Origin of the sequence: Delftia sp. DT-2 (genome assembly GCF_028401915.1) — a bacterium.
In the GTDB taxonomy this organism is placed as follows: domain Bacteria; phylum Pseudomonadota; class Gammaproteobacteria; order Burkholderiales; family Burkholderiaceae_C; genus Comamonas; species Comamonas tsuruhatensis.
On sequence record NZ_JAQOTI010000017.1, the window covers coordinates 1 to 111672 of the forward strand.

Annotated in this window: 105 protein-coding genes and 1 riboswitch (1 of these 106 only partly in view); of the genes, 45 read left to right on the forward strand and 60 right to left on the reverse strand. The window is 65.6% G+C overall.

Annotated features, from left to right (window positions below):
* Positions 1 to 110 precede the first annotated feature (110 nt).
* Both PO605_RS25465 and PO605_RS31065 read right to left on the reverse strand, forming a co-directional pair.
* On the reverse strand, positions 111 to 1445 hold the full coding sequence (locus PO605_RS25465) for an IPTL-CTERM sorting domain-containing protein (protein ID WP_231574357.1): 1335 nt from the start codon (positions 1443 to 1445) through the stop codon (positions 111 to 113).
* A complete protein-coding gene (locus PO605_RS31065; protein WP_442874753.1) occupies positions 1442 to 1735 on the reverse strand; it encodes a SprB repeat-containing protein in 294 nt (97 codons plus the stop codon). The genes PO605_RS25465 and PO605_RS31065 overlap by 4 nt, the downstream gene beginning before the upstream one ends.
* A gap of 376 nt (positions 1736 to 2111) precedes the next feature.
* Here PO605_RS31065 and PO605_RS25470 point away from each other — a divergent pair, with 376 nt between their 5' ends.
* The gene (locus PO605_RS25470; protein WP_047469815.1) at positions 2112 to 2456 is read left to right on the forward strand and encodes a hypothetical protein; all 345 of its coding nucleotides are present in this window, start codon (positions 2112 to 2114) and stop codon (positions 2454 to 2456) included.
* A gap of 199 nt (positions 2457 to 2655) precedes the next feature.
* On the forward strand, positions 2656 to 3795 hold the full coding sequence (locus tag PO605_RS25475) for a hypothetical protein (protein ID WP_272207053.1): 1140 nt from the start codon (positions 2656 to 2658) through the stop codon (positions 3793 to 3795).
* A 212-nt stretch (positions 3796 to 4007) separates the two neighbouring features.
* On the opposite strand, the gene PO605_RS25480 is transcribed toward PO605_RS25475, so the two are convergent.
* From PO605_RS25480 to PO605_RS25510, 7 genes are all read right to left on the reverse strand, one after another.
* Entirely contained in the window at positions 4008 to 4697 is a 690-nt protein-coding gene (locus PO605_RS25480; RefSeq protein WP_047469812.1) for an ANTAR domain-containing response regulator, read from the reverse strand.
* A 2-nt stretch (positions 4698 to 4699) separates the two neighbouring features.
* Positions 4700 to 5848: a transporter substrate-binding domain-containing protein gene (locus tag PO605_RS25485; RefSeq protein ID WP_047469809.1), complete on the reverse strand. Its 1149-nt coding sequence runs from the start codon at positions 5846 to 5848 to the stop codon at positions 4700 to 4702.
* Between the two features lie 81 nt (positions 5849 to 5929).
* Positions 5930 to 7666 carry a nitric oxide reductase activation protein NorD gene (locus PO605_RS25490; RefSeq protein WP_272207054.1) on the reverse strand — a complete coding sequence of 579 codons (1737 nt, stop codon included), beginning with the start codon at positions 7664 to 7666 and terminating at the stop codon, positions 5930 to 5932.
* Between the two features lie 12 nt (positions 7667 to 7678).
* Positions 7679 to 8536 carry a CbbQ/NirQ/NorQ/GpvN family protein gene (locus tag PO605_RS25495; protein WP_272207055.1) on the reverse strand — a complete coding sequence of 286 codons (858 nt, stop codon included), beginning with the start codon at positions 8534 to 8536 and terminating at the stop codon, positions 7679 to 7681.
* 73 nt (positions 8537 to 8609) lie between these two features.
* Positions 8610 to 9647 (reverse strand): aliphatic amidase, encoded by a 1038-nt coding sequence (locus tag PO605_RS25500; protein ID WP_043791758.1) that lies wholly within the window; start codon positions 9645 to 9647, stop codon positions 8610 to 8612.
* Positions 9648 to 9954: 307 nt separating this feature from the next.
* Positions 9955 to 11364 carry a GntP family permease gene (locus PO605_RS25505; RefSeq protein ID WP_047472637.1) on the reverse strand — a complete coding sequence of 470 codons (1410 nt, stop codon included), beginning with the start codon at positions 11362 to 11364 and terminating at the stop codon, positions 9955 to 9957.
* Between the two features lie 112 nt (positions 11365 to 11476).
* On the reverse strand, positions 11477 to 12949 hold the full coding sequence (locus tag PO605_RS25510; RefSeq protein ID WP_082001566.1) for a cytochrome P450: 1473 nt from the start codon (positions 12947 to 12949) through the stop codon (positions 11477 to 11479).
* 195 nt (positions 12950 to 13144) lie between these two features.
* Here PO605_RS25510 and PO605_RS25515 point away from each other — a divergent pair, with 195 nt between their 5' ends.
* The 8 genes from PO605_RS25515 to fur all read left to right on the forward strand — a co-directional run bounded on the left by PO605_RS25515 (position 13145) and on the right by fur (position 20822).
* Positions 13145 to 13984 carry a helix-turn-helix domain-containing protein gene (locus tag PO605_RS25515; protein WP_272207056.1) on the forward strand — a complete coding sequence of 280 codons (840 nt, stop codon included), beginning with the start codon at positions 13145 to 13147 and terminating at the stop codon, positions 13982 to 13984.
* A gap of 338 nt (positions 13985 to 14322) precedes the next feature.
* The gene (locus PO605_RS25520; protein ID WP_047472243.1) at positions 14323 to 16557 is read left to right on the forward strand and encodes an NADP-dependent isocitrate dehydrogenase; all 2235 of its coding nucleotides are present in this window, start codon (positions 14323 to 14325) and stop codon (positions 16555 to 16557) included.
* 375 nt (positions 16558 to 16932) lie between these two features.
* On the forward strand, positions 16933 to 17331 hold the full coding sequence (locus PO605_RS25525) for a Fur family transcriptional regulator (protein WP_052195802.1): 399 nt from the start codon (positions 16933 to 16935) through the stop codon (positions 17329 to 17331).
* Between the two features lie 66 nt (positions 17332 to 17397).
* On the forward strand, positions 17398 to 18618 hold the full coding sequence (gene zigA, locus PO605_RS25530) for a zinc metallochaperone GTPase ZigA (protein ID WP_272207057.1): 1221 nt from the start codon (positions 17398 to 17400) through the stop codon (positions 18616 to 18618).
* A 95-nt stretch (positions 18619 to 18713) separates the two neighbouring features.
* The gene (folE2, locus tag PO605_RS25535; RefSeq protein ID WP_047473409.1) at positions 18714 to 19604 is read left to right on the forward strand and encodes a GTP cyclohydrolase FolE2; all 891 of its coding nucleotides are present in this window, start codon (positions 18714 to 18716) and stop codon (positions 19602 to 19604) included.
* Between the two features lie 44 nt (positions 19605 to 19648).
* Positions 19649 to 19798, forward strand: coding sequence for a type B 50S ribosomal protein L36 (gene ykgO / locus PO605_RS25540; RefSeq protein ID WP_013802515.1), 150 nt, complete (start codon positions 19649 to 19651; stop codon positions 19796 to 19798).
* Positions 19795 to 20355, forward strand: a complete 561-nt coding sequence (locus tag PO605_RS25545) for a gamma carbonic anhydrase family protein (protein ID WP_016445965.1) — start codon at positions 19795 to 19797, stop codon at positions 20353 to 20355. The genes ykgO and PO605_RS25545 overlap by 4 nt, the downstream gene beginning before the upstream one ends.
* Before the next feature lie 17 nt (positions 20356 to 20372).
* Positions 20373 to 20822: a ferric iron uptake transcriptional regulator gene (gene fur, locus PO605_RS25550; protein ID WP_047473410.1), complete on the forward strand. Its 450-nt coding sequence runs from the start codon at positions 20373 to 20375 to the stop codon at positions 20820 to 20822.
* Here the strand turns inward: fur and PO605_RS25555 are convergent.
* The 7 genes from PO605_RS25555 to PO605_RS25585 form a co-directional block, all read right to left on the reverse strand.
* Positions 20809 to 21594: a DNA alkylation repair protein gene (locus PO605_RS25555; RefSeq protein ID WP_272207058.1), complete on the reverse strand. Its 786-nt coding sequence runs from the start codon at positions 21592 to 21594 to the stop codon at positions 20809 to 20811. The two genes, fur and PO605_RS25555, sit on opposite strands and share 14 nt — an antisense overlap.
* Complete coding sequence (locus tag PO605_RS25560; RefSeq protein WP_012205483.1) at positions 21591 to 22082, reverse strand: MarR family winged helix-turn-helix transcriptional regulator; 492 nt, start codon at positions 22080 to 22082, stop codon at positions 21591 to 21593. Before PO605_RS25560 ends, PO605_RS25555 begins: the two co-directional genes overlap by 4 nt.
* 23 nt (positions 22083 to 22105) lie before the next feature.
* On the reverse strand, positions 22106 to 23638 hold the full coding sequence (locus PO605_RS25565) for a PepSY domain-containing protein (protein ID WP_272207059.1): 1533 nt from the start codon (positions 23636 to 23638) through the stop codon (positions 22106 to 22108).
* A gap of 14 nt (positions 23639 to 23652) precedes the next feature.
* Positions 23653 to 25860: a TonB-dependent receptor gene (locus tag PO605_RS25570; RefSeq protein ID WP_272207099.1), complete on the reverse strand. Its 2208-nt coding sequence runs from the start codon at positions 25858 to 25860 to the stop codon at positions 23653 to 23655.
* A gap of 98 nt (positions 25861 to 25958) precedes the next feature.
* Complete coding sequence (locus PO605_RS25575; RefSeq protein WP_013802509.1) at positions 25959 to 26330, reverse strand: DUF2946 family protein; 372 nt, start codon at positions 26328 to 26330, stop codon at positions 25959 to 25961.
* Positions 26331 to 26339: 9 nt separating this feature from the next.
* A complete protein-coding gene (locus PO605_RS25580; RefSeq protein ID WP_016445971.1) occupies positions 26340 to 26789 on the reverse strand; it encodes a DUF192 domain-containing protein in 450 nt (149 codons plus the stop codon).
* Between the two features lie 215 nt (positions 26790 to 27004).
* Positions 27005 to 27226 (reverse strand): hypothetical protein, encoded by a 222-nt coding sequence (locus tag PO605_RS25585; RefSeq protein ID WP_012205488.1) that lies wholly within the window; start codon positions 27224 to 27226, stop codon positions 27005 to 27007.
* A 209-nt stretch (positions 27227 to 27435) separates the two neighbouring features.
* Here PO605_RS25585 and icd point away from each other — a divergent pair, with 209 nt between their 5' ends.
* Positions 27436 to 28698, forward strand: a complete 1263-nt coding sequence (gene icd / locus PO605_RS25590) for an NADP-dependent isocitrate dehydrogenase (protein ID WP_272207060.1) — start codon at positions 27436 to 27438, stop codon at positions 28696 to 28698.
* 66 nt (positions 28699 to 28764) lie between these two features.
* Here icd and PO605_RS25595 read toward each other — a convergent pair whose 3' ends face one another.
* Positions 28765 to 29532, reverse strand: coding sequence for a DsbA family protein (locus tag PO605_RS25595; protein WP_016445973.1), 768 nt, complete (start codon positions 29530 to 29532; stop codon positions 28765 to 28767).
* Between the two features lie 137 nt (positions 29533 to 29669).
* Here PO605_RS25595 and PO605_RS25600 point away from each other — a divergent pair, with 137 nt between their 5' ends.
* From PO605_RS25600 to mnmH, 3 genes are all read left to right on the forward strand, one after another.
* Positions 29670 to 30248: a retropepsin-like aspartic protease family protein gene (locus PO605_RS25600; protein WP_272207061.1), complete on the forward strand. Its 579-nt coding sequence runs from the start codon at positions 29670 to 29672 to the stop codon at positions 30246 to 30248.
* A 47-nt stretch (positions 30249 to 30295) separates the two neighbouring features.
* On the forward strand, positions 30296 to 31414 hold the full coding sequence (locus PO605_RS25605; protein WP_272207062.1) for a serine hydrolase domain-containing protein: 1119 nt from the start codon (positions 30296 to 30298) through the stop codon (positions 31412 to 31414).
* A gap of 240 nt (positions 31415 to 31654) precedes the next feature.
* The gene (mnmH, locus tag PO605_RS25610) at positions 31655 to 32719 is read left to right on the forward strand and encodes a tRNA 2-selenouridine(34) synthase MnmH (RefSeq protein ID WP_272207100.1); all 1065 of its coding nucleotides are present in this window, start codon (positions 31655 to 31657) and stop codon (positions 32717 to 32719) included.
* A 27-nt stretch (positions 32720 to 32746) separates the two neighbouring features.
* On the opposite strand, the gene PO605_RS25615 is transcribed toward mnmH, so the two are convergent.
* Positions 32747 to 33382 (reverse strand): LysE family translocator, encoded by a 636-nt coding sequence (locus PO605_RS25615; protein WP_272207063.1) that lies wholly within the window; start codon positions 33380 to 33382, stop codon positions 32747 to 32749.
* 126 nt (positions 33383 to 33508) lie between these two features.
* On the opposite strand from PO605_RS25615, the gene PO605_RS25620 reads away from it, so the two are divergent.
* Both PO605_RS25620 and PO605_RS25625 read left to right on the forward strand, forming a co-directional pair.
* Positions 33509 to 35038, forward strand: a complete 1530-nt coding sequence (locus PO605_RS25620) for an aminotransferase-like domain-containing protein (protein WP_272207064.1) — start codon at positions 33509 to 33511, stop codon at positions 35036 to 35038.
* A 130-nt stretch (positions 35039 to 35168) separates the two neighbouring features.
* A complete protein-coding gene (locus PO605_RS25625) occupies positions 35169 to 35948 on the forward strand; it encodes a hypothetical protein (protein WP_272207065.1) in 780 nt (259 codons plus the stop codon).
* Positions 35949 to 35959: 11 nt separating this feature from the next.
* Here PO605_RS25625 and PO605_RS25630 read toward each other — a convergent pair whose 3' ends face one another.
* A complete protein-coding gene (locus PO605_RS25630) occupies positions 35960 to 36295 on the reverse strand; it encodes a cupin domain-containing protein (protein ID WP_016445980.1) in 336 nt (111 codons plus the stop codon).
* 100 nt (positions 36296 to 36395) lie between these two features.
* The gene (locus PO605_RS25635; RefSeq protein WP_272207066.1) at positions 36396 to 36848 is read right to left on the reverse strand and encodes an SRPBCC family protein; all 453 of its coding nucleotides are present in this window, start codon (positions 36846 to 36848) and stop codon (positions 36396 to 36398) included.
* Positions 36849 to 37069: 221 nt separating this feature from the next.
* Here PO605_RS25635 and PO605_RS25640 point away from each other — a divergent pair, with 221 nt between their 5' ends.
* The 7 genes from PO605_RS25640 to PO605_RS25670 all read left to right on the forward strand — a co-directional run bounded on the left by PO605_RS25640 (position 37070) and on the right by PO605_RS25670 (position 44653).
* The gene (locus PO605_RS25640) at positions 37070 to 38053 is read left to right on the forward strand and encodes a Bug family tripartite tricarboxylate transporter substrate binding protein (RefSeq protein WP_074922213.1); all 984 of its coding nucleotides are present in this window, start codon (positions 37070 to 37072) and stop codon (positions 38051 to 38053) included.
* Between the two features lie 11 nt (positions 38054 to 38064).
* A complete protein-coding gene (locus tag PO605_RS25645; protein WP_272207067.1) occupies positions 38065 to 39360 on the forward strand; it encodes a CaiB/BaiF CoA transferase family protein in 1296 nt (431 codons plus the stop codon).
* Positions 39345 to 39740: a cupin domain-containing protein gene (locus PO605_RS25650; RefSeq protein WP_272207068.1), complete on the forward strand. Its 396-nt coding sequence runs from the start codon at positions 39345 to 39347 to the stop codon at positions 39738 to 39740. Before PO605_RS25645 ends, PO605_RS25650 begins: the two co-directional genes overlap by 16 nt.
* A 57-nt stretch (positions 39741 to 39797) precedes the next feature.
* A complete protein-coding gene (locus tag PO605_RS25655) occupies positions 39798 to 40961 on the forward strand; it encodes an acyl-CoA dehydrogenase family protein (RefSeq protein ID WP_012205503.1) in 1164 nt (387 codons plus the stop codon).
* A gap of 181 nt (positions 40962 to 41142) precedes the next feature.
* Entirely contained in the window at positions 41143 to 42075 is a 933-nt protein-coding gene (locus PO605_RS25660) for a LysR substrate-binding domain-containing protein (protein WP_047471662.1), read from the forward strand.
* A gap of 186 nt (positions 42076 to 42261) precedes the next feature.
* Positions 42262 to 42756 (forward strand): discoidin domain-containing protein, encoded by a 495-nt coding sequence (locus tag PO605_RS25665; RefSeq protein WP_156136034.1) that lies wholly within the window; start codon positions 42262 to 42264, stop codon positions 42754 to 42756.
* A gap of 145 nt (positions 42757 to 42901) precedes the next feature.
* Positions 42902 to 44653 carry a hypothetical protein gene (locus PO605_RS25670; RefSeq protein ID WP_272207069.1) on the forward strand — a complete coding sequence of 584 codons (1752 nt, stop codon included), beginning with the start codon at positions 42902 to 42904 and terminating at the stop codon, positions 44651 to 44653.
* Positions 44654 to 44795: 142 nt separating this feature from the next.
* Here PO605_RS25670 and PO605_RS25675 read toward each other — a convergent pair whose 3' ends face one another.
* Positions 44796 to 47288 carry a hybrid sensor histidine kinase/response regulator gene (locus PO605_RS25675; RefSeq protein ID WP_272207070.1) on the reverse strand — a complete coding sequence of 831 codons (2493 nt, stop codon included), beginning with the start codon at positions 47286 to 47288 and terminating at the stop codon, positions 44796 to 44798.
* Between the two features lie 597 nt (positions 47289 to 47885).
* Here PO605_RS25675 and PO605_RS25680 point away from each other — a divergent pair.
* The 3 genes from PO605_RS25680 (at position 47886) to PO605_RS25690 (ending at position 52958) form a co-directional block, all read left to right on the forward strand.
* A complete protein-coding gene (locus PO605_RS25680) occupies positions 47886 to 48986 on the forward strand; it encodes a porin (RefSeq protein ID WP_334313823.1) in 1101 nt (366 codons plus the stop codon).
* A 122-nt stretch (positions 48987 to 49108) separates the two neighbouring features.
* Positions 49109 to 50689 carry an esterase-like activity of phytase family protein gene (locus PO605_RS25685; RefSeq protein ID WP_272207072.1) on the forward strand — a complete coding sequence of 527 codons (1581 nt, stop codon included), beginning with the start codon at positions 49109 to 49111 and terminating at the stop codon, positions 50687 to 50689.
* Between the two features lie 505 nt (positions 50690 to 51194).
* On the forward strand, positions 51195 to 52958 hold the full coding sequence (locus PO605_RS25690; protein ID WP_209803514.1) for a DEAD/DEAH box helicase: 1764 nt from the start codon (positions 51195 to 51197) through the stop codon (positions 52956 to 52958).
* A gap of 149 nt (positions 52959 to 53107) precedes the next feature.
* Here PO605_RS25690 and PO605_RS25695 read toward each other — a convergent pair whose 3' ends face one another.
* From PO605_RS25695 to PO605_RS25705, 3 genes are all read right to left on the reverse strand, one after another.
* Entirely contained in the window at positions 53108 to 53566 is a 459-nt protein-coding gene (locus tag PO605_RS25695; RefSeq protein ID WP_272207073.1) for a sel1 repeat family protein, read from the reverse strand.
* Positions 53567 to 53702: 136 nt separating this feature from the next.
* Positions 53703 to 55151 (reverse strand): DUF1501 domain-containing protein, encoded by a 1449-nt coding sequence (locus PO605_RS25700; RefSeq protein WP_046988224.1) that lies wholly within the window; start codon positions 55149 to 55151, stop codon positions 53703 to 53705.
* Positions 55152 to 55194: 43 nt separating this feature from the next.
* Positions 55195 to 57084, reverse strand: a complete 1890-nt coding sequence (locus tag PO605_RS25705; protein ID WP_272207074.1) for a DUF1800 domain-containing protein — start codon at positions 57082 to 57084, stop codon at positions 55195 to 55197.
* A gap of 922 nt (positions 57085 to 58006) precedes the next feature.
* On the opposite strand from PO605_RS25705, the gene PO605_RS25710 reads away from it, so the two are divergent.
* Both PO605_RS25710 and PO605_RS25715 read left to right on the forward strand, forming a co-directional pair.
* The gene (locus PO605_RS25710; RefSeq protein WP_272207075.1) at positions 58007 to 58417 is read left to right on the forward strand and encodes a hypothetical protein; all 411 of its coding nucleotides are present in this window, start codon (positions 58007 to 58009) and stop codon (positions 58415 to 58417) included.
* A 327-nt stretch (positions 58418 to 58744) separates the two neighbouring features.
* Positions 58745 to 59479 carry an HNH endonuclease gene (locus PO605_RS25715; protein WP_272207076.1) on the forward strand — a complete coding sequence of 245 codons (735 nt, stop codon included), beginning with the start codon at positions 58745 to 58747 and terminating at the stop codon, positions 59477 to 59479.
* Positions 59480 to 59819: 340 nt separating this feature from the next.
* On the opposite strand, the gene PO605_RS25720 is transcribed toward PO605_RS25715, so the two are convergent.
* Both PO605_RS25720 and PO605_RS25725 read right to left on the reverse strand, forming a co-directional pair.
* Complete coding sequence (locus PO605_RS25720; RefSeq protein WP_272207077.1) at positions 59820 to 60254, reverse strand: hypothetical protein; 435 nt, start codon at positions 60252 to 60254, stop codon at positions 59820 to 59822.
* Positions 60255 to 60689: 435 nt separating this feature from the next.
* Positions 60690 to 60938, reverse strand: a complete 249-nt coding sequence (locus PO605_RS25725) for a helix-turn-helix domain-containing protein (protein ID WP_272207078.1) — start codon at positions 60936 to 60938, stop codon at positions 60690 to 60692.
* Positions 60939 to 61095: 157 nt separating this feature from the next.
* Between PO605_RS25725 and PO605_RS25730 the strand changes: the two genes are divergently transcribed.
* Entirely contained in the window at positions 61096 to 61473 is a 378-nt protein-coding gene (locus PO605_RS25730) for a hypothetical protein (protein ID WP_272207079.1), read from the forward strand.
* 109 nt (positions 61474 to 61582) lie between these two features.
* Here the strand turns inward: PO605_RS25730 and PO605_RS25735 are convergent, their stop codons facing one another.
* From PO605_RS25735 to PO605_RS25775, 9 genes are all read right to left on the reverse strand, one after another.
* Positions 61583 to 62128: a PepSY domain-containing protein gene (locus PO605_RS25735; protein WP_180317117.1), complete on the reverse strand. Its 546-nt coding sequence runs from the start codon at positions 62126 to 62128 to the stop codon at positions 61583 to 61585.
* 142 nt (positions 62129 to 62270) lie between these two features.
* Positions 62271 to 63482 carry a tryptophan synthase subunit beta gene (trpB, locus tag PO605_RS25740; RefSeq protein WP_047219003.1) on the reverse strand — a complete coding sequence of 404 codons (1212 nt, stop codon included), beginning with the start codon at positions 63480 to 63482 and terminating at the stop codon, positions 62271 to 62273.
* Between the two features lie 440 nt (positions 63483 to 63922).
* Entirely contained in the window at positions 63923 to 64819 is an 897-nt protein-coding gene (gene mmsB / locus PO605_RS25745) for a 3-hydroxyisobutyrate dehydrogenase (RefSeq protein WP_272207080.1), read from the reverse strand.
* Positions 64820 to 64856: 37 nt separating this feature from the next.
* Positions 64857 to 65336: a DUF488 domain-containing protein gene (locus PO605_RS25750; protein WP_016446002.1), complete on the reverse strand. Its 480-nt coding sequence runs from the start codon at positions 65334 to 65336 to the stop codon at positions 64857 to 64859.
* A gap of 22 nt (positions 65337 to 65358) precedes the next feature.
* Positions 65359 to 65823, reverse strand: coding sequence for a TfoX/Sxy family protein (locus PO605_RS25755; protein WP_272207081.1), 465 nt, complete (start codon positions 65821 to 65823; stop codon positions 65359 to 65361).
* 23 nt (positions 65824 to 65846) lie between these two features.
* Positions 65847 to 67013, reverse strand: a complete 1167-nt coding sequence (locus PO605_RS25760; protein WP_016446004.1) for an acyl-CoA dehydrogenase family protein — start codon at positions 67011 to 67013, stop codon at positions 65847 to 65849.
* Positions 67014 to 67114: 101 nt separating this feature from the next.
* A complete protein-coding gene (locus PO605_RS25765; protein ID WP_334313822.1) occupies positions 67115 to 67516 on the reverse strand; it encodes a lysozyme inhibitor LprI family protein in 402 nt (133 codons plus the stop codon).
* Positions 67517 to 67577: 61 nt separating this feature from the next.
* Positions 67578 to 69101 carry a CoA-acylating methylmalonate-semialdehyde dehydrogenase gene (locus PO605_RS25770; RefSeq protein WP_012205523.1) on the reverse strand — a complete coding sequence of 508 codons (1524 nt, stop codon included), beginning with the start codon at positions 69099 to 69101 and terminating at the stop codon, positions 67578 to 67580.
* Between the two features lie 202 nt (positions 69102 to 69303).
* Positions 69304 to 69843 (reverse strand): MarR family winged helix-turn-helix transcriptional regulator, encoded by a 540-nt coding sequence (locus tag PO605_RS25775; protein WP_223275353.1) that lies wholly within the window; start codon positions 69841 to 69843, stop codon positions 69304 to 69306.
* Positions 69844 to 69965: 122 nt separating this feature from the next.
* On the opposite strand from PO605_RS25775, the gene PO605_RS25780 reads away from it, so the two are divergent.
* Positions 69966 to 70946: a tripartite tricarboxylate transporter substrate binding protein gene (locus PO605_RS25780; protein ID WP_272207083.1), complete on the forward strand. Its 981-nt coding sequence runs from the start codon at positions 69966 to 69968 to the stop codon at positions 70944 to 70946.
* 50 nt (positions 70947 to 70996) lie between these two features.
* Positions 70997 to 72235 (forward strand): flavin-dependent oxidoreductase, encoded by a 1239-nt coding sequence (locus tag PO605_RS25785; RefSeq protein ID WP_272207084.1) that lies wholly within the window; start codon positions 70997 to 70999, stop codon positions 72233 to 72235.
* Between the two features lie 413 nt (positions 72236 to 72648).
* Here PO605_RS25785 and PO605_RS25790 read toward each other — a convergent pair whose 3' ends face one another.
* The 5 genes from PO605_RS25790 to PO605_RS25810 all read right to left on the reverse strand — a co-directional run bounded on the left by PO605_RS25790 (position 72649) and on the right by PO605_RS25810 (position 77472).
* On the reverse strand, positions 72649 to 73686 hold the full coding sequence (locus tag PO605_RS25790; RefSeq protein ID WP_272207085.1) for a Bug family tripartite tricarboxylate transporter substrate binding protein: 1038 nt from the start codon (positions 73684 to 73686) through the stop codon (positions 72649 to 72651).
* A gap of 116 nt (positions 73687 to 73802) precedes the next feature.
* Complete coding sequence (gene maiA, locus PO605_RS25795; protein ID WP_272207086.1) at positions 73803 to 74444, reverse strand: maleylacetoacetate isomerase; 642 nt, start codon at positions 74442 to 74444, stop codon at positions 73803 to 73805.
* Between the two features lie 19 nt (positions 74445 to 74463).
* On the reverse strand, positions 74464 to 75171 hold the full coding sequence (locus PO605_RS25800; protein ID WP_126312313.1) for a fumarylacetoacetate hydrolase family protein: 708 nt from the start codon (positions 75169 to 75171) through the stop codon (positions 74464 to 74466).
* A 38-nt stretch (positions 75172 to 75209) separates the two neighbouring features.
* Complete coding sequence (locus PO605_RS25805; RefSeq protein ID WP_099751748.1) at positions 75210 to 76247, reverse strand: cupin domain-containing protein; 1038 nt, start codon at positions 76245 to 76247, stop codon at positions 75210 to 75212.
* 16 nt (positions 76248 to 76263) lie between these two features.
* The gene (locus PO605_RS25810) at positions 76264 to 77472 is read right to left on the reverse strand and encodes a 3-hydroxybenzoate 6-monooxygenase (RefSeq protein ID WP_272207087.1); all 1209 of its coding nucleotides are present in this window, start codon (positions 77470 to 77472) and stop codon (positions 76264 to 76266) included.
* A gap of 204 nt (positions 77473 to 77676) precedes the next feature.
* Here PO605_RS25810 and PO605_RS25815 point away from each other — a divergent pair, with 204 nt between their 5' ends.
* The 3 genes from PO605_RS25815 (at position 77677) to PO605_RS25825 (ending at position 80265) form a co-directional block, all read left to right on the forward strand.
* The gene (locus PO605_RS25815) at positions 77677 to 78213 is read left to right on the forward strand and encodes a MarR family winged helix-turn-helix transcriptional regulator (RefSeq protein WP_180317110.1); all 537 of its coding nucleotides are present in this window, start codon (positions 77677 to 77679) and stop codon (positions 78211 to 78213) included.
* Between the two features lie 14 nt (positions 78214 to 78227).
* Positions 78228 to 79130: a LysR family transcriptional regulator gene (locus PO605_RS25820; RefSeq protein WP_016446014.1), complete on the forward strand. Its 903-nt coding sequence runs from the start codon at positions 78228 to 78230 to the stop codon at positions 79128 to 79130.
* Positions 79131 to 79206: 76 nt separating this feature from the next.
* Positions 79207 to 80265 (forward strand): patatin-like phospholipase family protein, encoded by a 1059-nt coding sequence (locus PO605_RS25825; RefSeq protein ID WP_272207088.1) that lies wholly within the window; start codon positions 79207 to 79209, stop codon positions 80263 to 80265.
* A 21-nt stretch (positions 80266 to 80286) separates the two neighbouring features.
* On the opposite strand, the gene glyA is transcribed toward PO605_RS25825, so the two are convergent.
* The 4 genes from glyA to PO605_RS25845 are packed head-to-tail and all read right to left on the reverse strand — an operon-like array spanning position 80287 to position 85016.
* Entirely contained in the window at positions 80287 to 81561 is a 1275-nt protein-coding gene (glyA, locus tag PO605_RS25830) for a serine hydroxymethyltransferase (RefSeq protein WP_046238943.1), read from the reverse strand.
* A gap of 46 nt (positions 81562 to 81607) precedes the next feature.
* Positions 81608 to 82846, reverse strand: coding sequence for an aspartate aminotransferase family protein (locus PO605_RS25835; protein WP_082001485.1), 1239 nt, complete (start codon positions 82844 to 82846; stop codon positions 81608 to 81610).
* 57 nt (positions 82847 to 82903) lie between these two features.
* A complete protein-coding gene (locus tag PO605_RS25840; RefSeq protein ID WP_272207089.1) occupies positions 82904 to 83755 on the reverse strand; it encodes a YggS family pyridoxal phosphate-dependent enzyme in 852 nt (283 codons plus the stop codon).
* A 4-nt stretch (positions 83756 to 83759) separates the two neighbouring features.
* On the reverse strand, positions 83760 to 85016 hold the full coding sequence (locus tag PO605_RS25845) for a benzoate/H(+) symporter BenE family transporter (protein ID WP_272207090.1): 1257 nt from the start codon (positions 85014 to 85016) through the stop codon (positions 83760 to 83762).
* A 191-nt stretch (positions 85017 to 85207) separates the two neighbouring features.
* Here PO605_RS25845 and pdxR point away from each other — a divergent pair, with 191 nt between their 5' ends.
* Positions 85208 to 86749, forward strand: a complete 1542-nt coding sequence (gene pdxR, locus PO605_RS25850) for a MocR-like pyridoxine biosynthesis transcription factor PdxR (RefSeq protein WP_272207091.1) — start codon at positions 85208 to 85210, stop codon at positions 86747 to 86749.
* A 114-nt stretch (positions 86750 to 86863) separates the two neighbouring features.
* On the opposite strand, the gene PO605_RS25855 is transcribed toward pdxR, so the two are convergent.
* Together PO605_RS25855 and PO605_RS25860 are read right to left on the reverse strand one after the other, a co-directional pair.
* Entirely contained in the window at positions 86864 to 88144 is a 1281-nt protein-coding gene (locus tag PO605_RS25855) for a serine hydroxymethyltransferase (RefSeq protein ID WP_174538920.1), read from the reverse strand.
* 132 nt (positions 88145 to 88276) lie between these two features.
* The gene (locus PO605_RS25860; protein WP_272207092.1) at positions 88277 to 88540 is read right to left on the reverse strand and encodes a hypothetical protein; all 264 of its coding nucleotides are present in this window, start codon (positions 88538 to 88540) and stop codon (positions 88277 to 88279) included.
* A gap of 99 nt (positions 88541 to 88639) precedes the next feature.
* On the opposite strand from PO605_RS25860, the gene PO605_RS25865 reads away from it, so the two are divergent.
* The 4 genes from PO605_RS25865 (at position 88640) to PO605_RS25880 (ending at position 91896) form a co-directional block, all read left to right on the forward strand.
* Entirely contained in the window at positions 88640 to 89602 is a 963-nt protein-coding gene (locus tag PO605_RS25865) for an AurF N-oxygenase family protein (protein WP_272207093.1), read from the forward strand.
* A complete protein-coding gene (locus tag PO605_RS25870) occupies positions 89599 to 90678 on the forward strand; it encodes a 2Fe-2S iron-sulfur cluster-binding protein (RefSeq protein WP_272207094.1) in 1080 nt (359 codons plus the stop codon). The genes PO605_RS25865 and PO605_RS25870 overlap by 4 nt, the downstream gene beginning before the upstream one ends.
* 51 nt (positions 90679 to 90729) lie before the next feature.
* Complete coding sequence (locus PO605_RS25875) at positions 90730 to 91434, forward strand: glutamine amidotransferase (RefSeq protein ID WP_034367554.1); 705 nt, start codon at positions 90730 to 90732, stop codon at positions 91432 to 91434.
* Between the two features lie 93 nt (positions 91435 to 91527).
* Positions 91528 to 91896 (forward strand): antibiotic biosynthesis monooxygenase family protein, encoded by a 369-nt coding sequence (locus PO605_RS25880; RefSeq protein WP_012205544.1) that lies wholly within the window; start codon positions 91528 to 91530, stop codon positions 91894 to 91896.
* Positions 91897 to 92108: 212 nt separating this feature from the next.
* Here the strand turns inward: PO605_RS25880 and PO605_RS25885 are convergent, their stop codons facing one another.
* The 4 genes from PO605_RS25885 to PO605_RS25900 all read right to left on the reverse strand — a co-directional run bounded on the left by PO605_RS25885 (position 92109) and on the right by PO605_RS25900 (position 95203).
* Positions 92109 to 92450, reverse strand: a complete 342-nt coding sequence (locus tag PO605_RS25885; RefSeq protein ID WP_047470876.1) for an H-NS histone family protein — start codon at positions 92448 to 92450, stop codon at positions 92109 to 92111.
* 258 nt (positions 92451 to 92708) lie between these two features.
* Positions 92709 to 93218 (reverse strand): hypothetical protein, encoded by a 510-nt coding sequence (locus PO605_RS25890; RefSeq protein WP_047470874.1) that lies wholly within the window; start codon positions 93216 to 93218, stop codon positions 92709 to 92711.
* Positions 93219 to 93584: 366 nt separating this feature from the next.
* Positions 93585 to 94520 (reverse strand): GIY-YIG nuclease family protein, encoded by a 936-nt coding sequence (locus PO605_RS25895; protein ID WP_052195773.1) that lies wholly within the window; start codon positions 94518 to 94520, stop codon positions 93585 to 93587.
* A 212-nt stretch (positions 94521 to 94732) separates the two neighbouring features.
* Positions 94733 to 95203 (reverse strand): hypothetical protein, encoded by a 471-nt coding sequence (locus PO605_RS25900; RefSeq protein ID WP_231574385.1) that lies wholly within the window; start codon positions 95201 to 95203, stop codon positions 94733 to 94735.
* A 326-nt stretch (positions 95204 to 95529) separates the two neighbouring features.
* Between PO605_RS25900 and PO605_RS25905 the strand changes: the two genes are divergently transcribed.
* Complete coding sequence (locus tag PO605_RS25905) at positions 95530 to 95850, forward strand: heavy metal-binding domain-containing protein (protein ID WP_012205554.1); 321 nt, start codon at positions 95530 to 95532, stop codon at positions 95848 to 95850.
* Between the two features lie 32 nt (positions 95851 to 95882).
* Here the strand turns inward: PO605_RS25905 and PO605_RS25910 are convergent, their stop codons facing one another.
* Together PO605_RS25910 and PO605_RS25915 are read right to left on the reverse strand one after the other, a co-directional pair.
* A complete protein-coding gene (locus tag PO605_RS25910; RefSeq protein ID WP_047470870.1) occupies positions 95883 to 96821 on the reverse strand; it encodes an ABC transporter substrate-binding protein in 939 nt (312 codons plus the stop codon).
* A gap of 4 nt (positions 96822 to 96825) precedes the next feature.
* On the reverse strand, positions 96826 to 98709 hold the full coding sequence (locus PO605_RS25915) for a TonB-dependent receptor domain-containing protein (RefSeq protein ID WP_272207095.1): 1884 nt from the start codon (positions 98707 to 98709) through the stop codon (positions 96826 to 96828).
* A gap of 70 nt (positions 98710 to 98779) precedes the next feature.
* Positions 98780 to 99005, reverse strand: a riboswitch (cobalamin riboswitch).
* Positions 99006 to 99101: 96 nt separating this feature from the next.
* On the opposite strand from PO605_RS25915, the gene PO605_RS25920 reads away from it, so the two are divergent.
* Complete coding sequence (locus PO605_RS25920) at positions 99102 to 99491, forward strand: hypothetical protein (RefSeq protein ID WP_047474025.1); 390 nt, start codon at positions 99102 to 99104, stop codon at positions 99489 to 99491.
* A 111-nt stretch (positions 99492 to 99602) separates the two neighbouring features.
* Entirely contained in the window at positions 99603 to 99794 is a 192-nt protein-coding gene (locus tag PO605_RS25925) for a helix-turn-helix transcriptional regulator (protein WP_012205558.1), read from the forward strand.
* Between the two features lie 9 nt (positions 99795 to 99803).
* Here PO605_RS25925 and PO605_RS25930 read toward each other — a convergent pair whose 3' ends face one another.
* A complete protein-coding gene (locus PO605_RS25930; RefSeq protein ID WP_272207096.1) occupies positions 99804 to 100610 on the reverse strand; it encodes a sulfite exporter TauE/SafE family protein in 807 nt (268 codons plus the stop codon).
* 128 nt (positions 100611 to 100738) lie between these two features.
* Here PO605_RS25930 and PO605_RS25935 point away from each other — a divergent pair, with 128 nt between their 5' ends.
* Positions 100739 to 101506 (forward strand): AraC family transcriptional regulator, encoded by a 768-nt coding sequence (locus PO605_RS25935; RefSeq protein WP_016453448.1) that lies wholly within the window; start codon positions 100739 to 100741, stop codon positions 101504 to 101506.
* On the opposite strand, the gene PO605_RS25940 is transcribed toward PO605_RS25935, so the two are convergent.
* Positions 101503 to 102714, reverse strand: a complete 1212-nt coding sequence (locus tag PO605_RS25940) for an MFS transporter (RefSeq protein ID WP_047470029.1) — start codon at positions 102712 to 102714, stop codon at positions 101503 to 101505. The genes PO605_RS25935 and PO605_RS25940 overlap by 4 nt on opposite strands.
* Positions 102715 to 102790: 76 nt before the next feature.
* Between PO605_RS25940 and PO605_RS25945 the strand changes: the two genes are divergently transcribed.
* Both PO605_RS25945 and PO605_RS25950 read left to right on the forward strand, forming a co-directional pair.
* Positions 102791 to 103240 (forward strand): winged helix-turn-helix transcriptional regulator, encoded by a 450-nt coding sequence (locus PO605_RS25945; protein ID WP_047470032.1) that lies wholly within the window; start codon positions 102791 to 102793, stop codon positions 103238 to 103240.
* A gap of 3 nt (positions 103241 to 103243) precedes the next feature.
* Positions 103244 to 103735, forward strand: a complete 492-nt coding sequence (locus PO605_RS25950; RefSeq protein ID WP_272207097.1) for a rod shape-determining protein — start codon at positions 103244 to 103246, stop codon at positions 103733 to 103735.
* An 81-nt stretch (positions 103736 to 103816) separates the two neighbouring features.
* Here the strand turns inward: PO605_RS25950 and PO605_RS25955 are convergent, their stop codons facing one another.
* The 6 genes from PO605_RS25955 to PO605_RS25980 form a co-directional block, all read right to left on the reverse strand.
* Positions 103817 to 105811, reverse strand: a complete 1995-nt coding sequence (locus PO605_RS25955; RefSeq protein WP_047470035.1) for a TonB-dependent receptor domain-containing protein — start codon at positions 105809 to 105811, stop codon at positions 103817 to 103819.
* A gap of 311 nt (positions 105812 to 106122) precedes the next feature.
* Positions 106123 to 107583: a D-serine/D-alanine/glycine transporter gene (gene cycA, locus PO605_RS25960; RefSeq protein ID WP_016453443.1), complete on the reverse strand. Its 1461-nt coding sequence runs from the start codon at positions 107581 to 107583 to the stop codon at positions 106123 to 106125.
* A gap of 216 nt (positions 107584 to 107799) precedes the next feature.
* A complete protein-coding gene (locus PO605_RS25965; protein WP_046986239.1) occupies positions 107800 to 108210 on the reverse strand; it encodes a polyhydroxyalkanoate granule-associated phasin in 411 nt (136 codons plus the stop codon).
* A gap of 123 nt (positions 108211 to 108333) precedes the next feature.
* Entirely contained in the window at positions 108334 to 109425 is a 1092-nt protein-coding gene (locus tag PO605_RS25970; RefSeq protein WP_047470039.1) for an MBL fold metallo-hydrolase, read from the reverse strand.
* A 169-nt stretch (positions 109426 to 109594) separates the two neighbouring features.
* Positions 109595 to 111205 (reverse strand): DHA2 family efflux MFS transporter permease subunit, encoded by a 1611-nt coding sequence (locus PO605_RS25975; RefSeq protein WP_016453441.1) that lies wholly within the window; start codon positions 111203 to 111205, stop codon positions 109595 to 109597.
* Positions 111206 to 111250: 45 nt separating this feature from the next.
* Positions 111251 to 111672, reverse strand: partial view of an HlyD family secretion protein gene (locus PO605_RS25980; protein WP_016453440.1) — the final stretch only. It continues 934 nt past the right edge of the window; the window shows 422 of its 1356 coding nt (coding positions 935-1356); its start codon lies off the right edge, out of view; its stop codon occupies positions 111251 to 111253.

Below are 111672 nucleotides of genomic sequence, written 5' to 3' on the forward strand. Positions count from 1 at the left end.
TTCAAGCGCTCATCGTGCTTCGCCATGAAAAACACCCCATAGGTTGGACTGGTGTCCAACTTTTGGGGTGCAGTTCATTGCGGGCCTTGCTTTTTCAGGTCAGGCCTGCATCAGCGCTGGCGGCGCATGCGGCGCAGGCCGAATATTGCCAGCAGGGCAGACATCAGGATGGCGCCCCATTCGCTGAGCGTGGGAACGGCTGCTGCGCCGCCTGCTGGGGCTGCTGCCAGCACAGGCACGAGCGGATCGGCGATCACGCCCACGGCAGGGTTGGTGTCACCAGGGCCGTTGTCCGTGATGGTGTAGGTCACCGTGGTGCGCGCGCTGTCCACGATCACGTTCAGCGCGGTCGCAGGGTCAAACCAGCCGCCGACACCATCGGGCTTGCGGAACTGCACGCCTTCGGGGAGAGCGCTGGGATAGGTGAGAGTCATCGTCACAGATCCGGTGCAGTTTTCGGCGCTGAAAGCGAATTGTCCGCTGGGCGCTTGCAGGTTCGGTGGGGTGGAGGTCACAGGTCCGAAGCCGCCGCCAGGTTGCAGCGTGCAAGTGGTGCCGCCGCCAGACATCGTGGCAGACGGTATGCCGGTCATGCCAGGCACGCTGCCGGGCGCGCTCACCAGTTGCAGTTTGCGTGGCGTGGCTTGTGTGCTTGCAGAGGCTGGACCGGTTGTCCCGTTGGAGGCTGCGACCGTGAAGTTATAGGTGAAGCCATTGCTCAGGCCAGCCACGACGATGGGGGATGTCGTTCCTTGCTGAGTGATCACGCCAGGCGCACCGGGCACGGCCACGGGGGTCGCGATCACGGTATAGCCTGTGATGGGCGCGCCGCCATTGGAAGCAGGTGCAGTGAAGGTTACCGTAGCCTGCCCGTCGTCTGCAGCGATGTTGCCGATGGTGGGGGCTCCGGGTGCCGCTGCATTCACCATGAAGGTTTGAGACACCTGTGATGCAGGCAGGTAGCTTGCGTTACCACTTTGGTTCGCATCAACGGTGCAAGAGCCTGTGTTCACAAAAGTCAGCGTGCCGCCCGTGGTGACCGTGCACACCGCAGTTGTGTTTGCGCTGAAGGCCACCGGCAGGCTGGAGCTGGCCGTCGCGGTCAGTGTTGGCGTTGTGCCGAAAGTTTGGTCGCCGGGGTTTGGGAACGTGATGTTCTGGTTTTGCTGTCCATTCACCAGTACGCCGGTCGTGGCGCCTACGTTCGCCAAATTCAGCACAACGTTGGCGCCACCGCTCGTCATCGTGCTCCCGTTGAGATCGATAGCGGTTCCTAACGACACTCCATTTGCGTCAACATCACCTGGCTGCACGGTATATATGAAGGTCAGGGCGGAGCTGTTGCTGCCACCGACGAAGTTCGCTTGCCGCAGAGTTGAACCAATCGTCAAAGGAATTGAGGGCGTGCCGCCAGCTGTTACGGTCACGGGAGCGCTGTAGGTCACAGTGAACTGCAGGTTCTGTCCAGCACTATAGGTTCCGTCGGGGGGGGGACGCTTACTGATTGCACTGAGGCGGCAGGAGCTACAAGCGTGTAGCTCAGCGTGGTTTGGCACGCTTTGGAGTCTGTGATGGTCACCGAATATTGACCGGGAGCCAGTCCTGTCGCGGTTGCCGCTGCGCCACCGGAGGGGGTCCATGAGTAAGCGTAGCCAGGAGTCCCCCCTGTCGCGACAACTGTTGCGCTACCGTTGTTGCCTCCAACGGGATTGATCTGCGACTGCGTGCCTGACAATGTTTCAGGCTGTCCAACGGTCGTAGAAGCTGTTTGATTTGGGCAGTGGCCGTGCCGTTGTTTGCCCCGTTACAAGAGGCATCGGTGTGGGACGCGGACAAGGTCAGCTGTGCGCTTGCAGAGCCGGTGTAGGTGACAAGAGCAAAGATGCCGCCTAGCACCCATGTGCGGAAAACCCCAGAAGACATGTTGTTCCCTTACTTTGGAGATCGGCGCAATCTCTCTAGCTCTGTTTGCTGAACTTTTGTTTGATGACCAAACGCGCTGCAAATTGTATGAATTTGTGTATATTGTGTCTATCACTGAAACTTGGTAGTTACTCCGGCTAGGCGGCCTGGTCCTGGGGCGGTCGTCCCAAGCCTGCCAGCTTCGGGGGATGAGCAAGGAATACAAGCAGTTTCCGCAGTGGGAACGCATCGAGCTGGACTACAGGGCCGGCATCCAGGGCCTGAGGCAAATCGCAGCAGAGCAGGACATCAGCCAGGGGGGCGATCCGCAAGGCGCTGAGAGTGATGACTGGAGCTGGGTGCTGTCGGAGCGCATCCAGGACAAGGCCGAGCAGTCGGTACGCAAGGAGGCGGTACGCAGCGAGGTCTGCGCGGAACGCAGGGCGTCCGAGCGGCCCACGGCCCTTGTGCGCTCACTGCGACTGCCAAGAAATACGGCAGGACTGAGAGCCATTATTCGAACTCCTCGGCGCCCGAGGAATGATCGTTTCTGAATGGCTGGCTTAGCTTGAGAATAGATCCGCAGGTGGTGATGACTGGACAAAGCGTCAACTTCCGGAGGGTGCTCTGAGGCTATATTCCGTCTGCGGGAAGCTGCGTTCGTAACTTGAACGCATGCGCCTGGGAGGGGGTTTCATGCGTGCGCCTGAAGCTGTGTCAAGGCTTGCGATAAATATTCAGAGGAAATTGGCAATGGGTATCGTTTTTCGTCAGACTGAAATCAACATCAAGATTGCCAAGAAGCAAGGCAAGGAGATTTCCAAGCTTCTGCAGGACAAGGGATGGATTGCCGAGGATATGCCGTTGGATGCCGCAATGGCAGCTATTGGCTGGCATGGGAAATATCAAAAAACTCTGCTGATAATTGATGAGATTGATGTTGATAAAATAACCAAACAGGTATCCGAACAGTTCGAGGCTCTGGCTTCTTTTGTGCGAGATGGAAGCTTCGTCCGCTTTGAGTCAGAGGAGAGCAGTAAAGACTACGCTCTATGTGTTTTCGAAGGGGGCAAGGCTCATGGCTATGGATGGTTGGGAACCCATGAAAAGACCGCAGTGGTTGCCGCCATCGGAACTGTGCCCAGCGGCCCATGGAATGAGTATATTCATGACGAATCGCCTTCCCGAGAGAAGCTGACAGATCACCGCTATTGGGCAGTGGTGGCTTGGGAAATGGCGGAAAATATTCAGTTCATTGCCCGGAGTTCCACGAGCTTCAGTGCCAAAGACAAGGATCAATCTTACTGGATCATCCGGGCTTGTGAGGAGGCAAAAACCTCCCTGATCGGGAAACGTCCTCTCCTTGTTCAGGATATCCAGATGTATGAGAAGGGTGTGAGCCAGGTTCCGCAGCGCATTACGAGCGATGTACATGAAATGAAACTGCGCTGGCTAAAAGTGCCGCGCAAGAAGTTGGCAGCGCTGGATTTTGACATCAATGCTGATGAGCTACAGGAGCTTCTCCGCTATCGTGATACTTTTGCGCCAGGGAAAGAGTTCTTGGTTGATGGGCAGGAGGGTGTATATCAACCTGAAGTACTTGAATTCCTAGAATACCTGCGTGGAGCATCTTGGTTTCAGCAGCTTTGCAAGCTGGCGAAGGATGGCGAGAAACGTATGGAGATCATTACGGAATTTCACGGGCTGATGTCTGATGTAATGGAGTCTGCCGATATGAAGGAGCTTTTGTTTAATCTGCATTGGAGCGCTTCCGCTGAGAAGGGAAGCGCTGCCCTCGTTCCTGGCGTGAGCAGTGAAGAGATTTCTTCGTATATGGCTGGCGAAATCTACAACGCAATGCAGAGAATCAGCCAACTGGCCGCGACAAAGTAAGGTTGCTGAGAGGCTTCTCTTGTAGGCGAAAGCACTCTGCTATCAACCGACCATGTGAAGCCTCAGTTAGCGGGCATCAGCACGTCGTGCCGAGCCCGACAGCCTCGGCGTCGGGGGCACTTTTCTTGACACGCTGCATGCGTTCAAAAGAAAGAGGACCCTGGTTCCCCGGGGCCAAACCATGGCTGCTGGCGGCAGGAGTCCTGCGTGATTTACCCGCCCACGCCCTTGCCCAGCGACAGTATTTCGCTCGCATGGACGATGGCCTGGGCAATGTCCTCCACCGAGCTTCGCCGGCTCATGGCCTGGGCGCGGATCATGTCGTAGGCCTGGTCTTCGTTGATGTGGTGGGTTTGCATGAGGATGGCCTTGGCTTCGGCCACGCGGCGCTGGCCCAGCAGCTTGGCCTGGAGCTTGGCGATGCGCTGCTGCTGCTGGCGTGATTCCTTGTGGTTTCTGCGCGCCAGCACCAGGGTGGACAGCAGGCCGAAGGAGCGGATGGGCGAGGGCAGGATGGCTTGCACCTGCAGCTCCAGCACGGCGGAGACGATGGTGGGGTTCTCGTAGTTGACCACGGCGATGGCGGTGGGCGGGCTCTCTCCCTCGCCCTGGGTCCAGGCGTAGTTCAACTGCAGGTGATCGGGGCGCACGGCCAGGAAGACCACGTCCGTGCCCTCGGGCAGGCTGGGCTGGGGCGGCCAGATGGCCTGGACCTGGCAGCCTATGCGCTGCAGCTGCTGGGCCAGCAGTCGGCCGTCCGCGTCGTCGGGGTGGACGATGGCAATGCGCAGCTGGCGCAGTTCCTTGAGCTGGGGCGAGGTGGCGCGCAGCAGCGGCTTTCTTTCCAGCAGCGGCCGGCCTGTGGCAGCGCTGCCGGTTTCCTTGTTCGGTTCGGCATCCACGCTCAGTTCTCCAGGGCACCGAGGCTGGCGGTCCAGTCGCCCAGTGAATGGGTGACCAGATAGGGGTCGGGCGAGACGGCCCGGGTGGCCTGGCGCACGATGGTGAAGCCGCCTTGGGCAGTGGCGCGGCCCACGCGCGGGTACAGCCAGGTGTGGTGGTTGCCGGGATCGAGCCGGATGCGGCCCTGGGGCGCGTCGAACTCGCTGCCCAGCAGATGGGGCAGCAGATCGCCGATGCGGTCGCTGCCGGCCTGGCGGAAGGCGTTGGCGAACAGGTGCATCTGAAAGTAGGCGGCTTCCCAGCACAGGTTGGGCCGGCAGTCGTCGCCCAGGCGCTGGCGCAGCCGGGCCAGGCAGCGCGCATTGGCCGGTGAATCGATGGACTGGAAGTAGGGCGCGGCTGTGAAGTGGCCGGCCGCCACGTCGGCACCCATCTGGGCGATCTCGGCCTCGGAGGTGGTGAGGCTGGCAATCGGCATGGTCTGCGGGTTGAAGCCCGCCTCTGCATAGGCGCGGTAGAGGCTGGCCGTGGAGTCGCCGACCACGGTGGAGAAGATGAAGTCCGGCTGCCTTGCGCGGATGTCCTGCATGATGGCCGCGTAGTCGCGCTCGGTGGCGTCCAGCGGCAGGTAGTGTTCACCGAGCTTGTCGCTGCCGGGGTGCTGCATGACCAGCTCGCCCATGATGCGGTTGGACTCGTAGGGGTAGATGTAGTCCGAGCCGATGAGGTAGACCCGCGCGCCGAAGCTGCTGGTCATGTAGTCGGCCAGCTGCACGCTGTTCTGGTTGGGCGCGGCGCCCGTGTAGATGACATTGCCCGAGAACTCGAAGCCTTCGTAGAGCGTCGGATAGAACAGCAGCCGGTTCCACTTCTCGACGATGGGGATGACGGCCTTGCGGCTGCTGGACATGTAGCAGCCGAAGATGACGTTGATGCCGTCGCGCACGATGAGCTGCTCGGCCAGCGCCGCATAGCGGGCCGGCGTGGAGGCCGGGTCGTAGCGCACGGCGACCAGTTCACGCCCCAGCAGGCCGCCCGACTCGTTGATTTCGTCGATGGCCAGCTGCGCGCCCTGCAGCTGGGACTGGCCTATGGTCGATGTGGTGCCGGTGGCCGAGTAAAGAATGCCGACTCTGACGGGGTCGTTCATGGGTTCCTTGTATGCCAGGTGCTGGCGTGCGTTCTTTGCATGCTTCAGGTTAATCGAGATTGGCGTGGCCGGTGGCCGTGGTCAGCGGCCTGCTGCGAGCCTTGCGCCCATCTGGGACAGCCGCCTTGGCAGATGCCGCGCGTCGTCGGCAATGCCGTAGTTGCGCCCGCCAAAGATATGGCGCACATAGCCGTCGGCCTGGCTGTCCACGGCCAGGCAACTGATGCGTATGCCTGCGGCGCGGGCCTGCTGCACGGCATGGCGCGCGTCTTCGATCAGGTAGCGGTCGTCATGCACGTCGATGTCGGCGGGTGCTCCATCGGTGATCACCAGCAGATGGCGCTGGCCAGCAGGCTCGGCAGCCAGCAGGCTGCTGGCGTGGCGCAGGGCGGCGCCCAGGCGGGTGGAATGGCGCCCCTGCAGTGCCTGCAACCGGGCGGCCGCTGCTGCGGCAAAGGGTTGGCCGAAGTCCAGCAGGCGCAGGTAGCGGACTTCGGCGCGCGTGTTGGACGAGAAGGCGTGGATGGCCAGGCGGTCCACGCCGGTCCTGTGGCCTGCGCGCGATTCGGCCAGCATGAGCGCCGCCTGTTTCTCCAGCTCCAGCAATCTGGCGCCGTGGGGGCCGGGCGTGTTGACCGATTCGGAAGCGTCCATCAGCACCAGCAGGCTGGTGGGGCGCGGGCCTTTGCCGGCACGCATGAAAAGGCGAGGTTCCGGTCGCAGGTTCAGGCGGCGGTCCACCTGGACCTCGATGGCGGCATTGAAGTCCAGGTCATCGCCCTCCCACTGGCGGCGCAGGCGCTGGCGCCGGTCCAGCTGGCGTGCGGGCGGCAGCGGCAGGGGCGGCAGTGTCTGTCTGCCGGCCTGGGAGCCTTTCCCGGCCAAAGCCTCGGCCTGCCATGCGGGCAGGGTGTCGATGACGGTGCACCAGTCCGTCTTCAGGCGCTCCAGCCTGCGATCCCATTCGGGATAGCTGTGGCGGGACAGTTCCAGGCCTGGGTCCAGGTCCAGCGACTGGCCTTCCTGTGCATCGGACTGCTGTCCTGCGCCGGCCGATGGAGGAGGGGCCGCACGCGCAGCGGACTGCTGCAGCGCGAGTGTGTCTTCCTCGCCCTGGGGCGACTCCGGATGCTGCCAGAGATAGCTGTTGTCATCACGGTAGGTGCTGGGCACGGCATGGTGCTGCGGGTCCATGCGCACGCGCATCTGTCCCAGGTCGTTGGCCAGGATGGAGGCAATGGCCCGGAATGCGGCGTAGTCCTCCAGGCCATGGCGCGTGGCGGTGTTCTCGAATAGGTCACGGGCCTTGTGGATCCAGTGGTTGCCGTCCATGCGCTCTGGCCACAGCAGCATGCGGTCCAGCCGGGCCATGAAGGCGGCAAAGCCCAGGTCGGATGGGTCGGGCTCGGGGGCGATGCAGGCCTCAAACCAACGGCGCACGCCGGGGTGCTGCAGGCACAGCAGCCGCTCCACGCGCGCATCTTCCAGTGCGCCCACCACGGCCTGGCCCATGGGCTTGAGGGCGCTGCTGTACTGGCGGGCGGGCGAAAAGCGCAGGTGGGCTGCGGCATGGGCCATCGTCGCTGCGTGCAGGTGTGCCTGAATGGGCAAGTTGGCGGGAATCAGCAGCCGGGCAGGCTGGCTGATCAGCACGGCGCGCGGCGGCAGGGCGTGGGCCTGGCCCGGCGCCGGGGCACTGGCCGGCGCCCTGGCCAGCGCCTGCACGGCGACAGGCTGGCGCGCGAGGCCGCTGGCCAGCAGGCCCAGCGTGTGCAGCAGGCGGGCCTCTTCGGGTAAGGCAGCGGAGACGATGGCCATGGCGCGCGGCCCTCAGGCGCCGAACTCGGCTTCGACCAACTGGCGCAGCGCGGCGGCGGTGTCGGGGTCGTCGGTCAGGGCGCTGGTGATGGTCATGTCGCAGCTGTCATGCACCGAGACGCCGTCGCGCATCAGCAGGCCCGCGTAGATCAGCATGCGGGTGGAGGCGCCTTCGTCCAGGCCCCGGTGGCGCAGTTCGCGCGTGCTGCGCGCCAGGCTGACCAGGCTGCGAGCGGTGGCCGGGGCAATGCCGGTCTCGTGGGCCACGATGTCCGCCTCGATCTCGGGCGCCGGGTAGTCGAAGTCCAGGGCCGCGAAGCGCTGGCGGGTCGATGGCTTCATGTCCTTGGCGCTGCTCTGGTAGCCGGGGTTGTAGGAGACCACCAGCTGGAAGTCGGGATGGGCATGCACCACCTCGCCCTTCTTGTCCAGCGGCAGGGCACGGCGCGCATCGGTCAGCGGGTGAATGACGACCGTGGTGTCCTGGCGGGCCTCCACCACCTCGTCCAGATAGCAGATGCCGCCGTGGCGCACGGCAAGGGTCAGCGGGCCGTCGTGCCAGGCCGTGCCGTCGGCATCCAGCAGGTAGCGGCCCACCAGGTCGGAGGCCGTCATGTCCTCGTTGCAGGCCAGCGTGACCAGGGGGCGCTTGAGCGCCCAGGCCATGTACTCCACAAAGCGCGTCTTGCCGCAGCCCGTGGGGCCCTTGAGGATGAGCGGCATGCGGTGCTGGTAGGCCTGGCGGTAGAGCTGGACCTCGCGGCCCGAGGGGCGGTAGAAGGGCTCTTCCTCGATGCGGTAGGCCGCCAGCGGGTCGGTGGCCTGGCTGGCAGGAGCGTGCAGCGGGCCTGTGGTTGTTGTCGTGCTCATCTTCACTCTTCACCTTTCCGTGTTCATGGGCGGGCCTGCCCCCGGGCCTGCAGGCTGCGGAGGCAGGACGCTGTCAGCGGTGCCTGGGCGCTTCGTGCGGAATGCCTTCGATGGGGCATTCGGGCGTGCCCACGGTGGTGCGCGTGAAGGACTCCACCATCTCGCGCGTGCCCTCGGGATCGTTGACCCACTGGCTGTAAAAGTTGTAGGGGCAGGCGGCCACGCCCTTGTCCCCGTCGCCGGAGTTGATGGTGCCGGTGTAGCCGCGGTGCACGAGCTTGAACAGGTGGTTCTGCGACTGGCCGTTCTTGCGCGCATCGCGGATCAGGTGCTTGGACAGTTCGGCGTACTGGATGCCCATCTCCTCCTCGCCGGTCTCGCCCAGGGTGCGGCCATCGAAGCCGATGATGGCCGAGTGCCCGAAGTACGAGTACACGCCGTCGAAGCCCGCCGCATTGGCCACGGCCACGTAGCAGTTGTTCATGAAGGCCATGGCCTTGGAGACCATGATCTGCTGCTCCTTGGCCGGGTACATGTAGCCCTGGCAGCGCACGACGAGCTCGGCGCCGCGCATGGCGCAGTCGCGCCAGATCTCGGGGTAGTTGCCGTCGTCGCAGATGATGAGGCTGATCTTCAGGCCCTTGGGGCCCTCGCTCACATAGGTGCAGTCGCCCGGGTACCAGCCCTCGATGGGCACCCAGGGCATGATCTTGCGGTACTTCTGCACGATCTCGCCCTGGTTGTTCATGAGGATCAGGGTGTTGTACGGCGCCTTGTTGGGGTGCTCCTCATGGCGCTCGCCCGTCAGCGAGAACACGCCCCAGACGTTGGCCCTGCGGCAGGCGTCGGCGAAGATTTCGGTCTCTTCGCCCGGGATGGCGCTGGCCGTGTCGTACATCTCCTTGGCGTCGTACATGATGCCGTGCGTGGAGTACTCGGGAAAGATCACCAGGTCCATGCCCGGCAGGCCGCGCTTCATGCCTACCAGCATGTCCGCGATCTTGCGGCAGTTGTCCAGCACCTCGGCCTTGGTGTGCAGGCGCGGCATCTTGTAGTTGACCACCGCCACGCCGACGCAATCGTTGCTGCTGGAAATATCTCCGTGTCTCATGCTGCTGCTCCTGAAGGGGTTGAGGGGGCGGCGCGCGGCATCGCAGCCCCCTCGATTCCCGGCCCACAAAAAAAGGCCCGAACCGCTCCGGGTCAGGGAGCGGTTCGGGCCTTGTTGCCCGACATCGGCGCTGGCAGCTTTGGCAGCGGATGTCGTCTTGTAGGTAATGCGGGAATGAACCGGGGCGATGCCTTATCGCCGTGCATGCATTGTTGCCTTGCACCCGCCCCGCGCATATACGTCATATGCCGGTTGTGGCGGGCGCGAGGCCGTGGTATTTCCCGCGCGCGCTCTGCGCCCTGGTCCCTCAGAAGGACCCGAACATGGTGCCGAGCGTGATCACCAGCACCAGGGCCAGCAGGGGCGCGCCAATGGTCATGATGGCGATGTTGCCGTACGACTGGCGGTGCGTGAGGCCGCAGATGGACAGCAGCGTGATGATGGCGCCGCTGTGCGGCAGGGTGTCGAAGCAGCCGGCCGCCATCACGGCCACGCGATGCAGCAGCTCGGGGCTGATGCCCAGCTGGGCGGCCATGGCCAGGTAGTCCTTGCCCAGCGTGGACAGCGCAATCGACAGGCCGCCCGACGACGACCCCGTGATGCCGGCCAGCACGTTCATGGCCACGGCCTCGGAGATCAGCGGGTTGTGGGGTGCCACGTTGAGCACGGCCTCGCGGATGATGGCAAAGCCCGCCAGCCCCGCGATGACCGCGCCGTAGCCCACTTCCGAGGCCGTGTTGAAGATGGGCAGCATGGAGCCCAGCACGCCCTTGTTCACCGACTCCTTGAGATTGCGCCAGCGGCCCAGGCCCAGCAGCACCAGTGCGGCGCAGGCCACGGCCAGGGCCAGGATCAGCGCCCACAGGCCCGTCTGCTTGGCAGGATCCACCGCAGGAAAACGGTCCTTCAGAAAGCCGAAATCCATCTGCGGGAACACGCCGTAGGTGAGCAGCGCATTGACCGCGATCACCAGCACCAGCGGCAGCAGGGCCAGCAGCAGCGGCAGGTCCCGGCGGCTGTGCAGGGCGGGGTCGCTTTCGTCATGCAGGCCCTGCTCGACAGCGTCGTCATGGTCGCCGTAGCCTTCGCCCGCCACGCGTGCCTTGGCCGCGCGCGACTGCAGCCACCACAGGCCCAGGGCCAGCATGGTCATGCCGCCGATGATGCCCAGGCCCGGCGCCGCGAACACATTGGTGCCGTAGTAGGGAATGGGAATGGCGTTCTGGATGGACGGCGTGCCCGGCAGCGCCGTCATGGTGAAGGTGAACGAGCCCAGCGCGATGGTGGGCGGTATCAGCCGCTTGGGCACATGGGCCGCGCGGAACAGCGACTTGGCAATCGGATAGATGGCAAAGGCCACCACGAACAGCGACACGCCGCCATAGGTGAGCACGGCGCAGGCCAGAACCACCGTGAGGATGGCGTGCTTCTCGCCCAGCACGCGCATGATCCAGTGCGATATCGCGGTGGCTGCGCCCGAGTCCGCCATCAACTGGCCGAACAGCGCGCCCAGCAGGAACACCGGGAAGAACTGCAGCATGTAGTTGCCCAGGGCGCCCATGAAGGTGCTGGTGTACAGCGGCAGCATGTGGCCCAGGTCGCCGGACAGCAGCACGGCCACGGCGGCCATCAGGGGGGCCAGCAGCAGCACGGAGATGCCTCGGTAGGCCAGGAACATCAGTCCCGCCAATGAAATCACGATTGCCAGGGTACTCAAATCGTCTCCAGTCCAGTGGTTCTAGTCAAAAAGACAGAATAAATGCAGATGGGTGACAATTTGGCGTAATTGGCGTGCTTTGTGGATGATTTGGCGCAATATATCGCCACGTTTACCCGGGCTGAGCGCCGCTGCGCGACTGCAGCCGCAGTCTCAAGGGCATGGATGGCCGCAGCGTGACCTGCAGCACGGGGCGGGGCGCGCTGGCACCTTCGGGCACGCTCAGCCGCAGACGCTGCAGCACCATGGCCGCCACCACCGTCATCTCCGCGCTGGCCAGGTGCTGGCCCAGGCACACGCGCGCGCCGGTGCCAAAGGGCATCCAACTGCCGCGCGGCACGGCGGGAGAGCCGTCCTTGTCGGTGTCGTCGAAACGCTGCGGCCTGAACGCATCGGGCTCGGGAAACCAGCGCGCATCGCGCTGAATGAGGCCGGGCGCAATCATGAACATGGTGCGTGCAGGCAGGCACCACGGCCCCAGTTGCACAGGCCGCGTGCAACGCCGGCTGATGAGCACCGGCGCGGCCGGGTACAGGCGCATGGCTTCCTGAAGGCTCCAGCCCAACTGGCGCAGCGCCGGCAGGTCCTGCGCCGTGGGCGTGCGGCCCTGCAGCTGTAGATGGATCTCGTCAGCCACCTGCTGCTGCGCCTCGGGATGGGTGGCCATGCACCAGGACCACCAGGTCAGGCTGCTGGCCACGGTTTCGTGACCTGCCAGAAAGGCCGTCATGCATTCATCGCGCACGGCCTGCAGTGTCCAGGCCTGGGCGTCGCCCCGGTGCAGGCGCAGCAGGCGGCTGAGCAGATCCTCGGGCCAGTCTGCATCGGCCTGCGCCAGCCGGAGCCGGACCTGCCGGTCGATGAAGCTGCGCAGCCAGGCAAGCGCCCGGCGCTTGCGGCGCTTCCAGGGCATGGCATCGGGCCAGCGCAGGGGCCAGTAGAACTCGCTGTTTGCGGCATGGCTGACTTCGCGGATGGCGTGCTCCGCGGAGCGCGCATCCTCGCCGATGGCGCCGGAGAACATCAGCCGCATGATCACATCCATGGCCAGGGCGGTCAGCGCCTGTTCCATGGGAAAGTCCTCGGACTGCTGCGGCCAGGCCTGCAGCGCGGCCTGCGCGGCTGCGGCCAGGGCCGGTATCTGGGCCTGCACGGCCTTGGGGGAGAAGGCCGGCAACAGGGCCTGCCGCTTGCTGCGCCAGGGCTGGCCTTCGCTGACCAGCACGCTGTGGCCGTGCAGCTGGGCAAAGACCGAGATGCCGTGCTCCCAGCGCACCAGCGCGTCGTGCTGGCCGACCAGCAGCTCGCGCACCAGTTCGGGATCCGTGATGACGACCTGGTGCTCTGGCCAGATGCGCAGATGGATGGCATCGCCGTGCTCGCTGCGCCATTGCTCCAGCGTACCCAGCAGGTCGCGCGACATGCGGCGCAGCAGGCCCCAGCCTGTGAGGCCTGAAGCCGGGCCGGGCGGCCAGGCGCTGGCGGCCGTCTGTGCCTGCCCCGGCGCAGCTTGGGCAACGGGGCATTGGCCGGCATTCGGCTGCGACTGCGTGGATGGATCTTGCGGAAAGTTGGAGCGGTTCATGCCCGCATGCTCGGGCAGTGCATGGACTCGGGTCTTGAACGAAAGCGTCATCCGGGCGGCGCCTGGCAAGACCTACACTGCCCTCCCATGGATGCTTGCGCCACGTCTTCTGAGGTTCATGAATGTCCGGAGCGACAGGCCCGGGCCGCATGCTGGGCGGGCTCCGGGCGGGCACCGCATGCGCGTCTGCATGCGGTGCCTGCCTCGCTGCAGGGCGCCCTGGTGGTCGTCGCCTGCCGCGATACGCGCGGCGTGGCGCTGGACGCTGCGCAGCGCCTGTCTCACTTTCCTGCCACGCCGTTGTTCTGCCTGTCTTGGTACCGGGACATGGAGGCAGGACTGCTGGCCCGCGCGGCGGATGGCCGCAGCCGCTGGCAGCCCTTTGGCGCACAGGTGGTGCTTTCTGGCAGCCAGCGCGCCCCCGTGACCAGCTGGAGCCCGACGACAGGGCGCGGCGGCATGGCCTGCTTCACGCTGGATGCGGCGCAGGCCTTGTTCGGTATCGACTGCGTTGCCCTGCAGGACCGGTTTGTGGACGCGCCTGCGTGCCTGGGCCCCGCCTGGCAGCCCCTGTGCGAGGACCTGGTGGCTGCGCTGGACGACGCGCAGGCCCTGGCTGCGCTGGAGCGCCACATGGCCCCGCGCTGGCGCGAACTGCAGGGACGCGCCGGCGATGCCCCGCCTTCGCTGAGCGAGTTCGGCCGGCACTGGGTGGCGCGGCTGGGGCTGCAGGCCCGCCAATGGCAGGGTTCGCTGGGCCTGCGCCAGGTGGAGCGGCGCATCAAGCTGGCCAGCGGCCGCTCCATCCGGCAGTGGCAGGGCATGGTGCGCACGGAAGGCCTGTTCCATGCGGCGCGGCGCCACCACGAACAGGGGCAGGCCCTGGACTGGGCCGCGCTGGCGCTGGATGAGGGCTTTTCCGACCAGGCCCATATGTGCCGGGCCGTGCGCCAGATCACGGGGTTTTCGCCGGGGGAGTTTGCGAGGCGCTTCGAGCACGATGAATCGTTCTGGATGTATCGGCTCTGGGTTTGACCCGGTGGTCGGCTCCGCCTCCGTGTCTGTCACGCCACAGCATTTTTTGCATGGCAGAAAACGCGGGGGGCACAAGCCGTTTCCCTGTGAAAACAGGGCCTGAATGCCGCTGTAAAACCCTAAGTCTTCTACAAGACTTAAAAAATCCGGCAGGTTCCGCTTAGAATTTTGTATTGTGGGATCGCATTGCAGAAAACGCCGGGGCAGCATGCTGGCGCGACGGGGCATTGCGTGACGGTCCTACAGCGTCAGGCTGCACCGGCCCGTTTCCCCTAGCGGATGCCCGGTTCGACGGCCTGCGGCGCGACCCCTACCTTTTTCACTACCTGAGACAAGAGATGAGCACGCAGCAACCCACCATCATCTACACCCTGACCGATGAGGCCCCGCGCCTGGCCACCAGTGCCTTCCTGCCTGTGGTGCGCGCCTTTGCCGCACCCGCCGGCGTGAATGTCGAGACCGCCGACATCTCCGTGGCCCACCGCATCCTGGGTGAGTTCTCGGACCTGCTGGCCGAAGGCCAGCGCGTGCCCAACACCTTGTCCGAACTGGGCAAGAAGACGCTGGAGCCCGATGTCAACATCATCAAGCTGCCCAACATCAGCGCCTCGGTGGCCCAGCTGACCGCTGCCATCAAGGAACTGCAGGCCAAGGGCTATGCACTGCCCGACTACCCCGAGAACCCGTCCAACGACCAGGAAAAGGACATCAAGGCGCGCTACGGCAAGTGCCTGGGCTCGGCCGTGAACCCCGTGCTGCGCGAGGGCAACTCCGACCGCCGCGCTCCCGCCGCCGTCAAGAACTACGCCAAGAAGCACCCGCACTCCATGGGCGAGTGGAAGCAGTGGTCGCAAACCCATGTCTCGCACATGGAGCACGGCGACTTCTACCACGGCGAAAAGTCCATGACCCTGGACAAGGCCCGCGACGTCAAGATGGAGCTGACCACCAAGAGCGGCAAGACCGTGGTGCTCAAGCCCAAGGTCGCGCTGCAGGCCGGCGAGATCATCGACTCCATGTTCATGAGCAAGAAGGCGCTGTGCGACTTCTACGAAAAGGAACTGGACGACTGCCGCGACGCCGGCATCCTGTTCTCGCTGCACGTCAAGGCCACGATGATGAAGGTCTCGCACCCCATCGTGTTCGGCCACTGCGTGAGGATCTACTACAAGGAAGCCTTCGAGAAGCACGGCAAGCTGTTCGACGAGCTGGGCGTCAACGTCAACAACGGCATGTCCACGCTGTACGAGAAGATCGAGACGCTGCCCGCCTCGCTGCGCGAAGAGATCATCCGTGACCTGCACGCCTGCCAGGAACACCGTCCCGCGCTGGCGATGGTGGACTCGGCCAAGGGCATCACCAACTTCCACTCGCCCAACGACGTGATCGTTGACGCGTCCATGCCCGCCATGATCCGCCAGGGCGGCAAGATGTGGGGCGCCGACGGCAAGCCCTACGACTGCAAGGCCGTGATGCCTGAGTCCACCTTTGCCCGCATCTATCAGGAGATGATCAACTTCTGCAAGTGGCACGGCAACTTCGACCCCAAGACCATGGGCACCGTGCCCAACGTGGGCCTGATGGCGCAAAAGGCCGAAGAGTACGGCTCGCACGACAAGACCTTCGAGATCGAGGAAGACGGCGTTGCCAACATCGTCGATCTGGCCACCGGCGAAGTGCTGATGAGCCAGAACGTGGAGCAGGGCGACATCTGGCGCATGTGCCAGGTCAAGGATGCGCCCATCCGCGACTGGGTCAAGCTGGCCGTCACGCGTGCCCGCAACTCCGGCATGCCTGCCGTGTTCTGGCTGGACCCCTATCGTCCGCACGAAGCCGAGCTGATCAAGAAGGTCAACACCTACCTGAAGGACTACGACACCACGGGCCTGGAAATCCACATCCTGTCCCAGGTCCGCGCCATGCGCTACACGCTGGAGCGCGTGGCCCGCGGCCTGGACACCATCTCGGTGACCGGCAACATCCTGCGCGACTACCTGACCGACCTGTTCCCTATCATGGAACTGGGCACCTCGGCAAAGATGCTGTCCATCGTGCCCCTGATGGCCGGCGGCGGCATGTACGAAACGGGCGCCGGCGGCTCGGCTCCCAAGCACGTGCAGCAGCTGGTGGAAGAAAACCACCTGCGCTGGGATTCGCTGGGCGAGTTCCTGGCACTGGCCGTGTCGCTGGAAGACTTGGGCATCAAGAACGACAACGCCCGCGCCAAGCTGCTGGCCAAGACCCTGGATGAAGCCACAGGCAAGCTGCTGGACGAAGACAAGTCGCCTTCGCGCCGCACCGGCGAGCTGGACAACCGTGGCAGCCAGTTCTACATCGCCCTGTACTGGGCACAGGCCCTGGCGGCGCAGACGGAAGATGCCGAACTGGCCTCCAAGTTCGCTTCGCTGGCCAAGCAACTGGCCGACAACGAGTCCAAGATCATCGAAGAGCTGCGCACCGTGCAGGGCAAGGCCGTGGACATCGGTGGCTACTACATGCCCGACGTGGCCAAGATGGATGCCGTGATGCGCCCCAGCGCCACGTTCAACGCAGCCATCGACGCGCTGCTGTAAGCCACTTCACCTTTGCCGGGACCAGGTCCCGGCAGGCTTGAAGCATGACCGGCCGACCCGCAAGGGCGGCCATTTTTTTTTGCCGTACCGCCCCAAGATGAAAACGCGCCCCTCGGTGGGGGCAGCCGACCTTGCGCAGCAAGGGGAGCGTGGGGGCCATTTTTCATCGCCGGGCCGCCCCAAGATGAAAACGCGTCCCCCACGGGGGGCAGCGGACCTTGCGCAGCAAGGGGAGCGTGGGGGCCATTTTCCATGCGCGATGGAAAGCCGGTCTTGCCTGCCGTCAAGGCGGTGGAATGGAGTTTGTTATGTTATAACGTGACAGATCCTACGAAACACATCGTCGCCACACGCTTTTTTGACCAGGAAATCGCCATGCCTTCCCCTTTGACCGCCAACCAGCAACGGGTGCTCGACGCCCTGCGCCAGGCCGGTGCACCGCGCACGGCCTATGCACTGCTCGACCAGCTGCGTGACCACGGGCTGAGCGCCCCCACGCAGGTCTACCGCGCGCTGGACAAGCTGGCCGAGCAGGGCGTGGTCCACCGCCTGGAGTCGTTGAACGCCTATGTGTGCTGCTCGCACCCGGACGAGGGCAGCCATGACTTCTCGGCCTTTGCGATCTGCGACAGCTGCGGGCAGGTGGACGAGTTTGTCGACGACGCGCTCAACCGCTGCCTGGGCAGCTGGGCGCATGGCCATGCGTTCGCGCTGGCCCATTCGAACATCGAGCTGCATGGCAAGTGCTCTGCCTGCACTGCGCTGCACGCCTGAGGCCCTGCCTGCCGCACGCGGCTGCAGTGCCAGCAGCGTGCTCCCTTTCCCTGCTTGAGAGATTCCATGATGCATACCGTAGCGCCGGTTCAGCCGCCGCATGCCCGATTGCCGGTGACCGTACTGTCGGGCTTTCTGGGCGCGGGCAAGACCACCTTGCTCAACCACATCCTGCACAACCGCGAAGGTCGGCGCGTGGCCGTCATCGTCAACGACATGTCCGAGGTCAACATCGACGCGGCCCTGGTGCGCGATGGCGGGGCCGGCCTGTCGCGTACCGACGAAAAGCTGGTGGAGATGAGCAATGGCTGCATCTGCTGCACGCTGCGCGAGGACCTGCTGCTGGAGGTGGCGCGGCTGGCGGGCGAGGGCCGCTTCGACCAGCTGGTCATCGAGTCCACGGGCATCTCCGAGCCGCTGCCGGTGGCCGAGACCTTCACCTTCGCGGGCGAGGACGGACGCAGCCTGGGCGATGTGGCGCGGCTGGACACCATGGTGACCGTGGTCGATGCCTTCAACTTTCTGCACGACTATGGCTCGCGTGACAGCCTGCGCTCGCGCGGCGAATCGCTGGGCGAGGAGGACCGCCGCACCGTGGTCGATCTACTGATCGAGCAGGTGGAGTTCTGCGATGTGATCGTGCTCAACAAGATCGACTTGGTCACCGAGGAGGACTGCACGCGGCTGATGGCCATCCTGCGCGGGCTCAACCCGCGTGCCAGGCTGGAGATCGCGTCCTTCGGCCAGCTGCCGCTGGATCGCGTGCTCGATACGGGGCTGTTCGATTTCGAGGAGGCTTCCAGGGCGCCGGGCTGGCTGCAGCAGTTGCGTGGCACGCACCAGCCCGAGACCGAGGCCTATGGCGTTGCCAGCTTTGTCTACCGCGCCCGCCGCCCCTTTCATCCCCGGCGCTTCTTCGGCCTGGTGCAAAGCGAATGGCCGGGCGTGGTGCGCTCCAAGGGGTTTTTCTGGCTGGCCAGCCATCCGGCGCTGGCCGGCTCCTGGTCACAGGCCGGCGCCGTGGCCCGCCATGGCCCGGCCGGGCACTGGTGGGCCGCCGTGGAGGCCGAGCGCTGGCCGCGCGACCCCGAAAGCGTGCAGCGCATCCTGGACAAATGGGTCGATGGCGTGGGCGACGCGCGCCAGGAACTGGTGCTGATCGGTATGGGCATGGACGAGCAGGCGCTGCGCGCACTCCTGGACGAATGCCTGCTGACCGATGCGGAAATGGCCATGGGCCCGCAGGCCTGGACGCAGTGGGACAACCCCTTTCCCGGATGGAACTGATGCCCGGCCGGTACCGAGCCGGCCCTGAGTCGGCCCTGAGCCGAAATTGAACGCTTGCCGCGCCGCCCTCGCGGGCGCGGCCCCTGGAGCCCCGAATGCTTGCACCTCTTCCCGATGTTTCCCTGACCGATCCCGCGCCCAGCCTCAGCCCGCTGCAATGGGTGGGCATGCAGGGCATAGACCTGCCCGTGACCGTGGCCGAGCCCGGCTACTGGCGCGAGCTGCATGCGCGCGCCGATGTGCAGGTCGATCTTCCTGCGGCCCATGTCAAGGGCATACACATGTCCCGGCTGTACCGGCAACTGGACAGCCTGGCCGAGGAATCCGCGCTGTCTGCACTGGCGCTGCGCCATGCGCTGCAGGCCATGATCGACAGCCACCTGGACTGCCAAAGCCGCAGCGCCCGGCTGCGCCTGTCGCTGGACCTGCTGATCCAGCGGCCCGCCCTGGTCACCCACGATCTGTCGGGCTGGAAGTCCTATCCCGTGCGCCTGGACGCCACGCTGGCGCAGGGCGTGTTCCAGCTGCGGCTGCAGGTGGGCGTGGGCTATTCCTCGACCTGCCCCTGCTCGGCGGCACTGTCGCGCCAGTTGCTGGAGCAGGGATTTTTGCAGGCCTTTGCGGGCGAGCCGCTGGTGGAGCCGGACCAGGTGGCTTCCTGGCTGCGCCGGCACGGCACGCTGGCCACGGCACACAGCCAGCGCAGCGAGGCCCAGGTCAGCGTGGACCTGGCCTGTGATGCGCCCGACCTGGGCATCCTGCCCCTGATCGCCCGCGTGGAGCAGGCGCTGGGCACGCCCGTGCAGACCGCCGTCAAGCGCGCCGACGAGCAGGCCTTTGCCGCGCTCAACGGCCGCAACCTGATGTTTGTCGAGGATGCGGCGCGCCGCATACAGGCCGCGCTGGAAGGCAGCTACGCCCAGCCGCGCGTGCATGTGCGCCACATGGAGAGCCTGCATCCGCACGACGCCGTGTCCTGGGCATGACCCGCGAGCCGGCCCCCGTTTGTCTACAACCCAAGGAGTTTTCCATGCAAGTGCTCTCGTCCCTCAAGGAAGCCAAGCTGCGCCATCGAGACTGCCAGGTGGTGCGCCGCCGCGGCCGCATCTACGTCATCTGCAAGAGCAACCCGCGCTTCAAGGCCCGCCAGGGCGGCGCAAAGAACAGGCGCAAGGGATGATCCGCAAGAACCCGCGCGGCGACCTGCCGCGCATCCATGCCAGCGCCTTCGTGGACCCCACGGCCATCCTGTGCGGACTGGTGATCGTGGAGGAGAACGTCTTCATCGGCCCCTATGCGGTGATCCGTGCCGACGAGATGGATGCGGACGGCCACATCGATCCCATCGTGATCGGTGCCCACTCCAACATCCAGGACGGGGTGGTGATCCACTCCAAGTCGGGCGCGCGCGTCAGCGTGGGGCAGCACACCTCGATCGCCCATCGCGCCATCGTCCACGGACCCTGCACCGTGGGCAATGGGGTATTCATCGGCTTCAACAGCGTGCTGTTCAACTGCGTGGTCGATGACGGCTGCGTGGTGCGCTACAACGCCGTGGTCGATGGATGCCACCTGCCGCCAGGCTTTTATGTGCCATCCACCGCGCGCATAGGCCCGGAGACCGACCTGTCCACGCTGGCCCAGGTGCCCGCCGACGCCAGCGATTTCTCCGAGGACGTGGTCCGCACCAACAACGAACTGGTGCGCGGCTACAAGGCCATCCACAATGAGTTCTGACCGGCCGGGAGGGCTGCATGTCCGATTCCGCTGACCTCAAGAACCTGGGGCTGAAGGCCACGCTGGCGCGACTGTGGGTGCTGGACATCTTTCGCCACGGGGCCGACCGGCATCTGGCGGCGGAGGAGGTCTATCGCCAGCTGCATGACCAAGGCCGGGGCACCAGCCTGGCCACGGTCTACCGCGTGCTGGCGCAGCTGGAGCAGGCCGGGCTGCTGCGCCAGCAGCGCTTTGCGGCGGGCAAGGCGGTCTATGAACTCGATGACGGCGAGCACCATGACCACCTGATCTGCACACGCTGCGGCCTGGTGCAGGAGTTCCACGATGCGGTGATCGAGCAGCGCCAGAAGCTGCTGGCGCGCTCGCATGGCTTTGCCATCGTGGAGCACTCCCACATCCTCTACGGGCGCTGCGTCAAGCCCGACTGCGAGCGGCTGGCGGGCCGGCAGGCGCCTACCTCTCCTTGAGGCTGCGCTGCGCACGCTCGCAGATGCGGCGCGTGGCGGGCACGGGCGATTCCTGGAGCCATTGCGCACACAGGGCGCGCACCCAGTCGGGCCGGCTCTTGGCCGCGTCGTTGAGCCAGTTGGCCACCGAGTCCTGCACATAGGGCGAGGCATCGGCGCGCAGCCGCTGCAAAAGGGGCAGGGCGATCTCCGGCTGCTGCTTGAGCGCCGCGATATGGCTGCACCAGACGCCGCGCGGCCGCAGGGCCTCGCTGGCGAAACGGCGCAGGCGGTCGGAGGGCCGCCTTGTCCACCGGGACAACTCGGCCACGGCCTGCGGCAGATCGCTGGCCAGATGCGGGCGCACGCCCATCCACGACCATTCGCGCACGCCGAAATGCGGGTCATCGGCCAGGGGCTGCAGCAGCTCCAGGCGCTGGCTCAGGGTCAGGCCCGGCTGCGCACCGGCCATGAAGCAGGCCCAGCCGCGCACCGTGTCAGATCGATGCGTGAGGCAGCGCTGCCAGCCGGCCTGGCCCAGCGCCTGCCACAGCAGGCCACCAATGCACTCCATGCGCTTGAGAATGCCCAGCTGGCCCAGCGCCTGCGCCGTGTCCTCCAGCTGCGGCCACGCGTCGGGGAAGACGGCCTGCAGCAGCCGGGCCTGGTCCACGGCCAGGCTTTCGGTCAGCGTGGCGGTCTCGATCTCGCCCAGGGACAGGGCCTGCAGCAGTTCGGAAGTGATATCGACCTTGCGGTTGGCGCCCTTGCGCCGGGGGGCGGGCGCCTTCATGCGCTGGCCTCCACGCCTGCTGCGGCCTTGGCCAGCAGCTTTCCCAACTGGCCGCGTTCGGCGGGCGACAGGTTGGAAAACAGGCCGGCGATCCATTGGCTGTGCCGGGCAAACAGCTTGCGCGCCAGCTGGCGGCCTTTGGCGGTGAGCTGCACGCGCAGCGCGCGGCGGTCGGCCGGGTCGGGCAGGCGCTCGGCCAGGGCCTCGCGTTCCAGGCCGTCCAGCAGGCCGGTCACGGTGGCGCGGGTGATGCCGGCTTGCTCGGCCAGGTGGTTGGGGGCCAGCCCTTCGCTGGCGGATTCCAGCAGGAACAGCAGCACGAAGCGCCCTTCGGACAGGCCGTGCGGCGCCAGCAGCGCGGCGCAGTCACGGTCGATGCGCGCAGCCAGGGACAGGGTCTGGAAGCACAGCCGCATGCTGTCCACGTCGTCCAGCTTGCGGCGCTCGGCCTCGGCCAGCAGGGCCTGGTATTTCTGTTCGAGTTGCATGCGGCAAGCATACAGTATGGTGGCTAACCATGTGGCTGCGCCTCCAGGCAAGCAGTGGCCTGTGCGCGATGGCTGCGCTTGCGGCGCAGCCTGCGCACGCCGATGAGCACGCCCGTGGCGCTCATCAGCAGGCCGCCCAGGCTGAAGGCCAGCAGCAGCCCATCCCACAGCGGCCGGCGCTGCAGCAGCGGCAGCCAGTCCCAGCTGTGCAGCATGGCGAACAGCCAGCGCTTGAGGCGCTGGGTGCCGTCCAGCCGGCCCAGCACCTGGCCCGTGTGCGGGTCGATGTGCACCCAGCTGGCCGCAGCATCGCCATACACCACGCGCAACACGGGCAGCGGCTTGTCATGGCCGCCCATCATGGTGTGCTCGGCGCGCTCGTACCAGTACAGGTCGTGCGCGGTCAGCCATTCGCTGCGCAGCACGGGTGCGTCGATCAGCACGGCCGCGCGGTCCAGCAGGGCCTCGTGCGAATGGGATGCGGGCGCGGCGCTTGCGCTGTCCAGCACCAGGGGCGTACCGGCTGCGGGCTGGGCCAGCACCTCGGTGCGGCCTGCGGTGCGCAGCCAACGCAGTTCGCGCACGGGGCCGCCCGCTGCGGCAATCAGCGACTGCGGCGTGGCGTCGTCCCCGGTCAGGCGCAGCGGGCCCTGCTGCCACCGGGCCATGTGCAGTGGCGGCGTGCCCGTGTCGAACAGGCGCCAGGGGTTCATGGACATCAGGCCGCTGAAGATCCAGGCCAGCGTGGTCAGCGCAAACAGCAGGCCCGCCACATGGTGCCAGCGCATGGCGAGGCCCGGGTAGGGCGTGCGCCGGCCGCTGCGGTAGGGCTGCCTGAACCGCCAGCGCATCACCCCGACCACGGTGCCGGTGATGGCCACGGCAATGCCGACCAGCGACAGCACGTTGACGATGTCGGCCCAGGCGCCATCAAAGGCATTGCCCCGGAACATGTACAGCCAGTGCAGCCAGGCGCCCAGGTAGTTCCAGCCGCGCTCGGTGCGCGTGGCATCGCGCACCACCTCGGCCGTGCGGCCGGAGATGTAGAGCAGCGTGCCCTGGGCATCGTCCAGTTGCACGCGGTGCAGGGGGCGGTGGATTTCCAGCGCGCGCGAGTGGCTGAAGGCATCCTCATCCACCGTGCCCAGGTAGTGCAGGCCCGTGCCGTCCCCCGCGAAGGCGCGCGCGCTGGCCAGGGCCTGCGCCTGGCTGGTGGCGGGCAGCACCTGGCCGCTGGCCGCATCGATGGCCACGGGCTGGCGCCGCCCCTCGGGCGTGACCAGATAGCTGGCACGGCCGGCGCTGCCGGCATGCAGGCGCAGGTCCTTGAGCGGGCTGTCGATGCCGGCCGCGCGCAGCGCCTCGGCGGGCGCGAGCAGGGCGGCGTTGCCATCGAGCGCTGGCAGGTGGCGCAGCCGCTCGGCCTGCGTGAGCTTGGGGTAGCCCACGTACATCATCACCATGCCCGAGACAAACCACAGCGCAAAGAACAGGCACACGGCAATGCCCAGCCAGCGGTGCAGCAGGAACAGCCAGCGTTTGAGGTGAAGGCGCATGGCGCGGCCCTCTCTCAGAACGCCACGCGCAGCGTGATATCGGCCGTGCGCGGCGCCCCCAGGTAGGCCATGGTGCTGGTCAGGCTGGCGGCGTAGACGCGGTCCGTGGCATTGCGCAGCCGTGCAACCACGGTCATGCGCGGGTCGATGCGGTAGCTCAGGCCCAGGTCCAGCAGGGTGTAGGCGGGCCAGGACAGCGTGTTGGCCGCATCGGTATAGATGCCTCCCACGCGGCGCAGCCCGGCATTGACCTCCAGCGCCGGCGTGATGCGGTAGCTGGTCCAGAGGTTGAGCACGCTGGCGGGCGTGTTCGTGGGTCGCTTGCCCGCCAGGGACACGCCGCCTTGCTGGTAGTTGTCATAGCGCGCGTCCACATGGCTCCAGTTGCCCTGGATGGACCATCGCGGCGTGGGCGCCAGGCCCATGGACAGCTCCACCCCGCGCGAGGACTGCTGGCCCACCAGCACCGTGCGCGTGCTGTCCTGCGGGTCCTGGGTGGAGATGTTGCGGCGCGTGATGCGATAGACCGCCAGCGCCGCCGTTCCCTTGCCCTGCCAGAACGACAGCTTGCTGCCCGCCTCCACCTGGCGGCCCGTTGTCAGCCCCGTGTTGTTGATGGCATCGGCAAACGAGGCGCCCATCAGCATGCCCGACGGCGGATCGGCCGCCGTGGAGAACTGGGCGTAGAGATTGGCCTCGGGCGTGGCATCCCAGACCAGGCCCACGCGCCCGGTCGTCGGGCTATAGCTGCGGCTGTAGCTTGCGGGCAGCGCGGGCGTCACATCGCGCCGGTTGGTCAGGTCCACCTCGATGCGTTCATGGCGCAGCGCCGTCAGCAGGTGCAGGGCAGGAGTGAGGGCCGTGCGGTTTTCCAGGTAGAGCGCGGTGGTGGTGACCTTGTTGTCGCGGTCGGGCCTGAAGCCGGGTGCCATGCCGGGAATGTCGTAGAAGTTCTCTGTCGTGAAATCGTAGGGATTGACCGTGCTCACCGTGCCCGACAGGCTGTTCGGAAAGCGTGTCTGCCGGTTCACGCTCACATCCAGCCCAAAAGCCCATTCGCTGCGCCGGCCGGCCAGCTCGCCCAGGTAGCTGCCTTCGATGCGGTCGCCCACCATGCGCTGGTCATGGCGCTGCAGCAGCGCAGCCGAGCGCACCACCGCGCTGTTGTCGGGCGTGAAGCGGTAGGTCTCCACGTTGCGGTAGTCGCGCAGCGCGTCATAGGCGTAGAAGGTGTTGCTCAGCTTGAGCCGGTCGCTGGCCCGCCATTCGGTGATGGAGCGCAGCCACTGCACGCGCTGGGCATACAGGCCGTCGGCGCTGTTGTAGTTCTTGCGTAGGGTCGCCTCGTCAATGCGCGCCTGGCCGCGCAGCGGGTTGAGCAGCGGCGTGCCCCAGTAGGGGCGGTCCACGCGCTCATGCTGGGCCTCGTAGGCCAGGGTGTGCGTCAGGCCGCCACCCAGGTCGGACAGCAGCGAGGTCGCCAGCTGCGTGGAGCGCGACTGCGTGCCGCCCACCCAGCTGCCGGCATCGCGGTGGTTGAGGTCCAGGCGCAGGTAATGAGTCGTGCCCTGGCTGTCAGTGGCATCGCCCAGGCGGCGGTTCAGCCCGACGGAGGCTTCTTTCAGCCCGTAGCTGCCCAGGCGCAGCTGGCCTTCGGTGAAGCTGTCGCGCTGGGCCAGCTTGGTGATGTAGTTCAGCGTGCCGCCCACGCCGCCTGCGCCGTAGAGAAAGCCGGAGGCGCCGCCCACGGCCTCCACCCGGTCGTAGATCCAGCTGTCCACGGGCCGGGCCGCAATGGAGTACTGCAGGTTGATGCCGTTGAACAGCTGGCTGACCGACCCCGTGCCGAAGCCCCGGTAGCTGATGCCGATGTTGCCGGGCGGGCTGTAGGCCGTGACGCCCGGAATGGAGCGCAGGATCTCCTGCGTGTCCTGGGCGCCACGCGCCTCGATGGCTGTGCGGTCCACGATGTGCACCGAGGCCGGCGTCTCGCGCGCCGTCAGGCCCAGGCGGCTGGCCGTGCCCACGGTCTTGTTCAGCGGCAGCAGGCCGTTGGCGTCGGCCGTGGCCTGGTCAGAGACCTCGACGGGGGCCAGCGGGATATCGGCCTGCGCTTGCGCTTGCACGCCAGGCGTCCAGGCCGTGCCCAGCGCGCAACACAGCGCTACGGCCAGGGGATGGGGGCGAAAAAGGGTTGCAGGCAGGCGCAGCGGCGCTGCCATCGCGGGGAAGGGGAGGGAATTCACGAACTGACTCCGGGTCTTGCGCCGCGTATGCGGCGCAGGCGGGCCGGGCGCGCATCAGCAGGCCCGGCGGCGATTCAAGAGAACACGGCAGTCAGCGGAGGAGGGCCGCGCGCCGGCAGCGGCGCGCGTGTGACGGAGGCAATGTGCGCTGCCACCAGCGGCAGCAGCGCGTGGGCCAGCGGCTGCTGGTGGGGCACCGCCATCTGCGGCAGTGCCGGCGGCGGTGCGCCAGCGGGCAGGCACATGGGGCAGTCGAGCTGGTGGTGGCCCATGCCCGGGGCTGCGCTGTCGCCCAGCGCCACCAGCTTGACGTCGCCGCTGGCCGTGCAGACCAGCTCGAAACCCTGGGGATGGACCAGGGGCGAAGCCACGGCAACGCCCAGCGTTACGGCAAACCAGGCCAATATCAGCCGGGTGAGCCAGAACGAGGAGCGAAGCGCTTGCATGGGCCGTGATTATGGCTTGGCGGGCGCGGGCGTGAACAGGCTGCCGCCCAGCTTGACGCCGGCCTTCAGGCCGCGCTTGGCGAACCAGCCCTGGTTCATCTCCAGCACATAGCGCACGGGCTTGGCCGAGCAGTGCGAGTCCTCGGTCATGGGCTTCATGTCGGCCAGGTTCACGATGGTGCCGTCATCGGCCACGAAGGCGGCGGTCAGCGGCAGCAGGGTGTTGCGCATCCAGAAGCACTGCACGGCAGGCACCTCGAAGACGAAGATCATGCCCTCCTGCTGGGGCATGTCCTGGCGGAACATCAGGCCGATGGCGCGCTCGCGGTCCGAGGCGGCCACCTGGGCATCGATGCGGTGGATTCCGGCCGTCAACTCCACGCGGCGCAGATTCATCTGGGGGCTGCCCTGGGGCTGTGCGCCTGCCGATACGGCGGCGCCAGCCAGGCAGGCGGCCATGAGCAACCGCTGCAGCGCGCGGCGGGAAAGGGATGTGTGGAGGGGTGTCGAAGGCTTCGTCATCTTGCACATTCTGTCGCAGGGGGCGCGTGGCCGGACGCAAAAATCGGCCTGGCCGGGCCATCATGGCCGGGCGGGCGGCAAAAAGCCCGCAGTGCATTGCTGACTTGCGGGCTTTTTTTGAGGGGATGCCAGCGGGCATCCCGGCGCCTGGATCAGGCCACGGCCTTGTGTGCCTTCTTGGTGGAACGCTTGGCGTGCTTCTTGCCGGAGTGCTTGCCGCTCTTGGCGACCTTTGCCTTCTTGGCTGTGTGAGCGGGAGCCGCTGCGGAAGCGGCCGTGGGAGCCGACATCGGCGCTTCGGGTGCTGCGGCGGCCTGTGCGAAGGCGCCTGCGGCAAACGAACCGGCGATCAGGACAGCGAGGAGTTTTTTCATATATGCCATTTCCTAGAAAAGCGGTAGAAGCCAAGTTGAATCAGACAACGGTGCGAAATTCTTGATGCACCGCACATGCTCAACGCGCTTACTGTATCGCCGTTGACAGGAGGGCGGCCCGATTGTCGTTAGAATTTTCTGCACCAAATTTGTGCCCATTCCGGGCATTCACTCTTGCCTCGTGCACCAGCCAACGGAGACCCGTCCCCATGAACCGCTTCCAGCACATCCAGGTGCCGGCCGAGGGCCAGAAGATCACTGTCAACGCCGACATGTCGTTGAACGTGCCAGACCAGCCCATCATTCCTTTCATTGAAGGCGACGGCACCGGCGTGGACATCACGCCCGTGATGATCAAGGTGGTGGATGCCGCCGTGGCCAGGGCCTATGGCGGCAAGCGCAAGATCCAGTGGATGGAGGTCTTCGCGGGCGAGAAATCCACGCGTATCTACGGCCCCGATGTCTGGCTGCCCGAGGAAACCATGCAGGCCCTGCGCGAGTACGTGGTCTCCATCAAGGGCCCGCTGACCACGCCCGTGGGCGGCGGCATCCGCTCGCTGAACGTGGCGCTGCGCCAGGAGCTGGACCTCTACGTCTGCCTGCGCCCCGTGCAGTACTTCAAGGGCGTGCCCTCGCCGCTGAAGGAGCCCGAGAAGACCAACATGGTCATCTTTCGCGAGAACTCCGAGGATATTTACGCGGGCATCGAGTACGAGGCGCGCAGCGACAACGCCAGGAAGCTCATCGACTTCCTGGTCAAGGAAATGGGCGTCAAGAAGATCCGCTTCCCCGAGACCTCGGGCATCGGCGTCAAGCCCGTGTCCATCGAGGGCACGGAGCGCCTGGTGCGCAAGGCCATCCAGTACGCCATCGACAACGACAAGCCCAGCGTGACCCTGGTCCACAAGGGCAACATCATGAAGTTCACCGAAGGGGGCTTCCGCGACTGGGGCTACGCGCTGGCCGCGCGCGAGTTCGGCGCCCAGCCCATCGACGGCGGACCCTGGCTCAAGTTCAAGAACCCGCGCACGGGCCGCGACATCGTCATCAAGGACTCGATTGCCGACGCCTTCCTGCAGCAGATCCTGCTGCGCCCGGCCGAGTACTCGGTGGTGGCCACGCTCAACCTCAACGGCGACTACATCTCGGACGCACTGGCGGCCCAGGTTGGCGGCATCGGCATTGCGCCCGGCGCCAACATGTCCGACTCCGTGGCCTGCTTCGAGGCCACGCACGGCACGGCCCCCAAGTACGCGGGCAAGGACTATGTGAACCCGGGCTCCGAAATCCTCTCGGCCGAGATGATGCTGCGCCACATGGGCTGGCGCGAGGCGGCCGACCTGGTCATCAGCGCGCTGGAAAAGGCCATCCAGAGCAAGCAGGTGACCTACGACTTCGCCCGCCTGATGGACGGCGCCACCCAGGTGTCGTGCTCCGGCTTTGGCGAGGTGATGATCTCCAAGATGGATTGACGGGCGCCCGCGCTCCATGAAAAAACCGCGCCAGGGCGCGGTTTTTCTTTGACGGGCGTTGACGGGTCAGCTCTTGGGTAGCGCACAGCCATCGGGCCCGCAGTCCTCGCCTTGGGGCGCGGTCTGCTCGCCGGCGGTGATGGCCGCCACCTGCTGCACCCACTCGCCCAGCTGCGTTGCCCAGCCCTGTGCATCTCCCAGCCAGGGGCCGATGTCGATGCGCTGGATGGCGCGCTGGCCCGGCTGCTCGGCCTCGGGGTGGTCGAACTCCAGCGCGAAGGTCGGGAAACCCTGGCCCTGTGCCAGGTTCAGCCATTCGCGCGCCTGGGTGATATGCGCCTGGGTGGCAGCGCCGGACAAGCGCTGGAAGGCCTGGGCAAAGGCCTCGCCGTCCAGTCCCAGGTCACGGGCCAGTTCCTGCAGCACGGCGGGGTCGCTGATGCGGCGGCCTTCCACGTAGTGGGCCTGCTGCTGGCGCGCCAGCATGTCCAGGCCCCGGCCCGCCAGTTCCTCGGCGGCCAGCAGGGCCGTGGTGGGCGGCTCCGAGTCCAGCACGGCGCCCAGGTCGTTGAGCAGGCCGTCGAAGTAGGCAGGGCCGAACGGCTGGCCCGTCATCTCGGCAATGCGCTGGTCGTGCGGCATCACATGGCCGCGCCAGTCGGCCGTGATGGTGCGGGTGTGGGCGCCCGTGAGCATGCCGCCGCCATGCCATTGCAGCGTGACGCCGGGCACGCTGCGCGCGGCCTTGACCAGGGGCGCGGCGGCATAGCACCAGCCGCACAGCGGGTCGAAGATGTAGTGAAGGACAAAGGGCGGCTGCGCGGTCGTGGTCATGGCAGGAGCGGGCTGTGATGAAGGCGCCCACTGTAGCGGCTATTGGCTTGCCCGTGACGGGGCAGGGCCGCAGGCAGAATGGGCGACTGCCGCCGTGCAGCCACCGTGCTGCCATCGTCGATCCCGTCTGCATTGCCATGCGCCTCAAGTCCACGCCGCCTCCGTCCGATCCGTCCGCTTCCTCTGCACCGGCCGCCGAGCCCAGTGTCCAGTCCGTCGCCCGGCGCGGCATGCTGGGTTTTCTGCTGTTCTGGCTGCTGGTCATGGGAGTGCTGTACTGGGCCATGCAGATGTACCTGAAGCCGGCCGGCGTCAAGGTCCAGGCCGATGGCACGGTGGCCATTGCGCGTGACCGTGACGGGCATTTCCGCGTGGAAGGGGCCGTCAACGGGCAGCCCGTGCTGTTTCTGGTGGACACGGGCGCCAGCATGGTCGGCGTGACCGAGCCGCTGGCCGAGCGCGCAGGCCTGGACGGCGGCGAGCCGGTTCGCTTTCGCACCGCCAATGGCGAGCGCGACGGCCGCATGGTGGTGGCCGATCAGGTGCGCGTGGCCTCCCTGGTGGTCAGCGGCCTGCGCGTGGGTACGGGCTATACGGGCAGCACGGACAGGGATGCGCTGCTGGGCCAGAACTTCCTGCGCCAGTTCGATGTGGAAATACGCGGCGACCGCATGCTGATCCATCCGCGCGGCAGCGGGTCTTCGCCCAGGCAGTAAGTACGTAAGCAACTAAGTAACTAACTAGCTAAGCAAGGGAGAGGGACATGACAAACAACGGCTTTCGCACCGACAGGCGCAGGTGGCTGCAGACGGGCGCAGCCCTGGCGACGCTGGGCTGCACGGCCTGTGCCAGCGTGGGGCAGGGCGGTGCCTTTTCCACCGGCACCGGCACCGGCCTGGCCGAGGACCTGGGCGAACGCCTGGACCAGGGCGTGCAGAGCGGAGAACTGGCGAACCTGCATGCCGTCGTCGTCATGCGCCACGGCCGGCTGGCGCTGGAGTGCTACTTCGAGGGTGAGGACGAGCGTTGGGGCGAGCCGCTGGGCAAGGTGGCCTTCAACGCCGACTCCCTGCACGATGTGCGCTCGGTCAGCAAGAGCATCGTGGGCCTGCTGTACGGCATGGCCTTGGCCGAGGGCAAGGTGCCCGCGCTGGACACGCCCCTTGTCCAGGCCTTTCCCGCCTACAGCGATCTGGCGGCCGATGAGGGCCGGCGCGCCATCCTGGTCTCCCATGCCCTGGGCATGACCATGGGCCTTCAATGGGACGAGGACCTTCCGTATTCCGACCCGCGCAACAGCGAAATCGCCATGGAGCGCAGCAGCGACCGCTACCGCTACGTGCTGGAGCAGCCCATCGTCGCCCCGCCTGGCGAACGCTGGTGCTACAGCGGCGGGGCCACGGCCCTGCTGGGCCATCTGATCGCGCAGGGTAGTGGCATGCCGCTGCTGGACTATGCGCGGCACAAGCTGTTTGCTCCGCTGGGCATCGACAAGGCCGAGTGGACGCCTGGCACCAACGGCGAGGCGGCCGCCGCCTCCGGCCTGCGCCTGCGGGCGCGCGATCTGGCCCGCATCGGCCAGCTGGTGCTGCAACAGGGTGAATGGCAGGGACGGGCGCTGGTGCCACGGCATTGGATTGTGCAATCCATTCAGCCGCGCGTGGACGCCTGGCCCGGCCTGCGCTACGGCCACCACTGGTACGTGGGGCAGACCCGCGCCGGCCTGGCGTACTACATGGCCATCGGTCTGGGCGGCCAGCGGCTGGTGGTCGTGCCCCAGCATTCGCTGGTGTATGCCGTCTTCATGGGCAACTACGACAGCCCCCAGCAGGTGCAGCGCGTGGCCGCCGTGCAGGGCCTGATCGCCGCTGCCTTGCGTTGACTGCCTGGCGTTGACAGCCTTGCCCTGACAGCCGTGCGCGGGCATGTTGGGCGTGCGAGAATCCCCGCTTCCAAGGTCGGCCGCGTGCCCGGCTCGCGCAAGCAGGGCGCGAAGCGGGGCGGGCCGGTGCGTGTCGAGGCTCGATCCACTTTCCTGGTTCCGGTGCCGGCCCATGAGCCCCTGAGGCCATGGCGCCGGTTGTTTCTGCCTCCCGCATGATCGCCAGATCACCGTTTGCCCGTGTCCCACCGCCAGCCCATCCGCATCGCCGACCGCCACCAGTTCGACACCCTGATCGACGCCCGTTCGCCTGCCGAATTCGCGCAGGACCACATTCCCGGCGCCATCAACTGCCCCGTGCTCGACAACGAGGAGCGCGCCCGGATCGGCACCATCTACAAGCAGGTCAGCCCCTTCGAGGCCAAACGCCTGGGCGCGGCCATGGTCTCGGCCAATCTGGCGCGCCATCTGCAGGAAACCTTCGCCGACAAACCGGCCAACTGGAAGCCGCTGGTCTACTGCTGGCGCGGTGGCCTGCGCAGTGGTTCCATGGTCACCTGGCTGCGCCTGGTCGGCTGGGATGCCCAGCAACTGGCCAACGGCTACAAGTCCTATCGCGGCCATGTGATCGAGCTGATCGACCGCCTGGTGCCCCAACTGCGCCTGCAGGTGCTGTGCGGCGCCACCGGCAGCGCCAAGACCCGCGTGCTGCATGCCCTGGCCGAGGCCGGCGAGCAGGTGCTGGACCTGGAGGGCTATGCCAGCCACAAGGGCTCCTTGCTGGGCAACCTGCCCGGCGTGGAGCAGCCCAGCCAGAAATACTTCGAGACGCTGCTGGCCCAGCAACTGGAGAGTTTCGATCCGTCGCGCACCGTGTACGTGGAAGGCGAGAGCGCCAAGATCGGGCGCGTGTCCCTGCCGCTGGTGCTGGTCGAGCACATGCGCCAGTCGCCCGTGATTGCGCTCGATGCCACGCCCAAGGCACGCCTGGCCTACCTGCTGCGCGACTACGCCTACCTGGGCGACGATCCGCAGATGCTGGCCGACAAGCTGGGCTGGCTCAAGGAGCTGCAGGGCAAGGAGACCATCTCGCGCTGGCAGGCCTGGGCGCATGAGCGCAGCCTCTCGCCGCTTTTCTCCGAGCTCATGGCCCAGCACTACGACCCGCACTACGAGCGCTCGCAGGAGCGGCATTTCACGCAGTGGCGCACGCGCCGCAGGGTGCAGGCCGACGACCTCAGCGAGGGCGGCATCACCGCGCTGGCGCGCCAGATACTGGCGCTGGATGGGGCATCGGCCGCATGAAGCAGCCGCGCGAATCAGGCGTTTGAATCAGCCGTGTGAGTCGGCCAGCACCGGATACAGCGACAGCAGCAGCAGGGCCGCCATGCACCAGTTGAAGCGGCGCAGTGCCTGCGGCGAGCGCAGCGCGCGCCCCACGGCGCTGCCGAACAGCGTCCAGACGCTGACGCTGGGATAGTTCACGATGCCCAGCACCAGGGCGGCCAGCACCAGGTTGATGAAGAAATCCTCGCGCGGCGTGTAGGTGGCAATCACGCCGATTGCCATGATCCAGGCCTTGGGGTTGACCCACTGGAACGCCGCCGCCTGCCAGAACCCGAAGGGCCGGGCACCCGCGTTGCCGCCGTCGATGCCGCCGCTGCCCGCGATCTTCCAGGCCAGCCAGACCAGATAGGCCGCGCCCAGGTACTTGAGCGCGGTGTAGATCACCGGCAGGCGCTCGAACACCGTGCCCAGGCCCGCGCCCACCAGCAGCACCATGACCACCACGCCCACGGTGATGCCCAGCATGTGGGGCACCGTGCGGCGGTAGCCGAAGGTGGCGCCCGAGGCCGTCAACATCACATTGTTGGGGCCGGGCGTGACGGAGCTGACGAAGGAGAACATGGCCAGCGGCAGCAGGAACGAGGTGTGGGCGGTATCGAAGGGCATGGTGGCAACAGGCATGACAGGGAATCCGGCGCCCTGTCTGCGCATGCCGCAGGCCGCGGCGCCGTCAGGCCATGCTAATGGCAGTGTTCGGTACAGTAGCAGTACACTTTGCCAGAACAATTTGCCAACTGGCCTGCCCACATGACCCTGACACTTGATCCCGCAGCCACGCCGAAGCAAGCGCAGGCACAGCAGACACCGCAGACATCGAGTGCATCCTCCGCTACGGCTTTCCAGGCCGCTGCGCCCTGGCGTCCGCTGCGCTCCTCCGATCTCTCGCTGGTCGAGCAGCTCGTGGACCACTACGGCAGCCTCATCCGCCGCCATGGCCTGCGCGCGGGCTCGCGGCTGCCCTCGGTGCGCGCGCTGGCGCAGCAGGCCGGCGTCAGCCGCGATACCGTGGTCCAGGCCTACGACCGGCTGGCCGCCCAGGGCCTGGTGCATTCGCGGCGCGGCTCGGGCGTCTTCGTCAGCGCCCGGCGCGCGGCCCAGGCCGTGCCGCGCGCCAGCCAGGGCCTGCCCACGCTGGAGCAGGGCGCAGCCTTCGATACCGCCTTTCTGTTACGCAGCATGTTCCGCGAAGGCACGGAGCATTCGGGCGACGCTGGCATGCTGCCGCCGGAATGGCTGGACCAGGAGATGCTGGCCTCGGCCCTGCGCGCCGTCGGCCGCAGCACGGGCACCAGCCTGCTGACCTATGGCGTGCCCCAGGGCTATCTGCCGCTGCGCCAGCAGATCGCCTCGGTGCTGCAGGCCCAGGACGTGCCAGCCCACCCCGAGGCCCACCTGATGACCGTGGCCGGCGTCACCCAGGGCCTGGACCTCATCGTGCGCAGCCTGGTGCGCCCTGGCGATACCGTGCTGGTGGAAGACCCCGGCTGGTTTCTCATCTTCGGCCGGCTCAACGCCCTGGGGGTGAACGTGGTCGGCGTGCCCCGCCTGCCCGGCGGCCCCGACGTGGAGGCGCTGGAGCGGCTGGCCCGCCAGCACCAGCCCCGGCTTTTCATCCTGAACACGGCCGTGCACAACCCCACGGGCCAGACCCTGTCGGCCGGCGTGGCCCATGAGGTGCTGCGCATTGCCGAGCGCCACGACTTCTACCTGGCCGAGGACGACACCTACTCCGACTTCCTGCCCGGCGTGCCCGTGCGCCTGGCCGCCATGGACCGGCTGCAGCGCGTGCTCCTGGTGGGCGGCTACTCCAAGACCCTGGCCGGCAGCCTGCGCGTGGGTTATGTCGCGGCACACACCGACCTGATACGGCGGCTGACCGACCTCAAGCTGCTGGGCGGCCTGACCACGGCGCTGCCGGGCGAGCAGGTGGTGCACCGCGTGCTGGCCGACGGCCAGTACCGCAAGCATGTGGACCGCCTGCGCGAGCGCGTGGACCGCGCGCGCAACCGCTGCCTGCGCATGCTCGAAGCCCTGGACTGCCGCGCCCCGCACGAGCCGCAGGCCGGCATGTTCGCCTGGGTGGACTGCGGCGTGGACTCGGAGGTGCTGGCCCGCCATGCCGCGCCGCAGGGCCTGCTGCTGGCGCCGGGCCTGCTGTTTTCGCCCAGGCAGGCCGCGGGCAGCATGCTGCGCATTCCAGTGCCCATGGTGGAGCAGCCCCAGACCTGGAAGATCCTTGGCCACCTGCTGGCGCAGCACCGGGGCGGTGGTGGATGAGTGGACGGTGCAGCAACACTGCCTGACGGGAGGTTGACGCTGCCGGCGCCAGGGCGTGTAAGACAGGGCATCAGGCCTCGGCGCCCCGGTAGTGCGCTGCTATCGTTCCGGGATGATTATTGAGCTTGTCTTGCCAGGGGAGGCCGGCCGAAGAGCCGGGGTGAACGACAGCCAGCCCCGGCCGGGAGGTGGCGCTGCGCGCCGCCTGGCGCCCGTGCTGGCGCTGCTGCTGATGGCGGGCTGCGCCGACACGCCCGCGCCGCGCGGCAAGGTGGAGGGCGCCTCGTTCGAGCCCAGCGAAATCGTGCAGTCCGACAGCAACCGCATGGCCACGCTGGCCATGAAGGAGAACCTGGACAGCCTGATGCGCATCATGGACAAGCTCTACCTGCGTAACCCCGCCGAGTGGAAGAAAACCGCCGAAAGCCGCGAGGCCGCATCCGCCTACGTGCGCATCGCCATCACCGAGCGCCAGCCCTGGGCCGACCTGCGCGGCGCCCAGGACGTGGCCGCGCTCTCGCTGGCGCTGCAGCCCGACTTCAAGGGCGACCGCGTGGCCGCCTTCGTCCATGCGCTGGCCGACACCATCATCACGGCCCACGGCGGGCGCACCAGCTTCACCCTGGTCCATGGGCTGGACCCGCAGCTGATCTACAACGCCGCGCGCAACGTGGAAGTGGCCAACTGGATACTCAACTCACGGCGCAATGCCGCTGGCGGGCCGCTGCTGTTGTCCAACCACCTGGGCGACGACGCGCGCAACCTGAGCTTCGAGCGCGAGATGGGCAAGATCATCGGCCGGCTGGACCTGATCGCCAACTACACCACCGAGCGCTACAGGCGCTCCTTCATCGGCTACGGGCAGGGACTGGTGGCGGGACCCTTCATGCAGTTCCTGCCCGTGCGCTGAGGCGGCAGGCGTCAGGACTCGTCACACAGAACGATGGTGACCAGAGCGGAGGTGTCTTCGATGGCGCGTACCGCATGCGCCATGTTGGCCGGCAGGTGCATCAGCTGGCCGGCCTGCAGGGACTGGCGGCTTTCGCCGAGCATCACCTCCAGCTCGCCTTCCAGGCAATGCAGGCTGACGCTGCCAGGCACCTTGTGCGGCGGCAGCGACTGGCTGGCGCGCAGCACCACGCGGATGACCTCCATGTCCTGGGACTTGAACAGGGCACAGGTCCGGGCGCCCGCCAGCCGCGCACCAAACGGCAGGACATCGATGGCTTGAGCGGTCAGTGCAAAGGGGGTGGCCATGGCGGACCTCCAGGCGTTGGCGGGCAATACTGCCATTGTCCTCCGAAGCACCGCAATCCATCAACCGCAGCTGTGTGACAGCAGGGGCTTGTGCAGGGTCTCAGCCCGGCACGCTGGCCTCCACCAGCAGGGTCAGCAACTGCAGCGACTCCTGCCAGCCCAGGTGGCAGGCCTCGGCGGGAATGACGGCGGGCACGCCTTCCTGGGTCACATCCATTTCAGTGCCGCAGAACACCTCGCGCAGCGTGATGGTGGCGATCATCTCGCCAGGCAGTTGCGGGTCGTCGAAGCGGTCGGTATGGCGTACCAGCCGGCCAGGCTCCAGGTCCAGGAACTCCCCGCCGAAGCCGCTGCGCCCTCCCGTGGACAGATTGACGAAGGCCATGCGGTAGCGCCCGCCGACCCGGGCGTCGAACTCGGGCACCTCGCAGATGTAGCCGTGGGGCGGCAGCCATTTTGCAAGGGCAGCGGCCGTGGTGAAGGCCTGGTACACGCGCTGCGGCGGCGCCTTGAGGACGCGGTGCAGCCGGATGGTGTGGACGGTGTGTGACATGCGGAACTCCTTGGCGTGGTGTCGTGCAGGGCTGCCAGCCTCGCACCGATGCAGTCCTTGCGCAAGAGGCGGCACATGGAGCCTGATGCAGGATTCAATGATTCATAAATCAAATCCTTGCTTGGTTTTAAAGAATTGGACTTGAATCATTGACGCCCGCACCATGGCGGCGAGCGCTGGATACACAGCGCCGCTTTCCATAGGAAACAGGAGACAAGCAAATGAAGCATTCCCCGTTGCGCAGGGCCCTGGCCCTTGGCGCTCTCAGTGCCATGGCCGTCGTTGCAGCGCCCGCTGCGCAGGCCCAGGGCAGCTATCCCTCCAACCCCATCACCCTGGTCGTGCCGTTCGCGGCCGGCAGTGGAACCGATGCCGTGGCGCGCGTGGTGGCTACCCGGCTGGGCGAGCGGCTCAAGCAGCCCGTGATCGTGGACAACAAGGCCGGCGCCAATGCCCAGATTGCCGCCAACCATGTGGCCAAGGCCAAGCCGGACGGCTACACGCTGTTCATGACCACCAACACCTCGCACTCGGCCAACCCCTGGCTGGTCAAGGGCCTGAAGTACGACCCGGTAAAAGACTTCACGCCCGTGGCGCGCGTGGGCGAGCTGCCGTTTGCGCTGCTGGTCCACCCCTCCGTTCCTGCCAAGACCGTGCAGGAACTGATCGACTACGCCAAGGCGAATCCCGACCGCCTGTCCTACGGCACGCCCAACAGCACCTCGCTGGTGGCCTCGGAAACCTTCAAGTACGTCACGCACGCCCAGATCACCTCGGTGCCCTACAAGTCCAGCCCGCAGGCGTTGACCGACCTCATGGGCAACCAGATCCAGGTCTACGTGGCCGACCTGGGCTCGGCCTGGGGCACGATCAAGACCGACCGCGTTCGCACCCTGGCCGTCACGGCGGCCAAGGGTTCCACCCTGCTGCCCAATGTGCCGGCCATCGGAAAGACGCTGCCGGGCTTCGACATCACCTCCTGGAACGGCATCTTCGGCCCGGCCGGGATGCCTGCCGACATCACCGAGCGGCTGAACACCGAGCTGCAGGCCATCCTCAAGGACAAGGCCGTGCAGGAGCAACTGGCCCAGGTCGGCTTCGAGGTCTGGCCCACGGCCACGCCCGCCGAGTTCGCCACCTATGTGAAGGACCAGATGGCCCGCTGGGGGCAACTGGTCAAGCAGGCGGGCATCGAGGCGCAGTGAAGGAGAGCCGCATGGAACAAGCGCAGCAAGGGCAGCAAGGCCCTCTTGCAGGGGTGAAGGTGCTGGACATGACCTCGGTGGTCATGGGCCCCTTTGCCACCCAGATCCTTGCGGGCCTGGGGGCCGAGGTGATCAAGGTCGAATCGCCCGAGGGCGACAACATGCGTCACGTCGGCCCCATGCGCAACACCGCCATGGGCCACATCTTCCTGCAGGCCAACCAGGGCAAGCGCTCCGTGGTGCTGGACCTCAAGCAGGGCGCCGCGCGCGAGGCCCTGCTGCGCCTGGCCGAAGGCTGCGACGTGCTGGTCAGCAACGTGCGGCCCCAGGCCATGGCGCGCCTGGGCCTGGCCTACGAGGACGTGGCGGCGCGCAACCCGCGCATCATCCACGTGAGCTGCTGCGGCTTCGACCAGCGCGGCCCCTACGCGGCCCGGCCCGCCTATGACGACCTCATCCAGGGCGCCACCGGCGTGCCCTGGCTGGCGCAGCAATACGGCGGCGGCGAGCCGGCCTATGCCCCCATGACCCTGGGCGACCGCGTCACCGGCCTGCACGCGGTCTACGCCGTCACTGCCGCCCTCTATGCGCGCGAGAAGACCGGCAAGGGCCAGGCCGTGGTCGTGCCCATGTTCGAGGCCATGACCCAGTTCATCCTGGGCGACCACATGGCGGGCCTGTCGTTCGAGCCGCAGCTGGGCGGCCCCGGCTATGCGCGCCTGCTCACGGCCCACCGCAGGCCCTATCGCACCAGCGACGGCCACCTCTGCGTTCTCATCTACAACGACAAGCACTGGCACAGCTTCTTCAACGCCATAGGCCAGCCCGAGCGCATGGCCGAGCCCATCTTCGCCACCCACAGCCAGCGCGCGCTGCACATCGATGCCGTCTATGCCGAAGTCTCGCGGCTGATGGCAGGGCGCACCACCGCCGAATGGCGCACGCTGCTGGACGCGGCCGACGTGCCCAACATGCCCATGGCCTCGCCCGAGGACCTGATTGCCGACCCCCAGCACCAGGCCACCGGCTTCGTGCACGAGATAGACCACCCCAGCGAAGGCCGGCTGCGCACCACGGCCAGCCCCACGCGCTGGAGCGCCACGCCACCCGCAGAACGCGCCGCCCCCGCGCCGCGCCTGGGCGAACACACCCTGCAGGTGCTGCGCGACGCGGGCCTGACCGAGGCCGAGCTGGCCGCCCTGCAGGCCAGCCGCGCCTGCAGCCAGGCTGCCGCGCTGCAAGACGCCCCACCACAAACACAAGCACAAACACAAACAGAAGGAAACCGCCCATGCCCCGCTATCTGATCCGTGAACAAGACGTGCCCGGCTACAGCCCCGCCAACCACCACGGCACCGTCAACCGGCGCCTGGTCAGTGCCGCCAACGTGGGCGCGCGCCACATGGAGCTGGTGCTGGGCACGCTGGAGCAGGGCGGCGGCGCGCTGCCCCATGCCCACCCCGGCATGGAGCAGGCCTGCTACCTGCTGGCCGGAACGGCCGAAGTGGAAATCGACACCCCGGACGGCAAGGAACGCTTTGCCATGCAGCCCGGCGAAACCTGCTTCTTCCCCGAGGACTGCATGCACATCTTCCGCGTGACCAGCGCCGAGCCCGTGCGCCTGCTGGTCTTCTACAGCCCGCCGTACGGCGAGAACCCCGAGCGCGTGCGCCGACCGGCCGCCTGAGCGCCGTCACCCCACAGACACAACAAGCGAACAGCTACAAGCAACGGAGAACACACCATGGACTTTCTGTGGAACGAAGAACAGGAACAGATACGCGACGCCGTCGAGCGCGCCTGCGCACCCTTCGATGCCGACTACTGGCTGCGCAAGGACCATGAAGGCGGCTTCCCGCACGACTTCCACAAGGCCCTGGCCGACGCGGGCTGGCTGGGCATTGCCATGCCCGAAGAGTTTGGCGGCGCGGGCCTGGGCATCAGCGAAGCGGCGCTCATGATGCACACCATCTCGGCCACGGGCGCAGGCCTGTCGGGCGCCTCGGCCGTGCACATGAACATCTTCGGCCTGCACCCCGTCGTCGTCTTCGGCACGGACGAGCAAAAGCGCCGCTGGCTGCCCCCGCTGATCGCGGGCACGGACAAGGCCTGCTTCGGCGTCACCGAGCCCAATGCGGGCCTCAACACCCTCAAGCTGCAGACCCGCGCCGTGCGCGATGGCGACGTCTACGTGGTCCATGGCCAGAAAGTCTTCATCTCCACTGCCCAGGTCGCCAACAAGATCCTGCTGCTGGTACGCACTAAGCCCGTGGAAGAGTGCAAGGGCACGGAAGGGCTGAGCCTGTTCTACACCGACCTGGACCGCGAACGCATCGAGGTGCGCGAGATCGACAAGCTGGGCCGCAAATGCGTGGACACCAACCAGCTGTTCATCGACGGCCTGCGCATCCCCGCCGAGGACCGCATCGGCGAAGAGGGCAAGGGCTTTTCGTACATCCTGCACGGCCTCAACCCCGAGCGCATCCTCATCGCCGCCGAGGCCGTGGGCCTGGGCCGCGCCGCCCTGGCGCGCGCCACCCAGTACGCCAAGGAGCGCGTGGTCTTCGACCGCCCCATCGGCCAGAACCAGGGCATACAGCACCCGCTGGCCCAGGCCTGGATGGGGCTTGAGGCGGCCCACCTCATGGTGCAAAAGGCCGCCTTCCTCTACGACAGGGGCCTGCCCTGCGGCGCCGAGGCCAACGCCGCCAAGTACCTGGCAGCCGAAGCCTGCGCCAAGGCCTGCGAAACCGCCATCTTCACGCACGGCGGCATGGGCTACGCCAAGGAATACCACGTGGAGCGCTACATGCGCGAATCCTGGATCCCGCGCCTGGCGCCCGTCAGTCCGCAACTCATCATGTGCTTCATCGCCGAAAAGGTATTGGGCTTGCCTAAATCGTATTGACCCCCTGAGTCGCTTCGCGCCTTCCCCGTTGCACGGCGCCCCTTCTCGCTGCGCGGAGGGGGACGACATCCTCGGTGCGGGGCGGCCCTTCCTCGGTGTCTCAAAGTTGAGGTGCGCGGGTTTTGTGGCTGCGAACCATCTGAAGTCCCATGATTTATCAATCTGTATTTCAGAGGTAGCCATGGTGCAAGATGCCATCTCGCTTGCTCCCCATCCGCCGCCTCTCATGAAGACCCATCTGCTGCGCTATTTCGTCGCCCTGGCCGAGGAACGTCACTTCGGCCGCGCGGCCCAGCGGCTGTGCATCACCCAGCCGCCGCTGAGCATGGCGCTCAAGACCCTGGAGCAGGACCTGGGCGCCAGCCTCATGGACCGCGACGCCAAGAACGTGCGCCTCACCCCTGCGGGCGAGGCCTTTCTGGTCGAGGCACGCATAGTGCTCGCCCAGCTGCAGCATGCGGCCGACGTGGTGCGCGGCGTGGCCGAGGGCATGCAGGGCCGGCTGGACGTGGGCATCACCGGCTCAATGATCTACCGCCAGGTGCCCGACTTCTGCCGCGCCTTCCGCGCAGAACGCCCCCTGGTCGAAGTCTGCCTGCATGAAATGTCCACGCGCGAGCAACTGCAGGCCATTGCCAGCGGCCAGATCGACTGCGGCTTTCTCAACATAGCCAACCCGCCAGACGGCCTGCAGACCCTGTCGATCGGCGAGGAACCCTTTGTCTGCTGCCTGCCCGCCACGCATGTGCTGGCGCAGCAGCCCGACATCGACCTGCGCGAACTGGCCCGCGACACCTTCGTCATGTTCGCCCGCGAAGTGGCCCCGGCCAACTACGACAACGTCATCGCCTGCCTGCAGCAGGCCGGCATCCACCCCCACACACGCCACGCCGCGCGCCAGTGGCTCACCGTCATGGCCCTGGTCTCGGCAGAGCAGGGCGTGGCCCTGGTGCCCAGCTGCATGCAGCGCGTGGGCATGAACGGCGTGGTGTTCGTGCCCCTGCGCGGTCCGCAGCAGGCCATGACCCCGGCCGTGATGGCCTGGCGGGCGGACCGGCCTGCGGCGGTGCTGCAGGCTTTCATTGAACGTGTGCGTCGGCTGGCGTTGAGTTGAGAGATCCGGCTGTCTTTGGTTCAGACGGCGCTCTTTTTGAGGGTCTGACGAAAATTTGCTGTGCTTGCAGCGATGGTTTTCAGGCACATGGCTGATTAAAAACAGGAATCGTCTGATTGTCGTTTCCATTCCCGTGGCATAGCATTGTATTGCGCAAATTCGCGCAATACTGAAGGAGATGCCATCATGAGATATTCTTTCATCAGATATGTTCTTTGTGGTTTGCTTTTTGCAATTGCTTGGCCAACCAGTGCGGAATTAATTTCAGAGGAAAAAACGGTATCTGCGAACAGCTACGGGACCAAAATTCCAGTTGGTGTCTTTGGTGCTTCAGGGAACTATGGGGATTCGCTCAAAGCAATTGATGGGAATTCGAGTACCTACTGGAATTCAAATGGATTTCCGACGCAATGGATTGCTCTGGATCTTGGGTGGGAAAGAAATTTCTCTCTTATTCGCCTGTTGACCACGCAAAGTCCAGCAGGAGATACAAATCACAGGATATGGGGTAGAACCAATGGAGGGAGAATGATTTTCCTCGGTGCAATCACAAGTTATACAAGTGGAGGTATTTGGCTGGAATTTAAAAATCGCCGACCAGACCCGGTGCGACTTGTCTACGTTGAAACAATATCATCACCATCCTGGGTGGCATGGGCTGATATTGAAGTCTATCAATAAGCATCGAAGCCTGAAAAGCCTGGGATTACAGAATTTCTCTCGCATTGATATTTTGCAGGGAGGAATCATGGCTTTTTTGCTATTGCGATTGTGATCATTCGGTCAAAAATACCCACGATGAAAAAAACATGTTCAATGGATCTGTGTGGTCTCTGCTTACCTGTTTTGTGATGATACTATTTTCCACATCTTGATGCCATATCGGAAGAAGAAGCCCAGGGGTAGTGATATCTCTGCATCTGAGTATGCAGCAATTGCATGCATTGGAATCTCCTTTGCTGCAGGTCTCGCGCTCTATGGCGGAAAGATTGAATTTCCCAGGGCGCTATACATATCCGCATGGGTTGTGGTTTTCTTATTTTTGGTGCTTGCTGTTGCTCGTGTTGTTTTAAGAGTGCTGGATAACGCAAACCCGCCTTTGCTTCTATTTACCGCGCCGTTGGTATGGGGTATTTATTTCTTTGCGCTGAAGCCGACAAGTACAGGATTCATCAGGCATGATGAAATATATAGCTGGGGTATGTGGGGTGTACAGCATTTTCTGGGGATATCCTACGACACCTACTACACTCAGGCGCCTTATCCCCAGCTTTTTGCGTATGAACTGGGTTCTGTATTCCTGGCCCAAGGCAATCATGTCTCGCATTTTGCCGCGAAGCTCGTGTGTGGCATACCAGCGCTGGTCATTGTCATTGCATTTTTCGACCTTGTAGCCAGGAGTTCCAGCCAGTTCATCAATTGGCTGACACTGGTGCTTGCTGTGGGCACCTTGGTGAGTTTTGGAAACCTGCTGTTTTGGGCCTATGCCGACCCTTTGGCGACAGCATTGATTCTATTGAGTTTCAATCTTTTGCTGCAGTATTCCGTGAGGCCTGCAAAGTTGCGTCCCTTGATGCTTTCGCTGTTCTGCGGTTTTTTGGCCTCTCTTACCAAACAACCCGGATTGTTCTGGTGCCTTGTCACGCTTCCGGCATTGATAGCCCATGGCGTGTGGCGTTGGAAATGGCGGCCTGCGGCACTGGCGGCGTGCATTGTGGTGATGCTGTTTGCAGCCATCTGGCCCTTCTTTGTCGCTCCGGAATTCACAGGAAATCAAGGGGTGCTTGATATCGTGGAGAAAAATGGAGGCTTGATATCATCAGCTCTGATGTCCCTGGAAAAGTACATTATCGATACCCCGGAAATAGGCGTACTTCTCATTGGGACCATGCTGATTTCCTTGCTGTCCGCCAAGGGAAGGGTGCTATGGATTCTTTGTGTATTGCCATTTCTAGTGATTTGGTTCACCGTGGGTGCTTATGAACAGCGCCACGGGATTCACGTGCTGCTTGTGTCCACGGCTATCGCAAATCATCTGTTGATCAACCGGTATCCATCTGTTGATACTCTTTCGAGTGAGGGAAAAATCTTCAATTTCGATAAAAAATATCCAATTTATTTCATCTGTACTGCAGTGTCTGCAGCGCTGTTGGCTTCATCGGTATACCTTGCATATCATCGGAACTATTCGAAACTTGAAGATGGAAATAAAGCAATCTTCATATCTCAATTCGGAAAGAAATCAATTGAAATATATCGAGATATCATAGAAAATCAGCGTAAGATTTTCCTTGTCAGCAACTATCAATATGGCATGTTCTTCAACAGAACCATTATTGGCCGTCCAGAGCTGCACAAGGCTCCGCTGACAACCAAGGATTTCCTGGACGAACTTGTTCAATTCAAGCCCGACTACATTTTTAATGCGGGTGAATGGACGTACGGTCCTTACTCGTCGCACTTGCGGGCGCTGATTGAGTTGTGTCCTGCTGCCTTCTTTCTGAAAAAGAAAAATGACTTCCCGCCTTACTCTGCAATCTATAGGGTAGACAGTCAGGTGCTGGGTGCTGGGTGCTGAGTGTCCTTCCCGCGTCGGCAGTGTCCCTCTCTAGTCGGCTATCGACTTGCTTATGTACTGGCTATGTTGGCAGAGGAGCACGGCTCGCGCTGCGAGACAGGCGCCCGGAATCCGCCGGTCACCACGGCCCCAGCCACACGACTCAGTCCGATGGCACAGCGTCTGTACTGCCCAGAATCTCCGCCACCTTGAGCGCCAGCGCATCCAATGTGAACGGCTTGGTCAGAAGCTGCGTACCGGGGTGCAGGTTTTCCTGGCTGAGCGGAGATGCCTCGGTGAACCCGGTGATGAAGAGCACCGGCAGGTCGGAACGGGCCAGGCGAGCCTCGTCGGCAAGCTGCTTGCCGTTCATTCCGCCGCGCAGCCTCATGTCCGTGATCAGCATGTCCACCCGGGTTCCGGCGCGCAGTACCTGCAGCGCGGCGGCTGCATCGGCCACGGCAAGCACCGTGTAGCCCAGGTCGACAAGCGCCTCGTCGATGAGATGGCGGATCGGGGCTTCGTCATCCACGACCAGCAAGGTCCTTTGGGCAGGAACGACCACCTGCCTTGCCGCATCGACCGCGCGTTCTGCAACGGGCGCGGCGTCGCACCGGGGCAGATACAGGCAGACGGTGGTGCCCTGGCCCGGCTGGGAGAAGATCCTGACCGCTCCTCCCGATTGCCGCGCGAAACCGTAGATCATCGACAGCCCCAGCCCCGTTCCATGGCCCACCGGCTTGGTGGTGTAGAACGGCTCGAAGGCGCGCGCAATGGTCTGCTCAGACATGCCGGTGCCCGTATCGGTGACGCACAGCGATACATAGCCGCCCGGCGGAAGGTCCCACTCCCGGGCTGCCGCCTCTTCAAGCTCGATATTGGCTGTCCTGATGGTCAGCCGGCCGCCTTCGGGCATGGCATCGCGGGCGTTGATGCACAGGTTCAGGATGGCGTTCTCCAGCTGCGTTCCATCGATTTGCGCATGCCACAGATGGGCTGCCGGCACGATGTCGATGTCCACGCTGGCGCCCACGGTCCTGCGCAGCAGGTCCTCCCAATCGGCCAGGAGCGCGGCCATATCGGTGGGCTTGGAGTCCAGGATCTGCCGGCGCGAGAACGCAAGCAGCCGCTGCGTGAGCGTGGCGGCGCGCCGCACCGCCCCCTGCGCTCCATGGATGAAGCGCGTGAGGTTGTCCACCTGGCCGCGCGCCAGCATCCGCTGCAGCAGCTCCAGATTGCCCATGACGGCCGCCAGCAGGTTGTTGAAGTCGTGCGCAAGGCCACCCGTCAACTGGCCCACCGCCTCCATCTTCTGCGACTGGCGCAGCTGCTCCTGCACCTTGGCCAGCGCTTCGGCCTTGGCCATTTCGGAGGTGATGTCGCGGCCCACGGCATTGATGCGGCCTGCCGCCGAACGGGTGGACCAGGAGATCCAGCGGTAGCTCCCGTCCCGATGGCGGTACCGGTTGTCGAACCGGGCATGCGCCATGCCGGTGGCCAGCTCCTGCGTGTCCTGGATGGTGCGCGCCAGATCCTCCGGATGGATGAGATGAAAAAGCGTGGTGCCCAGCAGCTCGTCTTCACGCCAGCCCAACACCTCGGTCCAGGCCGGGTTGACCGCAGTGATGATGCCCTCGAACGTGCAGCGCATCATGATGTCGGATGACAGCTGCCACAGCGCGTTGCGGTCGGCCGTGCGCTCTGCCACCTGTTCCTCCAGCGTGGCATTCAAGCGCTCCAGCGCGGCCTGGGCCTGCTTGCGCTCGGTGATGTCGGAGGCCGCTCCCAGCCAGCCGGTGATGGCGCCTGCGGCATCGAACAGCGGCACGGCGCGCGAGAACGCCCAGCCCACGCTGCCATCGACGCGGTTCACCCGGTGCTCGATCACGTAGTCCGTCTTCGTGCGGATGGCCCGCGCGATCTCCGCGCGCACCAGGTCGCGGTCCTCCGGGGGGATGTAGTCTTCCAGCCAGTTCGTGTTGGACGCCTGCGTGTCAGGGATGAACCCGCCGCCTGCCAGCTGGTGCAGCTCGCTCCAGTCCGCACTGATGGAGTAGCGCACTTCCGAGGAGGAGCGCACCAGCGCATCCAGCCGCTCCTCGCTCTGGCGCAACATGTCCAGCGCCCGCCGTTCCGCATCGATGTCCAAAATGGCGATGGCCGTGGCCACGACTTCCTTGTCCGCATTGCGCAGCGGCACCCCGAAAACGCGCGTCCATACCTCGAGCCCCTGGGGCGTGTCATAGACACAGTCAACGCCCGGCACCACCAACTCACCGCGGAACGCGCGGGCGGCCACAAACTGGTCGCGGGGAACGGGCTTGCCATCCTTGTCCCAACTGCGCCAGCGCCCGCGGTCTTCCTCGGCCGACAGCAGCGAAGGGATGGGGGTGTCCGGCAGGAAATGGCGGTAGGCCGGGTTGGACATCAGCACCTTGCCACCCTTGCCCACCAGGCACAGGCCTATCGGCAGATGCTCGATGAAATCCGAAAACAGCGTCTTCTGGTCCGCGACCTGCGCATCGAAAGGGTCCTGATCGCTGGCGCCCGCGCCCTGTACGGCGCTGGCATGGCCCGCCGTGGCAATCGCCAGTTGCGCCCGCAGCCGGGCGTTTTCCTCGCGAAGCAGGGCAATCTCTTCGGACTCTTGGATCATGGGGGGATGGAGCGAGGCGTTGGGTGGAGGAGAGGGGGCAGCTCGCCGCTGGCGGGGACGGCGATGCTGCTGGGGATCATAGCTGTGACTGCTGGTGCGACCGATGTTGAGGCTGCAGTCCTCGGTGCGGCAATTCTTGTGGGACTTCGCCCTCCCAGGGACTACGGGGTTGAACTGGCTGTGCAATGGGCTGAATTTGGGTCCCCAATGACCGATGAATCGGTCGACGAACGCTCGAAATGTTCCATTGAAGATATGGAAGTCGAGAAACTTATTTAGAAAATGGCAAAAGAATGCATATTTCCGCCAATTTCTCGAATATGAATCAAACAAATCGGCAATGAATGATCTGCTCCGTCGTGCAGGCCATGGCTGAAGGGTGGCGGCGATGGGGCTTCCTTGCGGGAAACGTGCCGCAGGCACCGCCGCTGCTGTGACTTTCATGTCACACAGCACAGCTGTCACGAAGAATACTTATGTGTTGCCTAGAGTTCCCGCAGCGGTGGCAGGAGGCTACCGTCATTCTCATTAATAAGTTCAGTTCGTATCTCGCCAATGAAAAATCAAAAAACGTGCTCGCGCATTCTGGGACTCGCGATGGGCACATTCTTCGCCTCTTCTTGCAGCTTGGCCCTGGCACAATCTTCCGTCACCATTTTTGGTGTGGTGGACGTCGGTGTCACCGTTGCCAAGTCCGGCAGCAACAGGCTCAATGCACTGAACTCCAGCCAAGGCAAGACCAGCTTGCTTGGCTTGCGCGGCACGGAGGACCTCGGCGGCGGCAACCGAGCTCAGCTCTGGCTTGAAGGCGGCCTCAACCCCGATGTCGGCTCTGGCGGCAGCAGCGGCTCCCTTGGCTTCGAGCGCCGCTCCACGATCGGGCTGAGCAACAATTCCTGGGGTGAAATCCGGCTGGGTCGCGACTACACCCCCAGCTACAACATCTTCACCGCTTTCGCGGGCCCCGACACCACCACCGGTGTGCAGGCCAATCTGTTCCAGACGATCCGCCAGACTGCCTATAACGCCGCCAGCCAAAGCGGCGTGGTCGACCGCACGCGCATCAGCAACGCCGTGGGCTACCTCCTGCCGAGCGACCTGGGCGGTATCTATGGCCAGTTCTCGGTTTCCTTTGGTGACGAGAACGCCTCCGGCTCTGGCGCAAGCAAGGCCCGCAGGTACATAGGCGGCAACCTGGGCTATCGCTCTGGCCCGCTGAACGTGGGTATCGGCTACGGCCGGATCGACGGTACCGCGGCCGTGGCTTCACCCAGCGCCATCGCCGCAACCAGCGATCTGGAAGACCTGGTGCTGGGCGCCTCGTACAACTTCGGCAGTTTCCTGCTCAATGGCGGATACAACAGCCTGAAGTGGGAGCCCGTCAACGGCGCAACCTCCGGGAAGGTGGATGGTTTCTACCTGGGCGCAACCATCCCCATGGGGCCAGGCAGCTTGCGCATCAAGTACGCCAGCGCCAAGTTCAGCGGCAACGCCTCTGCCCTCACGCGCAGCGGCGGCAAGGCCGACAAGTATTCGATCGGATATGTCTACGACTTCTCCAAGCGCACCTCTCTGTACGCCGGGCTGGCGCGTGTCAACAACAAGAACGGCGCCAGCGTCGGCCTGATCGGCGGCCCTGCGGGTGTGGCCAACGCCGGCTCGACCGGTATGGATCTGGGCATCAGCCACTCGTTCTGAGCGGCACAGCGCCTTTTCCAGAAACGAAGCCTTCAAGCTTGGGCAGGCCCTTGCCAAGCAGGGCCTGCCGATCTGCCGATCTGTCTATCAGGCTTGCCTCTTCTTCTCAAGACCTACTCGCCATGCGACCCCCCACTTCTTCTTCCTGCCTGATGGCAGTGATCGCCGCCGCGGCTGCCTTGCTGAGCGCCTGCGCCGACACCCGCCCGCTCCAAGTCGCCGGCTCCGAGACGGTGACGCAGACCACTGGCGTCGGCAGCATCCGCGCCACCGTCACGCGCCAGGACGTCCAGTTCGACGACCGGTTCTATTTCCCCTACGAAGGCCAACACCCCGCCACCAAGGCCGATTTCCCCAAGGGCTTTCTGCCAGCCTACGGTTCGGGCCTGGCCTTGAAGGGCAGGCGTGCCGACGGCACGCTGGAGTTCTACGCCATCACCGATCGCGGCCCGAACGCGACCACCGGCCCGGTCACGCAGATCACCGACGGCTCCAATCCCGCGGGCTTTGCCAGTTCCACCGTGTTTCCTTCGCCCAACTTCACTCCGTCCATCGGCGTGATCGCCCTCGGAAAGGACGGAGCCAGGCTCGTCTCCACCCTGCCGCTCAGATTCAGCGCCACACAGAACGCCAACGGCCGAGTGCAGCCACGGGGCATCACAGGCAACACGGGCGAGCAAGTCCTGGACGACTCCTTCACCTATCCCGGCAAGGCCAAGGGCTACAGCGAATTCGGCCTGGACACGGAATCCGTGGTGGTGGATGCCGCACGCAATGTGCTGTGGGTGTCCGACGAATACGGACCCTTCATCGTGAAGGTCGACCCGGCGACCGGCATCATCCAGAAGAAATACGGGCCTGGCACTGGCGCGGCCGATCTGCCGGCCATTCTCGCCAAGCGCCGCGCCAACCGTGGCATGGAGGGGCTGAGCATTGATGTGGCCAGCGGCAAGCTGCACGGTTTCCTGCAAAGCCCCCTGGACGACGGCAAGGCCGACTACACCACCGCTGCCGTTGCCGACGCCACTGGCAAATCGGAGAACGTGCGCGACTACGCTCGCTTTGTGCGTTGGGTGGAGTTTGACCCGACCACCGAGAAAACCCGCCTGTTTGCCTTGCCCGTGGACAGCCGCTGGTACAACCAAGGCAAGACCGGCAATGCCAAGCTGGGTGATGTGGTCTCACTGGGCAAGGGGAAATTCATCGCCATCGAGCAAGGCACGGGCAAGAACAAGAAAGTCTTCAACGACCTGGTTCTGATCGAGTTTCCGGCCAACGCCACCGACATCACCGCGCTGGGCTCCGACCTGGAAAAGAGCAGCCTGACTGGCAAGCCGGTCAATGGCTCGGACTATTCCAAGGTCGTGACGCTCAAGAAGACCCGGCTCTTCAACCTGAACGCCACCGGCTGGGTGGCCGAGAAGGCCGAAGGCCTGGCGCTGGTCGATGACTACACGCTGGCGCTGACCAACGACACCGACTTCGGTGTTTCGCTGGCCGTGCTGGACGCCAGCGGCAAGGAAATCGAAGGCTCGAACGTCACCAAATGCATGGTGGACGCCGAAGGCAAGATCGTGAAGGACGGCCAATGCGCCAAGGGCGCGGCGAGCCTTCGCTTCACCACCAATGACGTCAACGACCGCACGCAGCGACTGTGGACCTTTAAGTTCAGCAAGAAACTGAGCGAATACGGCGCTCCCTGAACGACTGCGACTGCTTGGCATAGGCAAGACAACGGGGCCAAGGCGATCCAGGGCGGTTCGTCCAGCGCGAAGGCGCTGCGACGGGCCGCAACGCTGATGTCGCCTCCTCTGGCATCTGCACGGAGCAGCGCCGCCGTTGCGGCGAAAGTGCGGGGTTGCCGCAATGGCTGGACCTTTCGACCTCCAGCAGTCTTACGGCATTGCCCAAAGCGGTAGTCGTCGAGTGCGTAGATGGCAGGCATACGTCCGAGCCAAGCACTTTCACAATCAAATCCTCCTCTGCTTGGCCATTTCAGAAGCGCCTTCAAATTCCATGCTGGTTTCCGCGTGAGTCGAGGAAATTCAACAGAGAGCCGTTCAGAATTCAATTCCGGATTTTCGATGGCTTGGGATTGGCCAGTCATCGAATTCCTGAAGAGATGGTGCGTGCGGTATCCTCAGCCGCTCTGTAGAGGAGAAGAAAGTGGCGGTACTGATTCCTGCGATGGGCGCGTGCGTTGGGCGCATGACGCCTGGCGAGCGACGCCTGGCCGAGCGGTTGGAGCAAAAGCTCGAAGACGATTACATGCTCTGGTATGACGTGCCCATCGGCCCCAAGCAGACGCATCCTGACTTTGTCGTCATTCATCCACGCAGGGGCGTTTTGATTCTTGAGACCAAGGATTGGCGGCTCGAGACGGTTCAAGAGGCGACCAAACAGGCCTGGACGCTCATCGTGGATGGAAGACCCAAGGTCGTCATCAATCCGGCAGCCCAGGCGCGACACTGCGCCATTCAAGTGGTCAATGCACTGGAGCGGGATCAGCAACTCATTCACGGCGAAGGCCCTCATCAGGGAAAGCTGGCATTTCCCTGGGGCAGCGGCGTGGTGTTCACCAACATCACGCGCAAGCAGTTTGAAGAATCTGCACTGGACCAGACGATTGATGCGCATCTGGTCATCTGCAAGGACGAGATGCTGGAATCCGTTGATTCGGAGGCTTTTCAGCAGCGCCTGTGGAACATGTTCCCCCACGCTTTCGGCAAAGCCATGTCGGTGCCGCAGCTTGAGCGCACGCGGTGGATCATGTTCCCGCAGGTGCGTGTTCCGGTGCAAGGCAGCCTTCTGCCGGAAGACGCGGACGAGCTGCCGGACATCATGCGCGTCATGGACTTGCAGCAGGAGCAACTCGCGCGCAGCCTGGGCGATGGGCATCGCGTGATCCACGGAGTTGCCGGCTCAGGCAAGACCATGATTCTTGGCTATCGTGCAGAACACCTGGCCAAGACCGCTTCGACCAAGCCCATCCTCGTGCTCTGCTACAACGAGCCCTTGGCCGTGAAGCTCAATGCCTGGTTTGCGGCCAAGGGCCTGGCCGATCGGGTGCACGCCCGCAACTTCCACAAGTGGTGCCGCCAGCAATTGGTGGCCTATGGCCAGACGCTACCCGCTCAGGGCCCGGGCATGTTTGATCAGATGGTGGAGTTTGTGATTCGCGGCGTGGACCGGCAACAGATTCCGTCCGGGCAATACCAGGCCGTGATGGTCGACGAGGGGCACGACTTTCAGCCTGAATGGCTCAAGCTCGTCACCCAGATGGTGGACCCCGAGACCAACAGCCTGTTGATCCTGTACGACAGCGCCCAGAACATCTATGGCAAGAGCAAGGCACGTGGGTTCAGCTTCAAAAGCGTGGGAATCCAGGCCTCTGGGCGCACGACCATTCTCAAGATCAACTACCGCAACACCAGGCAGATTCTGCAAATCGCCAACCGCGTCGCCGCCGAGTTCCTGCAACCCAATGCCCAGGATGAGGACGGTGTTCCGCTGGTGCAACCCATCAGCTGCGGCCGCGAAGGGCAGGAGCCGCTGATCGTGCGCCTGCCGAGCTTGCGGGACGAACCCGCCAAGATCGCCGAGCTGCTGGCTGCGGCGCATCAGGAAGGCCACGCCTGGGGTGACATGGCCATCCTGTGCCGCGATCACGACTCCATGAACCAGTGCGCCATGGCACTTGGCCGCCGAAAACTGCCGCATCGCGTGCGACATCGTTCAGGTGACTTCGATCCACTGGCCGACACCATCAAAGTGATGACAATGCACGCCAGCAAGGGATTGGAGTTCCCGGTCGTGGCCGTTGCAGGAGTGGGGCAGATGCCGCGTGAAGGCGAAGATGCGGCGGACGAGGCCAAACTGTTCTATGTGGCTGCGACGCGGGCGACACAAAAACTGGTGTTGACTGTGGCGGGCGAAGGGGCGTTTGCGAAGGCGCTGGTGAATGCTGGGTGAGGGCGAGGTGAATACGGGTTGAGGGCAGGGCGAGGAGGGGCACAAGTCCGTGGTGCGGTGGTCAGGGCTCCAGGCGTGGTACCAGTGGCGTTGCACCCGCAGCGCATTCTTGAGGATGGCGCTGCGATCCGAAAATGATTTTGCGCATATCACCCTTCCCACTCGGATGTGCAAGCCATCTTGCCACTCGGCGCATTGCGCAGGCGGTTCAGGAAATCCAGCTGGCTTTTGGCCGTTTGATTTCCTTTTGCCACGGCTTGCCGCAGCCAGTGCACTGCTTCGCAGCGATCCGCTTTCACCGCGGTGCCATACAGGGTTGGGCCTGCCAGAAGAATCCATGCCAGTGTTTCCTGGGCTTGTGGCTCGCCATCCCGGGCCGCCTGGCGCAGCAACGCGAGCATGGAGGCGTAGTCACCCGCAGTCTGCGCCTCCAGGGCCAGTTGAAACCGCTGCTCGGAAGTCGTGGCCATGTCCAACGGCAGCGGTGCCGCCTGCGCCAGCGCGCCGGACAGGGCCGCTGCGATGAACAAGCCGTGCCGTGCACGCCGGGCCAGCGTGGCAATTGTGGTGGCAATTGGTGTGGCAATTGGGCGGAATTCGAATCGCATTTTTGTCTCCACTTGAATTGAGTGGCCCCATCGTCTTCGCAATCCCGGTCCCTGAAAATTCGGAATTGTCAAAGGCGCCCTCAGGGCCACCCAGAGGCTGACTCGAATCGGCCGTGCAGGCCCGGCGCGCACGGCTTCAGCCCATGAACCCCAGATCGATGGGATACGCCGAGCCGCCGAAGTTGCCGATGTGCGGCAGCACCCCCGCCAGCTCGGTATTCGCCACGCCGAACCAGCGCGCCAGGGTGGCGGCGTACTGGTCCACGGCAGTGCTGGGCAACAGGCGCCCCTGGCCGACATGCCACTGGTCCTCGCTGCCGCTGCCGTTTCCCACGCTGATGGGCGGCGGCGCGCCATAGAAGGACGCGCCACGCACCGCGCCGCCCACCACGAAGTGGTGGCTGCCCCAGCCATGGTCGGAGCCGTCGCCGTTGGACGTCAGCGTGCGGCCGAAGTCCGACGCGGTGAAGGCCGTGACCTTGTCGGCCACGCCGAGTTCGGCCGTGGCGTTGTAGAAGGCCGTCATGGCGCTGCTCACCTTGTCGAGCAGCTGCGGCTGGTTGGCGATCAGGTTGTCGTGCAGGTCGAACCCGCCCAGCGAGACGAAGAACACCTGCCGGCGCGTGCCCAGCGCGTTGCGTCCGGCGATGAGCCGGGCCACCACCTTGAGCTGGTCGGCCAGCGGGTTGTTGGCAGGGAAGGCGGTGGACAGGCTGGCGCTGGAGAGGGCTGAAGAGATCTGCCCCTCGGCACTGATGGAGCGCTGCGTGACGCGGGCGTACTCGGCCTCCATCGCGTGGCTGCCGGCCGTCTGCACCAGCTCGCTCAACAGGCCGCGCACGGCGGTCGATCCATAGACGCTGGTGCCCTTGACGGCGTTGATGGGCACGGCGCCGCCCGGGCTGATCTGGTACTGCAGCGCCTGGTCGCCCGAGAGAAACACGGCGTTGCCCGTGGCCGAGATACAGGTGAAGAGCGACGTGGCGTTGGACGACAGCGCCAGGTCGCCCAGGTTGCCGCCCCAGCCCAGGGTGGAGCCTTCTGCGCCCTGCGACTGCCACACCGACTGCTGGTCGTTGTGCGAGAAAAGCTTGGGCGGCAGCGGGTAGCTGCGCCGGTCGCCGGTGGCATATTGGGCCCGCGTGAGCGGCACCAGCAGCGGGCCGACGTTCAGTTGCACCGCAGCGCGGCCCGCGTTGAAGAGGCCGGCCAGGCCCGTCATGGATGGGTGCAGCGCGTACTGCATGCCACCGGCCAGCGCCGTGCGGGGCTGCAGCAGCGTATTGCCCAGCGCGGCGCGGGCCAGGGCAATGCCACCGGCCGTGCCATCGCTGTTGCCGCCGCGGATGGCGGAGTACTGCCCGTAGCGGGTGCTGTCGTAGGGCACGACGGTGTTGGCGTAGTCGCAGCCGCCATAGAGGAAGACGCAGACCAGCGCCTTGTAGTCGCTTGCCTCGAAGGCGGCGGCCTCGCCCAGCGCGGCAAGATTCAGGGCGAAGGGCAGGGCGGTACCGGCGGCGGCCAGTTGCGTGCTGCGGCGCAGGAATGCGCGGCGCGTGTGGCGGGCGGGGTCGATGAAATTCATGGAGATGTCGCTTTGCTTTGCAGACGTTCGGTCACTTGTTCGGTCACTTCTGCACCAGATATTCGGGGCTGGCCATCACCAGCAGCACGGCGGCTGCCACGCGGTTGAGCTGGGTGGCGGTGTTGCTGGTGGCCGTCACCGGCGTGGCATTGAGCGCTGCCACGATGCGCGCCTGCGTGGCGGCCGATACCTGCCCTGCCGACAGCAGCAGCGCCACCTTGCGCACCAGCGCGGCGGCGTCGGCCACCAGGGGCAGCAGGTTGGCGTAGCTGCAGGTGATATCGAAGCCGTTGGCTGCGCTGCTGCCGCCCTGGGGCAGGTCTGGCGCGTTCACGTAGTAGCCGAAGCGGATCACGTTCTGCATGAAGTTCAGGTAGCCGCTCACGCTGGTCTCGGTGACGATCTGGAACTCCGGCGCCACCTGGCCCGTCGTGGCCAGGGGCGTGGAGGGCGGCACGTAGCCCGGGCGGAAGAAGTTGAACACCGAGCCCGAGCGCATCGGGCTCTGGCCCAGGCGGGTGGCCGGGTCGCTCAGGTTGTCGATCTTCCAGGTGCCGCGTGCCGACCGCAGCCCGAAGGTGCGGCCCCACTGCACGAAGCGCACCATGGGCTCGCGCAGGCGGCCGTACTGGGGGCTGGCAAGCCCTGCCGCGCCGCGCGCCTCCGGGTCCAGCAGCACGGTGGCGATCACGGCGCGCAGGTCGCCCCGCGTGCCGCTGCCGTTGTCGGCGAAAGCGGCGGCCACGCGCCCCACATAGGCGGGGCTGGGGTTGCTGGTGACCAGGCGCTGGATCAGCTGGCGCCCGATGAAGGGCCCCACGTTGGGGTGGTTGAACAGCGTATCCAGCGCCGCCTTCAGCGCCGCTGGCCCCGACGTGCCCGCAGCCACGGTGGTGCCCAGGAAAGTGGCGGCCAGCGTGGAATGGCGCGCGGCGTTGAAGGCCATGGGCAGCAGCGCCTGCTGCAGCCCCGTCACCGTGCTGCCGCTCAGGTTGGTGGGCTGGTTCTTGCTGGTGTCGTAGTCGTAGCCGGTGAAGACGCGCGCCAGGTTGCTCACATCGGCTGCCGAATAGGTATCGATGCGGTTGCCGCTGCCGTCGCGCTGCTCGGTGCCGTCGGGATTCAGGCGGTAGAGGCCGATGGTGAACAGCTGCATCACCTCGCGGGCGTAGTTCTCGTCGGGCTGGCGGCCGCTGCGGGCGTCTTCCTTCTGGTTGCCGCGCGTGCTCAGGTAGATGCCCATGGCCGGGCTGAGCGTGACGGCCTCCAGCAGCGTGCGGAAGTTGCCGAAGGCATGCTGGTTCAGCAGATCCCAGTAGCCGGAGGCCAGGAAGATGCTCCAGGGCTGCTCCAGCCCCGTGGTGGAGACCACCATGATCTCCGACAGCGCCAATGCCACACGCTTGCGCACGGCGTCGCGCTCCGTGAAAAGCTGGCTCCAGAGCATGAAGTCGGAGGGATACGAGACGTTGTCGTAGCGCGTGCCGGCCTCTGCCACGCCGTAGCCGCGCTGCATCAGCCAGGCCGTGCCCGTGGTGTCCACGGGCAGCGCGAACTGCTCGGCCAGCCAGGGGCCGTAGCCCTTGGCGCGCAGCGCTGCGATCTCCTCGTCGGTGGCCGAGAACTGCGCCTGCAGCAGGAAACGCGCGGCTTCTTCATCGCTGGCGGGGGTGGCCGTGGTGCCCGTACCGGTTCCGCCACCAGGGCCGGCTCCAGAGCCGCCAGTGCCGGTGCCGGGGGCTGAATCGCCCCCACCGCCCCCGCAGGCCACCAGCAGCGCGGCCGCAAGGGAGGAGGCCACGGCGGGAGGAATCAGGGAGCTCTTCGGTTCGTGGCCGAGGTGGCCGGGCTCTGCGCAGGCAGGCAAGGAATCCGCGGGCGCGCGGTCGGGCGGCTGCAGCGTGGAGGCTGCAGCCTGTGGTGTGGGGTGCATTGTGGGCTTTCAGGCAGAGGCCGGGGCGTGGCAACGAACTGCCTCGCTCTTCGGCGCGTGGCGCAGAGTGTTCCAAGGATTTCGGAGGTGCGCAGCCACCTTGCAGCCCAAAAGCGTGTCAAGACGTTATACGGCGCAGGGGCGTCAGGGGGCTGTATGCAGGGTTGACGCTGTGGAGCCTGGGCAAAGCCCGATGTGGGCCGCTCGCCTGCCGGTGTTCTGAGGGATGCGCAGCGTTGTGCGGGTGCAACCATGCGGGCGGATTGTCATAGGGCTTTCTCCTGCTTCAGGCTGAAGAATGCTGCTTGACGTCTTGGGGCCGTACACCTGAGTGCGGTGCGTCTGCACGGAGCAGCGTTGCCGAGCGGTATCTGTCGCCTGGTGTTCGCATGAAGGCTCCTGAACGCTGCACGCAGGCTCAGCCACTTCCGGGATGCCAAGGTCAGGCAATCCTCTGGTTGCCAGTGTGTATGGTGAAGTCATCCGTGCAAGTTACCTGAAGCTTAGGTTTTGCACTTCATATTTGAGACCGCCGTAAATCAACTGTAAAAAACAATGATGAGAATCTTCTTTATGTTGGTGGGGATCATGATTTCTGGCCTGGCCGCAAGATTTCTGCACTCCTACCTCACAGACCTGAATCTCAAGATGGCCGGGCTCTACGCTCACGCTGGATTCATCCCTCCCGCAAGCCAAGGGCGAACTTTCCACAGAGAACTATGGGGGATATTGGACTTGGTTGCTCATGAGAACCCAGTCTCCCAACTGCGGACTATCGGTGTTCGATCCACAGGAGACCTTCATTGCGCCGCCGGCAAGCTTCATTGTGAAGGCGGAGAAGGGCCGCTGGCTGGGTTCGCATTGCGTTAGGTGTTACTGTGATGTATCATTTTGCGTCCTTTATTGTTTAATTCGTCTTTGTATGTTTGATCTTAATAAATTAAAAAAACAACAAAAAACAAATGAGTGGTTTTCGCAAGCAGAAGATGGAGCAGAGTTATTTCTTTGTGGGACCGATGAGGGGCCCAGCATTGCGGCACTTGAGGATGCAAAGATAATAATTTCTGAATATTATTTGATAAGGAAAAAATCGATTGCTCTACTAGAGTCTTTTATGAAAGATAGTGGGGAATGGTTTCTTAATTCAATAATTATCGGTCCATTTCAATCACAGAAAGACGGTGACTTTCGTGTGGAACTTGGTTTTGAGGCGGATAGGAATAAAAACGAATATAGTTACACAGGGTTTACTGTCTACTTTACGCTTAACAAGGAGGGGAGGCATCTTGGCTTGATATCGCATCCTTTTAAATTCTCAGTTGAATTCTCTTAATACATCCAAATATTCATTGTTTCAGCGTTTATGACTGAGGTGTCAATTCAAATGATTAACGACTGTTTTCCCTTGTTTTGATTGGATGCTCCTGACCTGTTGCTGCTGTAGTAGTTCGATTCCACTCAGGCATCCAAAGGTTACGCCTGCCGGCGGCTGCAATCGAATTCGGAGCGGTCGGTGGAATGCGGATCGAAAGCCGCGTGTAGTTTTCATGGAGGAGATGTGATGACTTATGCGCGAACTAGTTATCGAAACTTGAGTCAGCCAGTTCCCTGATCGACGGTTTATCATTGCCAATCAGCATTCGAAAAAGGATCGACACGCATGGCACGCGCCACAGTTACGCCAGAAATTTTCGCGGCAGCGTATGAAGCTGCGAGGAAGGTGCTTGAAGGAACGGCAAAGCTGACCTATGCTAAAAATGCCGTTGCGGCAGAATATGGCATTGCGGAGCGCACGGCGATTGGATACATCGGCTGTTTTCTCGCCATGCGCCGAGGCAGGACGTTTAAAACCACCGTAAGCGCAGACGGGCTTCGGTTCATGCTTAATCGTATTGCTGAAGGTGGACCAGTTGACCTGATGACTGCTCTACAATCAGTCATGAGTCACATTATGTATTTACATGAAATTACCGGAAATGAGCCGGGGCTGCGCCGTGTTCATGCGGAATTTGTTGTCAGGCTTCGCGAAATGGCTCGGTTCGATGAAATGCCCCTCTCGCTCGACGACCAAGTTAAAAAAGCTTTGGCAGATGCGCCCGAATCGCGCGCGCTGCGGCTCCGGCAAGCTGGGACGATGCCGGAACAGCAAATCGTGCTGGCGCGGGTTTTCAAGCGCAATCCCGATGTAATCGCGGAAGCTCTTGTGATTGCGAACGGCGTGTGCCAAGGCTGCCACCAAGTCGCGCCATTTTTGCGGAAAGACGGGCGCCCGTATCTCGAAGTTCATCATCGCCAACCGCTTGGAGAAGGCGGTGCAGACACGGTTGAAAACGCGATAGCGCTATGTCCAAACTGTCATCGAGAACGGCACTACGGCGCAAGCTATTGCGAGTAAGAGCAAAGAAAAAATAATGCTGACGGTAGGGTGCTTCGGCTAGCGGATCTCGCGGCAGAATTTTGCGGAGCAATTTAAAAATCAATCATCCCCTTGAGATACTTCGCCAAGGCTTGTTGTCGGGTGGTGAAGTAGCGCCCAGCTATTCTGTCAATTCAGCGTTAGTTTGTGGAAAAAATTGGGCTGTCCTATCCATGTCAGCTTTGGGCTTTGAATTCAACCAGTCCATGCAACACAATGACTGCAATTTGCTCAATGAGTGCTAGCCATGAAGCAATGACCTCTGGTCTAGTACACCGAAGCACAGTAGTCATAGTGGGATTGACTGCTTTTAGCCATCTCAAATCCGCGGCAGGGATGCTCGGCGCTCCGAAATGACTTGGAGCAACTCGTCGACGGCAAAGTGGCCCGTCGCCTCAACTTTTGTCGAGACCGCCGCCAAGTAGCATTCCCAATGCTCAGAAGGAGCCTCCCAGGGCATCTCGCGAATAGTCCACCAGCGGTCAAACACCTGAGTGGTGATGCTGTCGGAGCCAAGGACGCGACAGGCGTCGGGTGAAGAGGACAGGAACTCATACTCACGGACGCGCGCAAGGTAGAGAAGTTTCACAGCCATAGCAACTGCCCCTTGGCGCCAAGCCGATCTGTCCGCCCAGCACCTGCTTGTCAGCACGGGCTGTAGGAGCATGTACGCCTCTTCCGCCGCGAGGACTGATGGGAATGTGGCCAGCGCAACTGCTGATGGCTCAATCTGAAAATAGGTGGTGTGCTTCACGAGGTCCAATGCTCGATTCGAATGTCAGTTTGCAGGGGGACTCTGTTTATGCCACGAATGGCCAGTTGAATTCACAGTCGCCTCAGGTCTATGCGTTCCGCTTCGCCGCAACGCTCGCTATAGCTTCCTCAAAAACACGGACGGACCGCACCTGCCCGTCATACTGGTTCACACGGGCCTCCGTGAGTACCGCCGCGTCCCTGGGTCGCTCCTTCGCGATGTGCAGCTCGAAAACAACCTCATCTCCCTGCCAGAACGTTCCCAATGTCAGGCCGACATCGTCGGGTATGCGCTCGAACGGCTCAAGCGCAGTTCGGGTTGCAAGCCGAGCTGCTTCTTTGAGGACGGTCAGCGGGATTTTTCGGTGTCTGGTTATTGCCATCGAACTAGATTCTGCCGTGCCGACGAGTGACTCGTGTTGGCCACAGCATTCCTTCACTGGGTGCCACTTTCACGCTTTTCCAATCGTTTATCCACTTCACCCACCACATCCCCCGGCGCAACCCCCAACACCTTGCACAGCTTGAAAACAGACCGAAGGCTCGGACATTTGCTACCAAGCTCCAACTGGCTGATGTAGTTGCGCGCCAGCCCGGCTTCCGCGGCAAGGGCTTCCTGGGACAGTGCACGCTCATTGCGTAGCTCACGCAACAGGCTTCCAAAGGCTTTATCAAGTTCTGTCATATCTGCTCACTAAAGTGAGCAAAGCTTCCGGGTTTGCGTGCAGATAGTCTTCCACCTATAGTTGGAGTTTTGTAAAGCAGCGATGGCGCTTCCAGCAGATGGGCGTCGCATTTGCCCAGTGATCTTGGGCGCTGAGTAACTCTCGACTGGAGCGCAGATGGAGCAGCAAGTCTTAGCCACCACACCCCCACCCAAACTCGAAGACTTCGCCATAGACGCCGTCCTGCACATGGGCGCCGCGCTGGATGTGCTGGACCTGCACGCTCGCCACAAGGTCACGGCCATCAATTGCGTGTGCCGCGATCTGCTGCGCATCTACTACGTGAAGGCCGATGAGGCGCAGTCGCTGGAGCCGGAAGACAAGGAACTGGTGGGCCTGCTGCACGACACGGCGGTGAACCTGGGCTATGCCATTGAGGTGGTGGAGCATCTCAATGGCGATGAGGCCGACGACCCCATTCTTTATGCCGTGAGCTATCTGCTCAGGGCCGCGAAGCGGTTTGCGGATGAGGGGGTGTCGGTAGCGTTGGCCTGAAGGGCGCAGCAGGCGCGGATGGCCTGCGGATATGGCGGGAACGAGGCAAAAAATGGGCGAAAAAAAACGCGCCCCATGCTGAAGCGCGCTGCCGGGTTGGGGCGGTGTGTCAGTCCTTCTTGGCCCGGATGACTTCGCCGCCCACGGCGTCGATCTTGACTTCCATGAGCGTGCCGTTGGCCTGCAGCACTTCGACCTGGTAGCTGGTCTGGCCCCAGTGGGAGTCCAGTTCCGCGCTGACGGGCGTGCCCGGAGTGTGGCGGGTGGCGGCCTGTATGGCCTGCTCTATGGTGGATTTGGCCTTTTCCAGGCGCTGGCGGTCCTTGCGCTTGGCGGTGCCGTCGTTCTTGTGCTGGGCGGCCTGGCCGGTGATGGCGTTGACCCAGACTTCCACGCTGTCGCCGGCCGGTGTGATGACTTCAATTTCGTAGCGCGGGCCCATGCCGTCGCCGTCGTCCAGCTGGGCTTCGATGGCCTTGCCGGGCACGGCCTGGGTGGCGCGGGTGATGGCCTGTTCCAGCGGGATCTTGGCCTGGCTGGTGATGGTCTGCCATTCGGCCACCGACTTGGCTGCGGCGGGCAGGGCGGCGGTGGCGCAGGTCAGGGCCAGGGCGATGGAGAGGGCGGCGGTGCGTGCGAACGGGGCAGGCTTCATGGGTGTGGCTCCTTCCGGGAATGGGGTTGGACAAGGCTATGGTCGGGGCCATTGTCTCTACCGTCCCGGAGAGCGGTTGTCGGAGAGGGCGCCCTTTGCCCCCTCCGGCGTGCTGCGGTTTGATCCAGCGCAAGCTCTGCGTTCAGAGGCCCAGCACCTTGGCCACGTAGTCGGCGTCCTTGTCGCCACGGCCCGAGAGGTTGATGAGGATGTGCTGGTCCTTGGGCAGGCCGGGCGCCACGCGCATGGCCCAGGCCACGGCGTGGGCGCTTTCCAGGGCGGGGATGATGCCTTCCACGCGCGACAGCTGCATGAAGGCGTCCAGGCATTCCTTGTCGGTGACGGATTCGTACTGCACGCGGCCCAGGTCCTTGAGGTAGCTGTGCTGCGGGCCCACGCCCGGATAGTCCAGGCCCGAGGCAATGCTGTGCACGGCAGCCGGCGTGCCGTCTGCGTTTTCCAGCACGTAGCACTTCATGCCGTGGATTTCACCGGGCTTGCCCATGCTGAGGGTGGCTGCGTGGCGGCCGGGCTTGTCCGTGCCTTCGCCCGAGGGCTCCACGCCGACGAGCTTGACCGAGGCATCGCCCAGGAAGGCGGTGAAGATGCCCATGGCGTTGGAGCCGCCGCCCACGCAGGCGGCCACGTGGTCGGGCAGCTTGCCGTGTTTGGCCTGGAATTGCTCGCGCGCCTCGCGGCCGATGATGCTCTGGAAGTCGCGCACCATCATCGGGAACGGGTGGGGGCCGACCACGGAGCCGATGGCGTAGATGTAGTCGGTGGGGTTGGTGAGGTATTCCTCGAAGGCGCTGTCCACGGCCTCCTTGAGCGTGGCCGCGCCGCGCGTGACGGGCACGAGCTTGCAGCCCAGGATGCGCATCTTGGTGACGTTGGGATGTTCCTTCTCGATGTCCACCTGGCCCATGTGGATCTCGCAGGGAATGCCAACCAGCGCGCAGGCCGTGGCCAGGGCCACGCCGTGCTGGCCGGCGCCGGTTTCTGCGATGACCTTCTTCTTGCCCATGAACTTGGCCAGCAGGGCCTCGCCCAGGCAGTGGTTGATCTTGTGGGCGCCGGTGTGGTTGAGGTCTTCGCGCTTGAGGTGGATCTGTGCGCCGCCCAGCTGCTCCGACAGGCGCCGCGCGTGGAAGATGGGGCTTGGGCGGCCCACGTAGTCGGCGAAGAGCTGGGCCAGTTCCTGCTGGAAGTCTTGGCGTTTGGTGATTTCGGCGTAGGCGGTGTTGATGTCGTCCATGGCCTGCTTGAGGTGGGGCGGGACCAACTGGCCGCCGTAGGGGCCGAAATAGCCTTCCTCGGTGGGCATGGGGGAGAAGGTGGGGGGGGTAGTGGTCATGGATGCTGGCGGGTGTTCTGTGGAATGGCGGATGTTGGCGGTGGCAGCTTACGTAGGGCTGCCATGGGTCTGAAGAGAGAAAACCCCGGTTGGATTGACCGGGGTTTCTTGCTTTTTGACCCTGCCGGGTGGTTGTTTTTCGAGGCCGGGTTTCGGCCCGGCGGCCGACCGACTTTCTTGCCGCGCGGCAAGAAAGTAGGCAAAGAAACGCGCCCGAATGCCCGCGACCCCTTCGCTGCGCTGCGGGGCAACCTGCGTAGGGCCACCTGCGGGGTCCGCCGCAGAACTCACTGCGCGCTGCGCGCTCCGTTCAGACAACTGCGGCGAGTCAGTTGACGAAGCAGTCCTGTCCTTCGGCAGGACTGCAACCCCGCAGGCGGCCCGACGCAGGCGCGGGCATACGGGATTGGGGGCGGGGAGATGGGCCGGGGCCGGGGGCGTCAGCCGTTCTTTTGCAGGGAGCGGATGACGCTGGAGAAGTCCAGGGCGCCGTTGCCGGCGATGGAGTGCATGGCGTACATGGCGCGCGCCATGCCGCCCAGGGGCGTGGAGGCCTTGACGGCCATGGCGTTTTCCTGGGCCAGGCCCAGGTCCTTGAGCATGAGGTCGGTGCCGAAGCCGCCTGCGTAGCTCTTGGAGGCGGGGGCGTTTTCGTGGACGCCGGGGAAGGGGTTGTATTTTTCCAGGGCCCAGTTGCCGCCCGAGCTGCGGCGCATGATTTCGCTGAGGACCTTGGGGTCCAGGCCGTTGGCCACGCCCAGGGCGATGGCTTCGCTGGTGCCGATCATGAGGATGCCCAGCAACATGTTGTTGCAGATCTTGGCGGTCTGGCCCGCGCCCACGGCGCCGGCGTGGAAGATGTTGGCGCCCATTTTTTCGAGCAGGGGGCGGGCGCGCTCCAGGTCGGCGTCGCTGCCGCCGACCATGAAGGTGAGGGTGCCAGCAATGGCGCCGCCCGTGCCGCCGGAGACGGGGGCGTCGATGAAGGCGATGCCTGCGGCTTCGGCGGCCTTGGCGACCTTTTGGCTGGTGGCTGCGGCGATGGTGGAGCTGTCGATGATGAGCGCGCCCTTGGCAATGCGCTGCAGCAGGCCGGCCGCGCCGTCACGGCCGAGGAAGAGGCCTTCCACATGCTGGCTGGCGGGCAGCATGGAGACCACGGCTTCTGCGCCCTGCACGGCGTCTTCGGCGCTGGCGGCAATGCTCACGCCCTCTGCAGCGACTTTGGCGCAGGCGTCTTTGGAGAGGTCGAAGGCCTTGACCGTGTGGCCGGCCTTGTGCAGGTTGATGGCCATGGGGCCGCCCATGTTGCCGAGTCCGATGAATGCGATCTGCATGTGCTTGTCTCCTGTGTTGTGAAGCTTGTGGTGTGTCTCAGTGGACCGTGTCGTCGGTGTAGTTTTCGCCGGGGTCCATGTCGCCGGTGTCCTTGTCACCGTTCGCAATGTCGGCGCCGCGTTCCTTGAGCAGGGAGCGCAGGATGCCGCGGTGGCAGCGCGCCTCCTGCTCGCAGTAGCAGCCGATGGCGAAGGCGCTGTGCTGCGAGAGGGCGGCCAGCAGGTCCAGGGTGCGGCTGGCGGCGGGTTCGGCCATTTCCTTGCGGAATTTGCGCACGAATTGCTGCCAGAGCTTGTCGGCCTCGGCCTGCTGGCCGTGGTCCTGCAGGCGGTGCGATTCGAGCGCGGTGTGCATGGTGTCGGGCTGGGGCGAGAGTTCGGGGTACCAGACGTCGTAGTAGTCGCGGCTGGCGAATTCGGCCTTGGGCACGCCGCGCGGCGGGCGGCGCACGGTGCCTATGCGCAGGCCTTCATCGGCGTGGCGGGGGCTGCCTAGCTGGACGATGCGGATGGGCATGGGGCTCTCCTGCAAAGGGGGCTTATTCGTCGCCGAAGATGGGGTGCTTGCGTGTGCGGCGCCCGGCCGGGGCGGGCGGCTCTGGCGGTGTCTTTGCGTCGGCGGGCGCGGGTTCGCTGGCCTGGGCCTTGCGCTTTTTCGGGGGAGTGGCCTTGGCGTGGGGGTTGAAGGCCAGGGCCTGGGCAATCCAGTGCTGCCACTGCTGGCGCGTGGCGTAGGCGGCGGGGCCGATGAAGAAGTAGCCGTCCATCTGGCCCTTGGACGATAGCGGGCGCAGGCCCGGCGTCTCGGCCACGGCCGCGTGCTGCGAGGGCGGCAGGCGCACCAGCAGTTCGTCGTCTTCCACGCCCAGGCACAGCTTGCCGTTGACCATGAAGACATGGCAGCCGAACATGCGCTTTTCCTGCACGTCGTCGCAGCCGGCCAGGGCTTCGCGCACGGCGTCTATGAGGTGCAGCGTGGTGTCGGAGAGCGGGCGGGCGGGCATGGCGCGGGCTGGATGTGGATGAATCAGCGGATCATGTCCGGCGCATCGCCTTCCAGCATGCGCCGCGCGATGATGACGCGCATGATTTCGTTCGTGCCTTCGAGGATCTGGTGCACGCGGGCATCGCGCATGAGGCGTTCCAGCGGGTATTCGCGGATGTAGCCGTAGCCACCGTGCAGTTGCAGGGCCTCGTTGCAGACCATGAAGCCGGCATCGGTGGCAAAGCGCTTGGCCATGGCGCAGTAGGTGGAAGCGTCGCGCGCGCCGGCATCGAGCTTGGAGGCGGCCAGGCGCACCATCTGGCGCGCGGCCACGAGTTCGGTGGCCATGTCGGCCAGCTTGAACTGCAGGGCCTGGAAGCTGGCAATGGGCTTGCCGAACTGCTTGCGCTCGTGCATGTACTGCTGGGCCTGGGTGAGTGCGCCCTGGGCGGCGCCCACGGAGCAGGTGGCGATGTTGATGCGCCCGCCGTCCAGGCCCTTCATGGCGATCTTGAAGCCTTCGCCCTCGCGGCCCAGCAGGTTCTGGGCCGGGATGCGCACGTTGTCGAAGCTGATGACGCGCGTGGGCTGGCTGTTCCAGCCCATCTTCTCTTCTTTCTTGCCGTAGCTGATGCCGGGCAGGTCGGCGGGCACGGCAAAGGCGGAGATGCCGCTGGCGCCCGAGCCTGCGTCGCCCGTTCTGGCCATCAGCACCAGCATGTCGGTGCTGCCCGCGCCGCTGATGAAGGCCTTGGCGCCGTTGATGATGTATTCATGCCCCGCCAGTTCGGCCCGGGTCTTGAGCGAGCCGGCGTCCGAGCCCGCGCCGGGCTCGGTCAGGCAGTAGCTGGCCAGCTTGCGGCCGCTGGTCAGGGCCTCGCCCCATTCGGCGCGCACGGCGTCGGTGGCCCAGGTGCCCAGCATCCAGGTGGCCATGTTGTGGATGGTGATGAAGGCGGTGGTGGAGGGATCGACGGCGGCCAGTTCCTCGAAGACCATGGTGGCATCCAGGCGCGGCAGTTGCAGGCCGCCGGCGTTCTCGGGCGCGTACAGGCCGCAAAAGCCCAGTTCGCCCGCCTTGGCGATGGCCTCGCGCGGGAAGATGGATTCACGGTCCCAGTGCGCGGCATGGGGCGCGAGTTCGGCCTGGGCAAAGGCGCGGGCCGATTCGGCAAAGGCGCGCTGGTCGTCGTTGAGTTCGAAGTCCATGGCTGGCTTGTCTCCTGCGTTGGGCTCTGGGGCCCTTGTTGTTCTGGGGGGGCTTTCGGTGCCTGTCGATGCCTGTCGATGCCTGTCGATGCGTGCGGCGGTCAGTGCTGCAGCCAGCGCTCCAGCGCCTGCATGCGCTCCTGTGTCGCGGCCGTGAGGCATTCGTGGTACAGACGCGGGCCTTCGGGCTGGGTTTCGCTGTCGCGCGTGGCGGCCTTGCAGCGCGCCGTGCGGCCCTTGATCCAGCCGTTCTGGTCGTGGCGCAGGCCCGTGCGCTTGCCCTGGGGCAGCTGCTGCATGACGTCCAGGTAGCGGATGTTGAGCGCGGTGTCGGCCTCCTGGAAGGCCTGGACCGCGCAGGCATTGCGGCTGGCGGCGGCGGTGGAGGCCGGGTCGCAGGCTGCACCGGCCTGCGCGTGTAGGGTCAGGGGCAGGGCGGCCAGGGTGGTCAGCAAGGCGGCACCCAGGCCCCGGGAGAGGGAGGCGGTCATTGGAAAACGCATGCCGCCATCATCCCAGAGCCGGGGCCTGCCCCGGATCAATCCAGGCCCGCCGACCGGTGCATCAGCGCAGGCTGATGGTGGTGTTCACGCCCTGGCTGGTGGTGCTGTCGTCGAACCAGCGCGCCGTGACGGTCTTGGTCTGCGTGTAGAACAGCACGACCTGCTTGCCGTAGGGGCCCAGGTCGCCCAGCTTGGAGGCGCGGCTGCCCGTGAAGGAGAACAGCGGAACCGGCACGGGAATCGGCACGTTGATGCCGACCTGGCCCACGTCGATGTCTTCCTGGAATTTGCGCGCCGCGGCGCCCGACTGCGTGAAGATGGCCGTGCCGTTGCCGTTGGGGTTGGCGTTGATGAACTCGATGGCCTCGTCCAGGCTGTCGGCAGCCGCCAGGCAGAGCACGGGGCCGAAGATTTCCTGGTCATACACGCTCATGCCGGGCTTGACGCCGCTGAACACGGTGGGGCCGACGAAGTTGCCCTTGTCGTAGCCGGCCACCTGGGGCTTGCGGCCGTCCAGCTCCAGCTTGGCGCCGTCGGCCAGGCCGCGTTCGATCAGGCTTTCCACACGCGACAGCGCCGCGCAGGACACCAGCGGGCCCACGTCGGTGCCGGGCTCGGTGCCGCCGCTGACCTTGAGGGTCTTGGACTTTTCCACCAGCTCGGGAATCCACTTCTGCGCATCGCCCACCAGCACGGCCACCGACAGCGCCATGCAGCGCTGGCCTGCCGCGCCGAAGGCTGCGCCCAGCAGGGCGTTGAGCGTTTGCTCCTTGTTGGCGTCGGGCATGACGATGGCGTGGTTCTTGGCGCCCATCATGCATTGCACGCGCTTGCCGGCCAGGCTGGCACGGTTGTAGACATGGGTGCCGACCTTGGTGGAGCCCACGAAGCTGATGGCCTTGATGTCGGGGTGGTCGCAAATGGCGTTGACCACGTCCTCGCCGCCGTGCACCACGTTGAGCACGCCGGGCGGAATGCCGGCTTCCAGGGCCAGCTCGCACAGGCGCATGGTGACCATGGGGTCCTGCTCGGAGGGCTTGAGCACGAAGGTGTTGCCCGTGGCAATGGCCATGGGGAACATCCACAGCGGAATCATGGCCGGGAAGTTGAAGGGGGTGATGCCCGCGCACACGCCCAGGGGCTGCAGCACGGAATAGGTGTCCACGCCGTTGGCCACGTTGTTGGCCAGCTCGCCCAGCTGCAGCGAGCCGATGTTGGCCGCATGCTCCACCACTTCCAGGCCGCGGAAGACATCGCCTTCCGCGTCAGGCAGGGTCTTGCCCTGTTCGGCGGTCAGCAGCGCGGCCAGCTCCTTCATGTTCTCGCGGATCAGCTGCTGCAGCTTCAGGAAGATGCGGGCGCGCTGGCCGATGGGCGTCTTGCGCCAGGTCTTGAAGGCTTCCTTGGCGTTGGCGACGGCGGCGTTGACCTCGTCGGGCGTGGCAAAGGGCACGCGGGCCAGCACTTCCTGCGTGGCCGGGTTGACCACATCGCGCCATTGGGTGCTTTGGGATTCGACCAGCTTGCCGTTGATCAGCAGCTTGACCGTGGGCGCCAAAACCTTGGCGGACGTGGATGCATTCATGGCTTGTCTCCTGTTGCGGTGGTGTCGGCCCGGCATGCCGTGCGCCGGGCGTTCATCGCATGGTAGCTGTGCGGTTTTTCGCAAGCAATGGAGATGTTTGCAGTATCCATGTGCGTTTTTGCACATCGGCATGCCAAGTCGGCCACGCCAAAAAACAGGGCCTGCGGTGTTCGCAGGCCATGCGGGTTCAGGGCTTGAAGGCTCAGTCCGTACCGGTGGCCGGCAGGCGGTCGTCTGCAGCGGGACTGGAGTGGTGTACGGCGCGGGCGGCGGGCTTGTGCAGCGGCTCCAGCTTCACGCGGGCGCTGGCGCCCAGGCCGGACTCCAGCTTGGTCAGCAGGCGCAAAAGCTCCTGCAGTTCCTCGTCTTCCAGCGGAGAGACCAGGCGGTGATAGGCCTGGTCCACCAGCGGCACGCTGGCGGCCAGCAGGGCCCGGCCCTTTTCGGTGAGCGTGAGCTGGTGCTGGCGGCGGTCACGCGTGCTCAGCGCGCGGTGCACGTACTCGCGCTCTTCCAGCCCGCGCACCAGGCGCAGCGTGGTCACCTTGTCGAAGCCCATGGCGCGCGCCAGGGAGCTTTGGTCGGAGCCGGGGGAGGCGTCGATCAGGACCAGGGCGCCGTACTGTGGCGGCGTCAGTCCCAGGGGGCGGCATTGCTCTTCAAAAATGCCGACCGAAATCTGGTGAGCGCGCCGCAGCAAAAAGCCAGGGCGCTGATATAGCGGCAGTGGTGCAGGCGTCATCGTGTCCATATGCGTCTAGTATTCTTGCAGAAGTGTCCAGTATTCATTCGATTTCCACCAATTGTGCCCATTCTGGTGCATGATTACCATGCGTTTGCATGCTAACTACAAAAGAGGTCTACATGCGAAATTTTGTTGGCAGACGGCAATTTTTGAAGACAAGCGGATTGGGAGTATTGGGTTTACCCGTAGCAGGCGCCATCGCCAGCACCGAGAGTGTGCCTCTGAAATTGATTGTGCCTTTCACTCCGGGGACTGGAATCGACACGATTGCGCGAACGATCGGGCCTTTGCTGGCCAAGCGCCAGAGCCGGCCCGTGGTGGTGGAGAACAAGCCGGGCGCCTCTGGAAATATCGGCACCGAGGCCGTTGTGCGCTCGCCCGCCAACGGCCAGACGCTTTTGGTGACAGTGAATACCCTGGTGATGAACGCATCGCTGTATCCCAAATTGCCATTCAATCCGCTGACGGACCTCGAGCCTGTAACGCTGACCAGCTGGGGACAGCTGATTTTGGTGACGCCCACGGCCTCCGCCTATCAGACGGCGGCCGATCTGGTGAAGGCCGCCAAGGCCTCGCCGGGTCGCATCAATTACGCATCGCCGGGAGTGGGCACTCCGCACCATATGGCGATGGAGCTTTTCAAGAGCACGGCGGGCGTATCGATCACGCACATCCCTTATCGCGGAACAGGGCCGGCGCTGACGGACCTGCTGGGCGGCCAGGTGGAATGCATGTTCCTGCCCATTCATGTGGCATTGACGCATGTGAAGGCCGGCAAGCTGCGCGCGCTGGGCATTGGCAGCCAGCGGCGCCACCCGCTGCTGCCCGATGTGCCCACGCTCAAGGAGGCCAAGGCGGGCGATGTGAACGTGGATATGTGGTACGGCGTGTTTGCGCCGGCCGGCATGCCGGCGGACCAGGTCGATGCCCTCAATCGCGAGATCCGCGCGATTTTGGCGTCGGAGGAAGTCCGGCATGCCTTCGCGCCCCAGGGCATGGATCCGGCCGGCAGCACGCCGGCCGAGTTCAAGGCCCTGGTGCAAAAGGACGCCCGGCGCTGGGCCGATCTGGTCAAGGCGCGGGGTATTACCGCCGAGTAGGCGGGGCGGGCGCCAACAGCGCCCCTGGAGAAAGCATGGAGAGTCAGCGGATGAAAGTAGTGATCGTGGGGGGCGGCATCGCAGGCCTGTGCCTGGCATTGGCCCTGCATCAAAGAGGCATTGCCTGCGAAGTCTTCGAGGCCGTGCCCGAGGTCCGCGAGATCGGCGCGGGCATTACCCTGCTGCCGCATGCCATGCGCGAACTCAGCGACCTGGGCCTGCAGCCGCAGCTGGAGGCGCTGGCGATCGAGAACCTGGAGAGCGTGTTCTTCAACCGCTACGGCCAGTTCGTCTACCGCGAGCCGCGCGGCCGCCATGCCGGCTACGAGCTGCCCGAGCTGGGCATCCACCGTGGCCGCCTGCACCGCGTTCTCTTCGAGGCTGCCGTGCAGCGCCTGGGCCCGGGTGCCGTGCACACGGGCCACCGCTGCGTGCGTGTGGACCAGTCGGCCCATGGCGCCACCGTGCATTTCGCGCCGGATGCCCAGGGCCATGTGCCGCCGTCGGCCACGGCCGACATCGTCGTGGCCTGCGATGGCGTCAACTCCGCCGTGCGGCGCCAGTTCTATCCGCAGGAGGAGCTGGCCTTCGGCGGCATCAACACCTGGCGCGGCGTCTCGCGCTTCAAGCCCATCCTCACGGGCAAGAGCTATCTGCGCATCGGCTCGGTCGATACCGGCAAGATGGTGATCTATCCCATCGAGGACAACGTCGATGGCCAGGGCATGCAGCGCATCAACTGGGTGGCCGAGATCCGCGACCCGCAGATGCGCATGAACGACTGGAATCGCGCCGGGCGCATGGAGGATGTGCTGGAGATTTTCGGCGGCTGGACCTTCGACTGGCTGGATGTGCCGGCCCTGATCCGCTCGGCCGAGACCATCTTCGAGTACCCCATGGTGGACAAGGACCCCGTGGACCAGTGGAGCTTCGGCCGCGTGACCCTGCTGGGCGATGCCGCCCACCCCATGTATCCGCGCGGCTCCAACGGCTCTGCCCAGGCCATGCGCGATGCGCGGGTGCTGGCCGACCTGCTGGCCGCCGACCCGCAAGGCGACCCGCTGGCGCTGCTGGCAGCCTACGAGGCCAGCCGCCTGCCCGCCACCAGCCAGGTGGTGCTGACCAACCGCTCCACGCCGCCCGACTTCATCATCATGAAGGCGGACGAACTCAGCGGCGGCCAGCCCTTCGGCCATATCGACGAGCTGATCAGCCAGGACGAGCTGCGCGCCATTGCCCGCCATTACGAGCAGGTGGCGGGGTTTGCGAATCCGCAGTCGCAAGGGTGAAGTGATTGGGCAATGAGCTGGCTTGGCAGGTATTCAGTATTGCATCCCGACTCTTTTGGGGTCTCTGCCGGGCGGTTGTTTTTCGAGGCCGGGTTTCGGCCCGGCGGCCGACCTCCTTTCTTGTCGCGCGACAAGAAAGGAGGCAAAGAAACGCGCCCAAATGCCCGCGTCCCCTTCGCTTCGCTACGGGGCGACCTGCGTCGTGGCGGTCGCGGGGGTCGCCGTGAAACTCACTTCGCGCTGCGCGCTACGTTCAGACAATCACGGCCAGTCAGTTGACGAAGCAGTCCTGTCCTTCGGCAGGACTGCAACCCCGCAACCGCCACGACGCAGGCACGGGCATATGGGGAGGAGGGGCCGGGGTACGGGGGCGACAGGGCGCTACGCCCCGTTGCCTTGTCTATTCGGTGCTCTCAATCCAGGCTGATATTCGCCTTCTGGATCAGCAGCTTGTACTGGTCCGCCTTGGTCCTGGCGAATTTCTCCATCTCCGGCACTTCCCAGGTGATGGGCTGGAAGGCGAAGGTGGCGAATTTCTCGCGCACCTGCGGGTCCTGCAGCACGGCGACCACGTCGGCGTGGATCTTGTCGCGCAGGGTGGCGTCCACGCCCTTGGGTGCCAGCAGGGAGACGAAGGAGTTCACGATCAGTTCGGCGGGGCCGCCCGATTCGGCCACGGTGGGCACGTCGGGCACCTGGGCGATGCGCTGGGGCGCGGCCACGGCCAGGTAGCGGATCTTTCCGGATTTGTAGATGCCCTGGCTGGAGGGAATGCTGGCAAAGCTCCAGGCCGGATCGCCATTGGCCACCGAGGTGTAGAGCTGGCTGACCTCGCGGTAGGGCACATGGGTCATCATGCTGCCGGTCAGGAAGTCCAGCCATTCGCCGCCCAGGTGGCCGGGGCTGCCCACGCCCCAGGAGCCGTAGCTGACCTTGCCGGGCTCGGACTTGGCCGCCTTGATCAGGTCGCCCATGCTCTTCCAGGGCGAGTTCGTGGGCACGGCGACGAAGAAGGGCGTGAGGAACAGCGGCGCCACGGGGTCGAAGTGCTGCAGCGGATGGAAGTTGCGCTGTTTGTAGAGGTAGGGCAGGGCGGAGACATGTTCGCTGTCGAGCTGCAGCAGGGTGTAGCCGTCGGGTTTGGCGCGGCGTGCGGCTTCGATGGCGACAAAGCCGCCGCCGCCTGGGCGGTTGTCCACGGTCACGCCCTGCTTCCAGCGCGCGGCCAGTTTTTCGCCCACGATGCGCAGCACGGCGTCAGGGCCGCTGCCCACGGCAAAGGCCGTGATCACGGTGACGGGGCGCGTGGGAAAGCTGGCGGCGCTGCTGGAGCCTGCCTGCGCCCAGGCGCAATGCAGCGGGGCGATGGAGGCCAGCAGCAGGGCGGCGCCTGCGAGGGCCTTGCGGCGGGAGGGGGCGGTGCCGAGGCGGCTGGATGGGGATGCTTTCACAGTCTGTCTCCTGTTGGATCTGCTTTTTTCACTGCTTGCAATGCCACGGTCCTTCTGGCGAGGACTCGGGGCGGGTTAGGGCTGCCGGCAAAGGTGCGGCGGGGTTCAGGCGAGGTTCAGCCGGCGTCAGGCTGGGCCAGGGGCGCGGCCTGTGCAAAGGCGGGCAGGGCCGCGCAGGCCCTGTCCACAGCGCTGATCTGCGGCCAGCGGTCCAGGTCCACGCCAAAGCGGCGTGCGCTTTCGACCTGGGGCACCAGGTAGACATCGGCCAGCGTGGGTGCGTGGCCGAAGCAGAAGTCGCCGCGCTGCGTGTCGCGGGCCAGCAGGGCCTCGATGGCGTCGAAGCCGTCGGCAATCCAGGTGGCGCACCAGGCGTTGATGGCGGCTTCGTCCGCACCGAACTGGCGACGCAGGGTCTGCAGGATGCGGCGGTTGTTGATGGGATGCACGTCGCAGCCGACGATGGCGGCCAGCGCGCGCACCTGGGCGCGGTCCTCGGGGTCGGCGGGCAGCAGCGGTGGCTCGGGGTGGCGCTCCTCCAGCCATTCGATGATGGCCGGCGACTGGATCAGCGTGCGGCCATCGTCCAGTGTCAGCGCCGGCACCAGGCCCTGCGGGTTGACCTGCTTGAACGGCGCCTGGGCCTGCTCGTCCACGCGCAGGTCCACGGGGAAATAGTCAGGGCGCAGGCCTTTGAGGTTGAGCGCGATGCGCAGGCGGTGCGAGGTGCCGCTGCGGAAAAAGCTGTAGAGCTTCATGGTGGTGGTCTCCCCGGCCTTATTCAGGCTCGCCCACGGTGAGCGCGATCTCGCCCACGCCCTGCACATGGCCCGTGATGCGGTCGCCCGGCAACACGGCACCCACGCCTTCGGGCGTGCCCGTGTAGATGAGGTCGCCGGGCTGCAGGTGATAGAACAGCGAGAGGTCGGCAATGATTTCGCGGATGTTCCAGATCAGCTTGTCCACGTCGGACTGCTGCCTGGTCTCGCCATTGACGGCCAGCGCAATGGCGCCGGATTCGATCACCTGGCCCGGCATGGGCACGATCTCGCTGGCCACCGAGGACTGCTCCACATCCTTGCCCAGGTCCCAGGGCCGGCCCTTGTCGCGCGCCACCAGCTGCAGGTCGCGGCGCGTCATGTCCAGGCCGCAGGCGTAGCCGTAGATATGTTCATGCGCCTGGTCCGCCGCAATGCGAAAACCCGCCTTGCCGATGGCCACCACCAGTTCCATCTCGAAGTGGTAGTTGTTCGTCTCGGGCGGGTAGGCCACGGTGGCTCCCGATTCGGTCAGCGTGGACGGCGCCTTGGTGAAGTAGAAGGGCCGCTCCACGCTTTTGTCCACCGGGCGGCCCATCTCGACGGCATGGGCGTGGTAGTTGCGGCCCACGAAGAACAGGCGGTTCACGGGCAGGCGCTGCGTGCTGCCGCGCACGGGCAGGGATTGGACGGGGGGCGGGGTCCAGAGGTATTGGGGGGCGGTCATGGTATTGGCGATGGGGGAGTAAAGAGACATCGGATGATTCAAGGCCGGACTTCGTAGAGGCCCAGCTTTCGGTGCAAAGGCGCCTCGTCGGCCAGGAAGAGGAAGGCGGGCTCGCTGGCGCTGGCATTGGCCAGCGTGGCGGGCGCCCAGCCGGGCACGCAGCAGGTGTCGGCCGGGGCCAGGTCGAAGTGGCGGTCCACGGCGGCCACGCTGGCGCCGCCCTCGATGACATGGAACACGCAGGCCGGCGAGCGCGCGGGCAACTGCAGCGTCTGGCCCGGGCGCAGCATCAGCGCGTAAAAGCCCAGGATGTTTTCGCAGTCGGCCCCGGTCTCGGGGTTGGTGTAGGCCAGCTGCACGCAGTCCAGGTCCGGCCTGTCGGCGGCCAGCTCCAGCAGGGCGGCACGCGCATCCTTCCATGGGTAGCGCAGCATGGGGTAGGCCTTGGCGCTGCGGGCGAACACCTGCGTGGGTGCCAGGCCGCCGCGCGCATACGCCCGGTCGCCACGGCCGGGCAGGGCGGGCTGGCGCGGGCCGTCCACGTGGTAGGTGACTTCCAGGTAGTAGGCCAGGGGCAGGTCCAGCACATCGAGCCAGACCACGGGCTCGTCGCCGTCATGGCCATGCTCGTGCCACAGGCCCGTGGGCGTGAGGATCAGGTCGCCGCGCTCCATGGGGCATTTCTCGCCGTCGACCAGGCTCCAGGCGCCCTGGCCTTCCACCACCATGCGCACGGCATTGGGCGTGTGGCGGTGCGAGGGCGCCCACTCGCCGGGCAGCAGCAGCTGCATGCCCAGGTAGATGGAGGAGCTGGCCTGCATCTTCTCCAGCCCATGGCCGGGGTTGGCCAGCACCAGCACGCGGCGCTCGGCCTTTTCGATGGGCGTCAGCTCGCCCGCCTGCATGAGCAGCGGTCGGATGGACTGGTACGGCCAGGCAATCGGCTGGGTGCGCGGGCGCGGCGTGTGCGGCGGCATCACGTTGCGCAGGCTGGGCCACAGCGGCACCAGGTTGTTGCGCGTGAGTTCGTCGCGGTAGTCCTGGGGCAGGTCTTCCAGGCGGCCAAGTTCTTGCATGGCGGTCTCCTTGTGTTCAGTCTTCGGCGAGGCAGGTTTCGGCCTTCCAGCCGTACAGCCATTCCATGGCGTCGTAGAAACGCTGGGGCGTGCGGCCCTTCCAGAGGTCGTTGCGCACCAGGCGCTCCACGCCGCTGGCGTGGAAGATGCGGCCCATCTCGCGCGCGGACAGCACCACGCGCGCCGTGCGGGCGATGCGCGAGCGCTCGTACAGCCGCAGCGCCTGCGGCCAGTCGTTGCCGCAGTGCTTGAGCGCCTGGCCCAGCGTCACCGCGTCTTCCAGCGCCATGCAGGCGCCCTGGGCGATGTATTGCAGCGTGGGGTGTGCGGCATCGCCCAGCAGCGTGGCGCGGCCGAAGCTCCACTGGCCAATGGGCTCGCGGTCGGCTGTGGCCCAGCGCTTCCAGCTTTTGGGCAGGTCTATGAGCTGGCGGGCGCGCGGGCAGCAGTCGCGGTAGTAGCTTTGCACCTCTTGGCGGCTGCCTTCGCGCACGCCCCATTCCTCCTGCTCGCGGCTGTGGAAGGTGACGACCACGTTGTACTGCTCGCCGCCACGCAGCGGGTAGTGCACCAGGTGGTAGTTGGGGCCGACCCAGATGCTGGCCGCGTTCCAGCGCAGGTCTTCGGGGAAGTCGTTCTTCTCCACCACGGCGCGGTACACCACGTGGCCGGAGACACGCGCCGCATCGCCCACGTACTGCTGGCGTACCACGGACTTCACGCCATCGGCGCCGATCAGGGCCTGGCCCACATGGACCTGGCCGTGCTGGTCGCGCACGGTGACGGTGTCACCCTCCTGCTGCACGGCTTCGATGCGCGTGCCCGTCAGCGTCTCGATTTGGCCGTGGGTGCGCGCGCCTTCGAGCAGCGAGGTGTGGATGTCGGCGCGGTGGATCACCGCATACGGGTTGCCGAAGCGGGCGCGAAACGCCTCGCCCGTGGGAATGCGGCCGACCAGCCGCTCATCGAGCGCGTCGTGCATCACCATCTCGTCGGTATAGACCGCGCGGCCACGGGCCAGCTCGCCAATGCCCAGCGCGTCGAAGGCCGCGAATGCGTTGGGCCCCAGTTGTATGCCGGCGCCGATCTCGCCCAGCTGCGGCGCCTGCTCCAGCACCTTGACGGCGAATCCCTGGCGCGCCAGGGCCAGCGCGGCCGCCACGCCGCCAATGCCGCCGCCTGCCACAAGAACGGGCAGCGCCCGGGAAGAAATGCTGGTGTTCATGGATGTCCTGTGTTTCGTGGTGCGTGTCGCCAGCCTGCGGGTCAGCTGCGTCGCGACTAATTAAACAGTATGCTGATGATGAGTGTAGTGTTGATTTGCATCAGGCCAGCCTGGGGTTTCCCTGGATGCAGGCCAAACGGTGGTGGACAGCGTGTCCGGGTGAATCACCTGTCCGCCAGCCAACGCCAACGGAGGGCGCAGTTCATGCGAACATCTGCGCTTGCCCGCAGGGACCCGGAAAAGAGCGCAATGGCCATGGACTACCAACCCGCAGAACTAGAAAACTACCCCGGCTACCACATCCGCCGCCTGCAGCAGATCGCGGTAGCCGTCTTCATGGAAGAGACCCAGGAATTCGGCGTGACCCCCGTGCAGTACGCGGCGCTGTCTGCCGTGCTGCGCCAGCCCGGCGTGGACCAGCGCACGCTGGCGCGGATGATCGGTTTCGACACCTCCACCATTGGCAGCGTCATCGACCGGCTGGAGGCGCGCGGCCTCATGGTGCGCAACACCAGCCCGGCCGACCGGCGCGTGCGCCTGCTGTCGGTCACCGCAGAAGGCGCCGCGCTGCTGGCCGCTGCCGAGCCCTCGGTGCTGCGGGCCCAGCAGCGCATGCTGGAGCCGCTGCCGCAGGAGCAGCGGGGCCTGTTCATGGACATGATGACCGTCCTGGTGCGGCAAAACGACGAGCTGGCGCGTGCGCCCAGCACGCTGGCCGCGCGCCGCGCCGCTGCCGACTGAGGCGGCCTCGACCCATGGACTGGGACCACCTGAGATTCTTTGGCGAGCTGGCGCGCAGCGGCAGCATGGCCGCCGCCGCGCGGCAACTGGGCGTGGAGCACACCACGGTGTCGCGCCGCATCCAGGCCCTGGAAAAGCAGCTGGGGGCCGTGCTCTTCGAGCGCGAAGCGGGCCAATGGCGGCCCACGGAGGCCGGCCGACAACTGCTGGGTGTGGCAGACGCCATGCAGCGCGCCGCAGCCGGGCTGGAGCGCATGCCGCTGGCGGCGGAATCCACCAGCCAGGGACCGTCCGGCCTGGTGCGCGTGGGCGCCACCGAGGGCTTCGGCACCCAGCTGCTGGCCCCGCAACTGGCCGCGTTGACGCAGCGCCATCCGCTGCTGAGCATCGACCTGCTGGCCCTGCCGCGCCTGCTGCACCTGTCGCGGCGCGAGGCGGACATCGTCATCTCGCTGGAGCGTCCCACGCGCGGCTCGGCCGTGGTCACCAAGCTCACGGACTACCGGCTCTTCCTTTATGGCCAGCGCGAATACCTTGCGCGCCGCCCGCTGGTGGCGCGCACCGAGGACCTGCGCCACCACAGCTTCATCCACTACGTGGACGACCTGCTGTTCACGCGCGAGCTGCAGCTGCTGTCCACCCTGTTCCAGCCCGAGCGATTTGCCTTTCGCAGCACCAGCATCACCGCCCAGTACGAGGCCGTGCGCGCCGGCGCCGGCCTGGCCGTGCTGCCCGCCTTCATTGCCGACCGCGACCCCGTGCTCAGCCGCGTGCTGCCCGCCGAGGCCTGCTTCACCCGCACCTTCTGGATGAGCATGCCCTCGGATGCCCGGCAGGTTCAGCGCATCGAGGCGGTCTGGGGGTTTTTGCGGGAGGCTGTGCAGGGGATGGGCGGCTTGCTGAAGCCCAGAGCCTGAGGGCCTGCGGCGGTCAGGCCCCTGCCGCTATACTGCCCGCCCCGAATCTCGTCATCCGACAGCAGGATCTTCCGGCATGCGCCTCCAAGCCCTTTTGCGTCCATTGGTGTACCTGAGCCTGGCGGGGCTGGCCGCTTGCGGCAGCAACCCGCCCAGCCCCTCGGCGGCCACGCCCGAGTCCACGCCCACCGTGCCGGGCACACCCGTGGCCCCCATCAGGATCGGTCTGGCCCTGGGCGGCGGGGCCGTGAAGGGCTTTGCCCATATCGGCGTCATCAAGATGCTGGAAGCCAATGGCCTTGCGCCTGCGGTGGTGTCCGGCACCAGCGCGGGCAGCGTGGTGGGGGCGCTGTATGCGAGCGGCATGAACGCCTTCGAGCTGCAGGAAAAGGCCGTGGCGCTGGATGAGACCAGGATCCGCGACCTGCAGCTGTCCTCGGGCGGCCTGCTGGTGGGGCAGAAGCTCGAAGACTATGTGAACGAACAGGTGGGCCGCAAGCCGTTGGAGCAACTGGCCAAGCCCTTCGTGGCCGTGTCCACGCGGCTGGAAGACGGCGAGCGCACCGTGTTCGCGCGCGGCAATACGGGGCAGGCGGTGCGTGCCTCCAGCAGTATTCCGGGTGTGTTCCAGCCCGTGGCCATCGGCAAGTTCCACTTCGTCGATGGCGGCATCACCAGCCCCGTGCCCGTGGACGCCGCGCGCCAGCTGGGCGCCGATCTGGTGATTGCCGTGGACATCTCCAACAAGGCCCGTGGCAAGGCGCCCGAGAACATGCTGGGCGCCCTGGGCCAGTCCATTGCCATCATGGGCCAGAAGCTGGGCCAGGCCGAGCTGGCCCGCGCCGATATCACCATCCGCCCCAAGGTGCTGGACATCGGCCCGGCCGACTTCACCCAGCGCGCCAGCGCCATTCTTGAAGGCGAAAAGGCCGCCGTGGCCGCCATGCCCCAGATCCGCGAGCGCATCGCCCAGCTGCAGGCCGAGCGCGCCAAGGCCGCGAAGCTGGCCCAGCAAAAGGCGGCCGAAGCCCAGCACCAGGCCTGCCTGGACCAGCGCTCGCGCATGCAGAAGCTGGCGGAGATGGCGGGAATGGACGGCGCCTGCGCCAACCCCAACCTCAACGCCAACCCCTGATCCACCACGGCTGCGCGCGGGCTATCCGTACACCGGATAGCGGCTGCACAGCTCCGTCACCTGATCGCGCACCTGCGCCGCCACCTTGGCAAAGCGGGCGCCTTCCTGCGCGTCCAGCGCATCGAGCACATCGCACAGCCAGCCGGCCAGCTGCTCGCACTGCGCCTGGCCGAAGCCGCGCGTGGTGACGGCGGGCGTGCCTATGCGCAGGCCCGAGGTCACGAAGGGCGAGCGCGGGTCGTTGGGCACGGTGTTCTTGTTGGTGGTGATGTGCGCCTCGCTGAGCGCGGCGTCGGCGTCCTTGCCGGTGTAGCTGCGGTCGGACAGGTCGATCAGCATCAGGTGGTTGTCCGTGCCGCCCGAGACGATGCGGTAGCCGCGCTGCTGGATCACGGCGGCCATGGCGCGGGCGTTGGCCAGCACCTGGCGCTGGTAGGCCTTGAACCCGGGCTGCAGCGCCTCCTTGAAGGCGACGGCCTTGGCGGCGATCACATGCATCAGCGGCCCGCCCTGCACGCCGGGGAACACGGCCGAGCTCAGGCGGCGGTTGAAGGTTTCGTCCTGTCCCTTGGACAGGATCAAGCCGCCGCGCGGGCCGCGCAGCGTCTTGTGCGTGGTGCTGGTGACCACATGCGCGTGGGGCAGTGGGCTGGGGTACTCGCCCGCAGCCACCAGGCCTGCGACATGGGCCATGTCCACCCAGAACACGGCGCCCACCTTGTCGGCAATGGCGCGCATGCGGGCCCAGTCCTTGTGGCGCGAGTAGGCAGAGAAGCCGCCGATGAGCATGCGGGGCCGGTGCTCCAGGGCGATGCGCTCCATCTCGTCGTAGTCGATCAGGCCCGTGGCGGGGTCCAGGCCGTAGGGGACGATGCGGTAATGGCGGCCCGAGAAGTTGGACGGGTTGCCATGCGTCAGGTGGCCGCCCTGGGCCAGGTTCATGCCCATGACGGTGTCGCCGGGCTGGGCCAGCGCCAGGAACACGGCGGCATTGGCCTGGGCGCCGGCATGGGGCTGCACGTTGGCGTAGTCGCAGTCGAACAGCGCCATGGCGCGTTCCACGGCCAGGCGCTCGGCCACGTCCACGTTCTCGCAGCCGCTGTAGTAGCGCTTGCCGGGGTAGCCCTCGGCGTACTTGTTGGTGAAGACCGAGTTCTGCACCGCCATCACCAGCGGGCTGGCGTAGTTTTCGGAGGCGATGAGTTCCACATGGTCTTCCTGGCGGCGTTTCTCGCTCTGGATGGCCTTGGCCAACTGCAGGTCGAAGTCGGCCAGGGTCAGGGATGCGTCGTACATGGGTGAGTGGTTCCTGTGTCGGGGCAAGGGCTGGGGGAATCGATGGTCATGCAGCTGCCAGCTGGCCTGCGGCGGGTGCGCCTGCCTGCGCGGCGCTGGCCGGCTCCAGCAGGCAGGCCAGGCGGGCGACGATGTCGTCGATCTGGCGCTCGTCGCAGATCAGCGGCGGCAGCAGGCGGATGGTGGATTCGCGCGTCACCGTGATCAGCAGGCGCTGCTGGGCCAGCGCGCGGCCCACCAGGTCCTGGCAGTTGCGGTTCAGCTCGATGCCCACCATCAGGCCCTGGCCGCGCACGGCCAGCACGTCGGGGTGGCCGTGCAGCGCCTGCTGCAGGCCGTTGAGCAGGCGCCGGCCCAGTTGCCTGGCGCGGCCGGGGATGTCCTCGGTCTCCATGATGTCCAGCACCGTGCAGCCCACGCGGCAGGCCAGCGGGTTGCCGCCAAAGGTGGAGCCATGCTGGCCGGGCGAGATCAGGTCGGCCGCAGGCCCGCGCGCCAGGCAGGCGCCGATAGGAATGCCGTTGCCCAGGGCCTTGGCCAGGGTCATCACATCGGGGGCGATGCCCGCGTGCTGGTGGCCGAACCAGGCGCCGGTGCGCCCCAGGCCGGTCTGGATCTCGTCGAGCATCAGCAGCCAGCCGTGCCGGTCGCACAGGCTGCGCAGCTGGCGCAGGTAGTCGGGGCTGGCCAGGCGGATGCCGCCTTCGCCCTGCACGGGCTCGATCAGCACGGCCACGATGTCGCCATGCTGGGCGGCGGCGTGGTGCACGGCCGCGATGTCGTCATAGGGCACGCGCACGAAGCCTGGCATCAGCGGCTCGAAGCCGCGCTGCTTGGCCGGGTTGCCCGTGGCCGACAGCGTGGCCAGCGTGCGGCCATGAAAGCCGTTGTCCATCACCAGGATCTGCGGCCGCGCCACCTGCCTGCGGTGGCCGTGCAGGCGCGCCAGCTTGAGCGCGGCCTCGTTGGCCTCGGCGCCGGAGTTGCAGAAAAAGGCCGTCTCCATGCCGGCCAGGGCGCACAGGCGCTGGCCCAGGCGTTCCTGCCAGTCGATGCGGAACACGTTGGAGGTGTGCAGCAGCAGGCCGGCCTGCTCGGCGATCACGGCGGCAATCTCCGGGTGCGCGTGGCCCAGGGCGGTCACGGCCACGCCGGCAATGGCGTCCAGGTATTCGGTGCCGTGCTCGTCCCAGAGCCGGGCTCCACGGCCACGGACGAAGGAGACGGGCTGGCGGGCATAGGCCTTCATCAGGCGGGAATCAAGGGGTTGCATGGCTTTTTGCATGTCAAGGTCCTCAAGCGGGGTCAGGGTTGAATCGAAAAGGGTGGCGAGGGGGCGCGTTCAGGGCAGCGCCAGGGCGGCGGGATCAGGGCCGCCGACGGGCCAGTAGAAGCTGTCCGGCTGGGCGCGGGCGCCGAAGATGGCCTGGCCCACGCGCACCACAGTGGCGCCTTCCTCGATGGCGATCTCGAAGTCGCCGGACATGCCCATGGACAGCTCATCCAGCGAGATGCCCGCCGGCGCGCCCTGGCGCAGCTGGTCGCGCAGGCTGCGCAGCAGCACGAAGCACTGGCGCACGCGCTCGGCCTCGCTGGAGAACAGGGCCAGCGTCATCAGGCCGCGCACGCGCAGCGCACTGAAGGCGGGCAGGGCCTGGAGGAATCCCTGCACCTCGTCGGGCGGCAGGCCGTACTTGCTGGCCTCGCCCGAGGTGTTGACCTGCACGAACACGTCCAGCGCCCGGCCTTCGGCCTGCAGGCGGCGGTCCAGCGCCTCGGCCACGCGCAGGTTGTCCAGCGCCTGGAACTCGCTGGCAAAGCGTGCCACGAGCTTTGCCTTGTTGGTCTGCAGGTGGCCGATGACGGACCACTGCAGATCGGCCAGGTCCTGCATGGCCTCCCACTTGCCGAAGGCTTCCTGCACCTTGTTCTCGCCCAGCATGCGGCAGCCCGCCGCGTGGGCCAGGCGCAGGCTGGATTCGGGCTTGGTCTTGCTCACGGGCAGCAGGCGCACGCTGGCCGGGTCGCGCCCTGCGCGGCGGCAGGCAGCGGCCATGCGCGCGTGCACGGTGGCCAGGTTGTGCCGGAAATCGTCCACCGTCTCGGCCTGGGGGTAGCGGCCGTGCTGGTCGTGGCGCGTCAGGGTGTCGGTGGCTTGGGCGGTGCCGCCGGTGGTGTCTTGTGTCGCAAGCATGGTTTCAGCTCCTTTTGATGGCGGCATCGGCAGCCGGCACGTTGCCGGTGCCCTCCCCGCTGCGGGCGGCCCGGCGCGGCCACTGGCAGTTGAGCACGGCATGGGCCACCAGGCCGATGACCAGGCCCCAGAAGGCGCCGCCTATGCCCAGCATGGAAATGTTGGCGGCGGCGGCCAGGAAGGTGATCAGCGAGGCCTCGCGGGTTTTGGCGTCGGCCAGCGCATTGGCCAGGCTGCCGCCGATGGTGCCCAGCAGCGCCAGGCCCGCCAGCGTGGTGATGAAGGTGGCCGGGAACGCCATGAACACGGCCGCCAGCGTGACGCCGAACACACCCACCAGGATGTAGAACACGCCCGCAGCGATGCCTGCGATCCAGCGCCTGGACGGCTCTTCATGCGCCTCCTTGCCCGTGCAGATGGCGGCCGTGATGGCGGCGATGTTGAAGGCGTGCGAGCCGAACGGCGCCATCAGCAGCGAGCCCAGGCCCGTCAGCGTGACGATGGGGTTGGCGCTGGTCTTGAAGCCGTCGTTGCGCAGCACCAGCATGCCGGGCATGTACTGGCCGGTCAGCGTGATCAGGAACAGCGGCAGGGCCACGCTCAGCAGGGCGTTGAGCGTGAACTCGGGCCGCGTGAACACGGGCGCCGCGAATTGCAGCTGCAGCCCGGACAGGTCCACACGGTCCTGCGCCAGCAGGAACGCCAGGCCCAGCGCCAGGATGCCGACCACCGCATAGCGCGCCGTCAGCCGCTTGAGCAGAACGTAGGCCACGATCAGCAGGCCGGCCAGCATCGGGTCCACGCTCATGCCGCCAAAGGCCTTGATGCCGAACTGCAGCAGGATGCCCGCCAGCAGGCCCGAGGCCACGCCGGGCGGAATCAGCCGGATCACGCGCTCGAACCAGCCCGACAGTCCCAGCACCACGAAGGCCGCGGCCGACACCACATAGGCGCCCACGGCCTCGGCATACGGCGTGGTGGCCAGGGCCGTCACCAGGAAGGCGGCGGCCGGCGTGGACCAGGCCGTGATGATGGGCTCGCGCGAGAGCCAGCTGAGCACCAGCCCGGTGACGCCCACGCCAATCGAAATAGACCACACCCACGAAGCCGTGAGTTCCGGGCTCAGGCCGGCCACCTTGGCGGCCTGGAACACCAGGATGAAGGTGCCGCCGTAGTTGACGATGACCGAGATCAGCCCGGCCACCACGGGGTGGATGAGGTCGCTGAAGCGAAGGGGTGAGTGTGTGTCTGATGAAGGCATGGTCTTCTCGTTTTCCTTGGGGGTTGGATTCCTGGCTGTCTGGGGAAAGGGGTATTTGAGCGCCGAAGTGGACTGAATGATCCATACACTTCGCTCTCTTGTTGCAGACCACTTTGCAATGGGCGCGCAGCATTTGCGTCAGTACAATGGCCTGCCAAAGAGGTGCAATGAGATGAAAGGCGGCAGACCGCATGAGCAAGACCTTCGAGCTTGAGACCCTGAAGATCCGCATGGGAGATGCCGACCTGCGCCAGCTGGACCTGCACCAGCGGGTGCAGCGCGCCATGCGTGCGCTGATCCTGGATGGGGCGCTGCTGCCGGGCCTGAAACTGCCGGCCACGCGCTCGCTGGCCGACTCGCTGGGCATTGCCCGCGACACGGTGGAGAACGCCTACACCCAGCTGCACCGCGACGGCTTCATCGTGCGGCGCCAGGGATCGGGCAGCTATGTTTCCGAGACCATCGGCACCGAGCTGCGGGGCCGGGCGGCGCGCCGCGGCCGCTTGCCCGAGCACGAGCGCAGCGCCCATGCGGCCGGTGCGGCTGGTGCTGCCGGTGCTGTCGGTGCCATAAGGGCCGGTGCCGGCCTGAGCCGGCGCGGCCAGGCCATTGTTGACGGCGGCGGCATCGCCGACCAGCAGACCATTCGGGCCTTTGCCACCGGCCTGCCCGAGACGCGCACTTTTCCCACCGATGTCTGGGAGCGGCTGCAGCGGCAGGCGCTCAAGGACTACCGGGCCAGCGTCCTGCTGCACGGCGACCCGCAGGGCGCCGAGCCGCTGCGCAAGGCCATTGCCACCTACCTCAACCTGGAGCGCGGCGCCAAGGTGGAGGCCGGGCAGATCTTGGTGCTCAGCAGCACGCGGCAGGCGCTGTTCCTGTGCGCGCAGCTGCTGGTGGATGCGGGCCGGCCCATCCTGCTGGAGAACCCGGGCTACTTCGGCGCCCGCAAGGCCTTCGAGTCGGCCGAGGCCAAGGTCCTGCCCATCGACGTGGACGCGCAAGGCATTCGCACCGACCTGCTGCACGCCGACCGCAGCGGCGCCACCTGCGTCTATGTCACGCCATCGCACCAGTACCCCACGGGCGTCACCATGCAGCTGGAGCGGCGGCTGGACCTGATCCGCTGGGCATTCGAGCGCGGGCGCTGGATCATCGAGGACGACTACGACAGCGAATTCCACTACGACGGCATGCCCACCGCCTGCGTGCAAGGCCTGGACAAGCACGCGCGCACCATCTACATCGGCACCTTCGGCAAGACCCTGTACCCGGGCCTGCGCATGGGCTACATGGCCTTGCCGCAGGAGCTGGTGCGCGCCTTTGTCCAGGCGCGCAGCATCATGGACGGGCACACGCCCCAGATCCAGCAGCTGACGCTGGCGCGCTTCATGGAGGACGGCCACTACAACTCCCACGTGCGGGCCATGCGCAAGCTGTATGCGGGGCGGCGCGAGGTCATCCTCGAATCCATAGGCAGGCACCTGGCCGGCATCGTCACCGCGCCACGGCCCCAGGGCGGCATGCAGGTGCCCTGCCTGCTGGAGCCCGGCTGGTCCGAGGAAGACACCATCCGCCGCGCCGCCGCGGCCGGCGTGCTGCTGCAGGGGCTCAGCCGCCTGTACGCGGGCGAGCAGCGGCAGGCGGGCTGGCTGCTGGGCTATGCCTCGCTCACGGCCTACGAGATCGAGGCCGCCGTGCTGCGCCTGGCCAACGCGCTGCGAAAACCCTGAAATGGGGCCCCCACGCTCCCCCGCTCCACGTGGTCCGCTGCCCCCCGAGGGGGCGCTTTTCATCTTGGGGCGGCCCGGCGATGAAAAGGTGGAAAGCTTGGGACGCTGCATGCCTCAGTAGGGCAGGGGAAAGCGCCCGGTCAGGTCGGACACGCCTTCGTGGATGGACTTGAGCGTGCGCGCGTTCATGGTGCCGCTGCGTATGCCGCCCAGCGTGGCAAGAATCATGTCGCCGATCTCGCGGAACTCGTCGGCGCCCATGCCGCGCGTGGTGCAGGCCGCGCTGCCCACGCGGATGCCCGAGGTCACCAGCGGCCGCGCGCCATCGCCGGGCACGGCGTTCTTGTTGACCGTGATGCCGATCTGCTCCAGCGCCGTTTCGGCGGCCTTGCCCGTCAGCTCCCAGGGGCGCAGGTCGATCACGCCCAGATGGCAGTCCGTGCCTGCGGACACCACGGACAGCCCGCCCTGCGACAGCCGGTCGCACAGCACGCGGGCGTTGTCCACCACGGCCCGCGCATAGGTACGGAAGGCGGGCTTGAGCGCCTCGCCCAGCGCCACCGCCTTGGCCGCCACCACATGCATCAGCGGCCCGGACTGCAGGCCCGGAAACACGGCGGCGTCTATGCGCCTGGCGATCTCGGCGTCGGCCGAGAGGATCATGCCGCCGCGCGGCCCGCGCAGCGTCTTGTGCGTGGTGGTCGTGGTCACATGGGCGTGCTCCACGGGCGAGGGGAACACGCCCGCGGCCACCAGCCCCGCCACGTGCGCGATGTCGGCCATGAAGATGGCGCCCACCCGGTCGGCAATGCGCCGGAACTCGGCCCAGTCCATCTGCCGTGAATAGGCCGAGCCTCCGGCAATGATGAGCCTGGGCCGCTCCTTCAGCGCAATGCGCCGCACCTGGTCCATGTCGATGAGTTGGGAGCGGGCGTCCACCTCGTAGCTGATGGACTGGAACCACTTGCCCGACACGCTCACGCTGGAGCCATGCGTCAGGTGCCCGCCCGAGCGCAGGTCCAGCCCCATGATCTTGTCGCCGGGCTCCAGGAACGCCAGGTACACGCCCTGGTTGGCCTGGCTGCCCGAGTGCGGCTGCACGTTGGCGTGCGCGCAGCCGAACAGCGCCTTGGCACGCGCAATGGCCAGGTTCTCCACGGCATCGGCATTGGCGCAGCCGCCGTAGTAGCGCACGCCGGGATAGCCCTCGGCGTATTTGTTGGTCAGCACCGAGCCCTGCGCCTCCATCACCGCGCGGCTCACGAAGTTTTCAGAGGCAATCAATTCAATCGAACGCGCCTGCCGTGTCCGCTCGGCCGCTATGGCGTCCCAGGCCTCGCTGTCCGCGTGTTGGAGTTCCAGGGAATTGATTCTGGGGAGCGATAAATCGTCCATGTCGCATTGGCTGTCTTGGAGGCGCTGAAGCACGGGAATCGGCAGCGCCCGGGTTATGGAAGGATTTGGAAACCAGGGCGCATCGGTAATGGGCAGTCTACAAAGTGCAGCGGCCTTGATTCCGACCATGTTTCAGCGGGTGAGCAGACCAATTAAGGTGGCATGCCAATGTAAACGGTTGAAAAAAGCGGTCTGGTTCATTGGCGAAAATAGGTCTGTTTGAATCCACGCTCTCTCCATAGAATTCGCCGCCAGACGTTGAAAGTCATGAGATCCAATACCGCCAGGAATCATCCGCAATCTGTAGTCGGGGAGATTGATTAAAGGTGGAATATGACAGAGTGAAGAAATCCATGACAACGTATCTGCCATCTGCAGCGTCAATTGCAGTGCCATTTGCGGCGCCATTGGTGATTGCGGCAGATGGAGAAAGCGGGGGGAGGGAATAGGCGATTTGACTCAGATCAATCAAGTTCAATCACACGGAGTTGAAAAATGAATCTCGATATCTCTCGGACAGATGACGCCGTGCGCGATGCGCTCAAAAAGCTGTCCCTGCTCTGGAAGTCAAGAGCGGCCGTGAATCAGGACCTGCCTGACTACTACGGCTTGGCGTTCGACCCCGCCCGGCAGGACTTCACCGCCTCGCTGCTGCCGTTTCGCGATCACCAGGCATGGGTGGAGGCGCCACAGCACCTGCGCGACCAATGCCTGTCCTACGCCTGGGGCATCTACAACCTCAAGACCATCTACATCGAGTGCAACGTGGTCACGCCGGCCTGCGAGGACATCATCAAGACCCCGCCGCCCAGCGCCAACCGCGCGCTGCTGCAGGACGTCATGTCCCAGGCCCTGCTGGACGAGGCCCTGCACACCCGCATGTCCATCATGGCCTGCAACTACATCTACGAGATGCGCGGCCTGGCGCCGCTGGACTACGCGGACTTCAACCTCGTCGGCTGGCGCAACGGCGTGCTGGCGCAGTGCGGCGCGGAATGGGAACGCCGCCTGGCCCGCTTCGCCATTGCCTGCGCCAGCGAGACCCTGATCACCGACTACCTCAAGACCATGGCCGAGGACCGCAGCATTCAGCCCATCTGCCACGAGGTCACGCGCACCCACGCCGTGGACGAATGGAGCCACTCCAGCGTCTTCAGCTCGGTGGCCACCGACATCGTCCAGGGCCTGAGCAACCGTGAGCGCAGCTACCTGCGCTCCATCATCCTCAAGACCGTGCAGATGTTCGCCAACAACGAGCTGGGCGCCTGGTCCACCGTCTTCACCATGGTCGGCATGCCGCATGCGCGCGACATCCTGCACGACGTGGGCGACAGCAACGAGATCGGCGTCTACACCGACTCGGTGCAAAGCCTGATCGACCGCATCGGCCTGGCGGGCCGCAACCTGGGCGGCAGCGTGGCGCTGGTGTCCTCGGTCCTCGAGGAGATGCAGGCATGAGCGCCGCCCTCCAGGCAGGCAGCATGCTCGCGCGCTGCGCCGCTGCACGGGCAGAGGCGGGCGGCGTCATGGTCTACACCCTGCGCGTGCAGGGCGCTTCGGCGCAATTCCTCGGCGGCCTGCGGCCCGGCCGGCATGTGGCCGTCGAGCATGCCGACGCCAGTGGCACCATGCAGCAGCGGCTGTACTCCATCACCCGCTACGAGCCCTGCAGCGAGCACGACGGCGCCGGCCAGTTCGACATTGCCGTCAAAAGCTCGGGCCGGGGCAGCGTCTCCGACCACATGCATGCGGTGCTGCGCGCAGGCTCCACGCTGCCGCTGGGCGGCGTGGCCGGTGACATCACGGCCGACCTGGTGCTGGGCCTGGACTCCCTGGTCATGCTGGCCGGCGGCATCGGCCTGACCTTGCCGCTGGCGCTGCTGCGCGAACTGGACCGGCTGCGCCAGCAGGGCCGGCGCGTGCCCCGCACCACGCTGCTGCTGTGCTTTGCGCGCATGGCCGACATTCCTTTCCTGCAGGAGCTGCAGCAGCTGTGCGAAACGGCCTCCTGGTTCGACCTGCGTATCCACATCACGCGTGAAGACATTGCCGCCCACGGCCCCTTCGTGCCGGGCCGCCCCTCGCAGCAGTCCCTGCTGGCGCTGGGCCAGCCCCAGGCCGTCGTCATCTGTGGCGGCCACGCCTTTGCGCAGACCTTTCGCGAGCATGCGCGGGCCTGCTTTCCCGGTGCCATACAGCATATCGAGGCCTTCACGCCGCCTGCCGCATCCACCGCCCAGCCAGGCGAGACCGCGCAGGCATGCCAGCTGCAGATCGCGCACAGCGGGCAGGTTGTCGAAGCCGCGTCCGGCAAAAGCCTGCTGGAGATCCTGGAAGGCGTGGGCATTGCCATCCGCAGCCAGTGCCGGGCCGGCATCTGCGGCAGCTGCCGCATCCGCATCACGGGAGGCAGTTCACGGCTGGAGGCGGACTTTTGCCTCAGCGACAGGGAAAAGGAAGCCGGCTATGCCTTGGCCTGCTGCACCTTCCCCTCGGCAGGCCATATCCACGTCGATCTCAAGCCCGGCGCCTGACGGGCTCCGCACGTTCCAAGCCACCCTCCTGTATCCACCTGAGTTCCTCCCATGAAAAAAGCCATCGCGCTGCGCCACATCCACTTCGAAGACCTGGGCACCCTGCATGCCGAGTTCGCCAGCCGCGGCTACGAAGTGCAGTACGTCGATCCCAGCATCGGCGAGCTTGACACCCTGGACCTGGGCCGTGCCGACCTTCTCGTCGTGCTGGGCGGCCCCATAGGTGCCTATGACGAGGCGCTTTATCCCTTCGTTGCCCAGGAGCTGGCGGCCGTGCGCCGCTGGCTGGACAGCGGCAAGCCGCTGCTGGGCATCTGCCTGGGCGCCCAGCTCATTGCGCGCGCGCTGGGCGCCAGGGTCTATCCGCTGGGCGTCAAGGAAATCGGCTTTTCGCCGCTCACGCTTACCGACGCCGGCCTGGCCTCGCCCCTCGCCAAACTGGACGGCGTGCCCGTGCTCCATTGGCATGGCGACCAGTTCGACATTCCCGAAGGCGCCGTGCACCTGGCCGGCACCGCCATCGGCGCCAACCAGGCCTTCGCAGTCGGCTCGCAGGTGCTGGGCCTGCAATTCCATCTGGAGGCCGACGCGGCCCGGCTGGAGCGCTGGCTGGTCGGCCATGCCTGTGAGCTCGGCATGGCCAAGGTGGACCCGCGCACGCTGCGTGCCGATGCCCAGAAATACGGCGGCCTGCTGGCGCTGGCCGCGCGCGATGTGCTGGCCGCCTGGCTGACCCACCTGGAGCGCAGCCGCTGAACCTGCGGCGCCGCCCATTCACCCATTTCCCCCACGCCGGAGCCGCGCTGCGCGGCGCCGGAATCTCTGTTCCCGAAAAAAGGAGAGTTGAAGATGGTTGTCGTACTGTTCGAACTGCAGGCCTTGCCCGGCCAGAACCAGACCTATGTGGACCTGGTCAACAAGCTCACCCCCATGCTCAAGCCCATGGAGGGGTTCATCTCCGTGGAATGCTTCCAGAGCACGCTCAACCCCGAGAAAGTCATGTCCGTCACCACCTGGCGCGACGAGGAAGCCGTTGTCCAGTGGCGCAACGTGGAAGCCCACCTCAGCGCCCAGCGCGCCGGCCGCGACAAGATCTTCAAGGACTACCGCGTGCGCGTCACCCAGGTGCTGCGCGACTATGGCCTGAATGACCGCGCGCAGGCGCCCGCGGACAGCATCATGGGCAAGGCAGGCAGCTGCCCCGTCAGCCACGCCTGAGGGCTGGCGGTGCCGCAAAGGCCCGGCTGGTACCTCTACCGGAGCGCGATGCACGCCATCGAAAGATGCCGGCAGTGACTACGCTGCCGGCACCAGGCCGGAAAAAAAGCCCGCTGAATGCTCAGAGGGCTTTTTTTCGGAAGGCACAGATCCTTCGCATCGGAACTACACCGCACCGCACGGCATCCTGCGTGCCGCCTTGTGCAGCGCTTTCAGTTGCGAGCTGCTGCTGCCGCCATTTCGGCGAGGAACGGGCCTTGGGCCGCCTCGGGTTTGCGTTCGATGAGGAAGTCGTCGCGATCCTGGTCCTTGATCCAGTTCGGAGGCTTGCCGCGACCTGTCCACGTTGCTCCTGTAGACGGATCGCGATACTTCGCCGGTGCGCTGGTTTTTGCTGGGATGTAGGGGAACACTTGCTGCTGGGTGAATCCGAAATCGGTCACCAGCTTCTGGACCTTGGACAGGGCAGCTTCGGCCGCCGAGGTGCGTGCCTTGGCAATTTCCATGTCCAGCGCGGCCTTGGCCGCAAGGAGTTCTTTGAGGGACTGTGTCATAGGGAGGCGAAAATTTTGAAGCCAGATTATGGGGCTGTTCGGGCAGCCATGCCTGGTGTCCGGATCATGCAGGCTGATGAAAGGACGACAGCCCGCCTGAGGGTGCTGCCGAGCCGGGTGACCGCAGGCCTGGGCAAGAAAGCCGGTCTTGTCCTCATCCGTGATCGCGCGCACCGTGCGGAACGGCCTCAGCGATCACGTCAGGTGGAACGTCCCGCATCACTAGGCCGCCAGAACCGCTGATGAATTCTTTTGGTGTCAGGGCACATCATGCAGGCGAGAAATGGCGGGGTTGTAGGATTTCTTGAAATCTTCTTCGGACTCAACGTTCCTCCAAAGGTCGGTGATATATCGGAATTCATCCAAAAAAGGCTTTTCGAATGCGGGTATGTCGGTGGCATATTCGCAGTTGCGTGCCAATTGGAAAAGCCATTGGGCCTGGCCGAAATCATAATAAAGGCGCCAGATTATTGGCTCCAGTGATATGGCTGTCTCGGCGCCGGTATTCAGCGCATCGAACATCTCCACCAGGATTTTTCCCGACACCAGTCCATCAGTCACCGATCCAAGATAGCGTTCAATGATTGTCATCGTCAGGGGAACGGCCTCCTCCTCACGCGTTGCCGCAGCAAGCATGACTACATCCAGATCATCTTCCTCCTCGTCTCTTTTGAGACGATCGATGCCCCAATCCACGTAGCTGGTCCAGGACGCCGCCCCACAGCGGACCAGGAAACTCAGCTTCTGTAGTGCCTTTATTTCGTTCATGAGTCAATCTGTTTTGAATATGGAGTGATTTTAAATGCAATCGCAATTGCGCGGTCGCCGTCCAATGTCACATCGGATTCCTCGTCATCTCGTGAGTTGCAATGGAATTTCGCAATTGGAGGCAACGGATTTATCTATTTTGATTTGGCAAATTTCAATGTATGAGCCATGTGAGGCGCTTGCAAAATCGAAGCAGAAACCCAAGCGATGCCATCAGTATTGCCGCCATAAATACAGGCAGGGCCATGAGACTGAGTCCACTGTGTCCGCTGCCATCTTCAAAAAATAGCTTTAGCGCAAGTAGAAAGAGGGTCCCTGCGATCCAAAAGAGCAAGCAGTAGGAAAACCGCAGGATCTCAAGCCTTTTCATGTATTCCCCTTGCTCGTCTGCTTGTGGCTGGCAACAGCATTGTTGTCAGATGTCAGAAAAGCGGCTCCGTGCATCGCCCCGTTGCGGTTCATCCCGAATCGGCGACTGCCTAACGCGACCTTCCAATAGTTCTCCCGGGCTTCCGCCGCCGACTTTTCTATGCCAAGAGGCAGCGCCTCCAGCAAGGTGAATCGGAACTCGCTGTCACAACCCGGTGCTTCATGAAGTCGCCGGCTCAACTCCAGGTTGTCGCCATGCCCGGTGCTGGCATAGTCACGCCAACGCTGCCAAACGCCACAAGCGCCGCTGGCAGAGCCAACATACTGCTGGCCTGTGAATTCATCCGTTATCAGATAGATGCCGCAGACATTGCCAAGTGCCTGCTGCCAAGCCACATCCTGCATTGCAAGCCTCAGTTCCGCCATGATCAGGCTGGTGCTGCTCAGGGCCCTGAAGGGCACCGGAGGCTCGGAGGTTAGCGCAATGGGATAGTTGTTCTCCTGGCGAAGGACCCGGCGCCAGCTCACGGCGGGCTCGCCCCAACGGATCTCCAGTTTGAGCCGCAGATCCGCCATCACATCGATTTCGTCCAGCTCGTGATACCAGTGGCCTGCTCGCTCGTCATGCAGATCGAAACTTCCTTGCAAGCGTCCTGCATCAATGGCCTGCATTGCAGGCATGACCTCCTTCACCCGCCAGATACCGAGCAGCAACGCATGGCCTGGCCGGTGCCCAAAGAAGCCAATCACCAACGAGCCGACTGGATGCTTGTGGTCTTGACGAGACTGATAGAGCGTCAGAGCGCGTGTGCCCACATAGCGTTGTACCGGATAGTCTCCTGCCGTGTGGCGCATGAGCGTGACCTGTTGGGCGGCAGGGTCAAGCGAATGGAAGGCAAGCAGTTGGTAAAGCTGAGTGGCAGGGAGGTTCATAGCTGGAGCTGATCTGGGGCGATGGCGATGCTGGGCAAAATAGCACGGCTGGCCTCTCAGGGCGAAGCCATGTGCAGTCATATATTGCTCATGCTCGACAGCGCGTCCTGTCCTTCTCCGTGATCGCCTGCACTGCCGGGCACCGCACGCCACGCTTGCAGCAATCACGCCAGATGGAATATCCCGCGTTGCACCGGCCTGGCGAAGCAGCCCTAAGCTTTCAAGCTGCGAACGAATTCGCTGCCCACCTCGACTCCTAGAAGAGGGTCCACGGCCGCTACCCGCTTCAGCGCTTCGTCGATGCTGAAGCCATTTCCTTCCAGCACGGCCGATGCGTCGCTGTGCAGGGCATAGGCCAGGTGTGCTGCGATCCGTACGCTCGGATCTGCGTCCACGTTGCTTCCCAGATATCCGCCCAGAAGAAGCCGGATCTCATATACGGCTTTCGCAAGGATTTTCTCCTCAGTCAGCTGTTTCATCACGCCCCTTTGCCTTATCGCCCCCACAACTGCCTCCATCGCCTCAATCTGCGCATTGATAAAGGCAAGCAGCTCATTGGAATCGACAACCTCCATGGGATTGCTGGGGTAAGCGCCAATCAACAAGCTGGAGATGAGTCCCCATTGTTCTCGCACACGGTTCAGTTGGTTGAACTCATCTTCCGACATCTGAAAGTACAACATGGCGACTCCTTAGCGAAATGGCTTGGAGCCGGGCGCGGAGAAAGGGTAAGAAGCGATGTACAGATCAGAGAGCTGTGGCGCAGTGGAAATTGAGATGGGGAAGGGCTTTGAAACGCCCGCAAAGAAAATAGCCATAAGGCCTCCAAGCATTTTTCCAACACTGCTTTCGGGAGCGGCTTACCGGCTAGCAAGAAGTGTGTTCAGCACTTTGCGCGAGATGATACCCCAGGCCTATGGCAGACTGCCCTGGTTCAGTTCTTCCTTGAACCGATCGCCGGCCGGCTTGGCGCTCAAGGCTTATCTCCGTCACTCACCGAGGATTTCTCATGATCATCACCACCACTCCCCAGATCGAAGGCCGCCGCATCACCCGCTACTGCGGCGTGGTCGCGGGCGAGGCAATTTTGGGCGCCAATGTGTTCAAGGACTTGTTCGCCGGGCTGCGCGACATCGTGGGTGGGCGCTCGGCCACGTATGAGCGCGAGCTGCAGCGGGCGCGCGAGATTGCGCTCAAGGAGCTGGAGGAACGCGCCCAGGAACTGGGCGCGAATGCCGTGGTGGGGGTGGACCTGGATTACGAGGTGCTGGGCCAGGGCAACGGCATGTTGATGGTGTCTGCCAGCGGCACGGCGGTGGTGCTGGAGTAGGCAGGGCCGTTGGTCAATTTGGGCCGAGGAAGTCAACGCGGCGCTGCGCCTGGCATCTCCAGGCAGCGGCCCAGCGCCCGCGCGGCCTCGCCCAGGCGCGGGCCGGGGCGGGAGACCACGTCCGTCTCGACCAGGTCCAGCGCGCAGATGCGGCCGGAGCGCACGGCGGGCATGCGGCTCCAGCCGGGGCGGGTGGCAAAGCTGGCCGATGGCGTCTGCGGCGTGTGGATGATGAGTTCGGGCTGCTGGCGCAGCACGTATTCAGGCGTGATGCGCGGAAAGGGCCCTAGGTTGGGCGGCAGCACGTTGCGCGCGCCCAGGCGCTGCAGCAGCTGGCCTATGAAGGAGTCCGGCCCCGCCGCATAAGGCGTGGCGTCCACTTCGAAATACACCTTCTGTCCTGCGGGCGCGTGCGCAGCCAGCGCCTTGGCCTGCTGGTCCACCTCGGCCTGCATGCGCGCCAGCAGGGCGTTGGCGCGCTGCACGTGCAGCAGCTGGTCGAGCTTGTGCAGCACCTGCTCCAGCTGCGCCATGTCGTTGGCGTCCAGTGCCAGCACCGGAATGCCGAAGCGCTCCAGCTGCGCGATGACGGGTGCGGAATACGCCATCAGCACCACGTCGGGCTTGAGCCGCACGGTGGCTTCGACCAGCGGGGCAAAGGTGTGGCCCAGCTTGGGCAGCGCGGCCACGCGCGCCGGGTGGTTGGAGAACTCGTCCACGCCCACGATGCGCTCGCAGGCGTCCAGCGCGCACAGCGATTCGGTCAGCGAGGGCAGCAGGGAGACGATGCGCTGCGGTACGCGCGCCAGCCGCACCTCACGGCCGCGCATGTCGGTGACGGTGTAGGGCGCGGGTGTGCTCCCCTGGGGCACATCCACCGCCTTTTGCGCGACGGCGTTGCTGGCGCCGCCCGCGCAGGCCAGGGCGGCGATCAGCAGCAGAAGGCGGGACGGGCGCAGAAGCAGGTGCATGGGGTCAGGGCAGAGGTGTCCAGCGCACGGTGACGAAGACCGTTCGGCCGGCGTTCGCATAGCCGCGCGTGGGGGCGTAGTCGCGGTCAGCGATGTTGTTGACGCGTGCCAGCAGCGTCCACTGCCTGGTCAGCTGGCGCTGGGCGTAGAGATTGACCACGCCGTATCCGCCCAGCTTGAAGGTGTTCGCCTCGTCGGCGTAGCGGCCGCTGTACAGCTGCGCTTCGCCGCCCAGCGTCCAGCCGGCTGCCTGGGTGTCGGCATTGAGCTTGAGCATGCGCTTGGAGCGGTAGGGCAAAAGCTTGCCGGTCTCCAGGTTCTCGGGGTTCATGAGGTCCAGCGAGGCGCCCAGGTTGGTGCTGCCCAGGCGCGTGCCGCCCGACAGCGTCAGGCCGGTGATCTCCACGCTTTGCCAGTTGCGGTAGCAGTTGCAGGGAAGGGCGCTGTTCCAGTCGTAGGTGATGAGGTTCTTGAACTTGTTGCGGTAGACCACGGCCGAGAGGCGGTTGGCACCGGCCGCATAGTGCAGGCCGGTTTCCACGTTGGTGCTGCTTTCGGGCTTGAGGTCGGCCGCCGCCTGGCCCGTGAAGCGTTCGTACAGCGTGGGGGTTCTGAAGGCCGTGCCGGCCGATGCCACCCAGCGCCAGCGCTGGTCGATCTGCAGGCCGTAGCCCAGGCCGCCCGTGGTCTTGTTCTGCTGGTCGCGCACCTGGTCGTGGCGCAGGTTGGCGTCGAACTGGTGGCGGCCCTCGGTCAGGCGCCAGCCGGCCGACAGGGAGTTCTGCACGCGCCGGCTGTCGGTGTTCTGCGTCCAGGCGTATTGCGTGTCCAGCTTGTCCTCGCGGCGCTCCAGGTCGATGTTGAAACGGTGCTGGCCCAGCGTGAACAGGTTCTGCAGCAGGTAGTTGGTGGAGCGGCCCTTGGCGCTTTCGGGCGACTGGGTGTGGCGGTCGCTTTGGCTGTCGGTATGGGAGATCTGGACCACGCTTTTGTACATGGCGTTCCAGCCGGCCTGCCAGCGCAGGCTGCCGGTGGTGTTCTTGACCACGTCGTAGTCGTCGAACGGCGGCGGGCTCTGGTCGTAGTGGGTGCGCAGGCGGCTGTGCAGCAGGCTGGCGTCGATCTGGTGGATGCCCGTTTTGTAGCCCGCGTTCAGGCCCAGCGAGGTGTTGCTGTAGCCATCCTTGTCCGGGTTGGGCGAGAAGGTGTTGCCGGGGTAGACGTCGAAGCCGTCGCTGCGCTCGTCCGCCAGGTTCAGGCCATAGGTGAAGCCGTTGGCTCCGCCCTGGAATCCTGTGGCCAGCTTGCTGGTGCCCTGGTTGCCTATGCCGGCCTCGGCATAGGCGCGGGTCTGGCCGTCAGCCCGCTTGGTGAAGATCTGGATCACGCCGCCCATGGCGTCTGAGCCATAGATGGCTGCGGCCGGGCCGCGCAGCACTTCGATGCGCTCGATCTGCGCCAGCGGCAGGGTGGACCAGACCGCTCCGCCCTGCAGCTCCTGCGAGCTGTAGCGCACGCCGTCGACGAACACGGCCGTGTGCTGGTTGCTGGTGCCGCGCAGGTAGACCGAGGTGACCTGGCCCGGCCCGCCATTGCGGTTGATCTGCACGCCCGGCACCTGCACCAGCAGGTCGGCCACGCCGGTGGCGCCACTGCGGGCAATGGTCTCGGCATCGATCACGGTCATGTCGGCCGTGACCGTGCGCAGCGGCTGCTCGCTGCGCGAGGCGGTGACGACCACGGTGTCCAGCTGCGAGGACTGGGTTTGCGCCTGGGCCTGGCAGGCCAGCAGCGAGGCCAGGGCCAGGGCGGACATCCGAGGTGCGGAGAAAGCCGGAGGCGAGCGAAGGGCGGCGCCGTAGGCGCGCGCGAAGGCGAGGGTGTGCATGGATGCGGACCAGTTGCGCGCCAGCGACCCCGCCGGCACGGAAACCACAAAGACCGGCTGCGCTGCATGCGCGGCCGGCCGCCTGTTGGCCGGTATCCAGACTGGTGACGCACTCGCCAAGGCCTTCCCGGGCTGTACGCCCAGTGGCACGGGTTTGGCGGGGGCCGGTGCCATGCACGCGGCGTTTCACTCACTGTTGCGGGGGCAGTACATGCGGGCGGCTTGATCTGGCCGCCCCATGTTTCCCGTTTAACCGCAGCCCCTGGGGCTGCTGGCACCAACGGCGGCGATTGTACGGCGGGGCGTCCGGCAGGCATGTAAAGCTTGCTTGACATGTCTTTGACGGGCATCGCACAATGTCAAGCATCCTTTACACATGCCGAGATCCATCCATGAATCGAACCCTTGCCACCAACCGCCGCTATCAGAAGGAACTGGGATTTGCGCTGCTGCTGTACTCGGCGCTGCTTGTCGGGGCGCTTGTGCTGAGTGCCGACATGGAGGCGGGTGCCCTGCGCACGGCGCTGCTGCTCAGCCCCATGCTGGCGTTTGCGCTGGCTGTACGGGCCATCGTGCGGCTGGTGCGCGATACCGACGAGTTCCTGCGCAAGTCCATGCTGGAGCAACTGGCGATTGCTGCGGCGGGTACGGCGGGCATCACCTTCACCTATGGATTCCTGGAAGTGGCAGGTTTTCCCAAGCTCAGCATGTTCATGGTGTGGCCCTTGATGGGTGCGCTCTGGGTGGCTGCCTCGGTGGCTCACTGGCTGCGCAGCCGATGAGCTGTTCCGCCAAAGTGCCCCTCCCATGAAAAATGACCCCCGCGCTCCCCTTGCTGTGCAAGGTCCGCTGGCCCCCGAGGGGGTGCCTTTTCATCTTGGGGCGGCCCGGCGATGAAAAACACCATCCGTGAACTGCGCGCCCAGCGCGGCTGGAGCCAGGCTGCGCTGGCGGACCTGCTGGGCGTGTCGCGCCAGACCGTGAACGCGATCGAGACGGGCCGCTACGACCCCAGCCTGCCGCTGGCATTCGCCATTGCCCGGGTGTTCGAGACCCGGATCGAGGCGATCTTCCAGGAGGGTTGAGCGCAGCGCTCAGGCCACGATCATGACCAGCAGCACCAGGCCCAGCAGGGCCAGGTAGGCCTTGGCATGCAGGGCATCGGGAATGCGGCCGATCAGCGGGGCGGCCAGCCTGATGCCCGTCCATGAACCGGTCGTCAGCAGGGCAAAGGCCTGCAGGTCCACGTAGCCCACATGCCAGGCCCCCAGACCCGCGCCGTGCGATGCCAGCATGTAGGCCGCGGTGCCCGCCACGGCCATGGGCAGGGAAAGCGGGCTGGCCATGGCCGTGGCGGCCGCCATGCTGGCGCCGCGCCGGCGCATCAGCGGCACGGTCATCACGCTGCCGCCCACGCCCAGGAAGGCCGCGATCGCACCAATGGCCAGGCCCGCCGTGGCCGCCGCCTGCCGGCCCATTGGTTGCATGCCGGCGGCGGTGCCGTGCACGAAGCCCGGGCGCAGCAGCGCGTCGGCGATGGTCAGGGCCAGGTAGGCGATGAAGGCCCAGCGCACCCATTCCCCGCTGATCCAGGTGGCGGCCGCCGCGCCCGCCACGGCACCGGCCGCGATGAAGCCAGCCAGTGGCCGCACCTGATCCCAGGGCAGGGCGCCCGCGCGGTGCTGGCGCAGCGTGGCCATGGAGGCGCCAAAAATCATCACGCAGGTGGAGGTGGCCACGGCAATGTGCATGGCAGCCTGGCCAACGGCGGAGTCCGCGCCGTGGATGGAGGTCAGCAGCGCATAAAGCAGCGGAACGGCCACGAAGCCGCCGCCAAAGCCGAAGAGCACGGTGGTCACGCCGGCAAGCACACCGAAAGCCAGCAGCAGGAGAGGGAACACAGACAGTCCTTTGGAAAAAACGAGCAAGGACTGAACCTTAGGATGCCGCGGTTTGGCCTGCTTTCGCGGATGGGTCAATAATCCTTGAATTCCTGCCAAAGCCTGTTGGCTGTTTTCCAGACATTCCCATGCTCAACATCCCGCTGCATTCCGTGGACGCCGTGGCGCGCGATGTGCTGGCCATCGGCACCGACTACACGCCTGGCACGCTGCTGCCCACGCACAGCCACCGGCGTGCCCAGTTTCTCTACGGGATGAGCGGGCTGATGGAGGTGGAAACCGACGACGGTGCCTGGACCATCCCGCCCTACAGCGGCGTGTGGATTCCGGCCAGCAAGCCGCACAGCGTGCGCATGCAGGGCGTGAGCACGCGCAGCCTGTACATCGAACCGGCTGCTGCGCCCCGCCCGGGTGTGCACTGCGAGGCCCTGGTCGTCACCCCGCTGCTGCACCAGCTGCTGCTGTCCTGCGCCGACCTGCCAGCGCTGTACGACGAAGCAGGCCGCGACGGCGCCCTGGTCACGCTGGTGCTGCACGAGCTGGCCTCGGCCCGCAGCCTGCCGCTGTTCGCGCCCATTCCCCGCGACGAAAAGCTGGCCGCCCTGTGCAAGCAGTTCCTGGCCCAGCCCAGCATCCGCGCCACGCCCCAGGTTTGGGCACAGGCGCTGAACAAGAGCCTGCGCACCTTCAGCCGGTTTTTCCAGCAGCACACAGGCATGGCCTTTGGCGCCTGGCGCCAGCAGGCCTGCCTGCTGGCAGCGGTGTCGCGGCTGTCTGCGGGCGCCTCGGTCACGCAGGTGGCGCTGGATTTGGGCTATGACAGCCCCAGCGCGTTTTCCACCATGTTCCGCAAGGCGCTGGGGCGGGTGCCTTCGGAGCTGGTGAGTCGGGTCTAGGCGGGAACGCTGGCCTGGGCAGCCGTTTCCCGCGTCATGGCCCAGAACACCAGGGCCGCCAAGCTGAACGCCGCCCCCGCCACGCAGACGCCGTGCCAGCCAAACCGCGCGTAGGCGTTGGTGGCAATCAGCGCGCCCAGCCCGCTGCCCACGGCATAGAACAGCATGTACAGCCCCACCAGCCGGCTGTGGGCCTGCGGGTTGCTGCGAAAGATCAGGCTCTGGTTGGTCACATGCAGGGCCTGGCCGCCCAGGTCCAGCAGCACGATGCCGGCGACCAGCGCCCACAGCGACTGCTCCAGCAATGCCAGCGGCGCCCAGGCCAGCAGCAGGATCACCAGCGCGCCCAGGCTGGTGCGCTGCGCAAAACCCTGGTCGGCCCAGTGCCCGGCACGGGCTGCGGCCAGTGCGCCGACCACACCGGCCAGGCCAAAGGCGCCAATGGCCGTGAGTGACAGGCTGTAGGGCGGCGCACTCAGGGGCAGGACCAGGGCACTCCAGAAGATGTTGAAGGTGGCAAACATCAGCAGGGCCAGCATGCCGCGTGTGCGCAGCATGCGGTCCTGGCGCAGCAGCTGGAGCATGGAGGCGAGCAGCTGCGTGTAGCTGGGTGCATGCAAGGGCGCCGCCAGCCGGGGCAGTTGCCGCCACAGGGGCCAGGCCAGGGCCAGCATCAGCAGGGCCGAGCAGGCATAGACGCCGCGCCAGCCGGCCAGGTCACCCACGGCGCCGGCAAACACGCGCGCCAAAAGCAGGCCGATGAAAACCCCGCCCTGGGCCGCGCCTACCACGCGCCCGCGCTCATGCGCCTGGCTGGCGCTGGCCGCATAGGCGATCAGCCCCTGCGTCATGGCCGTGCCCAGCAGGCCCACGGCCAGCATGCCCGCCAGCAGCAGAACGGCCGAACGCGCGGTGCTGACGGCCGCCAGGGCCAGCACCAGGCCCAGCAACTGCAAAAGCATGAGCCGCCGCCGCTCCAGCCGGTCGCCCAGCGGCACCAGCAGCAGCAGCGCCAGCGCGCAACCGGCCTGCGTGGCGGTGACCACGCCGCCCACGGCCGCATGGCTGATGCCGAAGTCGGCCGCCAGCGCCTCCAGCAGCGGCTGGGCGTAGTAGACATTGGCCACGCTCAGGCCGCTGGCAGCGGCGAACAGCAGCACCAGGCTGCGCGGCATGCGGACCGTGTCCGGGGCAGGGAAGGCGTTCATGGGTTGAATCCAGTTGCAAAACAAAACTGTTTGAATGCTAGTTGAACCAGTTTTGAAATGCAACCAAAATGACGCCATGAAAGAAGACATCCGTCCTGACACACCACAGCCCTGTCCGGTGGCCCGCTCCCTGGATGTGATCGGCGACCGCTGGTCGCTGCTCATCGTGCGCGATGCCTTTGACGGCATCAGCCGCTTTGGCGATTTCCAGCGCAGCCTGGGCGCGGCCCGCAATATCCTGGCCGACCGGCTGCGCCGGCTGGTGGAGGCCGGCATCCTCGAAACCCGCCCGGCCGCCGAAGGCTCGGCCTACCTGGAATATGTGCTGACGGCCCGGGGGCTGGACCTGTTCCCCGTCATCGTGGCCTTGCGGCAATGGGGCGAAGGCCATCTGTTCGCGCCGGGCGAGGCACATTCGCTGCTGCTGGATCGCCACAGCGGCCTGCCTGTCGAGCCCATGCTGCCGCGCGACGGGGATGGCCGGGCCTTGCTGCCGGGCCAGACCGTGGTTCAGAAAATCGATTGATGGATGTCCATGCTCTCTGCCTTCCTGCCACTCATCTACGTACAGATTTCTCCCGAGCGCCTGACGCTGAAGGATCCAAAGACCGGGCAGACCATCTCGGAGGTTCCCGAGCTGGCTCTGAGTCCGCCGCCCCGGCGCCGGATTCTGGCGGCCGGCCCGCAGGCCAGGCTCGCGGCTGCATCGGAGCCTGCGGAAGTCGTCAATCCGTTCGCGCATCCGCGCTCGCTGATATCGGACTTCGTGCTGGCCGAGCACCTGCTCAAGTACCAGCTCAGGCGCATGCAAGCCGGGGGCTGGCTGGCGGCCTCCCCGCACATCGTCATCCATCCGCTGGGCGACCCCGAGGGCGGATTCACCCAGGTGGAACTGAGGGCCTTGCGCGAGCTGGGCAGCGCGGCCGGGGCCTCGAAGGTGAATGTCTGGACAGGCCGGCCCTTGACAGACGAGGAATTGCTGACGCGCAAGCCCCCTGCGCAGGGCGGTGTCTGGGAGTGAGGCTTTGCTCTTCGCCATGAAAAAAGCGCCCGTCACAACGGGCGCTTTGTCTGGGTCAGCGCAAGGGCTGGTGACAGGCCATCAGAACCTGGCCGTCATCCCCACGAAGTAGGTACGGCCGCCGTTGTCGTAGTTGGCGCCGATGGTGCGGGTTTCCTTGTCGGTCAGGTTGATGATGCCGGCGCGCAGGGTCATCGAGTCGGTGACGTTGTAGTTCATGGACACGTCGAACGTCGTGTAGGCCTTGGCGAAGGTGGTGGCCGTGCCCGTGGTCACGACTTCCTTGCCCACGTGGCGGGCGCTGAACATGGCGGACCAGCCCTGGCGGATCTGCCACTGCAGCGACGAGTAGATGGACAGCTCGGGCACGGCCAGCAGCGAGGCGCCGGTGCTCAGGTTCTTGGACTCGAACATCTTGGTGATATTGGTGTTCCAGGTCAGGCCCTTGGCCAGGGGAACGTTCACGAAGCCTTCCAGGCCGCGCGTGCGGGCACGCTGGGCGTTGGCCATGCGGGTCCACCAGAAGCCGTTGTACAAGCCCAGCGGCTGGTAGTCGATCTTGTTCTTGAAGTTGGTGTGGAAGTACGTGGCGCCCAGGGCCCAGCCATTGCGGTCCCAGCTGGTGCCCAGCTCGAAGTTGGTGCTGGTCTCGGGCTGCAGGTCGGGGTTGCCGGCCATGTAGCAGCCGCGCGTGCCGTCGGCGTTGACGCTGGTGCTGGTCCAGCCCATGCCGGCCAGGCTGCGGCAGCCGTTGCCCCCGGATTGCGTGGCGGCGCTGGCCGAGTTTTCCTTCAGGTTGGGCGCACGGAAGCCGCGCGAGACGCCGCCGCGCACTGTCCACTCCGATGCCGGGTGGTAGACCAGGTAGGCGCGCGGGCTCCAGTTGTTGCCGTATTTCTGGTGGTGGTCCATGCGCAGGCCCAGCGTCAGCGCCAGGTTCTCGCGCAGGAAGATCTGGTCCTCGCCGAACAGCGCCCAGGTGGTGGCGCTCAGGCCCGAGCCCGAGACCGGGCGCCCCGCGTAGTCGATGGGAGCCAGGCCGATGGTGTCGCGGTTGTCCAGCGACTCGCGGCGCCACTGCATGCCCAGCGTCATGGCCTGGTCCAGGCCCCACAGCTTCAACGGCTTGTCGATGCGGCCGTCCAGCGTGGTTTCCTTGGAGTTGTTGCCGATGGTGTCGCCCTTGTCCTCGTACTTGTTGTGCACGAGGTCGAGCTTGGAGGTCATGTCGCCCCAGCGGCCATCGTGGCTGAGGCCGAACTTGGTCTGCTCCAGCTTGCTCAGGCCCCATTGCGATACCACGGGGCGTCCATTCACCAACCGATCGGAGCCCGTGGCGCGCTGGATGCCTTGCGCGGCCTCGATGCCGATCACCTGGTCGGGCGTGAGCTGCCAGTTGAGCAGGGCGTTGAGGTTTTGCTTGCGCGAGCCGGCCGTGGACTGGTAGGTGCCCGGGAAGCCGCCCGTGCCCTCGTCGGCAGCGCGGTCCGTGTAGTTGCCGCCCAGGCGCAGGCCGAACTTGTCGGACAGCGGGCCGCTGATGTTGAAGCCCAGCTGGCGCGTGTCGCCGCGGTCGCCGTCGGAGGGCTTGCTGTAGTTCAGCGTGGTCGAGCCGCTCCAGCGCTTGCCGATCTTGCGCGTGATGATGTTGATCACGCCGCCCATGGCGTCGGAGCCGTACAGCGAGGACATGGGGCCGCGCACGACCTCGATGCGCTCGATCATCTCGGGCGAGATCCAGTCCAGGTCCTGCGAGCCCAGGTCGTCACGGTAGTTGATGCCGGCCGAGTTGCCCTGGCGCTTGCCGTCCACCAGGATCAGCGTGTACTTCTCGGGCAGGCCGCGCAGCTTGATCTTGGACTGGGCGCCCGTGCCCGACAGACCGCCGGTCACGCCGGGAATGGTGGACAGCAGCTCGCCGATGCTGGTGACGGGCTTGCGCTCGATGTCTTCCCGCGTGATCACGCTGATGCTGGCCGGCGCCTCCTTGATGTCCACGGCCGTGCCCGAGGCGGTCACCACCACGGTGGACAGGGACGTGTCGGCCTTGCTGTCGGCCGTCTGGGCATGGGCCATGGCTGTGCATGCCAGGGCGACGCAAAGAGGAAGCGGGCGGAGCACCGAGATTCTGACCATCTTTGTAAAGTTCCGTATGGGTTAAAAATCAAGGCGCGAATGATAACGATTTGTATCTACATCTTTCTCTTCACGTAAAGACAGTTGTTTTTTGTTCACGCGTTATCTAATCGCTGGACACGCCTGAGGCGTTGTGCACAAGTCTGGTGCACAAAAATGACGGGGGTCGGCAGGGCGCTGAGAGGGAGCACGGGGTGCGGCGCCTCCGTGCAAAGGCCGCCCCGGAGCGCAGGGGGCGGCCAGAAACCACGTCAGCGCGGCTTGGCCACGGCGCCCGGCAGGGCGCTGGAAGGCTCAGCGCAGCTGCCCGAGGGTTGGCTCGATGCCCGGCGACGCACGAACTGGTAGGCAATGGCCAGCAGGGCAAACCAGGCCGGCGTCACCACCAGCGCCTGGCGCGTGTCGGCCTGCAGGGTGAGCAGGCCCAGGATGGCCGCAAAGAACGCCAGGCAGGCCCAGCACATGGCCACGCCGCCCGGCATCTTGTAGCGCGAAGCCTCATGCAGGGCCGCGCGCTGGCGCCGGTAGGCCATGTACGACAGCAGGATCAGCGACCACACGAACATGAACAGGATGGCCGATACCGTGGTCACCAGCGTGAAGGCCTCCACCAGATCGGGCACCACCCACATCAGGAAGGCGCCGGCCAGCAGGCAGGTGCAGGAAAACAGCAGCCCGCGCGAGGGCACGCTGCTGCGCGACAGCCGGTGGAAGGACTTGGGCGCATCGCCCTTGAGCGCCAGGCCGTAGAGCATGCGGCTGGTGGAGAACACACCGCTGTTGGCCGACGAGGCGGCCGAGGTCAGTACCACGAAATTGATCACGCCCGCGGCGGCCGGCAGGCCTGCGAGCACGAACAGCTCCACGAACGGGCTCTTGCCCGGCACCACGTCGCGCCAGGGGGTGACGGCCATGATGGCGATCAGGGCCAGCACGTAGAACACGATGATGCGCACGGGAATCGAATTGATGGCGCGCGGCAGCGTGCGCTCGGGGTCCTTGGCCTCGGCGGCCGTGGTGCCCACCAGCTCGATGCCCACGAAGGCGAACACGGCGATCTGGAAGCCCGCGAAAAAGCCCATCATCCCGTTGGGGAACATGCCGCCGTCGTTCCAGAGGTTGGACAGGCTGGCCGCACGCCCCGCAGGCGAGACGAAGGCGGCCCCCACCATGTACAGCCCCGTTGCCACCAGGGCCACGATGGCCACGATCTTGATCATGGCGAACCAGAACTCGATCTCGCCGAACAGCTTCACCGTCAGCAGGTTCAGGCCCAGCAGCAGGCCCACGCAGGCAATGGCCGGGGCCCACTGGGGCAGGCCGGGGAACCAGAACTGCGAGTAGGCCGAGATGGCGATCACGTCGGCAATGCCCGTGACGATCCAGCAGAACCAGTACGTCCAGCCCGTGAAGAAGCCCGCCCAGGGCCCCAGCAGATCGGCCGAGAAATCGATGAAGGATCGGTACTGCAGGTTGGACAGCAGCAGCTCGCCCATGGCCCGCATCACGAAGAACAGCATCACGCCGATGATGGCGTAGACGAAGACGATGGACGGACCCGCCAGGCTGATGGTCTTGCCCGAGCCCATGAACAGGCCCGTGCCGATGGCACCGCCGATGGCGATGAGCTGGATGTGGCGGTTGGTGAGATTGCGCTGCAGGTCGTCTTGACCGTGCAGGCCCTGGCCGGTTGGCGGGGCCTTGTGTGTCATCAGAGAACTCCGGGGAAGACTGGCAAAGCGATGGCAGAAAGGGGGAAATCCGCCTGCCGCGGCCGTGTTTTCAGTCTCTGCATGGAGTCCATGCCTGGAAATGCGGCAGCGCAGCAAAACGGAACGAAGGCCGCGAGGATACCTGAACCTCGCCCCCGCATCAGCCCTGCCGCGCCGTGCCGCTCCAGTCAATGAAGCGGGTTTGATATGGGTGGATCAGCCGCGCGCCAGGCGCCGGGCGTTGGCCACTGCAGTGCGGTGCACGGGCGCCATGCCCTTGCCCACCACGCCCCACATGGCGTTGTTCCATTGCGAGGCCTGCGATGCCAGTGCGCCCCCATTCCAGGTGGAGGCGCTCCAGGGCATCCACCACATGCGCATCCAGGCCTGCATCAGGGCCTGGCTGGCGACCATGGACTGCAGGCCCATGGCGGCCCAGGATTGGTGGAAGGCTGTCTGTTTCTCGGACACCATGCGCGTGAATTCGCGCCGGTCCCGTGCGGAGGGATTGGCCCCGGCCAGCGCCATGCGGGTGAGCCTGTGCGCCACCACCTGCGGCGCGGCAATGGCCAGATCGGTGGCCTGACGGGCCACCGAAGCGGCCTTGGAAGATTTGCGGTTTGCCATGTGCGCTCCTGAAGCTCTGGATCCATTTGCCGGATCTACCTGCCAGATCCACTTGCCGGTTCCACTTTAGCCAGATGCATGCCGGCCCGCGTAGGCCGATGACGCAATGCAGCAAAAACGCGTTTATCGCGGCTGGGGTCGGGGTGCCGGCGCGGCTCCGTCCTGCGTGACCTCAGATACCAGGGCGCGCCACCAGCGCTCGCCTGCATGGGGGGCGGCCAGGTCCACGCGCTCGCCCATCATGGGCGTGGCCACGGCAATGCCGTGCTCGGCGCCCAGGGCCAGCACGCGCTCGAAGGGGTCCCACCAGGCATGCATGGCCAGGCTGAAGGTGCCGTTGTGAATGGGCAGCAGCCAGCGTCCGCCCAGGTCGCGGTGGGCCTGCACGGTCTGGGCCGGGTGCATGTGGACATAGGGCCAGTGCGGGTCGTAGGCGCCGGTCTCCATCAGCGTGAGGTCGAAGGGGCCGAAGCGCCGGCCGATTTCCGCAAAGCCGTCGAAATAGCCGCCGTCGCCGCTGAAGAAGACACGCAGCGTGTCGGCGCTTGCCAGGTCCTCGATGACCCAGGACGCCCACAGCGTGCGGTTGCCGTCGCGCAGGCCCCGGCCCGAGAAATGCTGGGCCGGCGTGGCCGTGAAGCGCAGGCCGTCCACCTGCACGTCCTGCCACCAGTCGAACTGGCGCACCTTCTCGGGGGCCACGCCCCAGGCCATGAGCCGGTCGCCCACGCCCAGCGTGCACAGGAAGAAGTCGACCCGGGGCGCCAGGGCGCGGATGGTGGCACGGTCCAGATGGTCGTAGTGGTCGTGCGAGAGCACCACGCCGCGCAGCGCGGGCAGTTCATGCAGGGCGATGGGCGGCGCATGAAAGCGCTTGGGGCCGATGAAGGAAAAGGGCGAGGCGCGCTCGGCAAACACCGGGTCGGTGATCCACCAGCCGCCGCGCAGTTTCATCAGCAGCGTGGAGTGGCCCAGGCGGTACAGGCTGCGCTCGGGCGCGGCGGCCAGGTCGGCCGGGGTGAGCCGCTGCACGGGCAGGGGCGCCGCAGGCTCGGTGTCCTTGGGCTTGTTGAAGAAGAAGTCCCACATCACCTTGGCGTCGGGCTGGGGGGCATTGGCCGGGCGGGGATGGATGTTGCGAAAGCGCCCGGCCGACGATTGGGGCGATTGGGAGTAGTCGGCAATCGGGGCGCGGAAGATGCGGATTGTTTTCACGGTGCTCCGTCGGTGTTCAGGCCGCCGCCATCATGGAACCGATGGCGCAGCCCTGTCGAGATGGTGGTCTTGGCGGCCCCGTTCAAGGCGCCTTGCGTGTCGTCATGTAAACAAAAAAGGAGCTGCCCCTGCAGGCAGCTCCTTGTGGTGATGGCCCGGAGGCTGGTCATCAATGGGCGCCGGCCGCCTCGGCACCGCCGGCATGGCCCGCGGGGCGCCTGGTCATCCAGATCAGCACGATCAGCACCAGGAACAGCACGGACGACGCCAGGAAGATGTCGTCGGCGGCGCGCGTGTAGGCCTGCTGGTCTACCAGCCGGTTGATCTGGGCCAGCGCCTGCGCCTGGCTCAGGCCTGCGGCCTGCAGCCCCTGCAGGGTGACGCCGAACACGCCCTGGCCCTGGACCAGCCCTTCTGTCAGATGGGCGTGGTGCAGCGCGGCGCGGTTTTCCCACAGCGTGGTGGCGATGGAGGTGCCCATGGCGCCCGCCGTGATCCGCACGAAGTTGCTCAGGCCGGCGGCGGCCGGGATACGGTCCGGCGAAATGCCCGACAGCGTGATCGTGGTCAGCGGAATGAAGAAGAAGGCCATGGCCGCGCCCTGGATCAGCGTGGGCACCAGGATGTGCATGAAGTCCGTCTCCACCGTGAAGCGCGAGCGCATCCACAGCACCAGGGCGAACACGATGAAGGCGCCCGTGGCCATCCTGCGCGGGTCCCACTGCGTGACCTTGCGTCCCACCAGCGGTGTCAGGATGATGGCGAAGATGCCTACCGGCGCCAGTGCCATGCCGGCCGTGGTGGAGGTGTAGCCCATCCACTGCTGCAGCCACAGGGGCAGCAGCACCACGTTGCCGAAGAACAGGCCGTAGGCAATCGACAGCGCCACTGTGCCGGCCGCGAAATTGCGGCGCATGAACAGGCGCAGGTCCACCACCGGGTGCGCATCCGTCAGCTCCCAGACCAGGAAGACCACGAAGCTCACGATGGCCAGCACGCACAGCGTGATGATCTCGCCCGAGGCGAACCAGTCCAGCTCCTTGCCCTTGTCCAGCATCAGCTGCAGCGCGCCCACCCACAGCACCAGCAGGGCCAGGCCCACGGAGTCGATGGGCAGCTTGCGCGTGGGGGTCTCGCGGCTGCGGTAGATGCTCCAGGTCATCAGGGCCGACAGCAGGCCCACCGGCACATTGATATAGAAGATCCAGGGCCAGGAGATGTTGTCCGTGATCCAGCCGCCCAGCAGCGGGCCGACCACGGGGGCCACCAGGGTGGTCATTCCCCACAGCGCCAGGGCCACCCCGGCCTTGGCCGGGGGATAGCTGGACAGCAGCAGCGTCTGCGACAGCGGGATCATGGGGCCGGCAACCAGGCCCTGGAGCACGCGGAACAGCACCAGCGTCTCCAGCGACGAGGCAAAGCCGCACAGCCAGGACGTCAGCACGAACAGCAGCACGCTCATGGTGAACAGGCGCACGGCGCCGAAGCGCTGGGTGAGCCAGCCCGTGAGCGGCACCGAGATGGCGTTGGCCACGCCAAAGCTGGTGATCACCCAGGTGCCCTGGCTGGGGCTGACGCCCACGTCGCCGGAAATCGCCGGAATGGCGACGTTGGCAATGGACGAGTCCAGCACGTTCATGAAGGTGGCCAGCGACAGGGCCAGCGTACCCAGGGCCAGCTGGGCGCCCTTGAGCGGGACCGGCCGTGCAGGCATGGCCGGCGGCGCCGAGGGGGCGACCGGCGGCGCCGGCTCCGGCACGGCGGTGGTAGAGGAAGTCATAGGCAGTCCGCGTAGGTTCTGGGAAGGCGGGGGAGCGATGCCTGCTTACCTGGACTGCATGGCCTGCGCGTCAACCGGCGCGGAGGCCACGGCGGCTGGCGCCTTGCCCTGGGCCCTGTCCTGCACCTCGGCCATGGCCACGGGCGGCAGCTCGGGCAACTGCTTGAGCGGTGCCACGTTCTGGCCCGCCACGATGTGGGCAATGCGCTCCTCGGCCTGCGGCAGCGCCATGTCGTAGACAGAGGTCTGGGCCACGGGTGCGTTGCGCGTGGTCGTTGCCAGCACCTCGCCCTGCTGGTCTCGCACGTCCACCTTGACTTCCATGGACAGGCCCACGCGCAGCGGGTGCTGTGCCAGGTCTTCCGGCGCCAGCGCAATGCGCACGGGCACGCGCTGCACCACCTTGATCCAGTTGCCGGTGGCGTTCTGCGCGGGCAGCAGCGAGAAGGCCGCGCCGGTTCCTGCGC

Excerpts from the sequence above, each read along its gene's own strand:
- PO605_RS25470 (WP_047469815.1), top strand. The coding sequence starts at position 2,112 with ATGAGCAAGGAATACAAGCAGTTTCCGCAGTGGGAACGCATCGAGCTG.
- PO605_RS25475 (WP_272207053.1), top strand. The coding sequence starts at position 2,656 with ATGGGTATCGTTTTTCGTCAGACTGAAATCAACATCAAGATTGCCAAG.
- PO605_RS25485 (WP_047469809.1), bottom strand. The coding sequence starts at position 5,848 with ATGAACGACCCCGTCAGAGTCGGCATTCTTTACTCGGCCACCGGCACC.
- PO605_RS25490 (WP_272207054.1), bottom strand. The coding sequence starts at position 7,666 with ATGGCCATCGTCTCCGCTGCCTTACCCGAAGAGGCCCGCCTGCTGCAC.
- PO605_RS25495 (WP_272207055.1), bottom strand. The coding sequence starts at position 8,536 with ATGAGCACGACAACAACCACAGGCCCGCTGCACGCTCCTGCCAGCCAG.
- PO605_RS25500 (WP_043791758.1), bottom strand. The coding sequence starts at position 9,647 with ATGAGACACGGAGATATTTCCAGCAGCAACGATTGCGTCGGCGTGGCG.
- PO605_RS25510 (WP_082001566.1), bottom strand. The coding sequence starts at position 12,949 with ATGAACCGCTCCAACTTTCCGCAAGATCCATCCACGCAGTCGCAGCCG.
- PO605_RS25520 (WP_047472243.1), top strand. The coding sequence starts at position 14,323 with ATGAGCACGCAGCAACCCACCATCATCTACACCCTGACCGATGAGGCC.
- PO605_RS25525 (WP_052195802.1), top strand. The coding sequence starts at position 16,933 with ATGCCTTCCCCTTTGACCGCCAACCAGCAACGGGTGCTCGACGCCCTG.
- zigA (WP_272207057.1), top strand. The coding sequence starts at position 17,398 with ATGATGCATACCGTAGCGCCGGTTCAGCCGCCGCATGCCCGATTGCCG.
- folE2 (WP_047473409.1), top strand. The coding sequence starts at position 18,714 with ATGCTTGCACCTCTTCCCGATGTTTCCCTGACCGATCCCGCGCCCAGC.
- ykgO (WP_013802515.1), top strand. The coding sequence starts at position 19,649 with ATGCAAGTGCTCTCGTCCCTCAAGGAAGCCAAGCTGCGCCATCGAGAC.
- PO605_RS25545 (WP_016445965.1), top strand. The coding sequence starts at position 19,795 with ATGATCCGCAAGAACCCGCGCGGCGACCTGCCGCGCATCCATGCCAGC.
- fur (WP_047473410.1), top strand. The coding sequence starts at position 20,373 with ATGTCCGATTCCGCTGACCTCAAGAACCTGGGGCTGAAGGCCACGCTG.
- PO605_RS25555 (WP_272207058.1), bottom strand. The coding sequence starts at position 21,594 with ATGAAGGCGCCCGCCCCCCGGCGCAAGGGCGCCAACCGCAAGGTCGAT.
- PO605_RS25560 (WP_012205483.1), bottom strand. The coding sequence starts at position 22,082 with ATGCAACTCGAACAGAAATACCAGGCCCTGCTGGCCGAGGCCGAGCGC.
- PO605_RS25565 (WP_272207059.1), bottom strand. The coding sequence starts at position 23,638 with ATGCGCCTTCACCTCAAACGCTGGCTGTTCCTGCTGCACCGCTGGCTG.
- PO605_RS25570 (WP_272207099.1), bottom strand. The coding sequence starts at position 25,860 with ATGGCAGCGCCGCTGCGCCTGCCTGCAACCCTTTTTCGCCCCCATCCC.
- PO605_RS25575 (WP_013802509.1), bottom strand. The coding sequence starts at position 26,330 with ATGCAAGCGCTTCGCTCCTCGTTCTGGCTCACCCGGCTGATATTGGCC.
- PO605_RS25580 (WP_016445971.1), bottom strand. The coding sequence starts at position 26,789 with ATGGCCGCCTGCCTGGCTGGCGCCGCCGTATCGGCAGGCGCACAGCCC.
- PO605_RS25585 (WP_012205488.1), bottom strand. The coding sequence starts at position 27,226 with ATGAAAAAACTCCTCGCTGTCCTGATCGCCGGTTCGTTTGCCGCAGGC.
- icd (WP_272207060.1), top strand. The coding sequence starts at position 27,436 with ATGAACCGCTTCCAGCACATCCAGGTGCCGGCCGAGGGCCAGAAGATC.
- PO605_RS25595 (WP_016445973.1), bottom strand. The coding sequence starts at position 29,532 with ATGACCACGACCGCGCAGCCGCCCTTTGTCCTTCACTACATCTTCGAC.
- PO605_RS25600 (WP_272207061.1), top strand. The coding sequence starts at position 29,670 with ATGCGCCTCAAGTCCACGCCGCCTCCGTCCGATCCGTCCGCTTCCTCT.
- PO605_RS25605 (WP_272207062.1), top strand. The coding sequence starts at position 30,296 with ATGACAAACAACGGCTTTCGCACCGACAGGCGCAGGTGGCTGCAGACG.
- PO605_RS25615 (WP_272207063.1), bottom strand. The coding sequence starts at position 33,382 with ATGCCTGTTGCCACCATGCCCTTCGATACCGCCCACACCTCGTTCCTG.
- PO605_RS25620 (WP_272207064.1), top strand. The coding sequence starts at position 33,509 with ATGACCCTGACACTTGATCCCGCAGCCACGCCGAAGCAAGCGCAGGCA.
- PO605_RS25630 (WP_016445980.1), bottom strand. The coding sequence starts at position 36,295 with ATGGCCACCCCCTTTGCACTGACCGCTCAAGCCATCGATGTCCTGCCG.
- PO605_RS25635 (WP_272207066.1), bottom strand. The coding sequence starts at position 36,848 with ATGTCACACACCGTCCACACCATCCGGCTGCACCGCGTCCTCAAGGCG.
- PO605_RS25640 (WP_074922213.1), top strand. The coding sequence starts at position 37,070 with ATGAAGCATTCCCCGTTGCGCAGGGCCCTGGCCCTTGGCGCTCTCAGT.
- PO605_RS25645 (WP_272207067.1), top strand. The coding sequence starts at position 38,065 with ATGGAACAAGCGCAGCAAGGGCAGCAAGGCCCTCTTGCAGGGGTGAAG.
- PO605_RS25650 (WP_272207068.1), top strand. The coding sequence starts at position 39,345 with ATGCCCCGCTATCTGATCCGTGAACAAGACGTGCCCGGCTACAGCCCC.
- PO605_RS25655 (WP_012205503.1), top strand. The coding sequence starts at position 39,798 with ATGGACTTTCTGTGGAACGAAGAACAGGAACAGATACGCGACGCCGTC.
- PO605_RS25660 (WP_047471662.1), top strand. The coding sequence starts at position 41,143 with ATGGTGCAAGATGCCATCTCGCTTGCTCCCCATCCGCCGCCTCTCATG.
- PO605_RS25665 (WP_156136034.1), top strand. The coding sequence starts at position 42,262 with ATGAGATATTCTTTCATCAGATATGTTCTTTGTGGTTTGCTTTTTGCA.
- PO605_RS25675 (WP_272207070.1), bottom strand. The coding sequence starts at position 47,288 with ATGATCCAAGAGTCCGAAGAGATTGCCCTGCTTCGCGAGGAAAACGCC.
- PO605_RS25680 (WP_334313823.1), top strand. The coding sequence starts at position 47,886 with ATGGGCACATTCTTCGCCTCTTCTTGCAGCTTGGCCCTGGCACAATCT.
- PO605_RS25685 (WP_272207072.1), top strand. The coding sequence starts at position 49,109 with ATGCGACCCCCCACTTCTTCTTCCTGCCTGATGGCAGTGATCGCCGCC.
- PO605_RS25690 (WP_209803514.1), top strand. The coding sequence starts at position 51,195 with ATGACGCCTGGCGAGCGACGCCTGGCCGAGCGGTTGGAGCAAAAGCTC.
- PO605_RS25695 (WP_272207073.1), bottom strand. The coding sequence starts at position 53,566 with ATGCGATTCGAATTCCGCCCAATTGCCACACCAATTGCCACCACAATT.
- PO605_RS25700 (WP_046988224.1), bottom strand. The coding sequence starts at position 55,151 with ATGAATTTCATCGACCCCGCCCGCCACACGCGCCGCGCATTCCTGCGC.
- PO605_RS25705 (WP_272207074.1), bottom strand. The coding sequence starts at position 57,084 with ATGCACCCCACACCACAGGCTGCAGCCTCCACGCTGCAGCCGCCCGAC.
- PO605_RS25710 (WP_272207075.1), top strand. The coding sequence starts at position 58,007 with ATGTTTGATCTTAATAAATTAAAAAAACAACAAAAAACAAATGAGTGG.
- PO605_RS25715 (WP_272207076.1), top strand. The coding sequence starts at position 58,745 with ATGGCACGCGCCACAGTTACGCCAGAAATTTTCGCGGCAGCGTATGAA.
- PO605_RS25725 (WP_272207078.1), bottom strand. The coding sequence starts at position 60,938 with ATGACAGAACTTGATAAAGCCTTTGGAAGCCTGTTGCGTGAGCTACGC.
- PO605_RS25730 (WP_272207079.1), top strand. The coding sequence starts at position 61,096 with ATGGAGCAGCAAGTCTTAGCCACCACACCCCCACCCAAACTCGAAGAC.
- PO605_RS25735 (WP_180317117.1), bottom strand. The coding sequence starts at position 62,128 with ATGAAGCCTGCCCCGTTCGCACGCACCGCCGCCCTCTCCATCGCCCTG.
- trpB (WP_047219003.1), bottom strand. The coding sequence starts at position 63,482 with ATGACCACTACCCCCCCCACCTTCTCCCCCATGCCCACCGAGGAAGGC.
- mmsB (WP_272207080.1), bottom strand. The coding sequence starts at position 64,819 with ATGCAGATCGCATTCATCGGACTCGGCAACATGGGCGGCCCCATGGCC.
- PO605_RS25750 (WP_016446002.1), bottom strand. The coding sequence starts at position 65,336 with ATGCCCATCCGCATCGTCCAGCTAGGCAGCCCCCGCCACGCCGATGAA.
- PO605_RS25755 (WP_272207081.1), bottom strand. The coding sequence starts at position 65,823 with ATGCCCGCCCGCCCGCTCTCCGACACCACGCTGCACCTCATAGACGCC.
- PO605_RS25760 (WP_016446004.1), bottom strand. The coding sequence starts at position 67,013 with ATGGACTTCGAACTCAACGACGACCAGCGCGCCTTTGCCGAATCGGCC.
- PO605_RS25765 (WP_334313822.1), bottom strand. The coding sequence starts at position 67,516 with ATGCGTTTTCCAATGACCGCCTCCCTCTCCCGGGGCCTGGGTGCCGCC.
- PO605_RS25770 (WP_012205523.1), bottom strand. The coding sequence starts at position 69,101 with ATGAATGCATCCACGTCCGCCAAGGTTTTGGCGCCCACGGTCAAGCTG.
- PO605_RS25775 (WP_223275353.1), bottom strand. The coding sequence starts at position 69,843 with ATGACGCCTGCACCACTGCCGCTATATCAGCGCCCTGGCTTTTTGCTG.
- PO605_RS25780 (WP_272207083.1), top strand. The coding sequence starts at position 69,966 with ATGCGAAATTTTGTTGGCAGACGGCAATTTTTGAAGACAAGCGGATTG.
- PO605_RS25785 (WP_272207084.1), top strand. The coding sequence starts at position 70,997 with ATGAAAGTAGTGATCGTGGGGGGCGGCATCGCAGGCCTGTGCCTGGCA.
- maiA (WP_272207086.1), bottom strand. The coding sequence starts at position 74,444 with ATGAAGCTCTACAGCTTTTTCCGCAGCGGCACCTCGCACCGCCTGCGC.
- PO605_RS25800 (WP_126312313.1), bottom strand. The coding sequence starts at position 75,171 with ATGACCGCCCCCCAATACCTCTGGACCCCGCCCCCCGTCCAATCCCTG.
- PO605_RS25805 (WP_099751748.1), bottom strand. The coding sequence starts at position 76,247 with ATGCAAGAACTTGGCCGCCTGGAAGACCTGCCCCAGGACTACCGCGAC.
- PO605_RS25810 (WP_272207087.1), bottom strand. The coding sequence starts at position 77,472 with ATGAACACCAGCATTTCTTCCCGGGCGCTGCCCGTTCTTGTGGCAGGC.
- PO605_RS25815 (WP_180317110.1), top strand. The coding sequence starts at position 77,677 with ATGCGAACATCTGCGCTTGCCCGCAGGGACCCGGAAAAGAGCGCAATG.
- PO605_RS25820 (WP_016446014.1), top strand. The coding sequence starts at position 78,228 with ATGGACTGGGACCACCTGAGATTCTTTGGCGAGCTGGCGCGCAGCGGC.
- PO605_RS25825 (WP_272207088.1), top strand. The coding sequence starts at position 79,207 with ATGCGCCTCCAAGCCCTTTTGCGTCCATTGGTGTACCTGAGCCTGGCG.
- glyA (WP_046238943.1), bottom strand. The coding sequence starts at position 81,561 with ATGTACGACGCATCCCTGACCCTGGCCGACTTCGACCTGCAGTTGGCC.
- PO605_RS25835 (WP_082001485.1), bottom strand. The coding sequence starts at position 82,846 with ATGCAAAAAGCCATGCAACCCCTTGATTCCCGCCTGATGAAGGCCTAT.
- PO605_RS25840 (WP_272207089.1), bottom strand. The coding sequence starts at position 83,755 with ATGCTTGCGACACAAGACACCACCGGCGGCACCGCCCAAGCCACCGAC.
- PO605_RS25845 (WP_272207090.1), bottom strand. The coding sequence starts at position 85,016 with ATGCCTTCATCAGACACACACTCACCCCTTCGCTTCAGCGACCTCATC.
- pdxR (WP_272207091.1), top strand. The coding sequence starts at position 85,208 with ATGAGCAAGACCTTCGAGCTTGAGACCCTGAAGATCCGCATGGGAGAT.
- PO605_RS25855 (WP_174538920.1), bottom strand. The coding sequence starts at position 88,144 with ATGGACGATTTATCGCTCCCCAGAATCAATTCCCTGGAACTCCAACAC.
- PO605_RS25860 (WP_272207092.1), bottom strand. The coding sequence starts at position 88,540 with ATGGCACTGCAATTGACGCTGCAGATGGCAGATACGTTGTCATGGATT.
- PO605_RS25865 (WP_272207093.1), top strand. The coding sequence starts at position 88,640 with ATGAATCTCGATATCTCTCGGACAGATGACGCCGTGCGCGATGCGCTC.
- PO605_RS25870 (WP_272207094.1), top strand. The coding sequence starts at position 89,599 with ATGAGCGCCGCCCTCCAGGCAGGCAGCATGCTCGCGCGCTGCGCCGCT.
- PO605_RS25875 (WP_034367554.1), top strand. The coding sequence starts at position 90,730 with ATGAAAAAAGCCATCGCGCTGCGCCACATCCACTTCGAAGACCTGGGC.
- PO605_RS25880 (WP_012205544.1), top strand. The coding sequence starts at position 91,528 with ATGGTTGTCGTACTGTTCGAACTGCAGGCCTTGCCCGGCCAGAACCAG.
- PO605_RS25885 (WP_047470876.1), bottom strand. The coding sequence starts at position 92,450 with ATGACACAGTCCCTCAAAGAACTCCTTGCGGCCAAGGCCGCGCTGGAC.
- PO605_RS25890 (WP_047470874.1), bottom strand. The coding sequence starts at position 93,218 with ATGAACGAAATAAAGGCACTACAGAAGCTGAGTTTCCTGGTCCGCTGT.
- PO605_RS25895 (WP_052195773.1), bottom strand. The coding sequence starts at position 94,520 with ATGAACCTCCCTGCCACTCAGCTTTACCAACTGCTTGCCTTCCATTCG.
- PO605_RS25900 (WP_231574385.1), bottom strand. The coding sequence starts at position 95,203 with ATGTTGTACTTTCAGATGTCGGAAGATGAGTTCAACCAACTGAACCGT.
- PO605_RS25905 (WP_012205554.1), top strand. The coding sequence starts at position 95,530 with ATGATCATCACCACCACTCCCCAGATCGAAGGCCGCCGCATCACCCGC.
- PO605_RS25910 (WP_047470870.1), bottom strand. The coding sequence starts at position 96,821 with ATGCACCTGCTTCTGCGCCCGTCCCGCCTTCTGCTGCTGATCGCCGCC.
- PO605_RS25915 (WP_272207095.1), bottom strand. The coding sequence starts at position 98,709 with ATGCACACCCTCGCCTTCGCGCGCGCCTACGGCGCCGCCCTTCGCTCG.
- PO605_RS25920 (WP_047474025.1), top strand. The coding sequence starts at position 99,102 with ATGAATCGAACCCTTGCCACCAACCGCCGCTATCAGAAGGAACTGGGA.
- PO605_RS25925 (WP_012205558.1), top strand. The coding sequence starts at position 99,603 with ATGAAAAACACCATCCGTGAACTGCGCGCCCAGCGCGGCTGGAGCCAG.
- PO605_RS25935 (WP_016453448.1), top strand. The coding sequence starts at position 100,739 with ATGCTCAACATCCCGCTGCATTCCGTGGACGCCGTGGCGCGCGATGTG.
- PO605_RS25940 (WP_047470029.1), bottom strand. The coding sequence starts at position 102,714 with ATGAACGCCTTCCCTGCCCCGGACACGGTCCGCATGCCGCGCAGCCTG.
- PO605_RS25945 (WP_047470032.1), top strand. The coding sequence starts at position 102,791 with ATGAAAGAAGACATCCGTCCTGACACACCACAGCCCTGTCCGGTGGCC.
- PO605_RS25950 (WP_272207097.1), top strand. The coding sequence starts at position 103,244 with ATGTCCATGCTCTCTGCCTTCCTGCCACTCATCTACGTACAGATTTCT.
- PO605_RS25955 (WP_047470035.1), bottom strand. The coding sequence starts at position 105,811 with ATGGCCCATGCCCAGACGGCCGACAGCAAGGCCGACACGTCCCTGTCC.
- cycA (WP_016453443.1), bottom strand. The coding sequence starts at position 107,583 with ATGACACACAAGGCCCCGCCAACCGGCCAGGGCCTGCACGGTCAAGAC.
- PO605_RS25965 (WP_046986239.1), bottom strand. The coding sequence starts at position 108,210 with ATGGCAAACCGCAAATCTTCCAAGGCCGCTTCGGTGGCCCGTCAGGCC.
- PO605_RS25975 (WP_016453441.1), bottom strand. The coding sequence starts at position 111,205 with ATGACTTCCTCTACCACCGCCGTGCCGGAGCCGGCGCCGCCGGTCGCC.